General features: G+C 72.8%; 66 protein-coding genes, 1 other RNA gene and 1 pseudogene. 41 read left to right on the top strand and 27 right to left on the bottom strand.

The genetic code is table 11. The annotated features are described in order from the left end of the window. Window positions 1-28: 28 nt before the first annotated feature. The 5 genes from MXD57_RS20605 to MXD57_RS20585 are packed head-to-tail and all read right to left on the bottom strand — an operon-like array spanning window position 29 to window position 5,675. On the bottom strand, window positions 29-1,339 hold the full coding sequence (locus tag MXD57_RS20605) for a DUF58 domain-containing protein (RefSeq protein WP_250403113.1): 1,311 nt from the start codon (window positions 1,337-1,339) through the stop codon (window positions 29-31). After that, window positions 1,339-2,328 (bottom strand): AAA family ATPase, encoded by a 990-nt coding sequence (locus tag MXD57_RS20600; protein WP_250403117.1) that lies wholly within the window; start codon window positions 2,326-2,328, stop codon window positions 1,339-1,341. Before MXD57_RS20600 ends, MXD57_RS20605 begins: the two co-directional genes overlap by 1 nt. Then, complete coding sequence (locus MXD57_RS20595; protein ID WP_250403112.1) at window positions 2,328-3,524, bottom strand: DUF4350 domain-containing protein; 1,197 nt, start codon at window positions 3,522-3,524, stop codon at window positions 2,328-2,330. The genes MXD57_RS20600 and MXD57_RS20595 overlap by 1 nt, the downstream gene beginning before the upstream one ends. Further along, window positions 3,521-4,303 (bottom strand): DUF4129 domain-containing protein, encoded by a 783-nt coding sequence (locus MXD57_RS20590; protein ID WP_250403110.1) that lies wholly within the window; start codon window positions 4,301-4,303, stop codon window positions 3,521-3,523. The genes MXD57_RS20595 and MXD57_RS20590 overlap by 4 nt, the downstream gene beginning before the upstream one ends. A 4-nt stretch (window positions 4,304-4,307) precedes the next feature. Then, a complete protein-coding gene (locus MXD57_RS20585) occupies window positions 4,308-5,675 on the bottom strand; it encodes a DUF7544 domain-containing protein (RefSeq protein ID WP_250403108.1) in 1,368 nt (455 codons plus the stop codon). Window positions 5,676-5,817: 142 nt separating this feature from the next. Between MXD57_RS20585 and mtnA the strand changes: the two genes are divergently transcribed. The 7 genes from mtnA (at window position 5,818) to MXD57_RS20550 (ending at window position 14,725) form a co-directional block, all read left to right on the top strand. Next, window positions 5,818-6,960, top strand: a complete 1,143-nt coding sequence (gene mtnA / locus MXD57_RS20580) for an S-methyl-5-thioribose-1-phosphate isomerase (RefSeq protein WP_250403106.1) — start codon at window positions 5,818-5,820, stop codon at window positions 6,958-6,960. Window positions 6,961-7,211: 251 nt separating this feature from the next. Next, entirely contained in the window at window positions 7,212-7,901 is a 690-nt protein-coding gene (mtrA, locus tag MXD57_RS20575) for a two-component system response regulator MtrA (protein ID WP_187279108.1), read from the top strand. 1 nt (window position 7,902) lies between these two features. Beyond that, complete coding sequence (gene mtrB / locus MXD57_RS20570; RefSeq protein WP_250403104.1) at window positions 7,903-9,996, top strand: MtrAB system histidine kinase MtrB; 2,094 nt, start codon at window positions 7,903-7,905, stop codon at window positions 9,994-9,996. 85 nt (window positions 9,997-10,081) lie between these two features. After that, window positions 10,082-11,821, top strand: a complete 1,740-nt coding sequence (locus MXD57_RS20565) for an LpqB family beta-propeller domain-containing protein (protein ID WP_250403102.1) — start codon at window positions 10,082-10,084, stop codon at window positions 11,819-11,821. Between the two features lie 77 nt (window positions 11,822-11,898). Further along, window positions 11,899-12,768: a ComF family protein gene (locus MXD57_RS20560; RefSeq protein ID WP_250403100.1), complete on the top strand. Its 870-nt coding sequence runs from the start codon at window positions 11,899-11,901 to the stop codon at window positions 12,766-12,768. Between the two features lie 313 nt (window positions 12,769-13,081). After that, window positions 13,082-13,774 (top strand): ribosome hibernation-promoting factor, HPF/YfiA family, encoded by a 693-nt coding sequence (hpf, locus tag MXD57_RS20555; RefSeq protein ID WP_374114734.1) that lies wholly within the window; start codon window positions 13,082-13,084, stop codon window positions 13,772-13,774. Window positions 13,775-13,978: 204 nt separating this feature from the next. Further along, window positions 13,979-14,725 carry a response regulator gene (locus MXD57_RS20550; protein ID WP_250403096.1) on the top strand — a complete coding sequence of 249 codons (747 nt, stop codon included), beginning with the start codon at window positions 13,979-13,981 and terminating at the stop codon, window positions 14,723-14,725. Window positions 14,726-14,795: 70 nt separating this feature from the next. Here the strand turns inward: MXD57_RS20550 and MXD57_RS20545 are convergent, their stop codons facing one another. Both MXD57_RS20545 and MXD57_RS20540 read right to left on the bottom strand, forming a co-directional pair. Further along, window positions 14,796-15,995, bottom strand: coding sequence for a winged helix-turn-helix domain-containing protein (locus MXD57_RS20545; RefSeq protein ID WP_250403094.1), 1,200 nt, complete (start codon window positions 15,993-15,995; stop codon window positions 14,796-14,798). Between the two features lie 63 nt (window positions 15,996-16,058). Continuing rightward, entirely contained in the window at window positions 16,059-16,631 is a 573-nt protein-coding gene (locus tag MXD57_RS20540) for a GNAT family N-acetyltransferase (RefSeq protein WP_250403092.1), read from the bottom strand. 253 nt (window positions 16,632-16,884) lie between these two features. Here MXD57_RS20540 and secA point away from each other — a divergent pair, with 253 nt between their 5' ends. Then, window positions 16,885-19,695 carry a preprotein translocase subunit SecA gene (gene secA, locus MXD57_RS20535; RefSeq protein ID WP_250403090.1) on the top strand — a complete coding sequence of 937 codons (2,811 nt, stop codon included), beginning with the start codon at window positions 16,885-16,887 and terminating at the stop codon, window positions 19,693-19,695. 202 nt (window positions 19,696-19,897) lie between these two features. Here secA and MXD57_RS20530 read toward each other — a convergent pair whose 3' ends face one another. Next, window positions 19,898-20,383: an Rv3235 family protein gene (locus tag MXD57_RS20530; protein ID WP_250403088.1), complete on the bottom strand. Its 486-nt coding sequence runs from the start codon at window positions 20,381-20,383 to the stop codon at window positions 19,898-19,900. Between the two features lie 291 nt (window positions 20,384-20,674). On the opposite strand from MXD57_RS20530, the gene MXD57_RS20525 reads away from it, so the two are divergent. Both MXD57_RS20525 and MXD57_RS20520 read left to right on the top strand, forming a co-directional pair. After that, window positions 20,675-21,187, top strand: coding sequence for a DUF6912 family protein (locus tag MXD57_RS20525; protein WP_250403086.1), 513 nt, complete (start codon window positions 20,675-20,677; stop codon window positions 21,185-21,187). Window positions 21,188-21,237: 50 nt separating this feature from the next. Next, window positions 21,238-21,903 carry an HAD family hydrolase gene (locus MXD57_RS20520; RefSeq protein WP_250403084.1) on the top strand — a complete coding sequence of 222 codons (666 nt, stop codon included), beginning with the start codon at window positions 21,238-21,240 and terminating at the stop codon, window positions 21,901-21,903. Between the two features lie 67 nt (window positions 21,904-21,970). On the opposite strand, the gene MXD57_RS20515 is transcribed toward MXD57_RS20520, so the two are convergent. After that, window positions 21,971-22,537 (bottom strand): DJ-1/PfpI family protein, encoded by a 567-nt coding sequence (locus tag MXD57_RS20515; protein WP_250403082.1) that lies wholly within the window; start codon window positions 22,535-22,537, stop codon window positions 21,971-21,973. A 642-nt stretch (window positions 22,538-23,179) separates the two neighbouring features. Between MXD57_RS20515 and MXD57_RS20510 the strand changes: the two genes are divergently transcribed. Together MXD57_RS20510 and MXD57_RS20505 are read left to right on the top strand one after the other, a co-directional pair. Then, window positions 23,180-28,129 (top strand): NAD-glutamate dehydrogenase, encoded by a 4,950-nt coding sequence (locus MXD57_RS20510; protein ID WP_250403081.1) that lies wholly within the window; start codon window positions 23,180-23,182, stop codon window positions 28,127-28,129. 179 nt (window positions 28,130-28,308) lie between these two features. Then, window positions 28,309-29,775, top strand: a complete 1,467-nt coding sequence (locus MXD57_RS20505; protein WP_250403080.1) for a hypothetical protein — start codon at window positions 28,309-28,311, stop codon at window positions 29,773-29,775. A 17-nt stretch (window positions 29,776-29,792) separates the two neighbouring features. Here MXD57_RS20505 and MXD57_RS20500 read toward each other — a convergent pair whose 3' ends face one another. The 4 genes from MXD57_RS20500 to MXD57_RS20485 all read right to left on the bottom strand — a co-directional run bounded on the left by MXD57_RS20500 (window position 29,793) and on the right by MXD57_RS20485 (window position 35,560). Then, window positions 29,793-31,457, bottom strand: a complete 1,665-nt coding sequence (locus MXD57_RS20500; protein ID WP_250403079.1) for a glycosyltransferase family 2 protein — start codon at window positions 31,455-31,457, stop codon at window positions 29,793-29,795. Continuing rightward, entirely contained in the window at window positions 31,454-33,646 is a 2,193-nt protein-coding gene (locus MXD57_RS20495) for a CDP-glycerol glycerophosphotransferase family protein (protein ID WP_250403077.1), read from the bottom strand. The genes MXD57_RS20500 and MXD57_RS20495 overlap by 4 nt, the downstream gene beginning before the upstream one ends. A 152-nt stretch (window positions 33,647-33,798) precedes the next feature. Beyond that, window positions 33,799-34,659 (bottom strand): ABC transporter ATP-binding protein, encoded by an 861-nt coding sequence (locus MXD57_RS20490; protein WP_250403075.1) that lies wholly within the window; start codon window positions 34,657-34,659, stop codon window positions 33,799-33,801. Next, a complete protein-coding gene (locus tag MXD57_RS20485; protein ID WP_250403073.1) occupies window positions 34,652-35,560 on the bottom strand; it encodes an ABC transporter permease in 909 nt (302 codons plus the stop codon). The genes MXD57_RS20490 and MXD57_RS20485 overlap by 8 nt, the downstream gene beginning before the upstream one ends. A 201-nt stretch (window positions 35,561-35,761) precedes the next feature. On the opposite strand from MXD57_RS20485, the gene MXD57_RS20480 reads away from it, so the two are divergent. Further along, window positions 35,762-36,388, top strand: coding sequence for a TetR/AcrR family transcriptional regulator (locus tag MXD57_RS20480; RefSeq protein WP_250403072.1), 627 nt, complete (start codon window positions 35,762-35,764; stop codon window positions 36,386-36,388). Between the two features lie 122 nt (window positions 36,389-36,510). On the opposite strand, the gene galE is transcribed toward MXD57_RS20480, so the two are convergent. From galE to MXD57_RS20465, 3 genes are read right to left on the bottom strand one after another with little or no spacing between them, the layout of a single operon-like run. Continuing rightward, window positions 36,511-37,491, bottom strand: a complete 981-nt coding sequence (gene galE / locus MXD57_RS20475; protein ID WP_250403070.1) for a UDP-glucose 4-epimerase GalE — start codon at window positions 37,489-37,491, stop codon at window positions 36,511-36,513. Next, window positions 37,488-39,164: a glycosyltransferase family 2 protein gene (locus MXD57_RS20470; RefSeq protein WP_250403068.1), complete on the bottom strand. Its 1,677-nt coding sequence runs from the start codon at window positions 39,162-39,164 to the stop codon at window positions 37,488-37,490. Before MXD57_RS20470 ends, galE begins: the two co-directional genes overlap by 4 nt. Further along, window positions 39,161-39,637 carry a hypothetical protein gene (locus MXD57_RS20465; RefSeq protein ID WP_250403066.1) on the bottom strand — a complete coding sequence of 159 codons (477 nt, stop codon included), beginning with the start codon at window positions 39,635-39,637 and terminating at the stop codon, window positions 39,161-39,163. The genes MXD57_RS20470 and MXD57_RS20465 overlap by 4 nt, the downstream gene beginning before the upstream one ends. A 234-nt stretch (window positions 39,638-39,871) precedes the next feature. Here MXD57_RS20465 and MXD57_RS20460 point away from each other — a divergent pair, with 234 nt between their 5' ends. Beyond that, complete coding sequence (locus tag MXD57_RS20460) at window positions 39,872-41,341, top strand: glycosyltransferase family 39 protein (protein WP_284505861.1); 1,470 nt, start codon at window positions 39,872-39,874, stop codon at window positions 41,339-41,341. On the opposite strand, the gene MXD57_RS20455 is transcribed toward MXD57_RS20460, so the two are convergent. Continuing rightward, a complete protein-coding gene (locus tag MXD57_RS20455) occupies window positions 41,289-41,801 on the bottom strand; it encodes a MarR family winged helix-turn-helix transcriptional regulator (RefSeq protein ID WP_250403062.1) in 513 nt (170 codons plus the stop codon). The two genes, MXD57_RS20460 and MXD57_RS20455, sit on opposite strands and share 53 nt — an antisense overlap. A 125-nt stretch (window positions 41,802-41,926) precedes the next feature. On the opposite strand from MXD57_RS20455, the gene MXD57_RS20450 reads away from it, so the two are divergent. Next, complete coding sequence (locus tag MXD57_RS20450; RefSeq protein WP_250403060.1) at window positions 41,927-42,340, top strand: organic hydroperoxide resistance protein; 414 nt, start codon at window positions 41,927-41,929, stop codon at window positions 42,338-42,340. Window positions 42,341-42,349: 9 nt separating this feature from the next. Here the strand turns inward: MXD57_RS20450 and MXD57_RS20445 are convergent, their stop codons facing one another. The 7 genes from MXD57_RS20445 to MXD57_RS20415 form a co-directional block, all read right to left on the bottom strand. Next, window positions 42,350-44,590 (bottom strand): bifunctional glycosyltransferase/CDP-glycerol:glycerophosphate glycerophosphotransferase, encoded by a 2,241-nt coding sequence (locus tag MXD57_RS20445; RefSeq protein WP_250403058.1) that lies wholly within the window; start codon window positions 44,588-44,590, stop codon window positions 42,350-42,352. A gap of 3 nt (window positions 44,591-44,593) precedes the next feature. Then, window positions 44,594-46,795 (bottom strand): bifunctional glycosyltransferase/CDP-glycerol:glycerophosphate glycerophosphotransferase, encoded by a 2,202-nt coding sequence (locus MXD57_RS20440; protein ID WP_250403057.1) that lies wholly within the window; start codon window positions 46,793-46,795, stop codon window positions 44,594-44,596. A 125-nt stretch (window positions 46,796-46,920) separates the two neighbouring features. After that, on the bottom strand, window positions 46,921-49,176 hold the full coding sequence (locus MXD57_RS20435; protein WP_250403055.1) for a bifunctional glycosyltransferase/CDP-glycerol:glycerophosphate glycerophosphotransferase: 2,256 nt from the start codon (window positions 49,174-49,176) through the stop codon (window positions 46,921-46,923). A 165-nt stretch (window positions 49,177-49,341) separates the two neighbouring features. After that, a complete protein-coding gene (locus MXD57_RS20430; protein ID WP_250403054.1) occupies window positions 49,342-50,253 on the bottom strand; it encodes a carbohydrate ABC transporter permease in 912 nt (303 codons plus the stop codon). Beyond that, the gene (locus MXD57_RS20425) at window positions 50,250-51,593 is read right to left on the bottom strand and encodes a carbohydrate ABC transporter permease (protein WP_250403053.1); all 1,344 of its coding nucleotides are present in this window, start codon (window positions 51,591-51,593) and stop codon (window positions 50,250-50,252) included. Before MXD57_RS20425 ends, MXD57_RS20430 begins: the two co-directional genes overlap by 4 nt. Before the next feature lie 7 nt (window positions 51,594-51,600). Next, a complete protein-coding gene (locus MXD57_RS20420; RefSeq protein WP_250403052.1) occupies window positions 51,601-52,980 on the bottom strand; it encodes an ABC transporter substrate-binding protein in 1,380 nt (459 codons plus the stop codon). A gap of 162 nt (window positions 52,981-53,142) precedes the next feature. After that, window positions 53,143-56,727, bottom strand: coding sequence for an FHA domain-containing protein (locus MXD57_RS20415; protein WP_250403051.1), 3,585 nt, complete (start codon window positions 56,725-56,727; stop codon window positions 53,143-53,145). 396 nt (window positions 56,728-57,123) lie between these two features. On the opposite strand from MXD57_RS20415, the gene MXD57_RS20410 reads away from it, so the two are divergent. The 4 genes from MXD57_RS20410 (at window position 57,124) to MXD57_RS20395 (ending at window position 62,455) form a co-directional block, all read left to right on the top strand. Then, window positions 57,124-58,761, top strand: coding sequence for a serine/threonine-protein kinase (locus tag MXD57_RS20410; RefSeq protein WP_250403049.1), 1,638 nt, complete (start codon window positions 57,124-57,126; stop codon window positions 58,759-58,761). A 178-nt stretch (window positions 58,762-58,939) separates the two neighbouring features. Further along, on the top strand, window positions 58,940-60,166 hold the full coding sequence (locus tag MXD57_RS20405) for a serine/threonine-protein kinase (RefSeq protein WP_250403048.1): 1,227 nt from the start codon (window positions 58,940-58,942) through the stop codon (window positions 60,164-60,166). A 91-nt stretch (window positions 60,167-60,257) separates the two neighbouring features. Beyond that, the gene (gene prfB / locus MXD57_RS20400; protein ID WP_250403046.1) at window positions 60,258-61,364 is read left to right on the top strand and encodes a peptide chain release factor 2; all 1,107 of its coding nucleotides are present in this window, start codon (window positions 60,258-60,260) and stop codon (window positions 61,362-61,364) included. Window positions 61,365-61,654: 290 nt separating this feature from the next. Further along, window positions 61,655-62,455 (top strand): hypothetical protein, encoded by an 801-nt coding sequence (locus tag MXD57_RS20395; RefSeq protein ID WP_250403045.1) that lies wholly within the window; start codon window positions 61,655-61,657, stop codon window positions 62,453-62,455. Window positions 62,456-62,550: 95 nt separating this feature from the next. Here MXD57_RS20395 and MXD57_RS20390 read toward each other — a convergent pair whose 3' ends face one another. Next, window positions 62,551-62,742, bottom strand: coding sequence for a hypothetical protein (locus tag MXD57_RS20390; protein ID WP_199210755.1), 192 nt, complete (start codon window positions 62,740-62,742; stop codon window positions 62,551-62,553). A gap of 231 nt (window positions 62,743-62,973) precedes the next feature. Between MXD57_RS20390 and ftsE the strand changes: the two genes are divergently transcribed. From ftsE to ssrA, 5 genes are all read left to right on the top strand, one after another. Further along, entirely contained in the window at window positions 62,974-63,663 is a 690-nt protein-coding gene (gene ftsE / locus MXD57_RS20385; RefSeq protein ID WP_031159396.1) for a cell division ATP-binding protein FtsE, read from the top strand. A 44-nt stretch (window positions 63,664-63,707) separates the two neighbouring features. Then, window positions 63,708-64,625, top strand: a complete 918-nt coding sequence (gene ftsX / locus MXD57_RS20380) for a permease-like cell division protein FtsX (RefSeq protein ID WP_250403043.1) — start codon at window positions 63,708-63,710, stop codon at window positions 64,623-64,625. 68 nt (window positions 64,626-64,693) lie between these two features. Beyond that, window positions 64,694-65,872, top strand: coding sequence for a S41 family peptidase (locus MXD57_RS20375; protein WP_250403041.1), 1,179 nt, complete (start codon window positions 64,694-64,696; stop codon window positions 65,870-65,872). A 57-nt stretch (window positions 65,873-65,929) separates the two neighbouring features. Then, complete coding sequence (smpB, locus tag MXD57_RS20370; RefSeq protein ID WP_250403039.1) at window positions 65,930-66,409, top strand: SsrA-binding protein SmpB; 480 nt, start codon at window positions 65,930-65,932, stop codon at window positions 66,407-66,409. 156 nt (window positions 66,410-66,565) lie between these two features. Then, window positions 66,566-66,953, top strand: a transfer-messenger RNA (tmRNA) gene (gene ssrA, locus MXD57_RS20365). Window positions 66,954-67,108: 155 nt separating this feature from the next. On the opposite strand, the gene MXD57_RS20360 is transcribed toward ssrA, so the two are convergent. Beyond that, window positions 67,109-68,401, bottom strand: coding sequence for an MFS transporter (locus MXD57_RS20360; protein ID WP_250403037.1), 1,293 nt, complete (start codon window positions 68,399-68,401; stop codon window positions 67,109-67,111). Window positions 68,402-68,498: 97 nt separating this feature from the next. On the opposite strand from MXD57_RS20360, the gene MXD57_RS20355 reads away from it, so the two are divergent. The 12 genes from MXD57_RS20355 (at window position 68,499) to MXD57_RS20300 (ending at window position 84,365) form a co-directional block, all read left to right on the top strand. Beyond that, the gene (locus tag MXD57_RS20355) at window positions 68,499-69,467 is read left to right on the top strand and encodes a LysR family transcriptional regulator (protein WP_250403035.1); all 969 of its coding nucleotides are present in this window, start codon (window positions 68,499-68,501) and stop codon (window positions 69,465-69,467) included. Between the two features lie 228 nt (window positions 69,468-69,695). Next, the gene (locus MXD57_RS20350; protein ID WP_250403033.1) at window positions 69,696-70,835 is read left to right on the top strand and encodes a hypothetical protein; all 1,140 of its coding nucleotides are present in this window, start codon (window positions 69,696-69,698) and stop codon (window positions 70,833-70,835) included. Beyond that, complete coding sequence (locus MXD57_RS20345; RefSeq protein ID WP_250403031.1) at window positions 70,835-73,036, top strand: glycosyltransferase; 2,202 nt, start codon at window positions 70,835-70,837, stop codon at window positions 73,034-73,036. Before MXD57_RS20350 ends, MXD57_RS20345 begins: the two co-directional genes overlap by 1 nt. Continuing rightward, complete coding sequence (locus MXD57_RS20340) at window positions 73,033-74,307, top strand: acyltransferase family protein (protein ID WP_250403030.1); 1,275 nt, start codon at window positions 73,033-73,035, stop codon at window positions 74,305-74,307. Before MXD57_RS20345 ends, MXD57_RS20340 begins: the two co-directional genes overlap by 4 nt. 154 nt (window positions 74,308-74,461) lie before the next feature. Then, window positions 74,462-75,847: a nitrate/nitrite transporter gene (locus tag MXD57_RS20335; RefSeq protein ID WP_250403028.1), complete on the top strand. Its 1,386-nt coding sequence runs from the start codon at window positions 74,462-74,464 to the stop codon at window positions 75,845-75,847. Between the two features lie 255 nt (window positions 75,848-76,102). Then, window positions 76,103-77,254 carry a uroporphyrinogen-III synthase gene (locus MXD57_RS20330; RefSeq protein WP_250403025.1) on the top strand — a complete coding sequence of 384 codons (1,152 nt, stop codon included), beginning with the start codon at window positions 76,103-76,105 and terminating at the stop codon, window positions 77,252-77,254. 133 nt (window positions 77,255-77,387) lie between these two features. Continuing rightward, entirely contained in the window at window positions 77,388-77,981 is a 594-nt protein-coding gene (locus MXD57_RS20325; protein WP_250403023.1) for a CGNR zinc finger domain-containing protein, read from the top strand. A 247-nt stretch (window positions 77,982-78,228) separates the two neighbouring features. Continuing rightward, window positions 78,229-78,813 (top strand): sigma-70 family RNA polymerase sigma factor, encoded by a 585-nt coding sequence (locus MXD57_RS20320; protein ID WP_037932079.1) that lies wholly within the window; start codon window positions 78,229-78,231, stop codon window positions 78,811-78,813. A gap of 62 nt (window positions 78,814-78,875) precedes the next feature. Continuing rightward, window positions 78,876-79,649: an anti-sigma factor family protein gene (locus MXD57_RS20315; protein WP_250403021.1), complete on the top strand. Its 774-nt coding sequence runs from the start codon at window positions 78,876-78,878 to the stop codon at window positions 79,647-79,649. A 68-nt stretch (window positions 79,650-79,717) separates the two neighbouring features. Continuing rightward, entirely contained in the window at window positions 79,718-82,045 is a 2,328-nt protein-coding gene (locus MXD57_RS20310; protein ID WP_250403020.1) for a HelD family protein, read from the top strand. A 352-nt stretch (window positions 82,046-82,397) separates the two neighbouring features. Beyond that, a complete protein-coding gene (locus MXD57_RS20305) occupies window positions 82,398-83,813 on the top strand; it encodes an NAD-dependent malic enzyme (protein WP_250403019.1) in 1,416 nt (471 codons plus the stop codon). Between the two features lie 270 nt (window positions 83,814-84,083). After that, window positions 84,084-84,365 (top strand): HU family DNA-binding protein, encoded by a 282-nt coding sequence (locus MXD57_RS20300; protein WP_250403018.1) that lies wholly within the window; start codon window positions 84,084-84,086, stop codon window positions 84,363-84,365. A gap of 206 nt (window positions 84,366-84,571) precedes the next feature. Here MXD57_RS20300 and murA read toward each other — a convergent pair whose 3' ends face one another. Further along, complete coding sequence (gene murA / locus MXD57_RS20295) at window positions 84,572-85,912, bottom strand: UDP-N-acetylglucosamine 1-carboxyvinyltransferase (protein WP_250403017.1); 1,341 nt, start codon at window positions 85,910-85,912, stop codon at window positions 84,572-84,574. Window positions 85,913-86,176: 264 nt separating this feature from the next. On the opposite strand from murA, the gene MXD57_RS20290 reads away from it, so the two are divergent. The 5 genes and pseudogenes from MXD57_RS20290 to MXD57_RS20270 form a co-directional block, all read left to right on the top strand. Continuing rightward, a complete protein-coding gene (locus MXD57_RS20290; protein ID WP_250403115.1) occupies window positions 86,177-86,749 on the top strand; it encodes a YqgE/AlgH family protein in 573 nt (190 codons plus the stop codon). Between the two features lie 29 nt (window positions 86,750-86,778). Continuing rightward, a complete protein-coding gene (locus MXD57_RS20285; RefSeq protein ID WP_143638399.1) occupies window positions 86,779-87,057 on the top strand; it encodes a DUF3039 domain-containing protein in 279 nt (92 codons plus the stop codon). 218 nt (window positions 87,058-87,275) lie between these two features. After that, the gene (locus tag MXD57_RS20280; RefSeq protein ID WP_374114733.1) at window positions 87,276-88,901 is read left to right on the top strand and encodes a beta-N-acetylhexosaminidase; all 1,626 of its coding nucleotides are present in this window, start codon (window positions 87,276-87,278) and stop codon (window positions 88,899-88,901) included. A 275-nt stretch (window positions 88,902-89,176) separates the two neighbouring features. Beyond that, window positions 89,177-90,070 carry an FAD binding domain-containing protein gene (locus MXD57_RS20275; protein ID WP_250403016.1) on the top strand — a complete coding sequence of 298 codons (894 nt, stop codon included), beginning with the start codon at window positions 89,177-89,179 and terminating at the stop codon, window positions 90,068-90,070. Further along, window positions 90,067-90,804 (top strand): annotated as a pseudogene (locus MXD57_RS20270) (hypothetical protein); the annotation flags it as partial. The gene MXD57_RS20275 and the pseudogene MXD57_RS20270, both read left to right, overlap by 4 nt.

The following is a 90,804-nucleotide window of genomic DNA, read 5'->3' as shown; positions in this document are numbered from 1 at the left end:
GGCCCCGAAGGGACCCGACACCGGCGGTTCAGAGCCGGCCGGCCGCCTTCAGTGCCAGATAGGCGTCCGCCAGAGCGGGAGCCAGATCCTCCGGCGTCTCGTCCACGACCGTCACACCATGCCGGCGCAACTGTTCGGCGGTGCGCTGCCGTTCGGTCTGCGCCTGCGCCCCGGCGGCGGCCTCGTACACGGCCTCCGGGTTCCCTCGGGCCCGCGCCATCCGCGCGATGTGAGGATCGGCGACGGAGGCCACCAGAACCGTGTGACGTCGGGTGAGCCGGGGCAGCACGGGCAGCAGACCCTGCTCCACCGGGGCGGCGTCGAGGGTCGTGAGCAGCACGATCAGGGAGCGACGCGGGGCCGTGCGCAGAGCGGTCGCCGTCAGACCGCGCGCGTCCGTCTCCACGAGCTCCGGTTCCAGCGTGGCCAAGGCGTTCACCAGGGACGGCAGGACGTCCCCGGCCGCGCGGCCCTGGACCCGGGCGCGCACCCGGCGGTCGTAGGCCAGCAGCTCGACCCGGTCGCCGGCCCGGGAGGCGAGGGCCGCCAGGAGCAGCGCCGCGTCCATCGCGGCGTCCAGCCGCGGGGCATCACCCACACGGCCGGCCGACGTACGGCCGGTGTCGAGGACCAGGAGGATGTGACGGTCCCGCTCGGGTCGCCAGGTACGCACCGCGACCGTGGACTGCCGGGCGGTGGCACGCCAGTCGATGGAGCGGGTGTCGTCACCGGGGACGTACTCGCGCAGGCTGTCGAACTCGGTTCCCTCGCCCCGCGTCAGCACGCTCGTGCGGCCGTCGAGCTCGCGCAGCCGGGCGAGTTTGGACGGGAGGTGCTTGCGGCTGGTGAACGGAGGCAGCACGCGCACCGTCCAGGGAACCGCGTGCGTGCCCTGACGGGCGAACAGGCCGAGGGGGCCGTAGGACCGGATCGTGACGCGGTCGGCCTGTCGGTCACCGCGTCGGGTGGGACGCAACCGGGTCGTCAGGCGCCGGCGTTCGCCGGCCGGGACGATGACGCGATGCCGCGAGGCCGCCACCTCCGTGCCGGGCCGCCAACTGCTGGGCGGCCACGCGTCCCGCAGGTGGGCGCGCAGCGGGCGGCCGGTCGGGTTGGTGACGGTGAGCGTCACGTCGGCCGTCTCACCGAGACGCGCGGAGGTGTCGCCGGAGCGGGACAGGCCGAGCCGTCGTACGGGAGCCGCGAGGGCGAAGTCGCAGGCACAGGCCAGGGCGACGGAGCCGTTGACGGCGAGGATGCCCGTCCAGCCCGGCTCCAGGACGCCGACGGGGATCGAGCCGAGGGCCGCCAGCAGGGCGGCACGTCCGGTGATCGCCATCAGCGGGGGACCGGGACGTGAGCGAGGATGGCGTTGATGACGGAATCGGTGGTCACGCCCTCCATCTCGGCCTCGGGCCGGAGCTGGATCCGGTGGCGCAGGGTGGGCAGGGCGAGCGCCTTGACGTCGTCGGGGATGACGTAGTCACGGCCGGTCAGCCATGCCCAGGCCCGTGAGGTGGCCAGCAGAGCGGTCGCGCCGCGCGGAGAGACCCCGAGGGTGAGGGACGGCGACTCACGGGTGGCGCGGCAGATGTCCACCACGTAGGCGGTGATCTCGGAGGAGATGCTCGTCCTGGCGACCGCCGCGCGCGCCGCCTCCAGATCGGCCCGGCCCGCGACCGGGCGCACGCCTGCGGCTCGCAGGTCACGGGGGTTGAAGCCGGACGCGTGGCGGGTCAGGACGTCGATCTCGTCCTGACGGGAGGGCAGCGGGACGGTCAGCTTGAGGAGGAAGCGGTCGAGCTGGGCCTCGGGGAGGGGGTAGGTGCCTTCGTACTCCACCGGGTTCTGGGTCGCGGCCACGAGGAACGGGTCGGGGAGCGCGCGTGGTGTGCCGTCGACCGTCACCTGGCGCTCCTCCATGGCCTCCAGCAGGGAGGACTGGGTCTTGGGCGGGGTGCGGTTGATCTCGTCCGCGAGCAGCAGGTTCGTGAAGACCGGGCCGGGCTGGAAGGAGAACTCGGCGGTCCGGGTGTCGTAGACGAGGGAGCCGGTGACGTCGCTGGGCATCAGGTCGGGGGTGAACTGCACACGTTTCGTGTCGAGTTCGAGCGCCGACGCGAGCGCACGGACGAGCAGCGTCTTGGCGACTCCCGGGACGCCTTCCAGCAGTACGTGTCCGCGGCAGAGAAGGGCGACGACCAGGCCGGTCACGGCGGGGTCCTGGCCGACCACGGCTTTGGCGATCTCGGCGCGCAGCGCTTCCAGGGAGGCTCGGGCCGCGTCCGGGTCCCCGGTGGTCCCGGCGTTGTCAGTGGTCGGGTCCATCATGGACGGCGAACCTGCCTTTCGAGGGCGTCGAGTCGGTCGGTGAGTGCGATGAGGGCCGCGTCGTCGCCGGGCGGCGGTCCGAAGAGGAGCGGGTGCAGGTTCTGTCCGTCGCCGTGCAGATGGGCGGACAGGGCGGGGAGCAGGGCTTCGGGTGCGTGCGCCTGTGCGGCGGGGACGCCGACGAGCGGGGCGAGACGCGTGCGGGCGGTGGAACGAAGGGCCGCGGCCGCACGGTCGCGGGCGTCGGCCTTGCGGTAGAGGCGGGCGCGGCCTTCGGCGGTCTCGGAGGCGCGGATCGCGACAGGGAGTGCCTCGGGCACGAGTCGGCCGAACCGGCGTCCCCTCCAGAAGGCGGCGAGCACGGCGGCGATGAAGAGCTGCAGGGTGCCCCACAGCCAGCCGGACGGCAGCAGGTCGAAAAAGGACTTCCGGTCGCCGGGGTCGGCGGTCGAGCCGTCGGAGAGCGAGGGGAGGTACCAGACCAGATGCGGACGGGAGCCGAGGAGCTGGAGGGCGAGCGAGGCGTTGCCCTGCTCGTCGAGGCGCTTGTTGAAGAGGATGTCGGGCGCGCCGAGCACGACGGTGTCGCCGCCGCCGGAGGACGCGGGGACGCGCAGCAGGGTGGCGAGGCGTTCGCTGGAGTAGCAGGAGTCGGCGTCGAGACGGGTGGTGGTGTAGCGGATGCCGCCGGTGTCGGCGCTGCCCGCACGCCGGGCCGCGGCGAGGTCGCAGCCGGGGGCGAGCGTCGAGTCCGTGCTCCTGGCGGGGTCCGCGGTCACCCCGGGCGCGAGGCGTTCCACGGACCAGCCTCCGGCCGCGACGAGGACGGTGCGGCCACCGGAGTGCGCGGTGGCGGAGTGGAGCCGGGTCTGCTGCCGGTGGGTCATCAGGTCGGGTACGGCGACCAGGAGCGTGGTGTCCGGCCCGGCCGCGGCCCGTGCCGCACCGAGGGTGGTGACGACGCGGGTGGACACCCCCCGGTCGGCGAGGAGTTCGGCGACGGCCCGGCTGCCGTAGGGGTCGGCCGAGCGCGGGTCGAGTGCGCCGTGCCGGGCCTGGGAGCGGACGGCGGCGATCGCCACGGCGGCGACCAGGAGCAGCACCACGGCGAGTGCGATGCCGCGCGAGCGGACCCAGAGCCGGCGGGCGGTGGGCGAGGTGGAGGTGGTCGGCAGGGCGTCCCCGGTGCTCACTCGGCGGCTCCCCGGCTGGTGCCGCGGGCCGTACCGGCGGTGTTGCCCGCCAGGTCGGGCCGGCTGCGTTCGAGGTCACCGTCGAGAGCGGCGATGCGCTGGTACGCCTGCTCGTCGGACCGGCGCCCGCCGTACGTGACGTCGTCGAACTCCCGGGCGGCAGAGCGCAGCCGGTCCGTGTGCGCGGGAAGGGTGCGTCCGGCCTCGGCGGCCGCCTCGTCGGCGGTGCGGCCGGGGCGGACGTCGAGCAGGGCCCGTTCCTCCAGGGAGCGGACGATGGCCCGCATGCGTTCCTGGACGGCCTGGTTCCAGTGCCCCTGAGCGGCGTGGGCCTCGCTCGCCGCGCGGTGTTCGGCGGCGCTGCGGGGGCGGTCGTCGAACAGGGCGGCGGCGGAGACGGATGTGCGGCGGGGCGTGCCCAGACGCCACCACAGGGCGGCCAGGACCGCCACGACGGCCAGGACGACGACGAGCAGGCCGAGCGCGCCGCCCGGCGTCGCGGACGCCGCGGTGTCCAGCAGCCGGCCGACCCAGTCCCAGAAGGCGTTCAGGGCCCGCTGGATCAGGCCGGGGTCGTTCTCGTGGTACATCCGCTTCGACAGCTCCCGGCGCGCGGCCTCCCGCGCCGGGTCGCGCGAGATGGTGACCGGCGGCTCGTCGCCCGAGCCGCCGGCCGCCAGGACGCCGGTGCGGGCGGTGGCGCCCAGCAGGCCGCGTACGGCCGATCCGGCGGCGCCCGGCAGGGCCGCCACCGTGAGAACTCCCCCCGTCAGGCCCACCCCATCAGCTCCCCGGTACGGGGCCGTGGGCGGGAGCGCCGGGGCCGCTCTCCGGGACTCCTGCGGCGCGGGCCAGTTCGAGGTCGAGGGCCTCGCGGCGGATGCGCTGGTCGATGTACAGCAGCACGGTGACGCCCGCGGTGATCGGCAGCGTGATCATGGCGCCGAGCACCGAGCCGATGCCGCTGATGATCAGGAAGGTCCAGCCGGTGCCCTGGCTGCCGGCGGTGATGAAGGTCGCCATCCCGTCGCCGCCGGCGGCGGCACCGGCGATGAGGGCGAAGGGGATCACCACGAGCGACGAGACGACGTTGGCGATGAGCCCGGCGAGCATCTGGATGCCCAGGACGCGCCACCAGGAGCCGCGGACCAGCTTCGCGGAGCGGATCATCGACTTCACGATGCCCTGCCGCTCCAGCATCAGCGCGGGCGAGGCGAGGGAGAAGCGGACGGTCAGCCAGATCGCGACGACGACGGCGGCCAGCATGCCGAGGACGAGCAGGGCGATACCGGCTCCCTCGTTCCCGCCGAGGGCGAGGACGAGGATGCCGGGCAGCGCGCCGCCGAACACCACGCCCGCCGAGATGAGGCCGAGCAGCAGGAGCAGGCCGAACAGCCTCGGCACCTGCGGTCGGGCGTCGCGCCAGGCCTCGCCGGTACTGACCGGCCTGCCGAGGACAGCACGGCTGGTGACCGTCGTCAGCAGGGCGGTCGCGACGATGCTTCCGACGACGGAGATCACGCCCACGACGGAGACGCCGGCCATGAGCGTGCCGAGGGCCCGGAGTATCTCGCTCCCGGAGGCGTTCTGGTCGTTGAGGGCGTCCGTGGTCGCGTTGTCGTTCAGCAGGAAGCCCTGCAGCAGGATCACGCCGAGCTGGGTGACCACCGCGACCGTCAGCGAGATGCCGAGGACCGTGCGCCAGTGGGTGCGCATGGTGGAGACGGCGCCGTCGAGGATCTCACCGACGCCGAGCGGGCGCAGCGGGATCACGCCGGGTTTGGCGGCGGGCGGGGGTCCGCCCCAACCGCCGCCCCACGCCCCGCCGGGGGCGCCGTAGCCGCCGTAACCGCCGGGCGGTCCGCCGTGGGCGCCCCCTGCGGGGCCGCCGCCCCAGCCCGGGCCGGGCTGCGGCGGGGGCGGCGGGGCCTGGCCCGGGCCGGGTGCGCCCGTGGGCGCGGACCACTGGCCGGGCGGTGGCTGCTCCTCGGACCACTTCGCGCCTGGTGCCTGCGTGTCCGGGCCGGGCTGTGCGGCGGGCTCGGCGGGGCCAGGGCGGTCGGCGGGCTCGGCGGGGCCGGAAGCGCCGGGTTCCCGCCCGTCGGACGACGGGGCGGATCCGGGCGAGGCCCAGCCCGGAGTGTCAGTCATCGAAGCTCCTTCACGGTGCCCGTCCGCGGGGACGCGGCGGCAGGTTGGCAGACATCGTGCCATGGGGTGGTCGGGTGGCGACCGGCCGCGGTGGGCGTTGGACTCCTTCAATTGTCCGCCGGTTCCGGGGCAGACTGACCGCATGGCTGATCAGTACGCGCAATCCGGCGAGGACAAGCGGCCGGCCGAGATACCCGTGATCCGATGGGAGGAACCACCCGAAGGCCCCGTGGTGGTCCTTCTCGACCAGACGAGGCTGCCGGCCGAGGAGGTCGAGCTGGTGTGCACGGACGCGCCGGCGCTGGTGGAGGCGATCCGCTCGCTCGCCGTACGCGGGGCCCCGCTGCTGGGGATCGCCGGGGCCTACGGCGTCGCCCTCGCCGCCGCGCGGGGGTTCGACGTCGACGAGGCCGCGGCGGCGCTCGAGAACGCCCGGCCCACCGCCGTGAACCTCTCCCTCGGCGTGCACAGAGCGGCGTCCGCCCATCGCACCGTGCTCGCCGGCACCGGTGACCCGACGGCGGCGGCGACGGCGGCGCTGGCCGCTGCGCGAACCGTGCACCAGGAGGACGCGGAGGCCAGCGGGCGGATGGCGGTCCACGGGCTGGCGCTGCTGGACGAACTGCTGCCGGGCGGCGGACACCGCGTCCTGACCCACTGCAACACCGGGACACTGGTCTCGGGCGGGGAGGGCACGGCGTTCGCGGTGGCTCTCGCCGCGCACCGGGCGGGGCGGCTGCGCAGGCTGTGGGTGGACGAGACGCGTCCGCTGCTGCAGGGCGCTCGTCTCACGGCGTACGAGGCGGCGCGGCGCGGTATGGCGTACACCCTGCTCACGGACAACGCGGCCGGGTCGCTGTTCGCGGCCGGCGAGGTGGACGCGGTGCTCGTCGGCGCGGACCGGATCGCGGCCGACGGTTCGGTGGCGAACAAGGTGGGGAGCTATCCGCTCGCGGTGCTCGCCCGCTACCACCACGTGCCCTTCATCGTGGTGGCGCCGGTGACGACGGTTGACCTCAGCACTGCGGACGGGGCGTCCATCGAGGTCGAGCAGCGTCCCGGGTACGAGGTGACCGACGTCCTGGCCCCCCAGATGCCGGTGACGGGCGCCGGTGGCGGCGTCGCGGTGGCGCCCCTGGGGACCCAGGCGTACAACCCGGCGTTCGACGTGACGCCGCCCGAGCTGGTGACGGCGATCGTCACCGAGGAGGGGACGGTCTCACCCGTGACGGCCGAGGCGCTCGCGGAGATGTGCGCCGGGTCGTCCCAGGTGACGCCGGGCTGAGGCACGAGGCGACCGGCGGCGGCTCCTCCGTTCCGCGGCGAGGAGCGGGACGCAGGAGCCGCGGCGGGGGCGAGGCCGGAGCGGCCCGGCCGCGCGCCCGCCGACCGCCCGGGCCCGGCGGTCCACGCCGTCGCGCGGCGTGATCGGGGGGCCCGGCGGGGCCGGGGGCAGACAGTGACGGCTCGGTACGACTATCGTCACAGGTCAGTGAGCCTGCTCACCTGCGCCTCTGTCGTCGTTACGAGAATGGGATGATGTCGTTTATGAAGGGACGAGTCCTTGTCGTCGACGACGACACCGCACTGGCCGAGATGCTCGGGATCGTGCTGCGTGGTGAAGGTTTTGAGCCGTCTTTCGTAGCCGACGGCGACAAGGCGCTGGCCGCTTTCCGGGAGTCCAAGCCCGACCTGGTACTGCTCGACCTGATGCTGCCCGGCCGGGACGGCATCGAGGTGTGCAGGCTGATCCGGGCCGAGTCCGGGGTACCGATCGTGATGCTCACGGCCAAGAGCGACACCGTGGACGTCGTCGTGGGCCTGGAGTCGGGCGCCGACGACTACATCGTGAAGCCGTTCAAGCCGAAGGAACTGGTGGCCCGCATCCGGGCGCGGCTGCGCAGGTCGGAGGAGCCGGCGCCGGAGCAGCTCACCATCGGTGACCTGGTGATCGACGTGGCCGGGCACTCGGTGAAGCGGGACGGGCAGTCGATCGCGCTCACCCCGCTCGAGTTCGATCTGCTGGTCGCGCTCGCCCGCAAGCCGTGGCAGGTGTTCACCCGCGAGGTGCTGCTCGAGCAGGTGTGGGGCTACCGGCACGCCGCCGACACGCGGCTCGTCAACGTGCACGTCCAGCGGCTGCGCTCCAAGGTCGAGAAGGACCCGGAGCGGCCGGAGATCGTGGTGACCGTCCGTGGTGTCGGCTACAAGGCCGGACCGAGCTGACATGTCCGGGGACAGCGCCGCTACGGCCCCCGGCCGGTCCGGGGCCCGTCCGCAGCGGCCTGTCGGCCGCGCGGCGGGTTCGCGCTGGGGACGCCTCTTCGAGGGCGGTCTGCTGCAGGGCGGGGTCCAGGGCAGCCCGGTCCTCCGCCTGGTCATGCGCTGGGTGCGGCGTCCGCTGCTGCCGGTCATGCGGCTGTGGCGGCGCAACATCCAGCTCCGGGTCGTCGCCACGACCCTGCTGATGTCGCTGGGCGTCGTCCTGCTGCTGGGCTTCGTCGTCATCGGCCAGGTGCGCAACGGTCTGCTGGACGCGAAGGTCAACGCGTCGCAGAGCCAGGCCACCGGAGGCTTCGCCGTGGCCAGGCAGAAGGCCGACGAGGCCGCCGGCGGCACCGGCACGGCCCCGGTGAGCGGCGACGACACCGAAACCACCGACGGGCGGCAGTCGCAGAACGTCATCCAGTGGATGAGCGACCTCGTCGAGTCGTTGTCCAGTGGCGGCGCCGGCGCGTTCGACGTCGTGACGCTGCCCGTGGGCGACGACAGCGGGGGCGGCCGCAGCCCGCGCGGTTCCGGGAACGTCAACCCCTCCTCCAGCGTGCCCGCCGACCTGCGCGACCGCGTCAACAGCAGCACGACGGCCGCGCAGAGCTACACCCGGATCGTCTACTCCAACGCCAAGGAGTCCCAGCCGGGGCTGGTCATCGGCAAGCAGGTCAACGATCCCAACGGCCACCCCTACGAGCTGTACTACCTCTTCCCGCTCACGCAGGAGGAGAAGTCCCTGAGCCTGGTCAAGGGCACGCTCGCGACCGCGGGACTCTTCGTCGTCGTCCTGCTCGGGGCGATCGCCTGGCTGGTGGTGCGGCAGGTGGTCACGCCGGTGCGGATGGCGGCCGGTGTCGCGGAGCGGCTGTCCGCCGGGCGGCTGCAGGAGCGGATGAAGGTCACCGGCGAGGACGACATCGCCCGCCTGGGCGAGGCCTTCAACAAGATGGCGCAGAACCTGCAGGTGAAGATCCAGCAGATGGAGGACCTGTCGCGCATGCAGCGGCGGTTCGTCTCCGACGTCTCCCACGAGCTGCGCACACCGCTGACGACCGTGCGGATGGCCGCCGACGTCATCCACGAGGCCCGCGAGGACTTCGACCCGGTGACCTCCCGGTCGGCCGAGCTGCTCGCCGACCAGCTCGACCGGTTCGAGTCGCTGCTCGCGGACCTGCTGGAGATCAGCCGCTTCGACGCGGGCGCCGCGGCGCTGGAGGCCGAGCCGATCGACCTGCGGGAGGTGGTGCGCCGGGTGGTCGGCGGCGCCGAGCCGCTCGCCGAGCGCAAGGGCACCCGTATCCGTGTGACCGGCGACCAGCAGCCCGTCGTCGCCGAGGCCGACGCCCGGCGCGTGGAGCGCGTCCTGCGCAACCTCGTCGTCAACGCCGTCGAGCACGGCGAGGGCAGGGACGTCGTCGTCCGGCTCGCCGCCGCGGGCGGCGCGGTCGCCGTGGCGGTGCGCGACTACGGTGTGGGCCTCAAGCCCGGTGAGGCGACCCGCGTCTTCAGCCGCTTCTGGCGGGCCGACCCGGCACGCGCGCGCACCACCGGCGGTACCGGCCTCGGCCTGTCGATCGCCCTGGAGGACGCCCGTCTGCACGGCGGCTGGCTGCAGGCCTGGGGCGAGCCCGGCGGCGGCTCCCAGTTCCGGCTGACGCTGCCGCGCACCGCGGACGAACCACTGCGGGGCTCGCCGATACCGCTGGAGCCGAAGGACTCGCGGCGCAACCGCGGACTCGACGACGCGGGCCTGGCCCGCGGGAGCCAGGAGAAGCGGGCGACCGTCCCGGTGCAGCCGGGCGGCGGCCAGGTGCCGCCGCTGCCCGCGCGCGCCTCGGGTCTTGCCGCGGCGACACCCGCCGTCGACCCGAGCGCGCTGCCCGGCAACGGCAACGGCGCGCGCGTGGTGCCGCGGCCCGCCGCAGGCGCCCGGCGCCCCGGGGACCGAAGCGGCCCGCCGCAGGCGGCCGACACAGACACGGGCCGCCCGGATCGGGCCGGATCCGAGGACGCGACCGAGCCAGGGGAGGCATTTCGTGGGCGATGACCGCGGGAGGGGTGCCCGGCACCTGCCGGGACGCGCGGTGGCCTACGCAGTCTGCGGGGCCGTTCTGCTGTCCGGATGCGCGTCCATGCCCGACAGGGGGGATCTCCGGGACGTCGAGTCCACGCCCCGGCAGGACACCGGCGTGCGCGTCTTCGCCATGCCGCCCGCCGAGGACGCCGAGCCCAGCGAGATCATGCAGGGCTTCCTGGAGGCACTGACCAGCGACGACCCGGAGTACGACACCGCGCGCAAGTACCTGACGGCCGACGCGGCGCGCACATGGCGGCCGGAGCGGTCGGCCACGGTCCTGGCGAACGGCCCGAGCGTCGTGCCCGACCACCAGCCGGCCGGCCAGGAGGCTGCCGACACGCTCACCTACGTCCTCGCGGGCACCAGGGTCGCCACCGTCGACGCACAGCAGGCCTACGCGCCCGCCGACGGGTCCTACCGCAACCGGGTGCACCTCGCCAAGGACGCCAAGAGCGGGCAGTGGCGCATCGACGCGCTGCCGCAGGGCGTCGTCATGGGCAAGTCGGACTTCCAGCGCAACTACACGTCGGTCGGCAAGTACTACTTCGCCTCCGGCACGACGGTCAGGACGACCGGGCAGCCGGTCGCGGTCGCCGATCCGGTGTTCGTCCGCAGCAAGGTGGATCCGATGACCCAGGTGGTCCGGTCCCTGCTGGCCGGGCCCACGAGCTGGCTCGAGCCGGTGGTCAGGTCCAGCTTCCCGACGGGCACCGCCCTGCGGAAGGGGGTGTCGGAGCTCGCTCCGGACGACCAGAACAGGCTGACCGTGCCGCTGAACGCCAAGGTCTCCCGGATCGGGCCCGCCCGGTGCACGGAGATGGCGACCCAGCTCCTGTTCACGCTGCGGAACCTGACGCCGACGCTGGAGTCGGTCGAGCTCCAGGCACCCGGCGGGCACCGGCTGTGCGACCTGAGGGAGGAGGCCGCCGAGTCGGCCGCCTGGCATGCGTCGGCGCAGCACCCCGAGAACCTCTACTTCCTCGACGGCAAGCACCGGCTGGTGCGGCTGCCCGCCGCCGGCACCGGGACCGGCGCCGTCCCGGTGCCGGGCCCGCTGGGCCGGGGTGAGCGGTCGCTGCGGTCGGTGGCCGTCTCGCGGGACGAGCGCACCGTCGCCGGGATCGGGGCCGACGCCACGAACCTGTACGTGTCCTCGCTGGAGCCGGACGGCCGGCTCGAGGACCCGGTGCTCAGCAGCCAGGGCGTGACGCCGGACGACCGGCTCACCACGCCGAGCTGGGACGCCGGCGGCGACCTGTGGGTCGCCGACCGCGACCCGCGCGATCCTCGGCTGTACGTCCTGGAGCGGGGCGCCGGCAAACCCGTACGGGTCACCGTCCCCGAGCTGCCCGGACACATCAGGGACGTGCGGGTGGCCGCCGACGGGGCGCGGATCGCGCTGGTCGTGGAGAAGGACGGCAAGCAGTCGCTGCTCATCGGCCGGGTCGCACGCGACCAGGGCTCCGGGGACGGTCCCGCGGTCGTCGAACTGCGTTCCGCCGCGCCCGACCTGGAACAGATCACCGCGATGTCCTGGGCGGGGGACAGCCGGCTGGTCGCCGTCGGCCTCGAACAGGGCGGTGTGCACCAGATGCGCTACGTGCAGGTCGACGGTTCCGCCCTGCACGGTCCCGCGCCGGCCGCGCTGTCCGGCGTGCTGTCGATCGCCGCGTCCGAGGACGAGCGGGCGCCGCTGGTGGCCTACTCGGAGGACGACGGGGTCGTGCGGCTGCCGTCCGGGGCGCAGTGGCAGAAGGTCGACAAGGACGGAACGGCACCGGTCTACCCGGGCTGAACCGGGCCGGCCGGTTGTCCACAGGGCGCTGTCCACAGGGGTGGCGCCCCGTCGCGGACCCCGGCACAGTACTGCGCATGCGGGGGTGGTGGCGGGACCTCACCGACCTGGTGCTGCCGACCGACTGCGCGGGCTGCGGGGCACCGCGTACGGCGCTGTGCGCGCGCTGCCGCGCACTCCTGGGGGCGGTTCCGCCGCGCCGGGTGCGGCCGCTGCCGGAGCCGCCCGGGCTGCCGGTGGTGCACGCGGCGGCCCCCTATGGAGGAGCGGTACGCGAGTTGCTCCTCGCCCACAAGGAGCGGGGCGCGCTGGCGCTCGCGGGAGTCCTCGGAGCGGCTCTGGCGGACGCCGTGCGCGCGGGGCTCGGACCGGTCCTTCCCGGCGCCGTGCCGCCGGTAGGGCGGGGGCCGGCGACCGTGCTGCTCGTGCCCGTGCCCTCGGCCCGCCGGGCCGTGCGGGCACGCGGGCACGATCCGGTGCGGCGGATGGCGCTCGCGGCGGCCGGGGCGCTGCGGAGCACCGGCACACCGGCCCGGGTGGCTTCCGTGCTGCGGCAGCGGCGGACGGTGGCGGACCAGGCGGGACTCGACGCGCGCGGGCGGCTGGAGAACCTCGCGGGGGCACTGGAGGTGACGGCGGGCGGGCTGCGGCTGCTGGCCGCGGGACGCGTGGTGCTCGTCGACGACCTGATCACCACCGGAGCGAGTCTCGCGGAGGCGGCGCGGGCTCTGCGGGAGGCGCTCGCGGTCCACCGCGATGGCGCAACCGCTGTGTACACGGCCGCAACCCGGGAAGGTAGGGAGGAACGAAGGATCGGAGCACGACCGGAGAAGGAGCAGTGGGTGCATGGTGCACCGGAAAATGCGGCACGGAACGCCGCCGGAGAGACGCTCCGCGCAGCCGTGATCGCCGCTCCCCGGGATTCTTTCGGAATAAGCAGGAACTGAGCGCGAAGTTGCATCGTTGCAGGTAGTAACGGGGTCAATTCACTTGAACGGAGGTACGCCGCAGTAGAGGGTGACGACATCCGTCCGGGCGAGATATGTTCGGTTGTGAGGAAAGGCGCAGGCCACACCTCTTCAATCGGAATGCCGTGCAGCGGGTTTTCCGCATTGACCCGCGCCGGTGGGTGGAGATCTTGCCCATGGGGGAGGAGGAGGTGGAAGTCACCGAGTCCGAGGTTCCGGTGCTCACCGGGACCTGGTGCAAAAGGGAGATGCTCCGCCGATGGAGCGGAGCGATCCGGGAACGGAGTTCTGCGTGGACATCGTCGTCAAGGGCCGCAAGACCGAGGTGCCCGAGCGGTTCCGCAAGCACGTGGCCGAGAAGCTGAAGCTGGAGAAGATCCAGAAGCTCGATGGCAAGGTGATCAGCCTCGACGTCGAGGTGTCCAAGGAGCCCAACCCTCGTCAGGCCGACCGCTGCGACCGAGTGGAGATCACCCTCCGCTCCCGTGGTCCGGTGATCCGGGCAGAGGCAGCGGCCAGTGACCCCTATGCGGCACTCGATCTGGCGGCGGAGAAACTGGACGCGAGGCTGCGCAAGCAGCACGACAAGCGGTTCTCGCGCCGTGGCGCACGCCGGATCCCGGCGGCCGAGGTCGCCGACCACGTCCCCGGCGCGGCGACGCTCAACGGCAACGGCATGCCCGTCCACGAGGAGGAGACGGACGGCGTGCCGACGAAGAGGATCGGCTCCCTCGAGGTCAAGGGCGAAGGCCCCCTCGTCGTCCGAGAGAAGACCCACGTCGCCTCCCCGATGAGCCTCGACCAGGCTCTCTACGAGATGGAACTGGTCGGCCACGACTTCTACTTGTTCATCGACTCCGAGACGAAGGAACCGAGCGTCGTCTACCGGCGACACGCCTACGACTACGGCGTCATCCACCTCAGCACCGACCCGATGGTGGCTGAGGCACAACCGCCCGCGGCGGGCGGCACGCTGGGTGGCTGATCCATCCGGCACAAGCTGATCCGGTGCCCCTGGAAGCGCGTGTGCGCCCCCAGGGGCACCGGTGTGCGCCCACCGGGCGCCCCGGTCGTCACCTAGGTGGCGCCCGGGCATGGAATCATGGCCGCACCGGCCCAACCGGTGGGCCGCTGCCTTGGGTTGGCGATGGCACAGAACCGCAGGCCACAGCCTTCAGGGGGAGGAACGATGGCGGACACCTTCGGACCGATGCGAGACGCGGACGCCCGCGACGGTGTCATCGGAACGGACCAGGACACGGACGCTCCACGCAAGGAACCGATCAGAGTCCTGGTGGTGGACGACCACGCCCTCTTCCGCCGCGGCCTGGAGATCGTGCTGGCGGCCGAGGAGGACATCCAGGTCGTCGGCGAGGCGGGCGACGGCGCCGAGGCCGTGGACAAGGCCGCCGATCTGCTGCCCGACATCGTGCTGATGGACGTACGGATGCCCAGGCGCGGCGGGATCGAGGCCTGCACCTCCATCAAGGAGGTCGCTCCCAGCGCGAAGATCATCATGCTGACGATCAGCGACGAGGAGGCCGACCTCTACGACGCGATCAAGGCGGGTGCGACCGGATACCTGCTCAAGGAGATCTCGACGGACGAGGTGGCCACCGCCATCCGCGCGGTCGCCGACGGGCAGTCGCAGATCAGTCCGTCCATGGCCTCCAAACTCCTCACCGAGTTCAAGTCGATGATCCAGCGCACCGACGAACGCCGGCTGGTGCCGGCGCCGCGGCTGACCGATCGTGAGCTGGAGGTCCTCAAGCTCGTCGCCACGGGGATGAACAACCGCGACATCGCCAAGGAGTTGTTCATCTCCGAGAACACCGTGAAGAACCACGTGCGCAACATCCTGGAGAAGCTGCAGCTCCACTCCCGCATGGAAGCGGTGGTCTACGCGATGCGGGAGAAGATCCTCGAGATCCGCTAGGAGCGTCGCGGCAGTCCCGCGCGGGGCGTTCGCCACTCCGCCCAGGGCGGCTCCCCTCCCGGGGGCGTCCTCAGCCGAGCAGGACGGCCAGCTCCCTGGCGAGCGGCTCACGCAGCCCGGGCGCGTCCACCCGCTCCACCCGGACGTCCGTGCAGTCCACCCAGCCCGCCGCCTCGACCAGCGCCCGGGCCACCGCCGGAACCGCCTTCGCGCCGTCCAGGGTGACCTGCCGGGCCACCAGCGTGCGGCCCTCGCGGGCCGGGTCGACACGGCCGACCAGCCGGCCGCCCGCCAGCACCGGCATCGCGAAGTAGCCGTGGACCCGCTTCTGCTTGGGGACGTAGGCCTCGAGGCGGTGGGTGAAGCCGAAGATCCGCTCCGTGCGCGCACGCTCCCAGATCAGCGAGTCGAACGGGGAGAGCAGGGTGGTGCGGTGCCGGCCGCGCGGCGGCGCGGCGAGAGCGGCCGGATCGGCCCAGGCCGGCTTGGACCAGCCCGCCACCTCGACCGGCACCAGACCGGAGTCGGCGATCACGGCGTCGACCTGCTCGCCCTTGAGACGGTGGTAGTCGGCGATGTCCGCGCGCGTGCCGACACCCAGGGCCTCGCCGGCCAGCCGGACCAGACGGCGCACGCACTCGGTGTCGTCCAGCTCGTCGTGCAACAACGCTTCCGGGATGGCCCGTTCGGCCAGGTCGTAGACCCGCTTCCAGCCGCGGCGCTCGACGCACACCACCTCGCCGTACATCAGGGCGCGCTCCACCGCGACCTTGGTGCCGGACCAGTCCCACCAGTCGCTGGTCCTCTTCGCGCCGCCCAGCTCCGTCGCGGTGAGCGGGCCTTCCGCGCGCAACTGCTTGACGACCTGGTCGTAGACACCGTCGGGCAACCGGTGGTTCCAGTGCGGGCGGTTGCGGTAGGCGCGCCGGCGGAACGCGAAGTGGGGCCACTCCTCGACCGGGAGTATGCACGCGGCGTGCGACCAGTACTCGAAGGCGTGCGGGGCCGCGGACGCGCCCGCCGCCGGTGCCTTCCAGTACGCGGCCTCGACGGTCCCGCGGCCGACCGCGCCCAGGCGCGCGTACGGGATCAGCTCGTGAGAACGGGCGAGCACCGAGATGGTGTCGAGCTGGACCGCGCCGAGGTGGCGGAGCACCCCGCGCACACCGGCCCGCCGGTCGGGCGCGCCGAGGAGGCCCTGGGCCCGCAGGGCGATGCGGCGGGCGTCGTCCGCGGTGAGGGTGGTGGTGGGGCGCGGCAGGGTCGTCATGGACCGGACGATAGACGCCGCCACCGACAACGGGGCACGAGCTGCGGTTTCGCCGGCGGGCGGTCAGCCGCGCGCGGGCAGGTACGGAGCCGTCGACGGCAGGCCCAGGTCCGACGGCAGCAGCGAGCCCACCCAGCAGTCGCGGCGCACCCCCTTGTTGTTGACGCCCGAGCGCAGCGTGCCCTCCACGGTGAAACCGGCGCGTTCGGCCACCGCGCGCGAGGCCGCGTTGCCGACCTCCGCGCGCCACTCCAGGCGGTCGACGGACAGCGCGGTGAAGGCCCATCGCGCGGCGGCGAGCGTGGCCTCGGTGACGTATCCGCGGCCGCGGTGCTCCCTGACGGCCCAGAAGCCGACCTCGCCGACGCCCAGCGCCCGCATCGTGATCCCGAGCACGCCCGTCAGCTCCCCACCGGGCAGGAAGAGGCCGAAGGTGTACATCGAGTCGCAGGCCCAGCCCTCGGGCACCATCCGGCCGGTGAAACCCTCGGCGTGCTCACGCAGATAGGGCGAGGGGAACTGGGAGATCCAGCGCTGCGTGTCCGGATCCTGCGCGGCCCGGTACACCGCCTCGGTGTCGTCGGGACGGACCGTGCGCAGCAGGAGACGGTCAGTGGTGAGGGTGACGGGTTCCATCGGCCGATTCTGGGCGGACGGCAGGCGCCACGCCAGGGTTATCCGCCGTGTGTGAGCGGGCGGTCACATTTCGCGCAATTCCCTGTCGGGGCGCGGCACCATCCGCCGTCGCCGTCCGTTGTCCAGGGTGAAGCAGCCGTCGCGCCGCCAGGCCTCCCGGCGCAGCCGGGTCCTCGCATACGATGGCCGTTGCTCAGTACGTCAGAAGGAAACCCGACCGTCCCAGGCCCGACCGGCAAGGAGACCAGCCCCCGTGTCCGTCCTCTCGAAGATCATGCGTGCAGGCGAAGGCAAGATCCTGCGCAAGCTGCACCGCATCGCGGACCAGGTCAACTCCATCGAAGAGGACTTCATCGACCTCTCCGACGCCGAGCTGCGTGGCCTCACCGAGGAGTACAAGCAGCGGTACGCCGATGGTGAGAGCCTGGACGACCTCCTCCCGGAGGCGTTCGCCACCGTCCGCGAGGCGGCCAAGCGCGTCCTCGGCCAGCGGCACTACGACGTGCAGCTGATGGGCGGTGCCGCACTCCACCTCGGCTACGTGGCGGAGATGAAGACCGGTGAGGGCAAGACCCTCGTCGGCACGCTCCCCGCCTACCTGAACGCCCTGTCCGGCGAGGGCGTGCACCTCATCACGGTCAACGACTACCTGGCCGAGCGCGACTCCGAGATGATGGGTCGCGTCCACAAGTTCCTCGGTCTCGACGTCGGCTGCATCCTCGCCAACATGGCGCCGGCCCAGCGCCGCGAGCAGTACGCGTGCGACATCACCTACGGCACGAACAACGAGTTCGGCTTCGACTACCTGCGCGACAACATGGCGTGGTCCCAGGACGAGCTCGTCCAGCGCGGCCACAACTTCGCCATCGTCGACGAGGTCGACTCCATCCTCGTCGACGAGGCCCGTACGCCGCTGATCATCTCCGGCCCCGCGGACCAGGCCACCAAGTGGTACGGCGACTTCGCCAAGCTGGTCCTGCGCCTCAAGCGCGGCGAGGCCGGCAACCCGCTCAAGGGCATGGAGGAGACCGGCGACTACGACGTCGACGAGAAGAAGCGCACGGTCGCCATCCACGAGTCCGGTGTCAGCAAGGTCGAGGACTGGCTGGGCATCGACAACCTCTACGAGTCGGTGAACACCCCGCTCGTGGGCTACCTGAACAACGCCATCAAGGCCAAGGAACTCTTCAAGAACGACAAGGACTACGTCGTCATCGACGGCGAAGTCATGATCGTCGACGAGCACACCGGCCGTATCCTCGCCGGCCGCCGCTACAACGAGGGCATGCACCAGGCGATCGAGGCGAAGGAAGGGGTGGACATCAAGGACGAGAACCAGACGCTCGCCACGATCACCCTGCAGAACTTCTTCCGCCTCTACAACAAGCTCTCCGGCATGACCGGTACGGCGATGACCGAGGCCGCCGAGTTCCACCAGATCTACAAGCTCGGCGTCGTCCCGATCCCGACCAACAAGCCGATGGTCCGCAAGGACCAGTCGGACCTGATCTACCGCACCGAGGTGGCCAAGTTCGAGGCGGTCGTCGACGACATCGCCGAGAAGCACGAGAAGGGGCAGCCGATCCTCGTCGGCACGACGTCCGTCGAGAAGTCGGAGTACCTGTCCCAGCAGCTCAGCAAGCGCGGCATCCAGCACGAGGTGCTGAACGCCAAGCACCACGAGCGTGAGGCCTCGATCGTCGCGCAGGCCGGCCGCAGGGGCGCCGTGACCGTGGCCACCAACATGGCCGGCCGTGGTACGGACATCAAGCTCGGCGGCAACCCCGAGGACCTCGCCGAGGCGGAGCTGCGCCAGCACGGCCTCGACCCCGAGGAGCACATCGAGGAGTGGGCGCACGCGCTGCCCGCCGCCCTGGAGAAGGCCGAGCAGGCCGTCAGGGCGGAGAAGGAGGAGGTCGAGGACCTCGGCGGGCTGTACGTGCTGGGCACCGAGCGTCACGAGTCGCGCCGTATCGACAACCAGCTCCGCGGCCGTTCCGGCCGTCAGGGCGACCCCGGTGAGTCCCGCTTCTACCTCTCCCTCGGCGACGACCTGATGCGCCTGTTCAAGGCACAGATGGTCGAGCGCGTGATGTCGATGGCGAACGTGCCGGACGACGTGCCGATCGAGAACAAGATGGTCACGCGCGCGATCGCGTCCGCGCAGTCGCAGGTCGAGCAGCAGAACTTCGAGACGCGCAAGAACGTCCTCAAGTACGACGAGGTGCTCAACCGGCAGCGCGAGGTCATCTACGGCGAGCGCCGCCGCGTCCTGGAGGGCGAGGACCTGCAGGAGCAGATCCAGCACTTCATGGACGACACCATCGACGCGTACGTCGCCGCGGAGACCGCCGAGGGCTTCCCCGAGGACTGGGACCTGGACCGGCTGTGGGGTGCCTTCAGGCAGCTCTACCCGGTGAAGATCACCGTCGAGGAGCTGGAGGACGCGGCCGGTGACCGGGCCGGTCTCACCGCCGAGTTCATCTCCGAGTCCATCAAGGACGACATCCACGAGCAGTACGCGTCCCGTGAGACGCAGCTCGGCTCCGAGATCATGCGTGAGCTGGAGCGGCGGGTCGTGCTGTCGGTCCTGGACCGCAAGTGGCGTGAGCACCTCTACGAGATGGACTACCTCCAGGAGGGCATCGGCCTGCGCGCGATGGCGCAGAAGGACCCGCTGGTCGAGTACCAGCGCGAGGGCTTCGACATGTTCACCGCCATGATGGAGGGCATCAAGGAGGAGTCCGTCGGCTACCTGTTCAACCTGGAGGTCCAGGTCGAGCAGCAGGTCGAGGAGGTGCCGGTCGAGGAGGCCGAGGCGGTCGCCGAGGGCGTCCAGGACCACGTGCCGGCTCAGGCGGGCGCGCGTCCGGAGATCCGGGCCAAGGGACTGGATGTTCCGCAGCGCCGGGACCTGCACTTCTCCGCACCGACCGTGGACGGTGAGGGCGGCATCCTCGAGCGGGACCTCGAGGACGACGAGCCCGTTCGTTCCGAGTCCGACGGACTGACCCGGGCGGAGCGGCGCCGGCAGGCCAAGGGCGGGCGACGCCGCAAGAAGTAGCTCCGCGCGGCTGCGTCGCGTGACTCGGGGCCGGGTTCCTTCTGGGAGCCCGGCCCCTCGTTCTGCCTGTCCGCCTGCCCGCCTGCCTTCGTGCCCGCCTGTCCGCGTGCCCCGTGCCGGGGCGGGTTCCCGGGCGGTCGGTGTCGCGGGGGCGTGCCCGCAGGCTTCGCGGGCTCGTCCGCCCGCAGTCAGGGGCGGCGGGTCAGAGCTCGGGGGTGCGGTGGGGCCTGGGGCCGAGCTCCACCGCCGTGCAGCGCCAGCGGTGGTCCGGGCCCTGCTCCAGGCGGAAGGCCATGGCGCGCAGGTGGTTGCCCGCGGCGATGCGGGCGAAGACCTCGAGGGCGCCGGCGCGGGGGACGTAGTAGCCGATGTCCCGGACGACGGGACGGGCGCCGCGGGTGCGCAGCGGTCCCCGCTCGGCCAGCAGGGCGAGTTCGTCGTAGGCGCGCCCCGCGGTGTGCCGCAGCATCCAGTGGACCGGCCGCCGGCCGCTGAGGACGGCCAGCAGGCGGTCGGCGAAGACATCGGTGGGGCGGGGCCGTGCCACGACCGGTACGGGCGCCGCGGCGGCCCGGCCGCGGACCGGGTTGCGGGGCGGCGCGCCGCCCGGGCGACGGGAGTCCTGGCGGGTCGGGGGGCGGTGGCGCGGGTGGGGCCGGGCGGTGCCGCGGCTCATGACCTTGTTCATGGGTGTCCCCGTTCTGCGGGCCCGGAGCATACCGGGCGGTAACTCGCTGGTGGGGATCTTGTACGGGGGCGAGGAGCGGCATCGCAAGGAACGCGGGGCGCGTGGCGAGGGGCCGTGCGAGTTCACTTATCCGAGTGGTGCGGACCTCCGGGAGCCCCGGGCGCAGGCGGTGCGACCGGGTGAGGAGCGAGGCGCCGCGCTGACGCCGCCGGGGGTGCGGGCGGGGACTCGAAAGGGGACGGGCGCACGTATCCTGAAGGCCCGTCGACGACCAGGAAAGTGCGGCCAGCCATGCGCGTCTACGTCCCCCTGACCCTCCCCGGTCTCGCCGAGGCGCACAGGACGGGCGAGCTGGGGAGCGGCCCCGTCGTCGCGTACGGCGTCACGCCCGCGCTGCGCGAGTGGTACGTCTCCGACGACACCGAGGAACTGGAGTACGCCGCGCTCGGGCGGGCCGCGCTGGCCTCGCTGCGGCTGCTGGCGGCCGACTCGGGTGCCGAACGGCGCCGGGTCGTGGTCGCCGTCGACGTGGCCGACGGCGTCGTCACGACGGACCCCGACCGCGGGCCCGACCCGGCCGCGCTCGGCGAGGTGAGGGTCACCGGCGCCGTGCCGCTGGCCGAGGCGGCCGCCGTGCATGTCGACGCCGGTGACGCGGAGGAGGACGTGACGGCGGCCCTGGCGGCGCTGGAGGCGGCCGACCGCGGGGACGACGACGCGCAGTCCGTGGTGGACGGCGCCGAGGACCACGAGCTGCTCTGGTACGCCACCCAGGAGATCCCCCACCTGGTGCACCGGGCCTGAGCCGTCCCGGCCCGCCTTGACTGTCGGTGGGTGCGGGTACGGTCTTTGACATGGGGACGCACGCGGGCGCGCACATCGTCTGGGACTGGAACGGAACCCTCTTCCACGACAACGACGCGATCATCGGGGCGACGAACGCCGCCTTCGCCGAGCTGGGGCTGGCGCCGATCACGCTGGAGCAGTACCGCGCGCTGTACTGCGTGCCGGTGCCGAGGTTCTACGAGCGGCTGCTCGGGCGGCTGCCCACGGACGCCGAGTGGGAGCTGATGGACGGCGTCTTCCACCGGTACTACACGGAGCACCGGGTGCGGTGCGCTCTCACCGAGGGGGCGGCCGAACTGCTCGCCGGCTGGCGGACCGGCGGGAACAGCCAGTCGCTGCTGAGCATGTACGGCCACGAGGATCTGGTACCGCTGGTGCGGGGCCTCGGTATCGAGGCGCACTTCCTGCGGGTGGACGGGCGCAGGGGGCCGTCCGGCGGCAGCAAGGCCGAGCACATGGTGCGGCACCTGGAGGCGCTGACCGGGGTACGGGCGGCGCGGACCGTGGTGATCGGCGACGCCGCGGACGACGCGGTGGCCGCGCGGCACGTGGGCGCGCGGGCGGTGCTGTACACCGGCGGGTCGCACAGCAGGGCCAGCCTGGAGGAGGCCGGCGTCCCGGTGGTGGACACGCTGGCCGAGGCGGTCGCGGAGGCACAGCGCATGGCCGCGTGAGCGGAGCCGGGGGCGACGGCGCCCCGCTCGGCCGGGCGGGGCTCACGTCATCGCGGCGGGGCGGCCGTCAGGTCGCCGGGGCCTTGGCCCTCAGCACCGTCAGGAACTCCCGCATCCAGGTCGGGTGGTCCGGCCAGGCGCGGGCCGAGACCAGGGTGCCGTCGACCACCGTCTCGGTGTCCTCGAAGTGGGCTCCGGCGGCCTGCATGTCGAGTTCCAGTGCGGGATAGGCGGTGACCCTCCGGCCGCTGAGGCTGTCGACGGCGGCGGTGAGCAGCGGGCCGTGGCAGATCTGGGCGACCGGCTTGTCCGCGTCGAAGAACGCCTTGAGGATCTTGCGCAGCTCGGGATCGTTGCGCAGGTACTCGGGGGCGCGGCCGCCGGGGACGACGAGGGCCGCGTACTGGCCCGGGTCGACCTCGGAGAACGCGAGGTCCGCGGGCCAGGTGTAGCCGGGTTTCTCGGTGTAGGTGTCGAAGCCGGGCTCGAAGTCGTGCACGACGAACCGGAGCGTCTTGCGCGTGGGGGCCGCGATGTGGACCTCGTAGCCCTCCTCACGCAGCCGCTGGTACGGGTAGAGGACTTCCAGGGACTCCGCTGCGTCGCCGGTGACGACGAGGATCTTCGCGGGCATGTCGGCTCCTCCTGGGCGGGCACGGCCCCCCTGCACGGGGACGGGTGCTGTCCTGGCAAGGTGCCCGCACGCGGCGCGCCTGCCAAGGGGGCCCGTCGCTTTCAGGGTGCGGCCCGCCGTACCGTGACGCGACCCGGTACCCCCGCCCCGGCGGGCTCCCGCCCCCTGCCCGTACTCCGCCCGCCACCGGATACGCCTCCCGCCTCCACTCCACCCCTGTGCAGAACGTCAAACTTCACCCCCCGGTTTTGTACACATACGGCTCATGACGGCCCCCGGGTGGGGAGCGATAGCCTTGTGGCGTGATCAGCGCGATAGTTCGCGGGGGCGATGCTGCCCCCGCCCCGCGCCCGGGTTGCACGGAGCACCTCCGTGACCGGGCGGCGGTCGCTGGTCTTCGCGGGCGGGCCGGGGGCGCCGGAGCCCCCGGGATGCCGAGGACGGTCCGGGTACCGGCGGCGCCGAGAGCGGCGTCACATCCGGCGGGCGCGTCGAAGATGGCCGAATACCCCTCGCTCTCCTCCCCTTGCGGCATAGCGTCGGATCGGACCGGACACCCCGGGCCGTGGCGTCGAGCCGGAGGGAAGGAAACCGTATTTCCTTCTACGTCACGCAACGGCGCGCGACAGGAGCCAGAGGACAATGCAGACCAAGCTGGACGAAGCCAAGACCGAGCTGCTCGAACGGGCGGCCCGGGTAGCTGAGAACAGCCCGGTCGGGGGGCACCTACCGACCGGGACGACGGCGACGGGCGAGGGTACGGCCGGCACCCCCGACGGCGAAGCCGTGCACGCGTTCCTCCAGCGCTACTACCTGCACACCGCGCCGGAAGACCTCTCCGACCGCGACCCGGTCGACGTCTTCGGCGCCGCCGTCTCGCACTACCGGCTCGCCGAGAACCGGCCCCAGGGCACCGCCAACGTCCGGGTGCACACCCCGACGGTGGAGGAGAACGGCTGGACCTGCAGCCACACCGTGGTGGAGGTCGCCACCGACGACATGCCCTTCCTCGTCGACTCGGTCACCAACGAGCTGACCCGTCAGGGCCGCGGCATCCACGTCGTCATCCATCCGCAGTTCGTCGTCCGGCGCGACGTCACCGGCAAGCTCATCGAGGTCCTGCCGACCGCGCCCACCGGTGACCTCCCGCACGACGCGCACATCGAGTCCTGGATCCACGTCGAGATCGACCGGGAGACCGACCGCGCCGACCTGAAGCAGATCACCGCCGACCTGCTGCGCGTCCTGTCCGACGTCCGCGAGGCCGTCGAGGACTGGGAGAAGATGCGCGACGCGGCCGGCCGGATCGCCGACGGCCTGGAGAACGAGCCGCTGCCGGGCGACCTGCCGACCGCCGAGGCCGAGGAGGCCCGCGAGCTGCTGCGCTGGCTCTCCGCCGACCACTTCACCTTCCTCGGCTACCGCGAGTACGAGCTGCGCGGCGACGACTGCCTGGCCGCCGTGCCCGGCACCGGTCTCGGCATACTGCGCGCGGACCCGCACCACTCCGAGGACGACCAGCACCCCGTCAGCCCCTCCTTCGAGCGGCTGCCCGCCGACGCCCGCGCCAAGGCCCGCGAGCACAAGCTGCTCGTGCTGACCAAGGCCAACAGCCGCGCCACCGTGCACCGGCCGTCGTACCTGGACTACATCGGCGTCAAGAAGTTCGACGCGGACGGCAACGTCATCGGTGAGCGCCGCTTCCTCGGCCTGTTCTCCTCCGCCGCCTACACCGAGTCGGTCCGCCGTGTCCCGGTCATCCGGCGCAAGGTCGAAGAGGTCCTGCAGCGCGCCGGCTTCTCGCCGGAGAGCCACGACGGGCGCGACCTGCTCCAGATCCTGGAGACCTACCCGCGCGACGAGCTGTTCCAGACCCCGGTCGCCGAGCTGCAGTCCATCGCGACGAGCGTCCTGTACCTGCAGGAGCGCCGCCGGCTGCGGCTGTACCTGCGGCAGGACGAGTACGGCCGCTACTACTCGGCCCTGGTCTACCTGCCGCGCGACCGCTACACCACCGGCGTCCGGCTGCGGATCATCGACATCCTGAAGGAGGAGCTCGGCGGCATCAGCGTCGACTTCACCGCCTGGAACACCGAGTCGATCCTGTCCCGGCTGCACTTCGTGGTCCGGGTCCCGACGGGCACCGAGCTGCCCCAGCTCTCGGACGCGGACAAGGAGCGCATCGAGGCCCGGCTGGTCGAGGCCGCCCGTTCCTGGGCCGACGCGTTCGCCGAGGCGCTCAACGCCGAGCTGGGCGAGGAGCGTGCCGCCGAGCTGCTGCGCCGCTACCACAACGCCTTCACCGAGGGCTACAAGGCCGACCACAGCCCGCGCGCGGCGGTCGCCGACCTGGTCCACCTGGAGCGGCTCAGCCAGGAGAAGGGCCACAACTTCTCCCTCAGCCTGTACGAGCCGGTCGGCGCCGCCCCCGACGAGCGTCGCTTCAAGATCTACCGCAAGGGCGACTCGGTCTCCCTGTCCGCGGTCCTGCCGGTGCTCCAGCGGCTCGGTGTGGAGGTCGTGGACGAGCGTCCGTACGAGCTGCGCTGCGCGGACCGCGCCACCGCCTGGATCTACGACTTCGGCCTGCGCATGCCGAAGTCGCCGGCCGGCACCGACCACTTCGGCGACGACGCCCGCGAGCGCGTCCAGGAGGCCTTCGCCGCCACCTGGACCGGCAAGGCGGAGAACGACGGCTTCAACGCCCTCGTGCTGAGCGCCGGGCTGACCTGGCGGCAGGCCATGGTGCTGCGCGCGTACGCGAAGTACCTGCGGCAGGCCGGCTCCACCTTCAGCCAGGACTACATGGAGGACACCCTCCGCGACAACGTCCACACCACCCGGCTGCTGGTCTCGCTGTTCGAGGCGCGGATGTCCCCGGACCGGCAGAAGGCCGGGTCGGAGATCACCGACGCCCTGCTGGAGGAGCTGGACGCGGCCCTGGACCAGGTGGCGAGCCTCGACGAGGACCGCATCCTGCGTTCCTTCCTGACCGTCATCAAGGCGACCCTGCGCACCAACTTCTTCCAGGAGGCGCGCGGCGGCGAACCGCACGACTACGTCTCCATGAAGTTCGACCCGCAGGCCATCCCGGACCTGCCCGCGCCCCGGCCGGCGTACGAGATCTGGGTGTACTCGCCGCGCGTGGAGGGCGTGCACCTGCGCTTCGGCAAGGTCGCCCGAGGCGGCCTGCGCTGGTCCGACCGCCGTGAGGACTTCCGCACCGAGATCCTCGGCCTGGTCAAGGCCCAGATGGTGAAGAACACCGTCATCGTGCCGGTCGGCGCCAAGGGCGGGTTCGTCGCCAAGCAGCTCCCGGACCCGAGCGCGGACCGGGACGCGTGGCTGGCCGAGGGCATCGCCAGCTACAGGACGTTCATCTCGGCGCTGCTCGACATCACCGACAACATGGTGGCCGGCGAGGTCGTGCCGCCGCAGGGTGTCGTACGGCACGACGGCGACGACACCTATCTGGTGGTCGCGGCCGACAAGGGCACGGCGACCTTCTCGGACATCGCCAACGAGGTCGCCGAGAGCTACCACTTCTGGCTCGGCGACGCCTTCGCCTCCGGCGGTTCGGCCGGCTACGACCACAAGGGCATGGGCATCACCGCCCGCGGCGCCTGGGAGTCCGTGAAGCGGCACTTCCGCGAGCTGGGCGTGGACACGCAGGGCGAGGACTTCACGGTCGTCGGTGTCGGCGACATGTCCGGTGACGTGTTCGGCAACGGCATGCTGCTCTCCGAGCACATCCGCCTGGTCGCCGCCTTCGACCACCGGCACATCTTCATCGACCCGGACCCGGACGCGGCCACCTCCTACGCCGAGCGCCGCCGCCTGTTCGAGCTGCCCCGCTCGAGCTGGGCCGACTACAACACCGAGCTGCTGTCGACGGGCGGCGGGATCTTCCCGCGCACCGCGAAGGCGATCACCCTCAACGCGCACATCCGCCAGGCCCTGGGCATCGAGGAGAAGATCTCCAAGATGACGCCGGCCGACCTGATGAAGGCGATCCTGCACAGCCCGGTGGACCTGCTGTGGAACGGCGGCATCGGCACGTACGTGAAGTCGTCGGCGGAGTCGAACGCCGATGTCGGCGACAAGGCCAACGACGCCATCCGCGTCGACGGCAGCGACCTGCGCGTCAAGGTCGTCGGCGAGGGCGGCAACCTCGGCCTCACCCAGCTCGGCCGCATCGAGTTCGCGCTGCACGGCGGCCGGATCAACACCGACGCGATCGACAACAGCGCCGGCGTGGACACCTCCGACCACGAGGTGAACATCAAGATCCTGCTCAACGGGCTGGTCGCGGACGGCGACATGACCGTCAAGCAGCGCAACAAGCTGCTCGCCGAGATGACCGACGAGGTCGGCGGCCTGGTGCTGCGCAACAACTACGCGCAGAACACGGCCATCGCCAACGCCCTCGCCCAGTCCAAGGACATGCTGCACGCGCAGCAACGGTTCATCCGCCACCTGGTCCGCGAGGGCCACCTCGACCGGGCGCTGGAGTTCCTGCCCGCCGACCGCCAGATCCGCGAACGCCTCACCCAGGGCCAGGGCCTGACCGGCCCCGAGACCGCCGTGCTGCTGGCGTACACGAAGATCACGGTCGCCGAGGAGCTGCTGCACACCTCGCTTCCGGACGACCCGTACCTGCGCACCCTGCTGCACGCCTACTTCCCGACGGCGCTGCGCGAGCAGTTCCCGGACGGTATCGACAGCCACCCGCTGCACCGCGAGATCACCACGACCGTGCTGGTCAACGACACGGTCAACACGGGCGGTACGACGTATCTGCACCGGTTGCGCGAGGAGACCGGGGCCTCGCTGGAGGAGATCGTCCGCGCCCAGACCGCGGCCCGCGCGATCTTCAGCTCGTCGCCGGTGTGGGACGCGGTGGAGGAGCTGGACAACAGGGTCGAGGCCGCCGTCCAGACCCGTATCCGGCTGCACTCGCGCCGACTGGTCGAACGCGGCACGCGCTGGCTGCTCAACAACCGGCCGCAGCCGCTGCAGCTCGCCGAGACGGTGGAGTTCTTCGTCGAGCGGGTCGAGCAGGTCTGGCAGCAGCTCCCCAAGCTGTTGCGGGGCGCGGACCAGGAGTGGTATCAGCACGTGTTCGACGAGCTGTCCGCCGCCGGTGTCCCGGACGAGCTGGCCACGCGCGTGGCCGGCTTCTCCTCGGCCTTCCCGGCGCTCGACATCGTCTCGGTGGCCGACCGCATGGGCAAGGAGCCGCTGGACGTCGCCGAGGTGTACTACGACCTCGCCGACCGGCTCGGCATCAGCCAGCTCATGGACCGCATCGTCGAGCTGCCGCGCAACGACCGCTGGCAGTCCATGGCCCGCGCGGCGATCCGCGAGGACCTGTACGCGGCACACGCCGCGCTGACCGCCGACGTCCTGGCCGTCGGCAACGGCACCTCCACGCCGGAGCAGCGCTTCGGCCTGTGGGAGCAGAAGAACGCCGCGCTGCTCTCCCGCGCGCGCACCACCCTGGTGGAGATCCGCGGTTCCGACGAGTTCGACCTCGCCAACCTCTCGGTGGCGATGCGGACGATGCGGACGCTGCTGCGCTCGCACTCGTAGCCACGAGGGCCGTACGGCCGTAGCGGGCGCCCCGGGCCGGTCCAGGCCCGGGGCGCTCGCGGTGCCATGCCCGGTCGAATGCTCCACTACCGGACTATTCGGACATTTCCGATAGGGTCTGGGCTGTGACAGCGACCTCACCGAGAACCGCCCGGCGGCGGTCGCGCGGGAGGAGCGCCGTGCCGCCGGCCGTCGCACGGGCCGGACGGGCGCTGCCCCCGGTCGTCGCGGCGCTCGTGCTGGTGCTGCTGCTCCTGGTGATCGTCCGTCTGCCCTGGGTGGGCGATCTTGGCATGCACGCGGCGACCGTGCAGCGGCTGCGGCACAGTCCGCTGCACCCCGGCAACCCCCTGGTCGACGCCGACACGCCGAGCCCCTACTACTCGCCCTGGATGCTGCTGCTGGGCTGCCTCGCCCGGGTGACCGGCCTGTCGGTGTTCCCCGTGCTGCGGGTCGGCGCGCTGGTCGGACTGGGGCTGTTGGCCACCGGGGTGTGGCGCTACGTCCGCACCCTCAGCGCCCACCGCGCGGCGCCCGCCCTGGCGTTTTTGAGCCTGGTGTTCCTGTGGGGCCCGGTCCTGTTCGAGTGGAGCGGCTTCCTCGGTCTCAACTCCCTCGCGCTCACGGTGGCGTACCCCAGCGTGTTCGCCCTCGGCCTGTCGTTCCACTTCTGGGCCTGGCTCACCCGGGCACTGCGCGCCGGGACGGGATGGGGCGGGTGGCTCGCCCTGGGGGCGCTCTGGGCGCTGATCCTGCTGTGCCACCAGTTCACCGGGGTCGTGGCGTCCCTCGGGGCGCTGGCCACGGTGGTCGCCGCACGGCCGGGCCGGCCCGAACTGGCGCGGCTCGGCGCGGCGGTCGCCCTCGGCCTGGTGCTGCTGTGGGCATGGCCGTACTACGACTTCTTCGCGCTGTTCTCCGCAGGGGCCGGGCTCGAGGCGATCCACCGGTCGCTGTACGGGCATCTGCCAGGACGGTTCGGGCTCGTCCTGCTCGGGGTGGTGGCCCTGGGGGCGCGGTGGCGGCGGGACCGCCGGGATCCCCTGGCGCTGTTCTTCCTGCTCGGCGCGCTGGTGTTCGCGGCGGGCGGGCTGAGCGGGCACTACTCCTGGGGCCGCGCGCTGCCCGCGGCGCTGATCCCGGCCCAGCTCGCGGCCGCGCTGGAGGCCGTGTCGGCGGGCCGGCGGGCGGTGCGGGCCGGATGGGCCGGCGCGCTGGGCGCGGCACTGCTGGTGGGGGCGTGGACACAGGTGGGGACGGTCGGGTACGTGACGGGGCGGGACGCGCTGCCGGGCGCGGTCGCGGCGAGGTACCGGGAGCCGTGGACCGGGTACCGGTGGGTGACGCCCTGGGTGAGGTACGGGGACGTGGTGATGGCGCGGACGATGGCCTCGCGGCAGATCCCGGCGTACGGGGCGTACACCGTGGCTCCCGGGTATCCGGATGTCTTCCTGCCGTCGGCGGGGGTGCGTGAGGCTGCCGAGCGGCGGTACTTCTCGGCGGCTGCGGCGGCCCCGGCGCGGCGGGACGTGCTGCGCGAGTACGGGGTGCGGTGGGTGGTCGGGGTCCGCGAGGACGCGGAGCCGTGGCTGCGGAGGGTGGCCGGGGGGCCCGGGAAGCAGGTGCTGTACGCGGTGCTGCGCTGAGCCGCCCCGCCCGGGGGTCACTTCAGGACGCTCGCCGCCAGGCGGGCCGCGTTGCGCAGTCTGGGGTGGGAGAGCCGGCGGGCCAGGGGGCGGATCACGTGGGCCGTCAGGGACCGGGGCCGCCAGCGCACCTGCAGGCGGCCGGGGTTGCGGCCCTCGGGTTCGACGGTCAGTTCGTGGGCCGTGAGGCCGGCCCGGTGAGCGATCCGCGCCCGCCCCGGGGGGAAGTCGAGCGGGGCCAGCAGCAGGCCCGAGTTGGCCAGTCCCTGCTGTGACAGGCGGAGCAGCGGGTGGCGTACTCCGTCGAAGCCCTGGACGGGCGGCGCCGCCGCCGCGAGGTCCAGCCGGACCCGGCCCTCGAAGACACCCGGTCGCACCGGGTCCAGCCGGAACGGCACCGTCAGACGGCGCCGGCCGGGGCTCAGCACCAGGCTCGCCCGCTGCGGCCCCACCGGGAGCCGCAGGCCCGGGTCGTACGTCCGGATGGTGAGGTCGAGGCAGGCGCCGGGGCCCCGGGTCAGCTCGGTGATCTCGTGGCGGAACTGGGCACTGGTGAACGGCCGGGTGTCCAGCTCCAGGTCGGAGACGTCCAGTTCACGGCGGGCCCGGTCGGTCGTCGGGAGCGTGTCGCCCCAGAAGGTGCCGCCACGGGCGTCGTCGGTGACCTGCCGTGGGGCCACGTTGTGGCCGAGGCCGCGTGCCGCCTGCCGGGCGTCTGACAGACGCTCGTCGCGCAGCAGTTCGAGCACCACCCGCTCCGCGCGGGGCAGACGGACGAAGGCGCCGTCCGCGAGTGTGTCCAGGTAGGGGTTCATGATCCGCGCGAAGTCCCCGAGCCACGCGTCGTCCCGGTACGGCAGGTCGCCCGCGTACATCCGGAAGTCGTGCTTGAGGAACTTGTAGTCCTTGTCCTCGCGGAGCACCGCGTGCCCGCTCTCGACCAGGAAGTCGTCGATCAGGCGCTGGACGTGCACCCGGTCGCGGACGTTGGAGATCTTGTGCCGCTGGTTGGAGATGGACGCCGCCGCCTGCGCGGCGAACGGCTCGATGTACCAGACGTACACCGGGTCCGGAATGATCGTGAACGCCTTCGCCAGGCAGTAGGCCTGCGCGGAGAAGAGCTGGTCCTCGTAGTGGATGCCCTCGGGGAAGCGGAGCTCGTGGCGGTCCAGGAACGCCCGCGCGTACATCTTGCTCGTCGACAGGTGCTCGAACAGCAGCCGCGGGTCGGCGTCGATGCCGTCCAGCGTGCGCCGTTCGGCGACCAGGTGCGGCATCCAGGTCGAGCGGTGCCCGCTGTCCACCCGTACCCGCCGCACCGCGCCCATGGTGAAGTCCACCTCGCGTTCGCGGTGCGCGGCGAGCAGCGACTCGACGGCGCGGGGCGGGAGTTCGTCGTCGCTGTCCAGGAACATCAGGTACGGAGCCCGGGCGATCTCGATGGCCCGGTTGCGCGGTGCGCTGCAGCCGCCGCTGTTCCGCGGCAGGCGGAGGTAGCGGATCCGGTGGTCCTGTGCGGCCAGTTCCCGTGCCACGGCGGGCGTGTCGTCCGTGGAGTGGTCGTCGCTGATGACGATCTCGATGTTGGCGTGGGTCTGGGCGCGCAAGGAGGCGACCGCGCGGGGCAGGCGGGCCGCGTCGTTGAAGACGATGACGGTGACCGTGACGTCGGGGAGCGTCATGCGGTGGCCTCCTCGGGGGTCGGGGCGGGCGTGCGGCGCTCCAGCGGGATCACCGGGGGCAGCGCCTCCTCGGGTTCGCCGAGGAAGACCCGCCGTACGACCCGCTCGGCGGCGCGGCCGTCGTCGTACTCGCAGAACCGGCGCCGGAAGGCGGCCCGCGCCTTCGCCGCGCTCTCGTCGCGCCAGGCGCCCGAGGTGAGGATCTCGGTCAGCTCCTCCTGGGTGCGCGCGACCTGGCCCGGGTGGTCGGCCATCAGGTCGAAGTACACGCCCCGGGTGGTGCGGTACGTCTCCCAGTCGTCGGCGTGGATCACGATCGGCCGGTCCAGGTTGGCGTAGTCGAACATGATCGACGAGTAGTCCGTGACCAGCGCGTCGGCGGCCAGGCACAGCTCCTCGACGGGGTCGTAGGAGGAGACGTCGATGATCCTGCCGGACCGGCGCAGCCCGGTGAGCGGGGAGGCGGCGCCGTAGAAGTAGTGCGCGCGGACCAGCAGGACCGTGTCGCCGCCGAGCCGGTCGGCCAGGGCGGCGAGGTCGAGCCGGGGGGTGAAGCCCGCCTCGTAGTCGCGGTGGGTGGGGGCGTAGAGGACGGCGGTGGCGCCGGGGGCGATGCCCAGCCGCGCACGGGCGGCCCGCACTTCGGCGGCGCCGCTCGTGTAGAAGACGTCGTTGCGCGGATAGCCGTGGTCCAGCGAGGTGTAGCGGGCCGGGTACGCGCGCTCCCACATACGGGTGGAGTGGCTGTTGGCGCTGACGCTGTAGTCCCACTTGTCGACGCGGGCCAGCAGCGCGGCGAAGTCCAGCCCCTTGGCGGCGGCCGGGTGGTCGCGCTGGTCCAGGCCCATGCGCTTGAGCGGGGTGCCGTGGTGGGTCTGGAGGTGGATCGCCTCGGGGCGCTTGACGACCGCGTTGGGGAAGTTGACGTTGTTGGTCAGGTACTTGGCGGTGGCCAGCGTCTCCCAGTAGCGGCGGGTGCCGGGGATCACGTGGTCGGTGCCGGGCGGCAGCAGGGCCGCGTTCTCCCTGTTCACCACCCACACCCGGCGGATGTGCGGGGCGAGTTCGGCGAGCCGGGCGGCGATCGCGGCCGGGTTGCAGGCGACCCCGCGCTCCCAGTAGGCGGCGAACACGGCCAGTTCGGGGTCGACCGGGCGGCTCAGCGCCCTGCGGTACTGCTGGTCGCGGAGCTTCGTGCCCAGTTGCCGCTTGCGGTCGCGCACCGCCTTCCGGGCCGCGCGCCGGGTGCGGTTGGCGGCCTGGAAGGCGCGGTACCTGGTGTACGCGCCGTCCTCGAGCAGCGAGTGCCGGACGCCCTCCAGACCGGCGGGGCGGCGGTGGTTCTCGGGGCGCCAGCGGACCGCGGCCAGCGAGGCCCGGCGGAAGAACTCGCGGGCCACCGGGTCGGGCAGGTCCTCCCGGGCGAAGGTGCGCAGCAGGTCGCGGACCATCAGGTCGTACAGCACCGCGCGGGGCGCGCGGCGGTCCCTGGTGAGCGGGAGCAACGACTCGTAGCGGTCGATGAGCGTGTACCGGTCCTCCGGCGCGAGGGGCGGCAGGCTCTCGGGACGCAGCCGGCGGTCGTCGTACGCCACCTGGTTCAGGCAGGCGACACGGTCGGCGTGCAGCAGGGCCGCGTGCGCCGCGTAGGGCTCGTCGTCGGTGGTGAGCAGGTCCTCGTGCGCCCGCCAGAACCCGGCGCGCAGGGCGCGGGTGCCCAGCAGCGGGGCGAGGCGCAGCAGGTCGGCCGCGTCGTCCAGGGTCCGGTCGGCACGGCCGGCGGCGGCGAGGTGGCGGCCGCCGGCCGACGGGGCCGCGGCGCTCCGCCAGGTGGTGGTGACGTGGTCGAAGAGCAGTACGTCGACCGTGTCGTCCAACTCCGCGGTGCGCTCCGCGACCATCCGGGGCGCCCCGGCGGGCAGACCGTCCTTGGCGTGCACGAAGTGCAGCCAGCGGCCGGACGCCCGCGCCGCTCCCGCCGCCCTGGCCGCCCCGTCACCGGTGCCCTCCGGCAGCGGCACCACGATCGTGTCCGGGGCGTGCTCCTCGGCCGTCTCCCGGGCCCAGTCGCCGACCGCGGCGACGATCACCTCGATGTCCGGGAGCGGGCGGGTCTCCAGCGCGGCCAGCAACTCGGTCAGATGTCCCTGGGTGTTCGGCCCGTGGACGATGACGCTGAGGTGAGGCATCGCGGAGGCTCCTTGGGCTCGCCGTTCTGGTGGGCACCTTTCATAACATACTGTCACTAAGGGTATGAAAAGGATAACCACGCCCGGGGTGGGAGCGTCCGCGGAGCACGGGCCCCCTTGGAGAACGAGACTCCGGGGGCCGGGTTCCGGCCCTACGGCGTCGCGGCGGGGGGCTTGGGTGCCGCCTTCCTCGCCGGTTTCCGGGCCGGCTTGTCGCTCTTGTCACCGGTGAAGGCCTCGTACTCCTTCAGGACGTCCTCCGTGGCCCCGTCCATGCGCAGTTCGCCGCGCTCCAGCCACAGCACCCGCTCGCAGGTGTCCCGGATCGACTTGTTGTTGTGGCTGACCAGGAAGACCGTGCCCGCGTGCTTGCGCAGCTCGCGGATGCGGGCCTCGGAGCGGTGCCGGAAGGAGCGGTCGCCGGTGGCCAGCGCCTCGTCGATCAGCAGGACGTCGTGGTCCTTGGCGGCGGCGATGGAGAAACGCAGCCGGGCCGCCATGCCGGAGGAGTAGGTCCGCATCGGCAGGGTGATGAAGTCGCCCTTCTCGTTGATCCCGGAGAAGTCGACGATCTCCTGGTAGCGCTGCTTGACCTGCTCCCGGGACATGCCCATGGCCAGTCCGCCGAGGTGGACGTTGCGCTCGCCGGTCAGGTCGTTCATCAGCGCCGCGTTGACGCCGAGCAGGGAGGGCTGGCCGTCGGTGTAGATGCGCCCGTTCTCCACGGGCAGCAGACCGGCGACCGCCTTCAGCAGCGTCGACTTGCCGGAGCCGTTGGTGCCGATGAGGCCGATCGCCTCCCCCTTGTGGGCGACGAACGACACCTTCCTGACCGCGTGCACCTTGCGCACACCGGCCGCCTTCTCCGTCTGTCGGCGCCGCAGGATGCGGTTGAGGGCGGCGGTGGCGGTGCCCCGCCCGGCGCCGGTGCCGTTGACCCGGTAGACGATGTCGACCCGGTCGGCGACGACGGTGGGGATCTGCTCGCTGGTGGTCCCGGTCTGCTCAGCCACGGCCGTAGGTCTCCTCAGCCTTCCAGAAGTAGATGAAGCCGCCGACCCCGGCGAGCAGGGCCCAGCCCGTCGCGACCGCCCACACGTGCGGGGGCAGGGTGTGGAAGCTGTCGATCAGCGCGAACCGCATCAGGTCGATGTACACGGCGGCCGGGTTCAGCTCCAGCAGCAGTTTGACGATGTGCGGCAGGTGGTCGTTCTTGTCGATCTTGTCGATGCTCCACATCACGCCGGACACGTACATCCAGGTCCGCAGCACGAACGGCATGAGCTGCGCGATGTCGGGGGTCTTCGCGCCCATGCGGGCCATGACCATCGACACGCCGGCGTTGAACGTGAACTGGAGCACCAGGGCGGGGATCGCCAGCACCCACGAGGCGGCGACCGGGACACCGAAGCAGAGCAGGATGACGACGAGCGCGGCCATCGAGAACAGGAGCTGCTGGAGCTGCTGGAGCGCGAAGGAGATCGGCAGTGCGGCGCGCGGGAAGTGCAGGGCGCGGACCAGGCCGAGGTTGCCGGCGATGGCCCGGGTGCCCGCCATGATCGAACTCTGCGTGAACGTCCAGATGAACACGCCGGTGACCAGGAACGGCACGTAGTCGGGCACGTTGTGCTTGGTGCCCAGCAGCACGCCGAAGATGAAGTAGTAGACCGCCGCGTTCAGCAGCGGGGTCATGACCTGCCAGACCTGGCCGAGCTTCGCCTGGCTGTACTGGGCGGTGAGCTTGGCGGTGGCGAAGGCGGTGATGAAGTGGCGGCGCGCCCACAGCGCGCGGACGTACGCGGGCAGGGAGGGGCGGGCGCCGCTGACCGACAGGCCGTGCCGGGCGGCCAGCGCCGCGAGGTCGTCCTCGGCCGGGACCTGGGTCGGGGGCGGTGTGTGGAGGACCTGACTCACATCCGCTGCTTTCGCTCGGGGGAGGGGGGTGCGTCCGGCGGTCGCCGGGCCTGAGGGGTCCCCGTCCGTCATCCGGCGTTTCCTTACGTTTGTCTTCACGTTCTCTTACGTCGGGACGGGACCGTATCGTCGCAACGTGAGAGTAGAACCAACGAACGTCGGAACGCAACCGTTTCGTCGTAACGCCCTATGCTGGTCCGTATGACGACGAACGCCGACGAGACCCCGAAGCGTCCGCGCCGCCGGGCCCCCGCGGGGGCCGCCGTGCTCCGGGAGGACGTGACCGAGGCCATCCGGGCGGCCGTCTTCGAGGAACTGGCGGCCGTCGGGTACGCCAGGATGTCCATCGAGGGGATCGCGCGGCGGGCGGGCGTCGGCAAGACGGCGGTGTACCGCCGGTGGCGTTCGAAGCTTCACCTGGTGCTCGACGTGGTCTCGGCGATGGCCGTGCTGGGACTCCCGGTACCGGACACCGGCTCGCTGGAGGGCGACCTCCGCCTTCTCTACGGCGTCACGTCCCGCGCCCTGCGCCACCCCGTCGCCTCGCAGATCATCCCCGACCTCCAGGCGGAGGCGGCGCGCAGTCCCGAGATCGCCGAGGCGCTGCAGAAGGCGGTGCGGGACGGCCAGGACTCGATGGCCAGCAGGATCGTGGCCGCGGCGGAGCGGCGCGGGGAGGTGCGGTCCGGGGTGGACACCGACCTCGCCCTGGACCTGATCTCCGGACCCCTGTACTGGCGCTCGGTGGTGATCCGTTCCCCCAGGCTCCCGAAGAACTACCTGGACACCCTCGCCCGCGCGACCGCGGCGGCCCTCGCCGCCCTGTGACGGGCCGCCCGGGCGGCGGTGCGCCCGGCTGAGTCCCGGAGTCCCGGGACTCGGAGTCCCGGAGGCCGGGCCCGAGGCCTGGCGGGGCAAGGGGCCTGCGGGGTGCCGGAGCCAGGAGCCTCCTACCGGCGGGCCGCCTCCGGGTGCAGGTGGATCCAGCCCTCCCAGGCCGAGCCGATCATGTCCTGGACGTCGCGCTTGGCCCGCCAGCCCAGTTCGGTGGCGATGCGGTCGGCGGAGGCCACCACGCGGGCCGGGTCGCCGGGGCGGCGGGCGGCGACGGCCGGGGGGCGGTCGTAACCGGTGACCGCGTTGACGCGGTCGATCATCTCGCGGACCGACACGCCCTCCCCGCGGCCGATGTTGAGGGTCAGTTCGCGGCCCGGGTCGGAGCGCAGCGCGCGGGCCACCGTCACGTGGGCCTCGGCCAGGTCGGCCACGTGGATGTAGTCGCGGACGCAGGTGCCGTCGGGGGTCGGGTAGTCGTCGCCGAAGATCCGCGGGGGCAGCCCCTCGGTGAGCTTCTCGAAGATCATGGGGACGAGATTGGAGACGCTCGCGTCGGCCAGTGCGGGAGCGGCCGCGCCCGCCACGTTGAAGTACCGCAGGGACGCGGTCGCGAGCCCGGCCGCCCGGCCCGTCGCGCGCACCAGCCACTCGCCGGCGAGCTTGGTCTCGCCGTAGGGGGAGAGCGGCACGCAGGGGGTCTCCTCCGTGACCAGCTCCACGTCCGGCATGCCGTACACGGCGGCGGACGAGGAGAACACGAACGACGAGACCTCGGCCGCCACCGCCGCCTCCAGCAGGACGCGCAGGCCCTCCACGTTCTCCCGGTAGTAGCGCAGCGGGTGCTCCACCGACTCGCCCACCTGCTTCTTCGCCGCCAGGTGGACGACGCCGGTGACCTCGTGCGCGGCGAGCGCGCGGGTCACGGCCCCGGTGTCCAGGATCGAGCCCCGCACCAGGGGCACCCCGCCCGGCACCCGCTCGGCCACCCCCGTGGACAGGTCGTCGTAGACGACCGTCCGCTCGCCCGCCTCGGTCATCGCGCGGACGACGTGCGCCCCGATGTAACCGGCGCCGCCGGTGATCAGCCAGGTCATGACGGCCGTCCCCTCGTCAGTGGCCGGCCGCTGGCGGCCGGCGGCTCTTGGTCCCCCGGTGGTCGGTGAAGCAGGCGGCGCACCCGGTCGCGGGCCACCGCCAGCATGCCGTGCGCTCCGGCCGCCACGCGCAGTGCCAGCGCGCCGGAGTGGGTGGCGTACGGCTGTACGAGCAGTACACCGTGCCGGGCGCTCGGGACGACGCGCCGGCGCAGCCGGCCGGCGCCCGGCAGGGCGTGCGCGGTGACGTCACGGACCGCACCGTTGGCGAACCGCGCGGTCAGGCGCAGGTCCCAGGTGCCCGCCCCGAGCGCGGCCAGGTCGACGGGCGCCTCGGCCGACCAGCTTCCCGCACCCGCGGGCGTGAGGGCAGTCGTGACGCGCAGGCCCGTGTGCCCGTCCCGCCGGGACCGCCACTCCACCTCCAGCTCCCGCGGCCCGGCCGCGGCCACCCGTCCGTACAGCTCGTGCAGCCGCAGACGCAGCCGGGTGTCCCGGGCGCGCGGGCGCAGCTCCGCGTCCAGCGCGAGGGGCAGGACGCCGGTGGGCCGGGTGAGCAGGGGCGCGAGGGTGACCTGGGGCAGCTCGGGCGACCAGACGGGCGTGCCGTCGGCGCCGCGGGCGTAGGGCGGGAGCAGCCGGGCCGGGCGGGCGGCGAGTTCGCGGAGGCGCGGCAGGTCGCGCGGCTCGGGCGACTCCAGGACGACCCGGCCGAGCAGCCGTCCGGGGGCCGCCGGGTTCAGCTCCCAGTCGGCGGCGTCGTAGCGCGCGAGGTACTCGCGGGTGTGCGCCCACCACGCGCGCTGGTAGCGGGCGTCGCGCAGGCCCAGCTCGCGCGCGTACATACGCAGCTCGTGATCCAGGAACTTGGCCCGTGCGGCCCGCGCCAGCACCTTCTGCCCGGCGTTCAGCAGGATCTCGTACGCCAGCGCGCACGCCTGTGTGCGCGCATGCCAGTTGGCGACGTCCTCGCGGTCGAGCGAGAGCGAGAGCCGCTCGGCGGACCGGCGCACGTGCCACACGTACACCCGGTCCGGTACGAGCGCGACGCGCGGCGCGGCGGCCAGCACGCGCGCCGTGAAGACGAAGTCCTCGTAGAGGAAGCGGCCTTCGGGGAAGCGGATGCCGTGCTCGCGCAGGAAGCCGGTCCGGTACAGCTTGTTGACGCACAGGGTGTCGTGGACGAGACGGGGGCGCTGGGAGGGGCGCGTGAGGACGGCGGGCGCCGTGTAGAGCGCCGTCTGCCACGGCTGTTCGCGCCCTGAGGGCAGCTCCCGGCGCACGCAGAGCCCGCCCGCCACCTCGGCGTCCGCCTCGGTGGCGGCCGTCAGCAGCGCCGCCACCGCGCCGGGCGGCAGCACGTCGTCACTGTCGAGGAACATCACATAGGGCATCGTCACCGCGTCGATCCCGGTGTTGCGCGGGGTGCCGCAGCCGCCGCTGTTCACGCTCCGGCGCACCACCCGCAGCCGGGGCTCCCCGGCGGCCAGCCGGTCCAGCAGCACGCCGCTGCCGTCCGTCGAGCAGTCGTCCACGGCGACCACCTCGCCGACGGCGGGCCCCTGGCGGAGCGCGGAGCGTACGGCGTCGGCGACGTGGGCGGCGTCGTCGTAGCCGATGACGACGACACCGACCTGGGGCGCCGGGCGCGGGTGTCGCGGTTCGGTACTCATGGAGTCCACGGGCCGGGAGTGCGGATAAGTCGGTATTGCCCCATTGCGGACCGCTCAGTGCCCGGTCCGGAAGGCGGTCGGGGGCCGGGCGGAGCCGTGCCGGGGGGAGCGGGCTCCGAGGCCGGCGGCCGGGCCGATCGCGACAGCCGGGCGAAGGGCGGCACGGCCGCCGCCGCCAGCAGTGCGTTGCGGTCCGGCCTCGGCGGGCAGCCGGTCCGGGTGCCGCCCACCACCTCGCGGCAGAGCACCGGGTGGGCCGGCGAACTCAGCGCGCTCGCCGCGAGCGGGAAGGCGCCGTGCGACAGCAGGCCGTACCAGTGGAAGTGCGGGCACCACACCTCGCGCGGTACCGCGCCCCCGCCCGGCAGGGGCGAGCCGTCGTGCGTGAGCGGCCACGACATCAGGGCGCGGGTGACGAGCCAGACGGCGGTGAGGGCGAGGACCGGGCCGGCGGTGACACGGAGGCGGTTCATCACGCGGAAGCCTAATCCGGGTGGATGGAGTATTTGTGTTGATACGCCGCCATTACCGGCAAAGGTTCTCTAATCGCAAAAGATGAGTGCGTGGTGAACCTCGGCTCTCCTGTGAGAACGCGGCCGTACGGGGAAGCGGCGGCGGGACCGGTCACGGCCGCCCCGCCCGGCGGTACGGGCCGGTTGCCGGCCCGCGTCCGGTGGGCCGTCGCCGTGTGCGTGCCCGCGCTGGTGATGCTCGCGCTCGGCTGCTGGGGGCTCGACCGGGGCGGGATGTGGCGCGACGAGGCCGTCACCTTCCAGGTGGCCCGCCGCACGGTGCCGCAGATCTGGCGGCTGCTGCACGACGTGGACGCCGTGCACGGCCTGTACTACCTCCTCGTGCACGCCGTGCTGACCGTCCACCCCGGCGAGGTCGTCCTCAGGCTGCCGTCCGTGTGCGCGGCAGCGGTGACCGCGGGCCTGGTCGCCGCGCTCGGCTCCCGGCTGGCGAGGCCACGCGTCGGGCTCTGGGCCGGGCTGCTGTACGCCGTCTCGCCGATGGCCGGTCACTACGCCCAGGAGGGCCGCTCGTACGCGCTGGTCGCGGCCGGCGCCACGGCGGCGACGCTGCTGTTCACGCGGGCCGTGCGCGGCGGCACCTGGTGGGCGTACGGCACGGTCGTCGCCCTCACCTGCTGGCTGCACGAGTTCGCGCTGCTGCTGCTGCCCGCCCACGCGCTGTCGCTCGCGCTGGCCCGGGTGGGGCCGCGGGCGTGGCGCGGCTGGGGGTGCGCGGCGGCTGCGGCGGGACTCGGACTGCTGCCCCTGGTGCTCGTGTCCCGGGCCCAGTCGGCGCAGGTGGCGTGGCTGCGACCGCCGACGTGGGCGACGGCCCAGGGGCTGCTGCGCATGTTCCTCGGGCCCGCGGACGGTGTGTTCTGGGCTTGCCTGGGGCTGGCCCTGGTGGGGCTGCTGGGACTGTCGGCGCCGGGCGGGCGGCGGGGGGAGCCGACGTGTGCGGGCGTCGCCGCGCCGCTGGCCGTGGTTCCGCCGCTCGCGCTGATGCTGGTGTCGCGGATGTCGCCGCTGTACGTCGACCGGTACGTGCTCTACGCCCTGTCGGGTGTGCCGCTGCTGGTGGCCGCCGGGGCCGACCGGCTGCTGTCGCTCCGCCCTCGCACCCCGCTCGCCGCCCCGGCCGGCGCCGTCGCCGTCCTCCTGGCCCTCACCCACCAGCTCCCGCTGCTGCGCGCCGACCGCGACCCGGCCCGACGTCCCGACGACCTCGCCGCCGTCGCCCGGGCGGCCGACCGGGGGCTGCGCCCGGGCGACCCGGTGCTGTTCCTCCCGGCGCGGACGCGGAACACGGCCCTGACCTATCCGGCGGCCTTCCGTGGCGCGCGGGACCTGGCGCTGGCGGAGCCGGCCGCCGGGTCCGGGACCCTCTACGGGCGGGAGGCGGGACCGCTGAGGCTGCGTCACCGGATGGCCTCGCTGGAGCGTGTCTGGGTGATCGCCGACCGGGACGTGCTCGCCGGGCGGTGGACACCCGGCAGTCCCGTGGAGCGGGCGAAGTCCGCCGTGCTGGCGGAGGAGTTCACGCCGGTCCGGGAGTCCGTGCGGGGCGAGGTGGCGGTGCGGCTCTACGTCCGCCGTGCCCTGCCCGGCCTCAGCGGGGCCCCGGAGCCTCCGCCAGTGCCGCCGCGTCCAGCGCGTCGGTGAGCCGGTCCAGGCGCTCGCGCAACTCGCCGATCTCCGCCAGTTCGAAGCCCGTGGCCGCCGCGATGCGGCGTGGCACCTCCAGGGCCCGCTCGCGCAGTGCCGCCCCCTGCCCGGTCAGCCGGACCTGCACCGAGCGCTCGTCGTGGGCGCTGCGCTCCCGCGTGACCAGACCGGCCGCCTCGAGCCGCTTGACCAGTGGCGAGAGTGTCCCGGAGTCGAGCCGCAGACGCTCCCCGAGTTTCTTCACCGGCAGGTCGCCGTGCTCCCACAGCACGAGCAGCACCAGGTACTGGGGGTAGGTGAGCCCGAGGTCCTTGAGGATCACGCGGTACACGCCGTTGAAGGCGCGGGACGCCGCGTTCAGGGAGAAGCAGATCTGGCGGTCCAGCCGCAGCCACTCCGAGTCCGGGGCGGCTTCGGTGGCCGACGGGGTCGGCGGCGGGGTCGGCGAGGCGCTCATGGCTCCAGGGTAGCTCTTTCCGGCCATTTAGTTGTACACAATTTAATTGTGTGCTCTACTTGTGGTCGTGCAGCGGCCCGAACGGGGCCGCCGGGACGCAACCGACTCCCAGAGGGATGGTCTTCATGGACGCGCTCTACACCGCTGTCGCCACCGCCACCCACGGCCGCGACGGTCGTGCCGTCTCCTCCGACGGCAAGATCGACGTCAAGCTGGCCCCGCCGGTGGAGCTGGGCGGCGACGGCCAGGGCACCAACCCGGAGCAGCTCTTCGCCGCCGGTTACGCCGCCTGCTTCGGCAGCGCGCTCGGCCTCGTCGGCCGCCAGGCGAAGGTCGACGTCACCGACGCCGCGGTGACCGCCGAGGTCGGCATCGGCAAGCAGGGCGAGGGTTTCGGCCTGCAGGTGACGCTGCGCGTGGAACTGCCCGAGACCGTGGACGAGGCGACCGGCCGCAAGCTGGTCGAGACCGCCCACCAGGTCTGCCCCTACTCCAACGCCACCCGCGGCAACATCGAGGTCGACCTCGTCATCGAGTAGCCGGACCCGTCACCGGCGGCCGGCCTGCCGCGCCCTCGGGGCCGGCGACTCGCCGCCGACCGCCTGGCCGGGGATCCGCACGGACCCCGGCCCGGCCGGCATGGACTCGCCGAGCAGGAGGGTCCGTACGACCCGCTCGGCCGCCCGCCCGTCGTCGAACTCGCAGAACCGGGCCCGGAACTCCGCCCGCAGCCGCTGCGACTCCGCGTCCCGCCACGCCCCGGACGTGAACACCCGGACCAGCTCACGGCAGGAGCGGGACACGTGGCCGGGCGCCTCCGCGGTGATGTCGAGATAGGCGCCCCGGCTCGCGGTGAACGCGGCCCAGTCGTCGGCGTGCACCACGATCGGCCGGTCCAGGACGGCGTAGTCGAACATCAGGGACGAGTAGTCCGTGACCAGCGCGTCCGAGGCGAGCATCACCTCCTCGACGTCCGGTTCGTCCGTCGCGTCGACCACGACCCCGCGCCGGGCCAGCTCGGTCAGGCCCATGCCGCGCGCCGGACCGGCCGCCAGCGCCGGGTGCAGCCGGACCACCAGGGTGCTGCCCTCGCCCAGGCCGGCCGCGAACCCGGCCAGGTCGATCCTCTCCACGTGCCCGCCGCGCCGGTAGTCCCGGCGGGTCGGCGCGTACAGCACCACCCTGTGGTCCGCCGGGATGCCGTGCCGCAGCCGGAAGCCGTCGCCCGCCCCCGCGGCCGCGCCGGCCAGCACGTCGTTGCGCGGGCTGCCGGTGCGCACCGAGGTGAAGTGACAGGGGTAGGCTCGTTCCCAGACCAGCTCCGAATGGCGGTTGGCGACCAGGCTGTAGTCCCAGCGGTCGGCCCGGCGCAGCATCTGAGGGACGTCGAAGCCGAGCCGGGCGCCGGGCTTGTCCAGCAGGTCGGCGCCCATGTACTTCAGCGGGGTGCCCTGATGGGTGTGGATGTGCACGCTGCCGGGCCGTTTCACCAGCGTGCCGGGCCAGTTGACGTCGTTGACGAAGAACTTGGCGCGCGCGGTGATCTCCAGGCAGCGCCGTGAGTCCACGAGCACGTGCTCGACGCCGGCCGGCAGCCGCCGGGCGGCCTCCTCGTCGCGCACCACCCACACCCCGCGCAACCGCGGGGCGATCTCCAGCGCCTTGCGGTAGACGGCGGCCGGATCGCCCAGCACACCCCGGTGCGAGGACGCCGAGTACACCACCAGGTTCTCGTCCAGCGGCCGGTGCGCGTGCAGCCGGGCCCAGCCGCGCCGGGTCCGGGCACCGACGGCCCGCCGGGCCGGTCCCGCCCGCCGCACGGCCTCGCGCCCGGCCGTCCCCGCCCGCCGCTTCAGCAGGTACCGCGCGTAGCCGCCCGCCAGCACGGCGACCTCGCCGTCGACGAGGGCTCCCTCGGGCCGGTACCGGCGGAACATCTCCGCCGTGCGCCGGAAGAACTCGGCCCGGTCCGACGGCGGCAGCCGGTCCGGCTTGGCGAGGATGTCCAGACAGTGCTCGCCCATCTTGCGGTGCAGGTACGGCCGCCAGTCCGCCAGCTCCGGGCGCCCGTCCACGAAGGCGAAGACCCGCTCGTACTGGTCGTGGATGTCGAAGTGCTTGCGGCTGGTGGTGGAGAGGATGTTGCCCTGTCTGCGCTGCCGGTAGTTCAGGCAGATCCGGTCCAGCACGGCGATCCGCCGGGCACTGAGCATGACCGGGAAGGTCCAGGGGGTGTCCTCGTAGTACCCGGGCGGGAACTCGAAGCCGTTCTCCTCGACGAAGTCGCGCCGGTAGACCTTGTTCCACACCACCATCAGCAGGTCCAGGATCTCCGGCCGGCCGGCCGCCGTGAAGGTCTCGGCACCGGCGTCGGCGAGCACGTGCGCCAGGGCGTTGCGCCGGGTGCCGCCCCACCAGTAGGTGCGCGCGTAGTCGAAGACCAGGACGTCCGGGTCGCCGGCCTCCGCCAGCCGGTCGGCCACGGCGCGCAGCGCACCCGGGGTGAGAGTGTCGTCACTGTCCAGGAAGAACAGGTAGTCGCCGGTGGCGTGCGGCAGTCCGGCGTTGCGGGCCCGGCCGAGACCGGCGTTCTCCGGCAGGTGCAGCACCTTCACCCGCGGGTCACGGGCCGCGTACTCGTCCAGGATCGCGCCGCACCCGTCCGGGGAACGGTCGTCCACGGCGATCAGCTCGAAGTCGGCGAAGGACTGCCGCAGCACCGAGTCCAGGCACTCGCGCAGGAAGCCCTGCACCTTGAAGCAGGGGACGATGAGACTGAGACGGGGCACGGGTCAGCTCCTCACGAGGGTCGCGGCGGCGGGGGCGGGCACGCGCTCCGCGAGCGGGACCACCGGTGGGATCGCCTCCGGCGGCTCGCCGAGCAGCACCCGCCGCACGACGCGTTCTGCGGCCCGCCCGTCGTCGAACTGGCAGAACCGCTCCCGGAACGCGGCCCGCAGCGCCGTGGACCGCGGTCCCGCCCAGGAGCCGTCGCGGAAGACCCGGGCCAGCTCGCCCGGGGTCCGGGCGACCGGCCCCGGCGGCTCGGCCGGGAGGTCGAAGTAGACGCCCCGCGTCTCGCGGTAGACCTCCCAGTCGTCGGCGTACACCACGATCGGCCGGTCCAGGTTGGCGTAGTCGAACATGATCGAGGAGTAGTCGGTGACCAGCGCGTCCGCCGCCAGGCACACGTCCTCCGAGGAGCGGTGCGCGGTGACGTCGATGACCCGGCCGGAGCCCGCCGGGCGCCCGCGGTCGTAGAAGTAGTGGGCGCGCAGCAGGACGACGACGTCCTCACCGGCCGCCTCGCAGAACGCCTCCAGGTCCAGGCCGGCTTCGAAGCCGGTGTGGTGGTCGCGGTGCGTCGGCGCGTACAGCACCGCCGTCGCCCCGTCGGGCACGCCCAGCTCCCGGCGGACGCGGACGACGTCGGCGGCGGTGGCCGTGCAGAAGACGTCGTTGCGCGGATAGCCGTACTCCAGGTGCTCGTACGAACCGGGGAAGGCGCGCTCCCACATCTGCGTGGAGTGGCTGTTGGAGGACAGGTTGAAGTCCCAGCGGTCCACCCGGCCCAGCAGCTTCGTGAAGCTGCCGGACCGCGCCGCCACCACCGGGTACGTCGACTGGTCCACCCCCATCGTCTTCAGGGGCGTGCCGTGCTGGGTCTGCAGGTGCACACTGCCCGGCCGCTTCACCACGCCCTCGGCGAAGTTGGCGTTGTTGACCAGGTAGGTGGCGCGGGCCAGCACCTCCCAGTAGCGGCGGGAGCCGATCACCGCGTGCTCGACGCCCTCCGGCATCGTGTGCGCCTGGTCCGCCTCGACCAGGAACACCGAGCGGATGTGCGGGGCGAGTTCCCGTGCCTTGGCGTGGATCGCGGCCGGGTTGCAGGTGTACCCCCGGCCCCAGTAGGCGCAGAACACCGCGAGTTGAGGATCCAGGGGCCGGCGCAGGTCCCGGGCGTAGCGCAGCCGGGTGCGCAGCATGCGCGGGCGCGCCAGCCGCTCGGCGGACCGGGACACCGCCCGGTTGGCACCCCGCAGTGCCCGGAACGCGGTGTACGCGCCCGTCGCCAGCAGCCGGTGCTGCACCCCCAGGCTGCCGGCGGGCACGTGGTGGCCGGCCGGCCGGTGCTTGCGGTAGAGCCGGGCGGCCCGGCGGAAGAACGCGCGGTGCGCGGAGGGCAGCCGCTCCGGGCGGGACGCCGTCCTCAGCACGTGTGCGAAGAGCTGGTCGAACAGGGCCCGCGCCCGCTCGGCGGACAGCCCCGCCACGGCCGCCCGGGTCAGCACCAGCTCCACCTGGTCCAGCAGGGTGTGCTGGTGCGGCCCGGGCAGGTTGAGCCGGCTGCCCTGGCGGCGCGACCGGTGGCGTGCGACCACCCGGCGCAGCACCGCGATCCGCCCGGCCGCGATCCCGGTCAGCCCGCTCCAGCCGAGGTCGGTGAAGTACCCCTCGGAGAAGAGGAGTTCGTGCCCGGTGAGGAAGGCCCGGCGGTAGGCGGTGCCGGACACCGGCAGTCGCACGCCGGTCAGCTCCGGGAACCGGTCCGGGGCGAAGGCCCCCTTCGGCGCCTTCGCCAGCAGCGGCGCGGCCGGGTTCGCCGGCTCGCCCTCCCACCAGGGGGTCCGCTCGTGCTCGGCGTACAGCACGTCGACGCCCGCCGTCTCGGTCAGCCGCGCGTCCAGGGCCGCCAGCGCACCCGGCAGCAGCAGGTCGTCGCCGTCCAGGAACAGCACGTACGCGCCGCCCGCCGCCCGCATCCCGGCGTTGCGCGCCCCGCCCAGTCCCGCGGACGGCGGCGAGTGGGCCGGGGTCACCCGGGAGTCCCGCCCGGCGTACGCGGCGGCCACCGCGGCGGCCGGGGAGTCCGGTGCGTCGCAGACCGGGATCAGCTCCAGGTCGCCGAAGGACTGACCGAGGACCGAGTCCAGCGCCTGGGACAGCCGGCCGGCGACCCCGTGGGACGGGACGATGATGCTGAAGCGGGGCATTCTGCTCTTTCCGTTGGCTTGCCGACGCGGCCCGGCCGTCCGGCGGGACGCCAGGTGGGCGGCCGGACCGGAGTGGGCCGCGTCGTACTGAGGGGCATGGGAACTCCCGTAAGGAACAACGCCGTTCAGAGGCTCTCGGTGACGGTGCGCGGGCTGGAAGGTCGCGGCACGGTGACGAGCGGGGAACGCGGAGCCGCCGCCGCGGCCGACGGCACCGGCCTGCGCTCGGCGAGCGGGACGAACGCCGGCAGCCCCCGCGTCTCGCCCAGCACCACCCGCCGTACGACCCGTTCGGCGGCGCGTCCGTCGTCGTAGGGGCAGAACCGCTCCCGGAAGGCCGCGCGCAGCCGGCCGGAGCCGGGGTCCCGCCACCTGCCGGTGGCGAAGACGTCGATCAGCTCGTCCTCACCGGCGGCGACCGCGCCCGGCGGGAAGGCGCGCAGGTCGAAGTAGACACCCCGGGTCGCGGCGTAGGTGTCCCAGTCCCCGGTGTGCACGACGATCGGCCGGTCCAGACACGCGTAGTCGAACATCAGGGACGCGTAGTCGGTGAGCAGCGCGTCCGAGGCCAGGCAGAGGGACGCCACGTCCGGATGCCCGGAGACGTCGATGATCCGGCCGCCGTCGGCGCGGGAGGCGGCCCGCGGGGCGGGGGAGCGGTCGAGGACGACGAAGCGCGGGCCGAGCAGGCGCTGCATCCGCTCCAGGTCCAGCAGCGGGCGCTGGGTGCGGCGGTGGTCGCGGTGGGCCGGAGCGTACAGGACGGCGACCGCGCCCTCCGGCACACCCAGCGACGCCCGCAGCCGGGCCACGTCCGCCGAAGTGGCGTGCTGGAACACGTCGTTGCGCGGCGAGCCGTACTCCAGCGTGGTGTAGCGGCCCGGGTACACCCGCTCCCAGGTCAGGGTGGTGTGCCGGTTGCCGGACAGCACGTGGTCCCACTGGTCGACGGCCCGCAGCAGCTCCTCGAAGTCCGTGCCCGCGGCGGCCGCCGGACGCTCCTGCAGGTCCAGGCCCCGGTGCCCGAGCGGGGTGCCCTGCTCGGTCTGGACGAAGACCTGGCCCCGGCGCTTGCGCACCCCGGGGCCGAAGTGGCCGTCGTGCACCAGGTACTTGGAGCGGGCCAGGGCCGTCCAGCAGGCGGCCGTCCCGGGGCGCAGCCGGCGCGGGCCCGGCGGAACCGCGTGCTGGTGTTCCGGGCGGGCGATCCAGGCGGTGCGGATGTGCGGCGCGTGCGTGCGGAACGCCTCCTCCAGGGCGCCGGGCCCGCCGCCCGGCCCCTCCTGGGCGCCGAACACCGCGTGGTCGGCGCGCAGCGGCAGGCGGAGCTGGATCCGGTAGTGCAGCCGGAGCGCGCCGGCCCGAAGGGCGCGGGTGAGCCCTTGCGCGTGCAGCAGTGCGCGACGCCGCAGGGCCGCGGCCAGCCGCAGGGCGCCGAAGGTGCGGTGCAGGCCGAAGCGGACCAGGGTGTGCCGCAGCCGGGAGCGGGCGGGAACCCGTGCGCCGGGGACGCGGTAGCGGCGGTGGTGCGCCCGGGCCCGGCGCAGGAACTCGGCGCGGCTGCCGCGCGGCAGCCGGTCCCGGCGGGTGAGGACCGTGACGTAGTGGTCGATCATCCGGCCGAACAACTCGGCACGCCAGACATCGAGTTCGGGATGCCGCTCGACGTAGGCGAACACCCGCTCGTACTGCTCGAAGACATCGAAGTGCCTGCGGCTGGTGGTGCCCAGGATGTTGCCCCGGCGGCGCTGCCGGTAGCGCACGCACACCCGGTCCAGGGTGGCGACGGACTCCGCCGCCATCAGCGTGGGGAAGGTCCAGGGAGTGTCCTCGTAGTAGCCGGGCGGGAAGGCGAAGCCCCGCTCCTCGACGAACTCCCGCCGGTAGGCCTTGTTCCAGGCGACCATCAGCACCCGCAGCAGTCCCGGGCGGTCCGCGAGACGGAACGGCGCCGGACCCTGTTCGGTCAGGTGGGCGGCCGCCTGGTTGCGGACCGTCTCGCCGGTCCAGAAGGCGCGCGCGTAGTCGAAGACCAGGACGTCCGGCTCGTCGGTCTCCTTGATCCGGTCGGCGATCGCCCGCAGCGCGTCCGGGGTGAGCGTGTCGTCGCTGTCCAGGAAGAGCAGGTAGTCGCCCGCCGCCCGGGCCATGCCCGCGTTGCGGGCGCGGCCCAGACCCTGGTTCTCGGGGAGGTGCACGACCCGCACGCGGGCGTCGCGGGCCGCGTACTCGTCGGCGATCGCGCCGCAGGCGTCCGGGGAGCAGTCGTCCACGACGATCAGCTCGAGATCGGGACAGGACTGGGAGAGCACCGAGTCCAGACACTCGGACAGATACGCCTGGACCTGGTACGCGGGGACAATCACAGTGAACCTGGGCACGGGACATCCATGGGTCGGTCGGCACGGGCGTCTGGCCCGGGAACGGCCGATGGAGTGAATTGGTTACGGTGCGTACGGCGTTCGGGGGACACCGCGAACCCGCCGGACACGCGCCGAGGGACGGGCCGCGGCGGGCCCGCCCCTCGACGTCGGTGCGCCGGAGGTCTACTTGACCGCGCCCGCCATCACCCCGGACACGAACTGCCGCTGGAACGCGAAGAACACGGCCAGCGGGATCACCATGGAGATGAACGCGCCGGGTGCCAGCACGTCGATGTTGTTGCCGAACTGCCGTACCTGCGTCTGCAGGGCGACCGTGATCGGCTGCGAGCCGGACTTGGTGAACACCAGCGCGACCAGCATGTCGTTCCACACCCACAGGAACTGGAAGATGCCCAGACTCGCGATCGCGGGCCCGCCGAGCGGCATCACCACCCTTGTGAACAGCCGCAGTTCACCGGCGCCGTCCAGACGGGCCGCCTCGAGGAGCTCCCTGGGGATCTCCGCGAAGAAGTTGCGCAGCAGGAACACCGCGAACGGCAGGCCGAAGCCAACGTGGAACAGGACCACCCCGAGGATCGTTCCGAACAGGCCGATGGTGCCGAACAGTTCGGCGATCGGGATCAGGGCCACCTGCACCGGCACCACCAGCAGGCTGACCACACCGAGGAACCACCAGTCCCGGCCCGGGAACTCCATCCACGCGAACGCGTAGCCCGCGAGCGAGCCGATCACCACCACCAGGACGGTCGCCGGGACCGTGATCAGCACGGTGTTCACCAGGGAGTCGGTGATGTCGCCGTTCTCCAGCAGCTTCCGGTAGCTGTCGAAGGTGAGCTGGGAGGGCTTGGCGAACACCTGCCACCAGCCGCTCGCGCTCATGTCCTCCGGCGAGCGCAGCGACGAAATGAGCAGGCCGATGGTCGGCACCAGCCAGAACAGGCCCACGAGGAGGAGGAAGAAGCGGACCAGCCCCCCGTTGAGCCGCCCGGTGATCCGCGCGGCCCGCGGCTGCCGGGCCCGCACGGCCGTGTCACCGGGGGTCACCTTCCCGATCCTTCCGGCGGTCGCGCTCATCGCCGCCCCTCCCTCCGCAGCCGGCGGACGTTGAACAGCATCACCGGGATCACCAGCAGCAGCAGGAACACCGCGATCGCGCTGGCGATGCCCGGCCGGCCCTCCGCGAAGCCCTTGCGGTACAGCTCCAGCGCCAGCACGTTGGCGTCGTCCTGGGAGGAGCCGGGGGCGATGATGTAGACGAGGTCGAAGACCTTCAGCACGTTGATCATCAGCGTGACCACGACCACCGCGAGGACGGGCGCGAGCAGCGGCACGGTGACCTTGCGGAACACCTGCCACTCGCCGGCGCCGTCCACGCGCGCCGCCTCCAGCAGCTCCCGGGGCACGCCCGCGAGCCCGGCGGCGATCAGCACCATCGCGAAGCCCGCCCACATCCACACGTACGACCCGATGACGGCCGGGGTGACCAGCGCCGGGCCGAGCCAGTCGACGCCGTTGTACGGCTCCTTGAAGTTGCTCGCCGGCAGCCGCAGCAGCGCTCCGTCGGCCGACGCGGGCAGCGCGAAGGTGCCGTCGCCCGCGGCCTCGGTGGAGGCCACCACCCGGCCGTCCCGCACCGCCTCGATCCGCATCCCGGCGTAGCCCAGCTCGGACGGGTCGGGCGAGCCCGGCCTGCCGACGCCCTTGCCGCGCGTGAAGTCCTGCCAGGTGGTGCCGGTGACCTTCCCCGGCTCCGCCGCGGCGGCCACGGCGCTCCTCGCGCCGTCCGGCATACGGTCCGGGGCCACTCCGACCAGAGGGAGCGTGACCGGCTGCCCGGCGTGCACGGGGGCGGAGGTGATGAAACCGCCCGCGTCCGCCTTCAGCGGCGAGTCACGGCCCGGGTGCGCCTTCGGGAACGCCGACGCCTGGGCGAAGGTGTCGTGGACGCCCACCCACACCGCGTTGGCGACGCCCCTGTCCGGGTCCTGGTCGTACACCAGCCGGAAGATGATCCCGGCCGCCAGCATCGAGATCGCCATCGGCATGAAGACGACCAGTTTGAACGCCGTTCCCCAGCGCACCCGTTCGGTCAGTACCGCGAAGATCAGGCCGAGCGCGGTGGAGACCGCGGGCGCGAACACCACCCAGATGACGTTGTTCTTCAGCGCCGTGCGGATGCCGTCGTCCGTGAACAGCGCCTTGTAGTTGTCGAGCCCGGCGAAGCCGTCGCCGGAGGCGTCGTAGAAGCTGCGGACGACCGAGTACCCGATCGGGTAGACCACGAGCGCGCCGAGCAGCACCAGGGCGGGCAGCAGGAACAGGGCTGCCACGGTCCGGCGGGTGCCGGTCACGCTCTTGCGGCTCTTGGGCGCGGCCGGACCCGGTGGGGCCCCGGCCGCCGCTGCCGACGCCATGGCCGGCTCAGCTCCCGTTCCCGTACGCGGCCGCCGCGTCCTTCTCGAGCCGTTCCTGGGTGCCCGCGACGTCCTTCGGGTTCTTCAGGAAGTCCTGCAGGTCCTTCCACTCGCCCTTGCCGGGGGTGCCGCCGAACGCCTGCGGGGCCTGGTCGGACATGTCGAAGCGGAAGTCGTCGCCGGAGGCGATCAGCGCCTTGGCGATGGTGCGCTGCACCTCGTTCGGGTACGCCGACTGCGGCACGTTCCTGTTCGGCGAGAGGTAGCCGCCGAGCTTGGCCTGGATGGTCGCCGCGTCCGGGGAGGCCAGGAAGGTGGCGAGGGCCTGGGCCGCCTTGGAGTCCTTCAGCACGACGGCCGCGTCACCGCCGGAGACCACCGGCGCGTCGGAACCCACGGCGGGGAACGGGAACACCTTCGCGTCCGAGCCCACCTTCGCCTTGGTGTCGCCGATGTTGACCTGCGCGAAGTCGCCCTCGTAGACCATGGCGGCCTTCGGCTGGTCACCGCCGGTGAAGGTCTGGGTGACGGAGGCCGGGAACTCGGTCTGCAGCGCGCCGTCCGCGCCGCCCGCCACATAGTCCTTCCTGCCCCAGATCTGGGCCAGCGTGGTGAGCGCCTGCCGCACCGACGGATCGGTCCACTTGATCTCGTGCTGGGCGAGCTGGTCGTACTTCTCCGGGCCGGCCTGGGACAGATAGACGTTCTCGAACCAGTCCGTCAGCGTCCAGCCGTCGGCGCCGCCGACCGAGAACGGGGTGACCCCGGAGTCGTACACCGCCCGGGCGGTGTTCAGCAGCTCCTGCCAGCTCTGGGGCTCCTGGGCGCCCGCGTTCTCGAAGGCCTTGGCGTTGTACCAGATCAGCGACTTGTTGGCGGCCTTGTAGTAGACGCCGTAACTCTTGCCGTCGACCTTGCCGATGTCCTGCCAGCCCTGCGAGTAGTTCTTCCGCAACTCTTCCAGCGCGTCCGCGCCGAGCGGCTTCGCCCAGCCCTTCTGCACGGCCTGCTTGATCGCGCCGGGCTGCGGCAGCAGCGCCACGTCCGGCGGCTGACCGCCCGCGATCTTGGAGCCCAGGAAGTTGATGATCGGGTCCTGCGCGGGCACGAACGTCACCTTCGCGCCGGTGCGCTTCTCGAACTCCGCCAGGACCTTCTTGAAGTTCGCCTGCTCGGTGCCGGTCCAGACGGCGGCGACCTCCAGCTTCGCGCCGTTCAGCTTGGGCAGGTCCAGGGTGGAGCCGGTGGCCCCGCCGCCCGTGTCGCCGTCGCCCTTCCTGTCGCTGTCGCCGCCGGAGCAGGCGGTCAGCGCGAGGGCTCCCGCGAGCAGTGCGGCGAGCGTGGTGACGGCCCTGTGTGTCCGGATGGTGCCGCTGTTGCTGCGCATCACTTCCCCGTTCGTCGTTCTCCGTTGAACGTCAGGACTCTGTCCCGTCCGATCCGGTCTACGCCGGGCCGGACGGGGGCGGCAAGAGCGCCTGCGCCGTCCAGCGGTCCATCGTGACCGGCTCGTGATCGGCGGGGTATGCGCGGACTTCCGGACGGGCCGTCAGAGCAGCGAGGGCACCTCCGCCGCGGCGACCTCGCGGGCGGCCCGCTGCACCGCGCTCGCCAGCAGCGCCAGATCCGTCGGGCCGTTGCCCAGCTCCCGCACCGGGCGGCGGGCCGGCGGATCGCCCATGCGCTGCCACTCCAGCGGCACCACCGTGGGCCGCTGGGTCGCGGTCCGCGGGATACGGCCGGTGACCCGGCCGCCCTGGAAGCCGACCGCCCGGCCGTCCGGGTGGATCAGCCGGCCGCGCCCCGGCGCCGGTTCGCCGCCCGGCTCAGCACCGCGCTCGGCCGGAGCGGAACCCGAGCGCCCGGCGGACGGCGCGTCCAGGGCGACGCGCAGCGTGGCCCGCCGGGCCGGCTCCGTCTCCGCCGTACGGCCGCCGGTGCCGGCCGTCGCCACGAGGTGCACCCCGAGCCGCTCGCCGTCCCGGGCCACCGCCTCCAGCGCCCGCAGCACCGACCCGGCGGCGGGCCGGCCCGGTGAGCCGAGCCCGGGGGACACCAGCGCGTCCAGATCGTCGACGACCACCACGAGCCGGGGCAGCGGCGGCGCGGCCTCGGCGCGCTGCCGTGCCGCGGCACCGGGCCGCAGCCGCAGCGTGGAACTGGGCGGCGCCTCTATGTCCCCGGTCGCGTCGGACGCGCCGGCACCGGACCCGGCGGTGCGGCCGCTCGGGGAGCGCTGCGCGACGATCCGGCCCGGCACCGCGCGCCCGGTGTGCCACCGGGCGAAGTCCGCCAGGCCCAGCAGCTCCGCTCGCCGCTTCAGCTCCGCGGTCAGCGACTGCGCGAACTCCCGCATGCGCACCGGGTCGTTGGCGACGAGATGGGTCGTCACATGGGGTATGTCGGTACAGACGCGCAGTCCCTCGCCGCGCCCCGCGCCGGTGCCGACGCCGTCCCGGCCGTCGATCAGCACCATGCTCAGCCGGTCGGGCCGCTCGGCCGCGGCGAGCGAGGCGGCCACCGTCCGCAGCAGCTCGGTGCGGCCGCTGCCGGGTGGCCCCTCGATCAGCAGGTGCGGCCCGTCGGCCACCAGGTCGACGGTGAGCGGTCCGTGCGGCCCGGCTCCCAGCACCGCCCTGGCCCGGCCCGCCGGGGACGCCGTGTCGTCGGCCGCGTCCGCCCACCGGGCCATCAGCGAGGCCGGGGTGGCCCGGGCCAGCCCCAGCTCGTCCAGCAGCCGCGCGGACGCCGGCAGCGGTACGGCCACCCGTGCGTGCGGCTCGGCGAGCGGGCCCTCCGGCCGCAGCGGGGCCAGCGCCCGCGCGAACCGCTCGGCCCAGGCGGGGGATACGGCGTCGACGGTGGCGAGGGCGCCCGGGCCGATCGGGCCGGTGGGCGCGACCCGCATCAGATGGAGCGCGCCGGCCACGTCACCACCGAGCAGGGCGACGGCCCCGCAGTGCCGGAACGTGGGCGTGGCCGCGCAGGCGGCCTCGTAGGTCCGGGTCACCGGCGAGGCGGCGGAGGCGGGCTCGGTCTCGGCGAGGCACACCACGTGGATCCCGGCCCGCGGCCCGGCCACGGCCAGCCGTGCCAGGGACTCCCGCAGGGCCGCGCCTCCCGGGTCCCCGTCCACGACGACGACCGTGTACGGCCCCGGGAAGCCGCCGGTTCCGGCCGGGCCGGCGTCCTCCCTGGCCCACGACGGGCGGCGCGCGGCCGTCCGGGACCCGGCGTCCGCGGGGGCGGCCGGCGGGACCGGTCCGGCGTCCGGTGCCCCGTCGGGTCCGGCGTGGCCGTCCGCCGCCGCGGTGGCGGAGACCGCCGTACCGAACGCCGTGCCGGTGGCGGAGGCCGGTCCGGCGGGGAAGGCCGGGGCCGGGTGGGCGTCGTGGTCCGGGGCTCCGCGGTCGTCGTGCTGCCGCGGACCCGGTACGGAGGCGGTACCGGTGTGCGTGCCGCCGCCGGTCGCGGAGCCCCCGTGCTCCGCCGGGGCCGTCCGGGGCCTGGCCGTGCCCCGGCCCGTCGCCGCGTACTCCTCGACCCGGCGCAGCAGCTCCTGGACGCGGGCCGCCGCCTGCTCGCGGTCGTGCGCGAGCAGCAGGCGGCAGTCCTGGCCGTGACCGGGACGCACGTGCGGCAGCCAGCCGAGCCAGGACCACTCGGCCGCGCGCTCCGCCTCCGGGCGGGCCCGGTCCGCGCTGACCAGCACGATCTCCAGCAGGTCGGGGGAGTGCAGCGCGGCGAGCTGGGCCAGCACCGCGCGGGCCAGCCCGGACAGCCGGGGGCGCGGCCCCGCCAGGCCCAGCGCGCCCGCCTCGCGCAGCGCGGCGGTCACCGGCACGGCGGGCAGCACGCCCGAGCCGTCCGGCGCGCCGCGGTCGGTCGTGCCGAGCCGTACGGTCAGCGCCTCCGGGTGCCCGGGCCCTCGCTCCCACAGCCGGGGTCCCGGGCCCAGCGCGGTGAGCAGCAGCGCGGCCGGGTCCGGCCAGGTCTCGGGCCGCTGGGACGCGCCGGTGCTTCCGGCGGCGGCCGGGCCGGGCACCGCGCCGTACTCCTCGGGTACGGCGGCGGGCAGTTCCCCGCGGCCGCCCGTCAGCCGGCGTGCCCACGCGCCGAGCCCGCCGCGCCGCCGCACCCCCGGCGGGACGTCGGTGCCCCGCGGCGGCGTGCCCTTGCGGGTGCCGGGGCCGGTGTCCCCGGAGAACTCCGTACGGGCGGGCGCGCCGACGCCGTGCCGTCCGGCGTGGGTGTCCCCACTGTCCGCGCCGTCGGCGCCGGGCAGAGCGCTCAGGCTCTCCGCGGCGGGCACCCCGGCCCGCCCCGGCGCCGCACGGGGCGCCGCGCGGTCGAGGCCGGCGTCGTGGTCCGCCGAGCCGTAGGCGTGCCGGGTGGGCCCGGCCGGGTCGCCGCCGCTCCGGGCGGCGGTCGGCTCCGCGCGCGCGTGCTCCTGCGGGTCGCCCGGGAGCACCCGCAGGCACCCTTCCCCGTCCGGCACCGTCGCCGTGCGCGCCCCGGGTCCCCCGGACGGCGTAACCCGCAGGGCGGACTCCCCGATCCGCAGCAGCGCGCCCGCCGGGAACGGCGCCGGGCGCTCGGCCACGCGCGTGCCGTCCAGGGTGGTGCCGTTGGTGGAGCCGAGGTCGGTGACCGAGACCCGGCCGTCGGCGCCGACCGTGACCGCGCAGTGCAGACGGGAGACGTCCGGGTCGTCCAGCGGGACGTCGGCGTCGGCGGAACGGCCGACGGTGATCCGGCCGCCGTGCAGCAGGTGGACCCCGCCCGCGTCCGGCCCGGCCACCACGTGCAACTGGGTCGGGGCGTCGTCCAGCTCGGGATGCGGCTCGGGGGCCGCCGGGGCGCCCAGGGACAGCACGGCCCCGTCGACCAGCGGGGGCTCGCCCAGGACGCGGCGGCGCGCGTCCAGCCGCTCCGCGCCCGCGTACAGCACCACGGGGGAGCCGCCGGTGTCCCGGCCAGCGCCGCCCTCCCCGGCGACCGCCGCGGCCAGTCCCGACGCCACCGCGGCCAGATCCGTGCCCGCGGGCGCCGTCACCAGCACGTCACGGCTCACGGCACGGCCCCGCTGCGGGGACGGGCCCAGCGGATCTACGACGGTCAGCCGGATCTGCATCGCCGTCAGCGGTCCCTTCTGCCCGGGCGCGGACTACCCCACCCCCCGCACGAGCACGTCGGCCAGTACTGCACGCATCCTCGCACCTGTCACTGACAACGTGCCCACGACCCGGTGCCAAGTGATCTTGATTGGTCAGCTCTGCCCCCAAAAGTGCCTGACCAGTGGTGCGCCGGCGATCAGTTGAGATCGGTCACGTACGGCGCCCGGCAACCAGGGGACCGGGGCGAGCGTCTTCCCTTCGGACCAGGACCCCTGGAGCCACGGCCCCGACGGGCGGAGTCCGGGCGGACCGGCGAACATCGACGGGAACGCCTACGTAGTGCCCTGTGTACCGGCACTACAGTGGGTCGGAACACCAGAACACCGGCATGCAAGCAGCAGGGAGCGCGTGACGTGCGGCCAGTCGGCAGCAAGTACCTGCTCGAGGAGCCGCTCGGACGCGGCGCCACGGGCACCGTCTGGCGTGCCCGCCAGCGCGAGACGGCGGGCGCCGAGGCGGCCGTGCCCGGCCAGCCGGGCGAGACGGTCGCGATCAAGGTCCTCAAGGAGGAGCTGGCGAGCGACCCGGACATCGTGATGCGCTTCCTGCGCGAGCGTTCCGTGCTGCTCAGGCTCACCCACCCCAACATCGTGCGGGTCCGCGACCTGGTCGTCGAGGGTGATCTGCTGGCCCTCGTCATGGACCTGGTCGACGGCCCCGACCTGCACCGCTATCTGCGCGAGAACGGCCCGTTCACGCCGGTCGCCGCCGCGCTGATGACCGCCCAGATCGCCGACGCGCTCGCCGCGAGCCACGCCGACGGCGTGGTCCACCGCGACCTGAAGCCCGCCAACGTGCTGCTCCAGCAGTACGAGGGCCGGATGCACCCGATGCTGACCGACTTCGGCATCGCCCGCCTCGCCGACTCCCCGGGCCTGACCCGCACCCACGAGTTCGTCGGAACGCCCGCGTACGTGGCGCCGGAGTCCGCCGAGGGCCGCCCGCAGACCTCCGCCGTCGACGTGTACGGCGCCGGCATCCTGCTGTACGAGCTGGTCACCGGCCGTCCGCCGTTCTCCGGCGGCAGCGCCCTCGAAGTGCTGCACCAGCACCTGAGCGCCGAACCGCGCCGTCCCTCCACCGTCCCGGACCCGCTGTGGACGGTCATGGAGCGCTGCCTGAGCAAGAACCCCGACGAGCGGCCCAGCGCCGAGAACCTCGCCCGCGGCCTGCGGGTCGTCGCCGAGGGCGTCGGCGTGCACGCGAACTCCGCGCAGATCGCCGCCGCCGAGGGCGTGGGCGCGCTGCTCGCCCCCGACCCGGCCCCGGCCGCCGTCCCGGGGGTTCCCGGCGCCGCCGATCCCACCCAGGTGCTGCCGACCAACGCGCCCCACGGGGCGTACGACCCCAACGCCGCGACCAGCGTGCTGCCGCACACCGGCGGCCCGGCCGGCGCCGCGGACCCCACGGCGGTGCTGCCGAACACCGGCCCCCAGGGACAGCAGCCCGACCAGCCGCACCCCTGGCAGAACCAGCTCCGCGCCGCCCGGGACCGCAACGAGCAGACGCAGGTCCAGTACCTCGACCCCGACGACGATCCGCTGCGCCGCCGTCCCCAGCGCCAGGTCGCCCGGCCGCAGCAGCCGCGCCAGGCCCAGCAGGGGCGCCCGCAGCAGCCGCAGCCGCGCGGCAGGCAGCAGCCGCACGCCGGGTACGGCTACCCGGACCAGCAGCCCCAGCAGTACGCCCCCCAGCGGCAGCCGCAGCGTTACGCGCCGCCCCCCGCCGCGGAGCCGCAGCGTCCCGCGCGCGAGCCCAGGGCGCCGCGGCAGCGCAGCGCCAACCCGATGAAGGTCCCCGGACTCGGCTGCCTCAAGGGCTGCCTGTTCACGATCGTCATCCTGGTCGTCGCGAGCTGGCTGGTCTGGGAGCTGACCCCGCTGCACACCTGGGTCGGCCAGGGCCGGGGCTACTGGGCCCAGCTCAGCGACTGGGCCGGCCAGGTGGGCGACTGGATCAAGCAGCTCGACACTTCCGGCGGCGGCAACTGAGCTCAGCGCCAGTTTGGAAACTTGTCGACATCTGGCGGGTGATTTCCGCCTCGGCGGTGAAGGTTGGCTCGTTCGACGCGTAGTTTTGTCGCCCAGGGGTCCTGGTCTGTCGGCTGGGGGTCCGGGGGTGTCCCCCGGAATGACGCAGCGGCGACAACACGCGTCGGTAGGAGCAGTCTTGGCACGGAAGATCGGCAGCCGGTACACCGCGAACCAGATCCTGGGGCGGGGCAGCGCCGGCACGGTGTGGCTGGGCGAGGGACCGGAGGGGCCCGTCGCGATCAAGCTGCTGCGTGAGGACCTCGCCTCCGACCAGGAGCTCGTCGGGCGCTTCGTGCAGGAGCGCACCGCGCTGCTCGGCCTGGAGCACCCGCGCATCGTCACCGTGCGCGACCTGGTCGTCGACGGCAACGACCTGGCCCTGGTCATGGACCTGGTGCGCGGCACCGACCTGCGCACCCGCCTGGAGCGCGAGCGGCGGCTCGCGCCGGAGTCGGCCGCGGCGATCGTCGCGGACATCGCCGACGGGCTCGCGGCCGCCCACGCGGCCGGGATCGTCCACCGGGACGTGAAGCCCGAGAACATCCTGCTGGACATGCAGGGCCCGCTCGGGCCCGGCGGATCCCACCCCGCCCTGCTCACCGACTTCGGTGTGGCCAAGCTGATCGACTCCCCGAAGCGGACCCGCGCGACGAAGATCATCGGCACCCCGGACTACCTGGCCCCGGAGATCGTCGAGGGCCTGCCGCCGCGCGCCGCCGTGGACATCTACGCGCTGGCCACGGTGCTCTACGAACTCCTCGCGGGCTTCACGCCGTTCGGCGGCGGCCACCCCGGCGCGGTGCTGCGACGCCACGTCACCGAGACCGTCGTGCCGCTGCCCGGCATCCCCGAGGAGCTGTGGCAGCTACTCGTGCAGTGCCTGGCCAAGGCGCCCGCCTCCCGGCTGCGCGCCTCGGAGCTGGCGGCACGGCTGCGTGAGCAGCTTCCCCTGCTCGCCGGGCTGCCCCCGCTGGACGTGGACGAGCCGGACGCGGAGTCGGCCGACGAGGCCGAGGACCCCGCGGCGCGGGACCCGGCCGGGGACCAGCCGGCGCGGCGGCGGGGCGCGGTGTCCCTGGTGCCCGGCGCCAGACCCGACTCCAACCGCGACACCCACACCTCGATGCGGGTGCCGGCGCCGGACGAGCTGGCGGGCGGGGCCCACGGCACGGCACGGGCGCCGCGCGCCACGGGTGCCCCCCGGCCGGGCTCGGCACGGCACCGGGCCGCGATGCGGCGGCGCCGGATCACGCTGGGCGTGGCGGGGGTGGTCCTGGCCGCGGCCGTCGGTGCGGGGGCGTGGGCGGCGACGTCGGGCGGCGACGAACCCCCGGCGGACACCCACAGCACGTCGGCGCCGTGACGCCCGGGCGGGCCGGGGCGGCACCGACCGCCCACGGGTTCGGGCGAGCCACCCTGCTCTGGCCGCCCGGCGGAGCCGTTACGCTGGATGCGTGGCAGTCGTCGATGTATCCGAAGAGCTGAAGTCCCTCTCCTCGACCATGGAGTCGATCGAGGCCGTCCTGGACCTCGACAGGATGAGGGCAGACATCGCCGTGCTCGAGGAGCAGGCGGCCGCGCCGTCCCTGTGGGACAACCCGGACGAGGCGCAGAAGATCACCAGCAAGCTCTCCCACCTCCAGGCCGAGGTCAGGAAGGCGGAAGGGCTGCGCGGCCGGATCGACGATCTCGCCGTCCTCTTCGAGATGGCCGAAGAGGAGGACGACCCGGACACCCGGGCCGAGGCCGAGTCCGAGCTGGTCCTCGTCCGCAAGGCGCTGGACGAGATGGAGGTCCGGACGCTGCTCAGCGGTGAGTACGACGCGCGTGAGGCGGTCGTCAACATCCGCGCCGAGGCCGGTGGCGTCGACGCCGCCGACTTCGCCGAGAAGCTCCAGCGCATGTACCTGCGCTGGGCCGAGCAGCGCGGCTACAAGACCGAGGTCTACGAGACGTCGTACGCCGAGGAGGCGGGCATCAAGTCCACCACCTTCGCCGTGCAGGCGCCGTACGCCTACGGCACCCTCTCCGTGGAGCAGGGCACCCACCGCCTGGTGCGCATCTCGCCCTACGACAACCAGGGCCGCCGCCAGACCTCCTTCGCGGGTGTCGAGATCCTCCCGGTGGTCGAGCAGACCGACCACATCGAGATCGACGAGTCCGAGCTGCGGGTGGACGTCTACCGGTCGTCCGGTCCCGGTGGCCAGGGCGTGAACACCACCGACTCCGCGGTGCGCCTGACCCACATCCCCACCGGCATCGTCGTCTCCTGCCAGAACGAGCGCTCGCAGATCCAGAACAAGGCGACGGCGATGAACGTCCTCCAGGCCAAGCTGCTGGAGCGGCGCCGGCAGGAGGAGCAGGCCAAGATGGACGCCCTCAAGGGCGACGGCGGCAACTCGTGGGGCAACCAGATGCGTTCCTACGTGCTGCACCCGTACCAGATGGTCAAGGACCTGCGCACCGAGTACGAGGTGGGCAATCCGGAGGCCGTGTTCAACGGCGAGATCGACGGGTTCCTGGAGGCCGGTATTCGCTGGCGCAAGCAGCAGGAGAAGTAACTTTGTCGACATGACAACTGCCGCCCCCGAGGCGGCAGTTGTCATTTGTCTGGGTTCTACATCACACTCACAGGTTCCAAGTCGCGGCAAAGGCCGCCCCGTCGGACATTGCGCCCGCAATGGCCTTGACGATGCTTTGAAAAATCGGAAAGGTGAAGCGTGGCATGCGTATTTCTGGGGCGCATGTGAACCGGGGGAAATGACGCAGATGTCGTCACCGCTGCCCTCGTCGATCACGGCACGCCCCAAGCGCCGCCTCATTGACGACAGCTACTGGGGGTAGCAACCACATGACGAAGAAGACGCGGATCCGGGTCGCGCGGATAGCCGCCGGCGCCGTGATCGCGGCCGGCGCCTCGCTCACCGCCGCGGGTGCCGCCTCGGCCCTGGACCTCGGTGTCCAGGCCGGGCCGATCACCCTGGGCGTGAGCACCGAGGGCGGAGAGGACGACGGCGGGACCGGCTGCGACCCGATCGGGGTTTGCGACACCGGTGGTCAGACCGATGGCGGTCAGACTGATGGTGGTCAGACTGACGGTGGTCAGACTGATGGTGGTCAGACTGATGGTGGTCAGACCGACGGTGGTCAGACTGATGGTGGTCAGACCGACGGTGGTCAGACTGATGGTGGTCAGACCGACGGTGGTCAGACTGATGGTGGTCAGACCGACGGCGGTCAGACTGATGGCGGCCAGACCGACGGCGGTAACGGGAACTCGGGCGGCAACGGGAACTCGGGCGGCTCCGGCTCCACCGGCGGCAACGGGAACTCGGGCGGCTCCGGCTCCACCGGCGGCGACAGCTCCACCGGCGGTACCACCACCGGCGGCGGCTCCACCGGCGGTACCACCACCGGCGGTGACACGCCCCAGGGTGGCGGCAACGACAACGCCTCCCAGGAGGAGGGCTCCTCCGCCCTCACCGACACGGGCTCGGACACCACGCCCCAGGGCGGCGACAAGCAGCTCGCCGAGACCGGTGCCGGACAGACCGCGTTCCTGCTGGTCGGCGCCGCGACGATGATCGCCGGCGGTATCGGCTTCCGCTTCCTGCCGCGGCTCGTGAACGGCCGGGGCGGCGCCGCCGCCTGAACGTAGCCGCACGGCGACGTTCCGCACACGGCACGCACCACCGAGGGCCCGGAGCTTCCCGCTCCGGGCCCTTCGGTCGTCCTGACCGGATCTTCCTACGCGGTCTGGTGGGCCAGCAGCGCCACCGCGGCGATCAGCACCGCGAGCAGCGCGATCAGCGCCATGGGGTTCAGCCCCGCGAAGAAGCCCTCCTGCTGCAGCCGCTCGCGGTTGGCACGGCACACCGGGCACCGGCCCTCACTCACGGGCGACGCGCAGTTCGCGCACACCAACCGGTCGTATGTCATGCGCTCGCCCTCCTCGCGCCGGCCATCACCCATACAACGCACACGGGAACCAGAACGTTCCCCCTCCACTGTGCCAGGTTCCCCCGCAAAGGGCGCGGGCTCCCCGAGAACCCCGAATCCCGCCTGTACAAAAACACCCAAGCCGCGACCAACCGCGACCGGGCCCTGCGCTCGCGCTCCCGGTTCGCGTATGGTCACGCTCATCTACCTCCGGCGACCCGTGGTGCATCCGTGATCCGATTCGACAACGTCTCCAAGGTCTACCCCAAGCAGACCCGCCCGGCCCTCAGGGATGTCTCCCTGGAGGTCGAGAAGGGTGAGTTCGTCTTCCTCGTGGGGTCCTCCGGCTCCGGCAAGTCCACCTTCCTGCGGCTGGTGCTGCGCGAGGAGCGGTGCAGCCACGGCCAGGTGCACGTCCTCGGCAAGGACCTCGCACGCCTCTCCAACTGGAAGGTGCCGCAGATGCGCCGCCAGTTGGGGACGGTGTTCCAGGACTTCCGCCTGCTGCCCAACAAGACCGTCGCCGAGAACGTGGCCTTCGCGCAGGAGGTCATCGGCAAGTCCCGCGGCGAGATCCGCAAGTCCGTGCCGCAGGTGCTCGACCTCGTCGGGCTCGGCGGCAAGGAGGACCGGATGCCGGGTGAGCTGTCCGGTGGTGAGCAGCAGCGCGTGGCCATCGCGCGGGCCTTCGTCAACCGGCCCAAGCTGCTGATCGCGGACGAGCCCACCGGCAACCTCGACCCGCAGACCTCCGTCGGCATCATGAAGCTGCTCGACCGCATCAACCGGACGGGCACCACCGTCATCATGGCGACGCACGACCAGAACATCGTGGACCAGATGCGCAAGCGCGTCATCGAGCTGGAGAAGGGCCGCCTCGTCCGAGACCAGGCCCGCGGCGTCTACGGCTACCAGCACTGACCCGCCGCACCAGTCACGTCCACGGAAAGGCTTGATCCGACGCCATGCGCGCCCAGTTCGTCCTGTCGGAGATCGGTGTCGGTCTCCGCCGCAACCTGACGATGACCTTCGCCGTCATCGTCTCCGTCGCCCTGTCCCTGGCCCTCTTCGGCGGCTCCCTGCTGATGAGCGACCAGGTGAGCACCATGAAGGGCTACTGGTACGACAAGGTCAACGTCTCGATCTTCCTGTGCAACAAGAGCGACGCGCAGTCGGACGTCAACTGCGCCAAGGGCGCGGTCACCGAGGACCAGAAGAAGCAGATCCGCACCGACCTCGGCAAGATGACCATCGTCGAGAAGGTGACCTACGAGTCGCAGGACGACGCGTACAAGCACTACAAGGAGCAGTTCGGCAACTCCCCGCTGGCCGGCTCGCTGACGCCGGACCAGATGCAGGAGTCGTACCGCATCAAGCTCAAGGACCCGCAGAAGTACCAGGTCATCGCGACCGCGTTCAACGGGCGGGACGGAGTGCAGTCGGTGCAGGACCAGAAGGGGATCCTGGACAACCTCTTCCAGCTGCTGAACCTGATGAACCGGGCGGCGCTCGGTGTGATGGCGCTGATGCTGCTCGTGGCGCTGCTGCTGATCGTCAACACCGTGCGCGTGTCGGCGTTCAGCCGTAGGCGTGAGACCGGGATCATGCGCCTCGTCGGCGCCTCCGGCTTCTACATCCAGGCGCCGTTCATCATGGAGGCGGCGGTCGCCGGACTCATCGGCGGAGGCCTCGCCTGCGTCTTCCTGGTCGTCGGGCGGTACTTCACGATCGACCACGGCATGGCCCTGTCCAACAAGCTCACCCTGATCAACTTCGTCGGCTGGGACGCGGTGTTGACCAAGCTGCCGCTGATCCTCGCCACCAGCGTGCTGATGCCCGCCCTGGCGGCCTTCTTCGCGCTGCGCAAGTACCTGAAGGTGTGACGCATCCCAAGAGGGCCGTACGGGCGTCCGCCCGTACGGCCCTTCGTCGTTGTCCTAGACTCACCGCCATGTCAGGCCGTGACCCGCTCTGTCAGCCCCGCCGCACCGGCCGTGGGGCCGCCCTGACATTGGTCTTCGCCTGCGCCCTGGTCGCCGGCGCCGCCACCGGCTCCTTCCCGGACACCGGCCAGGGCGCCCGGTCCGGCCCCAAGTCGGCATCGGCTCCGGCGCCTTCGGCCACCCGGCACGAGGCCGTGCGGCGGGCCGCCGCCAAGGCGATGGCCGAGGGCACGTCGCCCATGGAGGCCGCCGAGCGGGCCGTCAGCCGCAGCGGGGACCGCTGGGGCGCCGTCTACTCCGAGGGCGAGTACCAGGAGTTCCAGGAGGCCCTGGACGGCCAGTACACCGGCACCGGCCTCTTCGCGCGGGCCGAGCCGGACGGCCGGATCGCGGTGACCCGGGTGCAGCCCGGCTCACCGGCGGACCGGGCCGGAATCCGCAAGGGCGACCGGCTGCGCAGCGTCGACGGCACGGACGTGGCCGGGTGGCCGGTCACCGACGTGGTCTCGTTACTCCGCGGCGACGCCGAGGACGCGGCCGCCGGTACGGCCGTGACACTCGGCCTGCAGCGCGGCACGCGCGCGTGGAGCGAGACCCTGCACCGGGCCAGGCTGTCCACGGACCCGGTGACCGTGCGCAGGCTGCCCGGCCGGATCACCGTCATCAAGGTCGCCGCCTTCACCAAGGGCTCGGGCGACTCCGTGCGCGCCGCGGTGCACCGGGCCCCGGCAGGCGCCGGCATCGTCCTCGACCTGCGAGGGAACTCCGGCGGCCTGGTCACCGAGTCCGTGGAGACCGCCTCCGCCTTCCTCGACGGCGGCCTGGTCGCCACCTACGACGTCGACGGCGCCCAGCGCGCCCTGCACGCCGACACCGGTGGCGACACCGGCCGGCCCCTGGTCGCCCTGGTCGACGGCGGCACGATGAGCGCGGCCGAGATGCTCACCGGTGCCCTGCAGGACCGGGGCCGCGCGGTCGTGATCGGCACCCGCACCTTCGGCAAGGGCTCCGTGCAGATGCCCACCGAGCTGCCCGACGGCTCGGTGGCCGAGCTGACCGTGGGCCACTACCGCACCCCGTCCGGCCGCGCGGTTGACGGACGCGGCATCATCCCCGACCTGGACGCCGGGCCGCAGGCGCTGCGGCGGGCCGAGACGGTCCTGGGCGGCCTGGGCGACCCCTCGTAGCCCCCTTTAAACGCACTTCCCCCGCACCCCCTCCATGGTGCGAAAATGGTCGGCACTATGGCTAAGGAAAAAGGGCGCAAGCTGATCGCGCAGAACAAGAAGGCGCGGCACGACTACCTCATCCTCGACACGTACGAGGCCGGTCTCGTGCTCATGGGCACCGAGGTGAAGTCGCTGCGCCAGGGGCGCGCCTCGCTGGCCGACGGCTTCGTGCAACTGGACGGTCACGAGGCGTGGCTGCACAACGTGCACGTGCCCGAGTACAGCCAGGGCACCTGGACCAACCACAGCGCCCGGCGCAAGCGGAAGCTGCTGCTGCACCGCGACGAGATCGACAAGCTCGAGGCGAAGTCCCAGGAGACGGGGCACACGATCGTGCCCCTCGCCCTGTACTTCAAGGACGGCCGGGCCAAGGTCGAGATCGCGCTGGCGAAGGGCAAGAAGGAGTACGACAAGCGCCAGACCCTGCGGGAGAAGCAGGACCGGCGCGAGGCGGACCGCGCGATGTCGGCCGTGCGGCGCAAGCAGCGGGCCTAGCCCTTGGACCCGCGCGCGAGGCGGGACCCGCGCGAGGGCGCGACCGGCGCGACCGGCGGGAATAGGCTGGCACCGACCTGCGTTGGTCACGTACGATGGCAGCGCACCCCACAGAGGGTGCGAGCCCCCTCTCCGGAGGGATTGAAAAATCAACATGGGGATGATCGGTTTCGACAGCGGCTGTCGAAGCAGGGGAAGCGTGTCGAGGAAGCGGCCATGATCTCGTAAACCACAGGCCGAAAAAAATAATCGCCAACACCAAGCGCGATTCCTCCCACTTCGCCCTCGCTGCCTGATAAGCAGCTAGGCGAAGCTCTCACGGGAGTGTCAGCCCGGGCTTGTTCCCGTCCCGGATCCTGGCATCGACTAGGGAACTAAACCTTGATCCCGGTCACGGGGTGAAGAGGGAAACCAAACAGTGACTGAGCCCGTCGGCGACTTGTTCGCGTGATCGCCGGGGCTGAGAAAAGCGAAGCGAACTGCACACGGAGAAGCCCTGGTTCCGCACCGTTGGACGCGGGTTCGATTCCCGCCATCTCCACTCATCCCATGTAGGCACAGGCCCCGTCGCTCCGAGTGACGGGGCCTTTGTCGTGGTCGCGAACCGGTTCGGGCGACGACCCCCGCGGAATCGCCGGATCGTCCGGAGGAGCGGGTCGCGCCCGCCGCCTCGCGTCCGAGCGTGGCGATCCCGCCGGCTCACGGCCGCTCCGGGGCCGTACCGGGATGCCGGGGCTCCCCAGGACGCGCCTCCCGCCCCGCCCAGCCGATCGCCGCCGCGGCCCCCGCGGCGAACGCCGGTACCGCGAAGCCCGCGGCCGGCGAGCCGTGCTCGGCCGCCCAGCCACCGGCCGCCGAGCCGCCCGCGACACCGGTGAGCAGGCCGGTGACGACGAGGCTCATGCCCTCGTTGATCCGGTCCGCCGGGGTGCGGGTCTGCACCAGGGTCATCGCGGTCACCATCGTCGGCGCCGTCGCCATCCCCGCCACCAGCAGCGCGCCCGCCAGGGCCACGAGGGAACGCGTGGTGGCGGCCGCCAGCCAGGGCAGGGTCATCAGGGCGGCCATCGCGAGCAGACAGCGGGGCAGGTTCGCACGCCCGGCCGCTTCCACGGCCCCGTGGAGCAGACCGGCCGCGCACGAGCCCGCCGCCTGCAACGCGAGCACCGCACCGGCCGCCGTCCGGTGCCCCTGGCCGTCGGCGTAGGCGATCGTGACGACCTCCGTCGAGCCGAACACCGCGCCGGTCGCCACGAAACAGGCCAGCAGTGCCGGAACCCCCGGGCTGCGCAGCGGTGACCGGCCCTTGGAACGGACCAGCGGCGGTGGCTCGGTGGACCGCTGCGCGGTGAACAGCAGCATGCCGGCCAGCAGCAGCACGGACCCGGCGAGCGTGCCCGCCTCCGGGAAGAACGTGCCGGTCAGGAAGGAGGCCAGGACGGGGCCCAGCATGAAGCACAGCTCGTCGGCGGCCTGCTCGAAGGAGTTGGCGGTGCGCAGGGCGCCGGGGTCGTCGCGCAGCAGGTGGGCCCAGCGGGCCCGGGACAGGCCGCCGATGTTGGGAGTGGCGGCGGTGGCGGCGTAGGCGGCGAACAGGGTCCAGTCCGGGGCGCCGCAGCGCACGCACAGCAGCAGGGCGAGGCTGCCCAGGACGGCCGTGAGGGTGGCCGGCACGGCGACCCGGGCCTGCCCGTGCCGGTCGACGAGCCGTGCGATCCACGGCCCGGCCACCCCGGTCGCCGCGAGTCCGACGGCGGTGACGGCGCCTGCGAGCGCGTACGAACCCCGGGCCCCGGCGATCATCACGACCGCGCTCACGCCGAACATGCCCATCGGCAGCCGCGCGACGAGATTGCCCGCGGTGAAGGCGAGCGTGCCGGGGCGGCCGAGGAGTCCCCGGTACGCGCGGAGCCATCCCCTTCCCCTGGCTCCGGTCCGCTCCCCGCACTGCTCGTCCGGTATCCGGCTGTCCTCGGTGGTCTGTCGCGGCATGGTCCAACGGTGGCCCGGAGCGGATCACCGGGTCCAACACCTTCTCGGTGCCGACTCACCCGCCCGCGTTGTGAATCGGCGCTGTAGATTCGCCGCCATGCCCGCTCCCGCCGCCGTGGAACCGCGCCTGCTGCGCGCCTTCGTCGCCGTCGCCGAGGAGCTGCACTTCACCCGGGCCGCGGCCCGTCTGTACGTGGCGCAGCAGGCGCTGAGCCGGGACGTGCGGCGGCTGGAGCGCGAGCTGGGCGCCGAGCTGTTCGTCCGGACCACCCGGCAGGTGGCGCTCACCGTGGACGGCGAGCGCCTGCTGCCGCACGCCCGGCGGGTCCTCGCCGCCCAGGACGACCTGCTCGCCGCCTTCGGACAGGCCCGGCCGCTGCTGGTCGACCTCAACTCCGCCGGTCTGCTCACCGCCCGCCGGGTGCTGCACCGGGCCCGCGAACTCGCCCCCGACTGCGAGCTGATGGCCCGCTACGAGAGCGGCCTGACGGGAGCGGCGGCCGAGGTGCTCGCCGGTCGGCTGGACGTCTCCTTCGGGCGCTTCGCGGGCCTCGACCCGGCCCTGCGGTCCGGGCTCGAACAGCAGCCGGTGCGTTACGAGCCGATGGCGGTCGTCCTGCCCGACGACCACCCGCTGGCGGCCCTGCCGGAGATCCCGCTGGCGGCGCTGGCCGGGGAGACGGTGTACGCCGGCGCGGGCAACCCGCGCACCCGGGAGTGGACCGACCTCGCGATTCACCTCTTCGAGGGACGTGGTATCCGACTCGCATCACCCCTTCCGCTACCGGTCGGCGACGAGGAGTTCGAGCGGATCATGGCGAAGACCCGGAACGTGATCCTGGCCGTGGTGGACTTTCCGGCCATGCCCCGTTCGGTGCTGCGGCCACTCGTCGATCCGGTCCCCCTCTCGCCCGTGTCACTGGTGTGGCGCAAGGGCCTGACGCATCCCGGTCTGACCGCGCTCCGCAGGGCCGCGAGCGACATCGCGAGGGCCGAGAGATGGCTGACGCGACCCGCCGACCGATGGATTCCAGCCGTGGATGATGATGTGATGAGCGTCCAATAGGTGGCCCGTGGCAAGCACAAAACCTCCGCATGCGCTACATTCATGGCCCGAGCACGGTGTGGTACAGGGGGCGCTCGGGCTGGGTGGGGGCCTGGTTCGAACGATGGGTGCTCGATGTCGATGCGCACCCGGAACTGTCCCGTGGGGGGATGTGCGCACGTGAAAGAGTGGCGAGAAGACGCCCAACCGGAGTGGCCCGAAACGGCATCCGCGCCCTGGGAACGCCCGATGAGGGGTGGTCACACCCAGGTGTTCCCGGAGTCCGGAGCCCACGCGAGCGGCGGTCACGCCGGTTCCGGCCACCCGAGTGGCCGTCACCCGGGGGGCGCGGCGTTCCCCGACTCCGGTGACGTCCGCGGTGCCGGCGCCTTCCCGGCGAACGGGATACCCCGGGGCGGTCGCGCCGCCCGGACCGAGGCCGACGGGACGGCCGTACTCCCGCGGGCCCGCAACGACCGCAGAGCCGCGGACTTCCGCCGCGCTCCGGAGCGCGACGCAGCCCGCGCCGCGGATCCCGAGCAGACCACCGTGCTGCGCCGGGTGAGGGCCGGCGGGCCCGCGGGACCCGGCACCGCCGAGCCCCCGAGCGATCCCTGGACCGAGCCCTTTCCCACCATTCCCACCCAGCCCACCGCCGCCGACCCCACGCACGACCCGCACGAGGTGACGGTCCAGATGGACGCCGTCCAGCTCGGCGACGGCCGGCTGACGCCGGTCCCGGGCAGTGCGCACGGCACCGGCCGCGAGACCGCGGACGGCCCCGTCTTCGTCGACGAGTCGGGCCGCCGCAGCCGTACCTTCCGCCGCCTCGGCCTGATCGTGGGCCTGGCCTGCGCCGTGTACGCCGTGATCATCGTGGCGACGCTGTTCTCGGGCAGCTCGGACGCGCCGTGGACACCCGTCCCGCAGAACGAGGACAAGCCCGCCGGGCAGGTGAACAGCTCGCCGGTCCCGGCCGAGTCCGCCGAGCCGTCCGCCACCGCCAGTGCCTCGCCCAGCGCCGGCACCGGCGCGAGCCAGGGCACGACCCCCGCCCCGAGCGCCTCCGCGCCGGCACCCGCCGCCGGCTCGGCCACCGGCGCCGCCCGCGTGGACAGCTCGGCCGGCTCCCGGCCGACGACCACCGGGCCCACCTCCGGCACCTCCGGCACCGGCGGCGGCACGGCGTCCGGCGCCCCGCCGTCCACCTCGGCCGGTGGTACGCAGACCGCGCCGAGCAGCCCGTCCGGTGCTCCCGAGTCCCCGGTCGAGGGCACCGCCGGCGCCGGTGCGGCGGCCGGGCAACCCGCCCCGCAGTCCCTCTCACTCGCGGAGAAGCCGATCCCCGGCGCCTCCCACCTCACCCCGTCCCCGGAGCACAACCTCTGATGGCATCACGCAACCGCCGTCACGGTGCCGCACGCGGAGCCCGTGGCGGCTCCCAGCGACGACGCCTGCCCATGCGCCTGCTGCTGCCGCTGCTCGTCCTCGTCGCGCTCGTGGCGATGCTGATGCTGCGCGGCTACGTCCACAGCGAGATCCTCGCCGACCACCGCATCCGGCCCGAGGCCGCCACCGGCAAGGTGCCGGAGAAGATCCTCGACGGCGGCCCGGTCATCGACACCCGCGGTGGCCGCGCCACCAGCGTGCGCGTCCCCGACCACCGCCTCGTCCTCACCTTCGACGACGGTCCCGACCCCACCTGGACCCCGAAGGTGCTCGACGTGCTGAAGAAGCACCACGCGCACGCCGTCTTCTTCGTCACCGGCACCATGACCTCCCGCTACCCGGAGCTGGTCAAGCGCATGGTGGACGAGGGCCACGAGGTGGGCCTGCACACGTTCAACCACCCCGACCTCTCCTACCTGAGCAAGAAGCGCATCGACTGGGAGCTGTCCACCAACCAGCTCGCCATCACCGGCGCCGCCGGCATCCGCACCTCCCTCTTCCGGCCCCCGTACTCCTCGTTCGCCGACGCCATGGACGACAAGTCCTGGCCGGTGACCGAGTACATCGGCACCCGCGGCTACATCACGGTCGTCAACAACACCGACAGTGAGGACTGGCAGAAGCCGGGCGTCGACGAGATCATCCGCCGCGCCACCCCGCACGGCGGCAAGGGCGCCATCGTCCTGATGCACGACTCCGGCGGCGACCGCCACCAGACCGTGCAGGCGCTCGACACGTTCCTGCCGAAGCTCCAGGCGCGGGGCTACACCTTCGACAACCTCACCGAGGCGCTGGACGCGCCCAGCGCGTCCACCGAGGTCACCGGACTCGACCTGTGGAAGGGCAAGGCGTGGATCTTCCTGGTCTCCGCCGCCGACGGCATCACGGACGTGCTGGTCGTGGGGCTCGCGGTGATCGGCGCGCTCGTCATCTCCCGCTTCGTGCTCATGCTCCTGCTCTCCGGTGCCCACGCCCGGAGGGTGCGCAGCCGGAGGTTCCGCTGGGGCCCACCGGTGACCGAACCGGTCTCGGTGCTGGTCCCGGCCTACAACGAGGCCAAGTGCATCGAGAACACGGTCCGTTCACTGATGGCGAGCGAGCACCCCATCGAGGTGATCGTCATCGACGACGGCTCGAGCGACGGCACGGCGCGGATCGTGGAGGCGATGGGCCTGCCGAACGTCCGGGTGGTCCGCCAGCTCAACGCGGGCAAGCCGGCGGCGCTCAACCGGGGCCTGGCGAACGCCCGCCACGACATCGTCGTGATGATGGACGGCGACACCGTCTTCGAGCCGGCCACCGTCCGCGAACTCGTCCAGCCCTTCGGCGACCCGCGTGTCGGCGCCGTGGCCGGCAACGCCAAGGTCGGCAACCGCGACTCGCTCATCGGCGCCTGGCAGCACATCGAGTACGTGATGGGCTTCAACCTCGACCGCCGCATGTACGACATCCTGCGCTGCATGCCGACCATCCCGGGCGCGGTCGGAGCCTTCCGCCGCTCGGCCCTGGAACGGGTCGGCGGCATGAGCGACGACACCCTCGCCGAGGACACCGACATCACCATGGCGATGCACCGCGACGGCTGGCGCGTGGTGTACGCCGAGAAGGCACGGGCCTGGACCGAGGCACCGGAGTCCGTCCAGCAGCTCTGGTCCCAGCGCTACCGCTGGTCCTACGGGACCATGCAGGCGATCTGGAAGCACCGGCGCGCCGTGCTGGAGCGGGGTGCCTCGGGCCGATTCGGCCGTGTGGGCCTGCCCCTGGTCTCCCTCTTCATGGTGGTGGCCCCGCTGCTGGCCCCGCTGATCGACGTGTTCCTGCTCTACGGCGTGGTGTTCGGCCAGACGCAGAAGACGATCGTGGCCTGGCTCGGCGTCCTCGCTCTCCAGGCGGTCTGCGCTGCCTACGCCTTCCGCCTGGACAAGGAACGCATGACCCATCTGATCTCGCTGCCCCTGCAGCAGATCCTCTACCGCCAACTCATGTACGTCGTGCTGCTCCAGTCCTGGATCACGGCGCTCACGGGCGGCCGCCTGCGCTGGCAGAAGCTGCGGCGCACGGGTGTCGTCGAGGCGCCCGGCGGTCCCGTGCCGACCCAGCGCAGCCGCCGGAGCAGCAGTGATCGGAGGCCCGTGGCATGACCCACGGATACACGACCGGTACCCCGGACTCGACGCCGTCGTACGGCTTCCCGCAGCAGCGGACCGCCGAGCCGGGGCCGGTTCCCGAGCCCGCCCCGGCCGCTGCCCCGGCTCCGGCCGCGAAGAAGCCGGGCCGCGACCGCTACCTGGACCTGCTGCGCTCCCTGGCCCTGGTCCGCGTGGTGGCCTACCACCTCTTCGGCTGGGCCTGGCTGACGGTGCTGTTCCCCTCCATGGGCGTGATGTTCGCGCTGGCGGGCTCGCTCATGGCACGCTCCCTCAAGCGTCCGGCGCTCGAGGTGATCAAGAGCCGGGTCCGCCGGCTGCTGCCCCCGCTCTGGGCGTTCAGCGTGGTGGCGCTGGCACTGATGCTGGCGGGCGGCTGGAACCCGGTGAAGGACCCGGACAACGGCGGCATCTGGGGCCTGGTCAAGCTCCTCGACTACATCGTCCCCGTCGGCGCCCCGCCGTTCCCCTGGCACGTGGGCTCCAAGTCCGGTCTGCTGGAGGACACCTGGGCCGTGCAGGCCGCGGGCCCGCTCTGGTACCTGCGGGCCTACCTGTGGTTCGTGATCGCCTCCCCGCTGCTGCTGTGGGCCTTCCGCCGCTTCCCGTGGCCGACGCTGCTGGCCCCCCTCGGCCTGACGGTGGTCTTCGGCACCGGCATCGTCACCATCCCCGGCGAGACGGGCAACGCGGTGACGGACTTCGCGGTGTACGGCGGCTGCTGGGTGCTGGGCTTCGCCCACCACGACGGCCTGCTGGCGAAGATCCCGCGCTACGTCGCGATCTCCGCGGCGACCCTGGTGATGGCCTTCGGCCTGTGGTGGGCCTCGGGCCACCTCGGCCCCGACGGCTGGGACCTCAACGACATCCCGCTGGCCCAGGCCTGCTGGTCCTTCGGGTTCGTCGTCGTCCTGCTCCAGTACTCCCCGTCCTGGCAGGAACTGCCCGGACGGCTGGCCCGCTGGGACAAGCTGATCACGCTGTCCAACAACCGCGCCGTCACGATCTACCTGTGGCACAACATGCTGATCATGGCCACGGTCCCGATCATCGACCAGGCGTACAACCTGCCGTTCATGCAGGGCGACCGCGCGGTGGCCGCCCTCGACTCCAGCTACATGCTGTGGATGTTCTTCCTGGTCTGGCCGCTGATCGGGCTGTCCATCGTGGCCTTCGGCTGGATCGAGGACATCGCGGCCAAGCGGACCCCGAGGCTCTGGCCGAACGGGGTCAAGCGGGGTGGTGGGCGGCGCAAGGCGGTGTGACGGCGCCTCCCCTCACCGGCGCTCCCCGCGGCGAGTGAGAGCAACGTTCCCTACCGGTCACCCACAGCCACAGCGAGGAAACGCGTCCTCCCTACCTTCGGGTCTCGTCACCGCTCAGCAGCAGCCGAGTCCCGGAGCACCGTGGAGGCCCGACATGACAGCCCCGAGCAGCATCAGCCCACCCCACCAGGGGTCCCACTGGATCGAGGAGTGGGACCCCGAGGACGAGAGCTTCTGGGAGTCGAAGGGCCGGCGGATCGCCCGGCGGAACCTGGCCTTCTCCGTGATCTCCGAGCACATCGGCTTCTCCGTCTGGAGCATGTACTCCGTCCTGGCGCTGTCCATGGGGCCGGAGTACGGCATCGATCCGGCCGGCAAGTTCTTCCTGGTGGCCGTGGCATCGCTGGTCGGGGCGATCCTGCGGGTGCCCTACGGCTTCGCGATCGCCCGGTTCGGCGGCCGGAACTGGACCGTCTTCAGCGCCGGCCTGCTGCTGGTGCCGACCGTCTCGCTGCTGTTCGTGATGGAGCCCGGGACCTCGTACACCACGTTCATGGTCGTCGCGGTCCTCACCGGGGTCGGCGGGGCGAACTTCGCCTCCTCGATGACGAACATCAACAACTTCTACCCGCTGCGCCTGAAGGGCTGGGCGCTGGGCATGAACGCGGGCGGCGGCAACATCGGCGTCGCGGTGGTCCAACTGGTCGCGCTGCTGGTCATCGGAGTGGCCGGTGCCGGCCACCCGCGGGTGCTGCTCTCCGTCTACGTGCCGCTCATCGTCGTGGCGACCCTGCTGAGCGCACGGTTCATGGACAACCTCGGCCCGGTGCGCAACGACACCGGCGCGGCCGAGGAGGCCGTGCGGGAGAAGCACACCTGGATCATGTCGGTCCTCTACATCGGCACCTTCGGCTCCTTCATCGGCTACAGCTTCGCCTTCGGACTGGTGCTGCAGAACCAGTTCGGCCGCACGCCGCTGCAGGCCGCCTCGCTCACCTTCATCGGCCCGCTGCTGGGCTCGCTGATCCGCCCCGTCGGTGGCCGGCTCGCGGACCGGCTCGGCGGGGCCAGGGTCACGCTGTGGAACTTCGCGGCGATGTTCGCGGCGTCCGGCGTCGTCGTCCTCGCCTCGCTGCAGAAGTCGCTGCCGCTGTTCATCGCCGGGTTCGTCGCCCTGTTCGTGCTCACCGGCGTCGGCAACGGCTCCACGTTCAAGATGATCCCCGGCATCTACCGCGCCAAGGCCTCCGCCCAGGGGATGGAGGGGGAGGCGGCGGCCGTCTACGCGCGACGGCTGTCCGGTGCCTCGATGGCCCTCATCGGTGCCGTCGGCGCCCTCGGCGGGCTCGGCATCAACCTGACCCTGCGCCAGTCGTTCCTCTCCTACGGCTCCGGGACCGGCGCCTTCCTCGCCTTCCTCGCCTACTACGGCCTCTGCTTCGTCCTCACCTGGGCCGTATACCTTCGCCGGACGGCCGTCCGCGCCGCCCCCGAGGCCACCGCCGGGACGGAGCCGCGGCTCAGCTACGCCGAGGTGTGACGTAACACCGCGGACATCGAGCCGAACCGAGCCTGTCACGCGCCGTTGACAGGCTCGTTCGGCATGCGGGCCGGCCAGTGCCGCGCCGACCGGGGTTCGCCCCGTCGCGGCGCCCGGCGGGCACTCCCGCCGCACCGGCCGGAAGCCCGGGTACATCCAGCGGTACGGAGGTCTGCGGCCGGCACGCCGAGGGACACGCGTCGGACGCCGCACCCTGACGGCGCACACGTCGACCGACGCGGCACGAGGAGAGTCATGGACGACGAACAGCAGCACCCCGAGCACGGGCCCCTGGCCGGGTTCACCGTGGGCGTCACCGCCGCGCGCCGCGCCGAGGAACTGGGCGCGCTGCTCCAGCGGCGCGGTGCCGTCGTGCTGCACGCGCCCGCCCTGCGCATCGTGCCGCTCGCCGACGACGGCGAACTGCTCGCCGCCACCAAGGAGCTCATCGACCAGGCGCCGGACGTCGTGGTGGCCACCACCGCCATCGGATTCCGGGGCTGGATCGAGGCCGCCGACGGCTGGGGGCTCGGAGAGCCGCTGCTCGAACGCCTGCGGGACGTCGAACTGCTCGCCCGCGGGCCCAAGGTGAAGGGCGCGGTACGGGCCGCGGGGCTGACCGAGTCGTGGTCGCCGTCCAGCGAGTCCATGGCCGAGGTGCTGGACCGGCTGCTGGAGGAGGGCGTCGACGGGCGCCGGCTCGCGGTGCAACTGCACGGCGAGCCGCTGCCGGGGTTCGTGGAGGCGCTGCGGGCCGGGGGAGCGCAGGTCGTCCCGGTGCCGGTGTACCGGTGGATGCCGCCGGAGGACATCGGGCCCGTCGACCGGCTGCTGGACGCCGTCGCCGGGCGCGCGGTGGACGCGCTCACCTTCACCAGCGCGCCCGCCGCGGCGTCCCTGCTGTCGCGGGCCGAGGAGCGCGGGCAGCTCGGCGAGGTGCTGGCGGCGCTCGGCCACGACGTGCTGCCCGCCTGCGTGGGTCCGGTGACCGCGCTGCCGTTGCAGGCGCGGGGCGTAGACACGGTGCAGCCGGAGCGGTTCCGGCTCGGGCCGCTCGTACAACTGCTGTGCCAGGAACTGCCGGCGCGGGCGAGGGCGCTGCCCGTCGCCGGGCACCGGGTGGAGATCCGCGGACACGCGGTGCTGGTGGACGGGGAACTGAGGCCGGTGCCGCCGGCGGGCATGTCGCTGCTGCGGGCGCTGGCACGGCGGCCGGGCTGGGTGGTGGCCCGTGCCGAACTGCTGCGGGCGCTGCCGGGCGCGGGACGCGACGAGCACGCGGTGGAGACGGCGATGGCCCGGCTGCGCACGGCCCTCGGCACGCCGAGGCTGATCCAGACGGTGGTCAAGCGGGGCTACCGGCTGGCGCTGGACCCGGCCGCGGACACGAAGTACGCGGACGGCTGAGGCGGGCCCCGGGCACGGATCCGCCGGGAAAGCCGCCGCGAAGACCGTCCGAAGGGTTCCGCGGGCCGGGCGGCGCGGGCACTGTGAAGGGGAGCGACGCAACTGTTCCCCTGTCCTAGGCGGTGGCAGGCACATGACGCCGAGTACGGTCCCGGCCCCGAACGAGCCGCGGTTCGACGCCGGTCGGATCTGCCTGGACCTCCTCGCGACCGCGCATCCGGTCGAACGGCTGGGCGGTGTCGAGCCGTTGCGGGCCTGGATCGCCGGGGCCGGGCTGGTGCCGGCCGGCACCCCGCTGGAGCACGCCGACGCCTCCTGGCCGGCCCGGTTCCGGGAACTGAGATCGGATGTGGGGCAGTTGCTGCGCGGCACCGGCGCGCCGGACCCGCGGCCGTACGACGGCGCGCTCGGCCGGCTCAACGAGGCCGCCCGTGCCGCGCTCCCGGCCCCGTGCGCGGTCCGCGGCACGGACGGAGCCCTGGTGCGTGAGCTGGCCCGGGCGCCCGAGTGCGCGGCGCTGCTGGCGCTCCTCGCGCGCGACGCCGTGGACCTGCTCACCGACCCCGTGGCGCGGGCCGCGGTCCGTGAGTGCGAGGGCGACAACTGCCCCCTGGTCTACCTGGACACCTCCCGGGGACGCCGGCGGCGCTGGTGCTCCAGTGAGGTGTGCGGCAACCGTGAACGGGTCGCCCGGCACCGGCGCCGGGCCGCGCTCGCCCGCGCGTGAGGGCCCGCAGGGGCCCGGCTCGCAAGTGATTTCGGTTACACCGCGTCCGCGCCGGCGTCCGCACGGACGCTTCACGACTCCTCCGGTGATGTGTCGGAAATGTAAAGATCACTCGGTGGGAATGTGCCCCCATGTCCCCCTCGTCACGTCACCGCCGAGAAATCTGTCCCTCCGGTTTGAACACCGCGCCCCCTCCTTCCGTACGGGTGGGCGAGCGACCGACTGGGGGAACCCCCGGACACCGGAGGTGGGCGTGCGCAAGGATGCGGCCGTGGCCAATGAACGTGGATCGAGGGCCCGACATCGCATGTCCTCACAGCCCTCGGAACCTGATGAGGAGCTGATGCGTGCCCTGTACCGCGAGCACGCCGGACCTCTGCTCGCGTATGTCCTCAGGCTGGTCGCCGGAGACCGGCAGCGAGCCGAGGACGTCGTGCAGGAGACGCTCATCCGTGCCTGGAAGAACGCCGGTCAGCTCAATCGGGCGACCGGTTCGGTACGCCCCTGGCTGGTGACGGTCGCGCGCCGCATCGTCATCGACGGCCACCGCAGCCGGCAGGCCCGGCCGCAGGAGGTCGATCCGTCGCCGCTGGAGGTCATCCCCGCGGAGGACGAGATCGACAAGGCGCTGTGGCTGATGACGCTGTCGGACGCGCTCGACGACCTGACCCCGGCGCACCGGGAGGTCCTCGTCGAGACGTACTTCAAGGGACGTACGGTCAATGAGGCGGCCCAGACGCTGGGCATCCCGAGCGGCACGGTGCGCTCCCGGGTGTTCTACGCCCTGCGGTCGATGAAGCTGGCACTGGAGGAGCGGGGGGTGACGGCGTGATGAGCAACGGATACGGAGGAATGCAAGGATTCGGTCCGGGTGGTCCGGGTATTTCTGGACCCATGAGCCCCAGTCAGGGATCTTCGGTGCCGAGCGAGCACGAGACCGTGGGCGCCTATGCCCTCGGGCTGCTCGACGACGGCGAGGCAACCGCTTTCGAGGCGCATCTCGCCACCTGCGAATGGTGCGCCCAGCAACTGGACGAGCTGGCCGGGATGGAGCCGATGCTGGCCGCGCTGGCGGATCTGCCGGGTTCCGGCAGCACCCCGGCGATCGGCGAGTCGCTGTCCGCCAAACCGAGCCCGCGGCTGGTGGAGAAGCTGGTCGACGAGGTCTCCGAGCGCCGTGCGCAGAAGCGGCGCAAGGGCTTCTACCTGGTCGCGGCCGCCGCCGCGCTGATCATCGGCGGCCCGGTGGCCGTCATGGCGGTGAACGGCGGCGGCGAGTCCGGGCAGACGGCCACGCCTCTCGCGGCCGGCGCCCAGGCGACGTTCAAGCAGCTTCCGGACAAGGTCAGCGGAAGCGACGGCGCGACGGGTGCCAGCGCGACCGTCGCCCTGGGCGAGAAGGACTGGGGCACCTCGGCGGTTCTCGAACTGAAGGGTGTCAAGGGGCCGCTCAAGTGCTCGTTGGTTGCCGTCGGCAACAACGGTGACCGGCAGACCCTGGGCTCCTGGTCCGTCCCCAAGTGGGGATACGGCATCCCGGACGCCAAGACCCCGGAGTCCCGCAAGCCGCTGTACATCGGCGGTGGCACGGCGATGAAGCCCGACGAGATCGACCACTTCGAGGTGACCACCTTCGACGGCAAGAAGCTCGTCCAGGTGGATGCGTAGTCATGTAGCTTTGCCGGGTCCCCTTCGCGTACGGTTGACGGCTGCCCAGCACGTCAGAAGGGGGCCCGGTGGCCGCTCAGGTTCAGCAGTCCGCGGTCGGCTCGGTACACGAGGCACAGGACTCCGTGCGTGACCGAGAGATCAGCGTCGAGCAGGAGCATCTGGACCGGGTGTACCGGCGCCTCGAGGAGAAGATCCACGAGGCCGAGTTCCTGATGAACGACGCGGCCCAGCGCGGCCAGGTCGGCACCCCGGGCGCACTGGCCGAGCGGGACGCGCAGGTCTTCCGGGCCGGCATCCACCTGAACCGGCTCAACAACGAGTTCGAGGACTTCCTCTTCGGACGGATCGACCTGCTGCCCGGCAAGGACGGCAAGAAGGGTCCCGACGGCGCCTACACCGCGGTCGAACCCGCCGAGGGGGCGGTCCGGCCCGACAGCACCGCCGACATCGCCGAGACCCTGCACATCGGGCGGATCGGCGTGCTCGACGCGGACTACGCCCCGCTGGTCATCGACTGGCGGGCCCCGGCCGCCGCCCCCTTCTACCGGTCCACCCCCAGGGATCCCGGCCGGGTCGTGCGCCGCCGGGTCATCCGCTCCAAGGGCCGCCGGGTCCTCGGGGTCGAGGACGACCTGATGCGCCCCGAACTGCGGGCGTTCCTCGACGGGCGGGCGCTGCCCGTCATCGGCGACGGCGCCCTGATGGCCGCCCTCGGCCAGGCCCGCAGCCACACCATGCGGGACATCGTCTCGTCCATCCAGGCGGAGCAGGACCTGGTCATCCGCGCCCCCGCCGCCTCCGTCACCTACGTCGAGGGCGGCCCGGGCACCGGCAAGACCGCCGTCGCCCTGCACCGCGCGGCCTACCTGCTCTACCAGGACCGCAGACGCTACGCGGGCGGCATCCTGATCGTCTCGCCGACCCCGCTGCTGGTGGCCTACACCGAGGGTGTGCTGCCCTCGCTCGGCGAGGAGGGCCAGGTCGCGATCCGCGCCATCGGCTCGCTCGTCGACGGCGTCGAGGCCGCGCTGTACGACTCGCCGTCCGTGGCCCGCGCCAAGGGCTCGTACCGGATGCTGAAGGTGCTGCGCAGGGCGGCCCGCGGCGCCCTGGAGCTGAACGGTTGCCCGGAGCGGCTCCGGGTCGTCGCCTTCGGGCGCCGCCTCGAACTGGAAGCCGAGGAACTGGCGCACATCCGCCGTACCGCCCTCGGCGGCACCGCCCCCGTCAACCTGCTGCGCCCGCGCGCCCGCAAGCTGCTCCTGGACGCCCTGTGGGCCAAGTCCGGCGCGGCCGGCCGGCACACCGACGCGGAGCTGGCCGCCGAGCTGCGCTCCTCCTTCGACGAGGACGTGGCGGGCGAGGACCCGTTCATCGCCTTCCTCGACGCCTGGTGGCCCGAGCTGACCCCGAAGGGCGTCCTCGCCGCCATGGCGGACGAGAAGCGGCTCGGCCGCTGGGCCCGCCGGATCCTCAACCCCGGCGAGGTCCGCAGGGTCGCCCGCGCGCTGCGCCGGGAGGGCTGGTCGGTGCACGACACCGCCATGCTGGACGAACTCCAGGCGATCCTCGGCGCCCCGGCCCGGCCGCGCAGGAAGCGCGAGCTGGACCCGCTGGACCAGCTCACCGGCCTCGAGGAGCTGATGCCGGTGCGCGAGGAGACCCAGCGGGAGCGGGCCGAGCGCCTCGCCCAGGAGCGCACCGAGTACGCGCACGTCATCGTGGACGAGGCCCAGGACCTCACCCCGATGCAGTGGCGGATGGTGGGCCGCCGCGGCCGGCACGCCACCTGGACGGTCGTCGGTGACCCCGCCCAGTCCTCCTGGTCCGATCCGGACGAGGCGGCCGAGGCCCGCGACGAGGCCCTCGGCACCCGTCCCCGGCGCCGGTTCCAGCTCACCGTCAACTACCGCAACCCCGCCGAGATCGCCGAGCTGGCCGCCCGGGTGCTCGCCCTCGCCATGCCGGGCTCCCAGGCGCCCTCCGCCGTGCGGTCCACCGGGGTCGAGCCGCGCTTCGTGACGGCGGCCGGCGCAGCGGGCGCGCCCGCGCGGGACCCCCTGGAGGCGACCGTCCGCGCGGAGGCCGAGAGACTGCTCGGCCTGGTGGACGGCACGGTCGGGGTGGTGGTCGCCATGAACCGGCGCGAGGAGGCCCGCCGCTGGCTGGCCGGGCTCGGCGACCGGGTGGTGGCGCTCGGCAGCCTGGAGGCCAAGGGCCTGGAGTACGACGCCACGGTCGTCGTCTCCCCGGCGGAGATCGCCGACGAGTCGCCGGCCGGCCTGCGCGTGCTCTACGTCGCGCTGACCCGGGCGACCCAGCAGCTCACCGTGGTCTCCGGCGAGCGGGACGAGCCGGACGCGGCAGGGGTGCCGGATCTGCTCAGGGACTGAATTCCCGGGAAGTCCCCGCGCCAGGAATGGCCCGCGGCATCCGTTTGTTAGCCTTGACGTGGCACCGGCCCGATCCAAGCCCCCGGGCCCAACCTTCGTCCCTCAGAGGGACCACTTGCCGCGAGGCGAGCATGGCGGGTCGGTGTCATGAACGTGAGAGAGGCCCACGTCCGACAGGCGTGGGCCTCTTTCTTCGCCCGATCGACTCTCGTATTGTGGAAGTTGTTTTCCGAAAAGGCGTGCCGTCGTGAACACAACGTCCGCAATCCGGGGCGGCTACCACGTACTCGGGGGTAGGTGCGACGATCGGACGGCACAACACGCGACACGGTGAAAGCAGAGGAAGTCGGCCATGGCAACGGCGCCCAGCGTCTCCTACTCGATGACCATCCGGCTGGAGGTGCCCGCGAGCGGAACCGCCGTCTCGCAGCTCACCAACGCCGTGGAGTCCTCCGGAGGCTCGGTCACCGGCCTCGACGTCACCGCGTCCGGTCACGAGAAGCTCCGTATCGACGTCACCATCGCGGCCACCTCCACGGCCCACGCCGACGAGATCGTGGGCAAGCTCCGGGGCATCGAGGGCGTCACCCTCGGCAAGGTCTCCGACCGTACGTTCCTGATGCACCTCGGCGGCAAGATCGAGATGGCGTCCAAGCACCCCATCCGCAACCGCGACGACCTGTCCATGGTCTACACGCCCGGTGTCGCCCGCGTCTGCATGGCGATCGCCGAGAACCCCGAGGACGCCCGCCGCCTCACCATCAAGCGCAACTCCGTTGCGGTCGTGACGGACGGTTCCGCCGTGCTGGGCCTGGGCAACATCGGCCCGAAGGCCGCGCTGCCCGTCATGGAGGGCAAGGCGGCCCTCTTCAAGCGCTTCGCCGGCATCGACGCCTGGCCGATCTGCCTGGACACCCAGGACACCGACGCCATCGTCGAGATCGTCAAGGCGATCGCCCCCGGCTTCGCCGGCATCAACCTCGAGGACATCTCCGCCCCCCGCTGCTTCGAGATCGAGGCCCGGCTGCGCGAGGCCCTGGACATCCCCGTCTTCCACGACGACCAGCACGGCACCGCGATCGTCGTCCTCGCCGCCCTGACCAACGCGCTGCGCTGCACGGGCAAGGCGATCGAGAACATCCGGGTCGTGATGTCCGGGGCCGGCGCGGCCGGCACGGCCATCCTCAAGCTGCTCATCGCCGCCGGCGTGAAGAACGCCGTCGTGGCCGACATCCGCGGTGTCGTCCACTCGGGCCGCGAGGACCTGGTGGACGCCCCGGCGGACTCCCCGCTGCGCTGGATCGCCGACAACACCAACCCGGAGAACCTCACCGGCACCCTGAAGGAGGCCGTGCGCGGCGCCGACGTCTTCATCGGCGTCTCGGCCCCGAACGTCCTCGACGGCGACGACGTGGCCGCCATGGCCGACGGCGCCATCGTGTTCGCGCTCGCGAACCCCGACCCGGAGGTCGACCCCGCGATCGCCCGGCAGACGGCCGCCGTGGTGGCCACCGGCCGCTCGGACTTCCCGAACCAGATCAACAACGTACTGGTCTTCCCGGGTGTCTTCCGCGGCCTGCTGGACGCGCAGTCCCGTACCGTCAACACCGAGATGATGCTCGCCGCCGCGAAGGCACTCGCCGACGTGGTGACCGAGGACGAGCTGAACCCCAACTACATCGTTCCGAGCGTCTTCAACGACAAGGTCGCGGGCGCGGTGGCGGGCGCGGTGCGCGAGGCCGCGAAGGCGGTGGGCGCGGCGTCCTAGGCGCCGTACCGTGGGGTGCGGGGGCTGTGAGGATGGACACGGCGGCCCCCGTACCGGCGCGTCGCGGAACCACCCACCGGCGGGCGCCCTCTAGGGTGACGGCCGAGCAGGCGCTTTTCGTGTGACTCCCTAGGGTGTTCTCACGACTCCTACGGGTGCCGGATTGGCATTACCGCCGCAGGTAGGGGCAGGATGCGTCTTTGGGCGCGAGCGCATCGGCATCGATCTCACCTCACGCCTCAACGGCAAGAAGAACACGGGAGTAACAACATGAACCGCAGTGAGCTGGTGGCCGCGCTGGCCGACCGCGCCGAGGTGACCCGCAAGGACGCCGACGCCGTTCTGGCCGCGTTCGCCGAGGTCGTCGGCGACATCGTCTCCAAGGGCGACGAGAAGGTCACCATCCCCGGCTTCCTGACCTTCGAGCGCACCCACCGTGCCGCTCGTACCGCGCGCAACCCGCAGACCGGCGAGCCGATCGACATCCCGGCCGGCTACAGCGTCAAGGTCTCCGCGGGCTCCAAGCTCAAGGAAGCGGCCAAGGGCAAGTAAGCGCTCCGCTCGGTGGTGCCGGGTGACCGGAGCGCCGTTCTGACGCGGCGCCGCGGGTGACCGCGGGTCCGCTGGGGCTGGTCGCGCCCGCGCGGCGGAGCCGCACGGGCGGCGCAGCCCGGTGCCCCCCGGGGTGCTTCGGCCGAAGACGTCGAAAAGGGCGGCCCCCCTCGTACGAGGGGGGCCGCCCTTTTCGACGTCTTCGGTCAGCCGAGCGCCTTGCCCGGCAGCTCGACCTTCGCGCCCAGTTCCACGAGCTTCTCCATGAAGTTCTCGTAGCCGCGGTTGATCAGCTCGATGCCGTGGACACGGGAGGTGCCCTCGGCGGCCAGGGCCGCGATGAGGTACGAGAAGCCGCCGCGCAGGTCGGGGATGACCAGGTCGGCGCCCTGGAGCCGGGTGGGCCCCGAGACGACCGCGGAGTGCAGGAAGTTCCGCTGGCCGAAGCGGCAGTCGGAGCCGCCCAGGCACTCGCGGTAGAGCTGGATGTGGGCGCCCATCTGGTTCAGCGCGGACGTGAAGCCGAGCCGGGACTCGTACACCGTCTCGTGGACGATGGACAGGCCCGTCGCCTGGGTCAGCGCGACCACCAGCGGCTGCTGCCAGTCGGTCTGGAAGCCCGGGTGCACGTCCGTCTCCAGCGCGATGGACTTGAGCTGCCCGCCGGGATGCCAGAAGCGGATGCCCTCGTCGTCGATCTCGAAGGCACCGCCCACCTTCCGGTAGGTGTTCAGGAACGTCATCATCGAGCGCTGCTGGGCGCCGCGGACGTAGATGTTGCCGTTGGTCGCCAGCGCCGCCGACGCCCAGGAGGCGGCCTCCAGGCGGTCCGACAGGGCGCGGTGGGTGTAGCCGCCCAGCTTGTCCACACCGGTGACGCGGATCGTGCGGTCGGTGTCCATCGCGATGATCGCGCCCATCTTCTGCAGTACGCAGATGAGGTCCTCGATCTCCGGCTCGACGGCCGCGTTGGACAGCTCCGTGACGCCCTCGGCCAGTACCGCGGTCAGCAGGACCTGCTCGGTCGCGCCGACGGACGGGTACGGCAGCCGGATCTTCGTGCCGCGCAGCCGCTGCGGCGCCTCCAGGTACTGCCCGTCGGCCCGCTTCTCGATGGTCGCGCCGAACTGCCGCAGCACCTCGAAGTGGAAGTCGATCGGCCGGCCGCCGATGTCGCAGCCGCCCAGCCCCGGGATGAAAGCGTGCCCCAGACGGTGCAGCAGCGGACCGCAGAACAGGATCGGGATACGGCTGGAACCCGCGTGGGCATCGATGTCAGCGACGTTCGCGCTCTCCACGTGCGACGGGTCGAGGACCAGCTCGCCGGGTTCCTCACCCGGACGGACGGTGACCCCGTGCAACTGCAGCAGGCCGCGTACGACACGCACGTCACGGATGTCCGGGACGTTGCGCAGCCGGCTCGGCTCACTGCCCAGCAGGGCGGCGACCATGGCCTTCGGTACGAGGTTCTTCGCACCGCGGACACGGATCTCGCCCTCCAGCGGGGTTCCGCCGTGGACAAGCAGGACATCGTCGTTGACGGTCATGAATCTCGCGTTCCGATGAGTCGGGCAGGGGCCGGCCGATCACTTTGCGCAGGGGCCGGAGAGACAGGGTAATCGCCTCCTACCCCGGTCCTGTAAGCCCAAGTACCGCACAGCCGCGTCATGGCTGTGTCACAACACGAACCGTTCGCTCCCGGGCACATGCGGTCACCGGCGCGGGCGCGCGCCCGCGCGCCCTGAGCTGCGTTCACCCGTGCACCCCGATCGGCTCCCCGCGGCGGGCGAAGATGCGGGATCATGTCTGGCATGACCGAGGTGTCCTCGCTCACAGGGCGGCTGCTCGTGGCAACCCCCGCCCTGGCGGACCCGAACTTCGACCGTGCGGTGGTGCTCCTTCTCGACCACGACGAGGAGGGCTCCCTCGGTGTCGTCCTCAACCGGCCCACCCCGGTGGGCGTGGGCGACATCCTGGAGGGCTGGGCCGATCTGGCCGGTGAGCCCGGGGTGGTCTTCCAGGGCGGTCCGGTCTCGCTGGACTCGGCGCTCGGCGTCGCGGTCATCCCGGGCGGCGCGAACGGGAACAGCGCCCCGCTCGGCTGGCGGCGGGTGCACGGCGCGATCGGCCTCGTCGACCTGGAGGCCCCGCCGGAGCTGCTGGCCTCGGCCGTCGGATCGCTGCGGATCTTCGCCGGTTACGCCGGCTGGGGCCCGGGCCAGCTCGAGGACGAACTGGTGGAGGGTGCCTGGTACGTCGTGGAGTCCGAGCCGGGCGACGTGTCCTGCCCGGAGCCGGAGACCCTCTGGCGCGAGGTGCTGCGCCGCCAGCGCAACGAGCTGGCGATGGTCGCCACGTATCCCGACGACCCGTCGCTCAACTGATGCCCGCGCCCTTCAGTACCCTTGGCGGCATGAGCACTCTCGAGCCCGAGCGCGGGACTGGTACGGGAACCCTCGTAGAGCCGACGCCACAGGTGTCCCACGGCGACGGCGACCACGAGCGCTTCGCCCACTACGTCCAGAAGGACAAGATCATGGCGAGCGCCCTCGACGGCACGCCCGTCGTGGCGCTGTGCGGCAAGGTGTGGGTGCCCGGCCGCGACCCGAAGAAGTACCCCGTGTGCCCCATGTGCAAGGAGATCTACGAGTCCATGGGCAGCGGCGGCGACGACAAGGGCGGCGACAAGTAGGCGCCCGCCCGTCGTCCGCCTGAAGAGCTCCGGGCCCCCGGGACGCGCCGCCGACGCGGGCCCGGGGGCCTTTCGCGCTTTTCGGCCACCAATTGGTTCAGACCTCTTGTCGGCACGCTCGCGTCGGCCATAGCCTTCTCCGCGTCGCGCGCGACGCGGAACGCGCCGTGCCGCCGTGCAGTCCCCTGTAGGAACGCCTTCCTCCACCAAGGACTGATGTGACCGACAAGGCGGATCTGATCCCGGCTCCGGCGCGCTGTTCGAGCCACACCGCCGGGCGCACGGACATCGGCGCCGGAACGGCGCTGGAGGCGCGGCCCGGCACCGAGGGTGTCGCGCGGTGGCTGCGGGCCACCGTAGGCGCGGCGACCGGCCTGCCGCTGCCGGAGAGGCCTGGCGGGGACGACCGCGTCGTGCTGAGCGTCGAGCCCGACCTGCCCCCCGAGGGCTACCGCCTCGTCGCCGACGGCCTCCCGGTGCGCATCCAGGGCGGCGGCGCCGCAGGCGTCTTCTGGGGAGCGCAGACCTTCCGGCAACTGCTCGGGCCCGACGCGTTCCGTCGCGCGCCGCTGCGCCCGGACCGGGACTGGGGCCTGCCCCGGCTCACCGTCGAGGACGCGCCCCGGTTCGGCTGGCGCGGTCTCATGCTGGACGTGGCCCGGCACTTCATGCCCAGGGAAGGCGTACTGCGGTACCTGGACCTGATGGCCGCGCACAAACTCAACGTCCTCCACCTCCATCTGACGGACGACCAGGGCTGGCGGATCGAGATCGAGCGGTACCCGAGGCTGACCGAGGTCGCCTCCTGGCGGACGCGGACGAAATTCGGCCACCGCGCCTCACCGTTGTGGGACGAGAAGCCGCACGGGGGTCACTACACCCGGGACGACATCCGGGAGATCGTCGCCTACGCCGCCGAGCGCCACATCACCGTCGTCCCGGAGATCGACGTACCGGGCCACTCGCAGGCCGCGATCGCCGCCTATCCGGAACTCGGCAACACCGATGTCGTCGACACCTCCGCGCTCACCGTCTGGGACGACTGGGGGATCTCCGCCAACGTGCTGTCCCCCTCCGACACCACCCTCCGTTTCTACGAAGGGGTGTTCGAGGAAGTGCTGGAGCTGTTCCCCTCCGAGTTCGTGCACATCGGCGGCGACGAGTGCCGCAAGGACCAGTGGCGCCTGTCGCCGGCCGCGAAGGGCCGGGTCGCGGACCTCGGGCTCGCCGGCGAGGACGCGTTGCAGTCCTGGTTCGTCGGCCACTTCGCCGCCTGGCTCGCCGCGCGCGGGCGCCGCCTCATCGGCTGGGACGAGATCCTGGAGGGCGGACTCCCGCCGGGCGCCGCGGTGTCCTCCTGGCGCGGCTTCGGTGGCGGCGTCGCCGCCGCGCGGGCCGGGCACGACGTCGTCATGTGCCCGGAGCAGTACGTCTACCTGGACCACCGTCAGGCGCCCGGGGACGACGAACCCGTGCCGATCGGCTTCGTGCGCACCCTGGAGGACGTCTACCGGTTCGAGCCCGTACCGGCCGGACTCACCGCTGGGGAGGCCCGGCACGTGCTGGGCACCCAGGCCAACGTGTGGACCGAGGTGCTGGAGGACACCGCGCGCGTCGACTACCAGGCCTTCCCCCGGCTCGCCGCGCTCGCCGAGGTCGCCTGGAGCAGGCTGCCCGCCCCGGCGGAGCGGGACTTCGCCGACTTCGAACACCGTATGGCCGCCCACTACCGGCGACTTGACGCCCTCGGTGTCGGCTACCGGCCGCCCGCGGGGCCGCACCCCTGGCAGCGGCGCCCCGGTGTCCTCGGCCGTCCGATCGACGGCGTGCCCCCGGACCGGTAGGAAGCGCCGGACGCCCGTACCGGCCTGCGCGGACCGGGCACTGGAACGAATGACGGAAAACGCCGCGGAATCACCGAAGAGTGTCAATCGGCGCGCACCGGTGATGGCGTGCGAAAACGGAATATGTCGCCGATGAGGTGGGCGAATGCCTCCTAGCGGACCCCCGCGTCCGGCCCTGGCGAAGATGTGCCAGAGTTGCCACGTCCGCCCTGTGAGCACGTACCGTACGGCCACACAGGTGGGACCAGGTGGGGCAGCGGGAAGGGGCAGCCGGTTTGACCACGCACACACCGCAGACGGCGCAGGCCGTCACGCTGCCCACGACACTGGACGAGGCCGTGGCGGCCCTCACCGCCATGCCCGCCGCCGTGCCCGTGGCGGGCGGCACCGACCTCATGGCCGCCGTCAACTCCGGCCAGCTCAGGCCCGCCGCCCTGGTGGGCCTCGGACGGATCAGCGAGATCCGCGGCTGGCAGTATCAGGACGGCCACGCCCTGCTCGGCGCGGGCCTCACGCTCGCGCGCATGGGCCGCCCCGACTTCGCGGCCCTGATCCCGGCGCTCGCCGCCGCCGCGCGCGCCGCCGGCCCGCCGCACATCCGCAACGCGGGCACCCTGGGCGGCAACATCGCCTCGGCCGCCCCCACCGGCGACGCGCTGCCGGTGCTCGCCGCCCTCGAGGCGACACTGATCATCGCGGGCACCGGCGGAGCCCGCCGGGAGATCCCCGTCTCGCACCTGCTGGCCGGCGTGGAGATGCTGCGCGGCGGCGAACTCATCGGCTACGTGCGCGTGCCCCTGCTGCACGCGCCCCAGGTGTTCCTGAAGGCGACCGGCCGCACCGGCCCCGGCCGGGCAATGGCCTCGGTGGCCGTGGTGCTCGACCCGGCCCGGCGCGGGGTGCGCTGCGCCGTCGGTGCCATAGCGCCGATGCCGCTGCGCCCCCTGGACGCCGAGCAGTGGGTCGCCCAGCTCATCGACTGGGACAACGACCGCACGCTCGTACCCGAGGCCCTGGAGGCCTTCGGGGAGTACGTCGCCGCGGCCTGCATCCCGGACCCGGCCCCCGAGCCGGACGGGTCCGTGGTCCCGTTGCCGCCCGCCGTACTGCACCTGCGGCGCACCGTCGCCGCGCTGGCCCGACGAGCACTGGGGAGGGCGCTGTCGTGACCGACGACCAGCACGAAGAGGGCACCCCGCAGGGCGGCGGCCGCTGGGACCCGCTGCCCCAGGGCGACTACGACGACGGCGCCACCGCCTTCGTCCAGCTCCCCGAGGGCGGTATCGACGCCCTGCTGTCCGGCGACAGCCCCCTGGCCGCCCCCGGACACGGCTACGTCCCGCCGCCGATAACGCCGGCGCCCTCCGACGGTCCGGCGGACGCGTGGCCCGCGCCCGACGGCGGCGGCCGGTGGCCCGACCCGGACGCCGCGGCCCAGGAGCAGGGCTCGGGCGACCGGTTCACGTACCAGCCGGCCGCGACCCAGCAGTGGACCTTCGAGGAGCCCGCGGCCCCGTCGGCCCCGGGACACGACGTCACCGGGCAGTGGTCCATCCCGGTCGCCGGCGGTGACCTCCCGGACGAGTCGGGCGAGTTCACCGCGTCCTCGCTGGTCGAGCAGTGGGGCGGCACCCCGCCGGCCACCCTGCCCGGCGGCGCGCCCGCGCCCTGGGCGACGGAGACCGCCGGACAGCCCTGGACCGAGCCGGAGGCGGACGCCGCGCCCCGCCCCGCCGACGCGCCCCCGGCGACGGAGACGGAGTCCGCGCCCGGCACCGCCGACGCGCCCCCGGCACCGGAGTTCGCGCCCGCGCCGCCCCAGGACCACGACCCGGGCCGACCCGGGCAGGCCCCTGAGGGCCACGCCGGCGGCCCGGAACGGCACGAGGGCCCGGCCGGCCCG

This window comes from Streptomyces cellostaticus (assembly GCF_023630175.1).
Lineage (GTDB): Bacteria > Actinomycetota > Actinomycetes > Streptomycetales > Streptomycetaceae > Streptomyces > Streptomyces cellostaticus_A.
Note: the sequence above shows the minus strand (reverse complement) of the source record. Positions and strands in the feature narration are given on the sequence as shown.

What these genes read in the sequence shown, in the direction of transcription:
- smpB (WP_250403039.1), top strand. Translation starts at nt 65,930, where the DNA reads ATGGCTAAGGAAAAAGGGCGCAAGCTGATCGCGCAGAACAAGAAGGCG.
- MXD57_RS20600 (WP_250403117.1), bottom strand. Translation starts at nt 2,328, where the DNA reads ATGGACCCGACCACTGACAACGCCGGGACCACCGGGGACCCGGACGCG.
- MXD57_RS20425 (WP_250403053.1), bottom strand. Translation starts at nt 51,593, where the DNA reads ATGGCGTCGGCAGCGGCGGCCGGGGCCCCACCGGGTCCGGCCGCGCCC.
- MXD57_RS20355 (WP_250403035.1), top strand. Translation starts at nt 68,499, where the DNA reads ATGCCCGCTCCCGCCGCCGTGGAACCGCGCCTGCTGCGCGCCTTCGTC.
- MXD57_RS20360 (WP_250403037.1), bottom strand. Translation starts at nt 68,401, where the DNA reads ATGCCGCGACAGACCACCGAGGACAGCCGGATACCGGACGAGCAGTGC.
- MXD57_RS20545 (WP_250403094.1), bottom strand. Translation starts at nt 15,995, where the DNA reads ATGACGACCCTGCCGCGCCCCACCACCACCCTCACCGCGGACGACGCC.
- MXD57_RS20520 (WP_250403084.1), top strand. Translation starts at nt 21,238, where the DNA reads ATGGGGACGCACGCGGGCGCGCACATCGTCTGGGACTGGAACGGAACC.
- MXD57_RS20470 (WP_250403068.1), bottom strand. Translation starts at nt 39,164, where the DNA reads ATGAGTACCGAACCGCGACACCCGCGCCCGGCGCCCCAGGTCGGTGTC.
- MXD57_RS20495 (WP_250403077.1), bottom strand. Translation starts at nt 33,646, where the DNA reads ATGCCTCACCTCAGCGTCATCGTCCACGGGCCGAACACCCAGGGACAT.
- MXD57_RS20465 (WP_250403066.1), bottom strand. Translation starts at nt 39,637, where the DNA reads ATGAACCGCCTCCGTGTCACCGCCGGCCCGGTCCTCGCCCTCACCGCC.
- MXD57_RS20480 (WP_250403072.1), top strand. Translation starts at nt 35,762, where the DNA reads ATGACGACGAACGCCGACGAGACCCCGAAGCGTCCGCGCCGCCGGGCC.
- mtnA (WP_250403106.1), top strand. Translation starts at nt 5,818, where the DNA reads ATGGCTGATCAGTACGCGCAATCCGGCGAGGACAAGCGGCCGGCCGAG.
- MXD57_RS20530 (WP_250403088.1), bottom strand. Translation starts at nt 20,383, where the DNA reads ATGAACAAGGTCATGAGCCGCGGCACCGCCCGGCCCCACCCGCGCCAC.
- MXD57_RS20550 (WP_250403096.1), top strand. Translation starts at nt 13,979, where the DNA reads ATGGCGGACACCTTCGGACCGATGCGAGACGCGGACGCCCGCGACGGT.
- MXD57_RS20345 (WP_250403031.1), top strand. Translation starts at nt 70,835, where the DNA reads ATGGCATCACGCAACCGCCGTCACGGTGCCGCACGCGGAGCCCGTGGC.
- MXD57_RS20460 (WP_284505861.1), top strand. Translation starts at nt 39,872, where the DNA reads ATGCTCGCGCTCGGCTGCTGGGGGCTCGACCGGGGCGGGATGTGGCGC.
- MXD57_RS20585 (WP_250403108.1), bottom strand. Translation starts at nt 5,675, where the DNA reads ATGACTGACACTCCGGGCTGGGCCTCGCCCGGATCCGCCCCGTCGTCC.
- MXD57_RS20305 (WP_250403019.1), top strand. Translation starts at nt 82,398, where the DNA reads ATGGCAACGGCGCCCAGCGTCTCCTACTCGATGACCATCCGGCTGGAG.
- MXD57_RS20290 (WP_250403115.1), top strand. Translation starts at nt 86,177, where the DNA reads ATGACCGAGGTGTCCTCGCTCACAGGGCGGCTGCTCGTGGCAACCCCC.
- MXD57_RS20340 (WP_250403030.1), top strand. Translation starts at nt 73,033, where the DNA reads ATGACCCACGGATACACGACCGGTACCCCGGACTCGACGCCGTCGTAC.
- MXD57_RS20455 (WP_250403062.1), bottom strand. Translation starts at nt 41,801, where the DNA reads ATGAGCGCCTCGCCGACCCCGCCGCCGACCCCGTCGGCCACCGAAGCC.
- MXD57_RS20415 (WP_250403051.1), bottom strand. Translation starts at nt 56,727, where the DNA reads ATGCAGATCCGGCTGACCGTCGTAGATCCGCTGGGCCCGTCCCCGCAG.
- MXD57_RS20390 (WP_199210755.1), bottom strand. Translation starts at nt 62,742, where the DNA reads ATGACATACGACCGGTTGGTGTGCGCGAACTGCGCGTCGCCCGTGAGT.
- MXD57_RS20510 (WP_250403081.1), top strand. Translation starts at nt 23,180, where the DNA reads ATGCAGACCAAGCTGGACGAAGCCAAGACCGAGCTGCTCGAACGGGCG.
- MXD57_RS20300 (WP_250403018.1), top strand. Translation starts at nt 84,084, where the DNA reads ATGAACCGCAGTGAGCTGGTGGCCGCGCTGGCCGACCGCGCCGAGGTG.
- MXD57_RS20450 (WP_250403060.1), top strand. Translation starts at nt 41,927, where the DNA reads ATGGACGCGCTCTACACCGCTGTCGCCACCGCCACCCACGGCCGCGAC.
- MXD57_RS20335 (WP_250403028.1), top strand. Translation starts at nt 74,462, where the DNA reads ATGACAGCCCCGAGCAGCATCAGCCCACCCCACCAGGGGTCCCACTGG.
- MXD57_RS20440 (WP_250403057.1), bottom strand. Translation starts at nt 46,795, where the DNA reads ATGCCCCGCTTCAGCATCATCGTCCCGTCCCACGGGGTCGCCGGCCGG.
- galE (WP_250403070.1), bottom strand. Translation starts at nt 37,491, where the DNA reads ATGACCTGGCTGATCACCGGCGGCGCCGGTTACATCGGGGCGCACGTC.
- MXD57_RS20325 (WP_250403023.1), top strand. Translation starts at nt 77,388, where the DNA reads ATGACGCCGAGTACGGTCCCGGCCCCGAACGAGCCGCGGTTCGACGCC.
- mtrB (WP_250403104.1), top strand. Translation starts at nt 7,903, where the DNA reads ATGTCCGGGGACAGCGCCGCTACGGCCCCCGGCCGGTCCGGGGCCCGT.
- MXD57_RS20515 (WP_250403082.1), bottom strand. Translation starts at nt 22,537, where the DNA reads ATGCCCGCGAAGATCCTCGTCGTCACCGGCGACGCAGCGGAGTCCCTG.
- MXD57_RS20285 (WP_143638399.1), top strand. Translation starts at nt 86,779, where the DNA reads ATGAGCACTCTCGAGCCCGAGCGCGGGACTGGTACGGGAACCCTCGTA.
- MXD57_RS20350 (WP_250403033.1), top strand. Translation starts at nt 69,696, where the DNA reads ATGAGGGGTGGTCACACCCAGGTGTTCCCGGAGTCCGGAGCCCACGCG.
- MXD57_RS20430 (WP_250403054.1), bottom strand. Translation starts at nt 50,253, where the DNA reads ATGAGCGCGACCGCCGGAAGGATCGGGAAGGTGACCCCCGGTGACACG.
- MXD57_RS20420 (WP_250403052.1), bottom strand. Translation starts at nt 52,980, where the DNA reads ATGCGCAGCAACAGCGGCACCATCCGGACACACAGGGCCGTCACCACG.
- MXD57_RS20560 (WP_250403100.1), top strand. Translation starts at nt 11,899, where the DNA reads ATGCGGGGGTGGTGGCGGGACCTCACCGACCTGGTGCTGCCGACCGAC.
- MXD57_RS20540 (WP_250403092.1), bottom strand. Translation starts at nt 16,631, where the DNA reads ATGGAACCCGTCACCCTCACCACTGACCGTCTCCTGCTGCGCACGGTC.
- MXD57_RS20315 (WP_250403021.1), top strand. Translation starts at nt 78,876, where the DNA reads ATGAGCCCCAGTCAGGGATCTTCGGTGCCGAGCGAGCACGAGACCGTG.
- MXD57_RS20375 (WP_250403041.1), top strand. Translation starts at nt 64,694, where the DNA reads ATGTCAGGCCGTGACCCGCTCTGTCAGCCCCGCCGCACCGGCCGTGGG.
- MXD57_RS20525 (WP_250403086.1), top strand. Translation starts at nt 20,675, where the DNA reads ATGCGCGTCTACGTCCCCCTGACCCTCCCCGGTCTCGCCGAGGCGCAC.
- MXD57_RS20395 (WP_250403045.1), top strand. Translation starts at nt 61,655, where the DNA reads ATGACGAAGAAGACGCGGATCCGGGTCGCGCGGATAGCCGCCGGCGCC.
- MXD57_RS20500 (WP_250403079.1), bottom strand. Translation starts at nt 31,457, where the DNA reads ATGACGCTCCCCGACGTCACGGTCACCGTCATCGTCTTCAACGACGCG.
- MXD57_RS20605 (WP_250403113.1), bottom strand. Translation starts at nt 1,339, where the DNA reads ATGGCGATCACCGGACGTGCCGCCCTGCTGGCGGCCCTCGGCTCGATC.
- murA (WP_250403017.1), bottom strand. Translation starts at nt 85,912, where the DNA reads ATGACCGTCAACGACGATGTCCTGCTTGTCCACGGCGGAACCCCGCTG.
- MXD57_RS20565 (WP_250403102.1), top strand. Translation starts at nt 10,082, where the DNA reads ATGCCCGACAGGGGGGATCTCCGGGACGTCGAGTCCACGCCCCGGCAG.
- MXD57_RS20330 (WP_250403025.1), top strand. Translation starts at nt 76,103, where the DNA reads ATGGACGACGAACAGCAGCACCCCGAGCACGGGCCCCTGGCCGGGTTC.
- mtrA (WP_187279108.1), top strand. Translation starts at nt 7,212, where the DNA reads ATGATGTCGTTTATGAAGGGACGAGTCCTTGTCGTCGACGACGACACC.
- ftsX (WP_250403043.1), top strand. Translation starts at nt 63,708, where the DNA reads ATGCGCGCCCAGTTCGTCCTGTCGGAGATCGGTGTCGGTCTCCGCCGC.